Source organism: Arthrobacter sp. K41 (genome assembly GCF_059089645.1).
In genome coordinates this window covers 735,880-850,397 of the sequence record NZ_JBNHEW010000001.1, presented here as the reverse complement: position 1 = coordinate 850,397, position 114,518 = coordinate 735,880, and the positions used below count along the sequence as shown (strand labels likewise).

Sequence of the window (114,518 nt, the reverse complement as noted above, 5' to 3'; positions counted from 1 at the left end):
GAACCTGAACCGGAGTCCGGCAACAACGACGACGGGACTGGACGATGAGCGACTGGGCCGGAATACTGTGGCTGGTTGTCCTCCTGTTCGGCAACGCGTTTTTTGTCGCTGCCGAGTTCGCGGTGATGTCAGCCCGGCGCAGCCAGATTGAACCGCTGGCGGACGCAGGGTCCAAGCGGGCGCAGACAACCCTGCGTGCAATGGAGAACGTTTCGCTGATGCTGGCATGTGCGCAGCTCGGCATTACCGTCTGCTCCCTCCTGATCCTGCTGGTGGCAGAGCCGGCCATCCACCATCTGCTGGCCGTGCCGCTGGAGATGCTGGGCCTGCCGGTGGAAGTTGCCGATGTGGCGGCCTTCGCCGTCGCGTTGCTGGCGGTGACGTTCCTGCACGTGACCTTTGGCGAGATGGTGCCGAAGAACATCTCTGTGAGCGTCGCTGACAAGGCAGCGCTCCTGCTCGCCCCGCCGCTCATGTTCGTCGCAAGGCTCGTCCACCCTGTCATCTCGGTCCTCAACTGGTCCGCGAACCACATCCTCAAGATGGTCAGGATCGAGCCTAAGGACGAAGTTAACTCCTCCTTCACCCTGGAGGAGGTGCAGTCGATTGTTCAGGAGTCCACCCGTCACGGCCTGGTGGATGACGAGGCGGGACTGATCACCGGTGCGCTTGAGTTTTCCGAGTACAGTGCGGCGGACATCATGGTTCCGCTGAAAAAGCTGGTCATGCTGAAGGCGGCAACAACTCCGGTGGAGTTCGAGAAGGCCGTGAGCCGCACCGGATTCTCGCGTTTTCCAATGCTCGATGATGACGACATGCTGTATGGCTACCTCCACGTAAAGGACGTCCTGTCCATTCCCGAGGCGGCTTACGGCCGTCCCATTGCCGAAAGCCGGATCAGGTCCCTGGCCAACCTGGCCCTTGATGACGAAATCGAAAAGGCGATGTCCGTCATGCAGCGCACCGGTTCCCACCTGGCGCGCGTTATTGGTCCAGACGGCAATACCAAGGGTGTCCTGTTCCTGGAGGACGTGATTGAGCAGCTGGTGGGTGAAATCCGCGATGCCACCCAGGCCACCGGCGTCCGAAGACTGGGGCAGCCGAACGCAGGGTGAAGCTCCCGGAGCTCCGCGGCGCGGGGCTCCGGGGTCCTCTCGGACAGGCGCGCCTATGTACCTAAATAGGAATCATTCCCATTTAGATATAAGCTGAAGTGGTTCTTTTTCCTTCCCGTCCCGTTTGAACCGAGGTTTCCGTGCGCCGTCTCTCCGTTGCCCGATCATCCCTGACCGCCCTTGCCGGGCTTGGCCTGCTGCTCACCGGGTGCAGCCCCCAGCCGGAGGGTTCACCCGAAGCGGCCGACGGGATCAACGTGGTGGCCTCCACCAACGTCTACGGCGATATCGCGGAAACGATCGGCGGGGACAAGGTCAGCGTTACCGCGATAATCACCAAGACCAGCCAGGACCCCCATTCCTACGAAGCCACCGCCCAGGACCGGCTGGCTGTGTCCAAGGCAGATCTCCTCATTGAAAATGGCGGCGGGTACGACGACTTTCTGCATACCCTGGCGCAGGACAGCAGCATCGACGCCGGCAACGTGCTGAACGCCGTCGAACTCTCCGGGCTGGCACACCCCGGGGAGGAAGCCTCCGGCGGGGCAACACCTGCGGAGCCAGAGGGCGAGGACCACGCACACGACCACGGCGAGCTGAACGAGCACGTCTGGTACAGCCTTGATGCCATGGGGCGGCTGGCTGATGATCTGGCAGCAAAGCTCGGCGAGCTGGAACCCGGTTCAGCTGCTGCCTTCGATGAAAACGCTGCTGCCTTCAAGGCCCGGCTGGAAGAACTGACCGGGAAACTGGAAGGGCTGAAGGCCGGGGCCGCCGGCGCCTCCGTTGCTGTGACCGAGCCCGTGCCCGTGTACCTGCTGGAGGAAGCGGGCCTGGAGAACGCTACGCCTGAGGACTACACTGCCGCGATCGAGGAAGGCTCTGACGTTCCGCCGGCCGTCCTCAAGGCCGCCACCGATCTGGTGTCCTCCAAGTCGGTGCGGTTCCTTGCGTACAACGGGCAGACTGAGGGTCCCCAGACCGAGGCGCTGAAGAACGCTGCGGAATCGGCAGGCGTTCCTGTGATCGATTTCAGTGAAACCCTGCCCGAGGGCAAGACCTACGTGCAGTGGATGACGGACAATGTGAACAACGTCAGCAAAGTTCTGGAGACAAATAGTTGAAACCCGTGGTCAGCCTCACCGGGGCGTCCCTCACTTTCGGTAAGCGGACGCTCTGGGAGGACCTGGACCTGGAGATCAGGCCCGGCGAATTTTTTGCCGTGCTCGGCCCCAACGGCAGCGGTAAAACCAGCTTCCTCAAGGTCCTGCTGGGTCTTCAGGACCTGCACAGCGGAAAGGCCATGCTTGGCGGGAAGCCGGTTGAACGCGGCAGCAGCCTGATCGGTTACATCCCGCAGCAAAAATCGTTCGCCCGCGATACGCCCATGCGTGCCCGCGACCTGGTGGGCCTTGGAGTGGACGGCCACCGCTGGGGACTGCGTATGTCGTCCCGCCAAGCGAACCGCAGGATTGACGAACTCCTCGAACTGGTGGGGGCAACGGACTATGCCAAAGTTCCGGTGGGCCAGCTCTCCGGCGGTGAACAGCAGCGGCTTCGGGTGGCGCAGGCCCTTGCCACTGACCCGAAGGTCCTGCTGTGCGATGAGCCGCTGTTGTCTCTTGACCTGCACCACCAGCAGGCAGTCAGCGCCCTGATCAACAAGCAATGCCACGAGCAGAACAGCGCAGTGGTGTTTGTTACGCACGAGATCAACCCCGTGATCGACTACGTGGACCGCGTGCTCTACCTGGCCGGCGGGCGGTTCAAGGTGGGTACTCCGCAGGAAGTCATGACCACGGAGGTCCTCTCGGATCTTTACGGCAGCCACGTGGAGGTCATCCACGCCAACGGCCGCATCGTGGTGGTCGGGTTGCCCGATGCCACCACCCATCACCATGCCGAGGCCCACGCCCTCGCCGGAGAGGTGGCCTGATGGACGCGGACAGCATCGTCGGGGCGATCTTCAGCTTCGAGAACTACGGTGAGTTGCTGGTCCTTGTCCAGAACTCGATCTGGGCAGGAGCGGTCCTGGGGCTGCTCGGCGGACTGGTGGGGACGTTCGTGATGAAACGTGACCTGGCGTTTGCCGTGCACGGAATATCGGAACTGTCGTTTGCCGGCGCCGCTTTTGCACTGCTCATCGGTGCGGACATCGTTTTCGGCTCGCTGATCGGCTCGGTAGCGGCTGCCCTGCTTCTGGGGCTCATGGGCGTGCGGGCCAGGGACAAGAACTCGATCATCGGGGTGATTATGCCCTTCGGTTTGGGCCTCGGGATCCTGTTCCTGTCCCTGTACGAAGGCCGTGCCGCGAACAAGTTCGGTTTGCTGACCGGGCAGATCGTCTCAGTCGACACCGTCCAGCTTCAGGCGCTCGCCGGAACAGCGGTGGTGGTGATGGTGGTTCTGGCGGCTATTTGGCGGCCGTTGAATTTTGCCAGCGTGGATCCGGAGCTGGCCGAGGCCCGCGGTGTTCCCGTCCGAACGCTTGCCATCGTTTTTATGGTCCTGCTGGGAATCAGTGTGGCTCTTTCCATCCAGGTCGTGGGTGCCCTCCTGGTGCTTGCTCTGCTGATCACGCCGGCTGCGGCGGCCCTTCGGGTGACGTCCTCCCCGGTGGCAGTGGTGGTGCTGAGCGTTGCTTTCGCCGTCACGGCGACCGTCGGTGGGATCCTGCTGGCTCTCGGCGGCCGCATCCCCATCAGCCCCTACGTCACAACGCTGTCGTTCCTGATCTATGTGGTGTGCCGCGTCGTCGGATCTGTCCGATCTTCCCGGGGCATCAACGGACGGGTGCTGCAGGCACGCTGACCCTGCGCTTCGGGGGCCTAGAGGGTGCCGGCTGCCTTGCGCGAGGTGCAGTCCGGGCAAAGCCCGAAAATCTCCACGGTGTGCGCCACTTCCGTGAAGCCGTGTTCGTTGGCCGTGCGGGCCGCCCACGTTTCAACGGCGGGCGCTTCCACCTCCACTGCCTTGCCGCAGTTGCGGCACAGCAGGTGGTGGTGGTGGCCGGTGACGGCACAACGGCGGTAGACCGCTTCGCCGTCGCCGTTGCGCAGCACGTCCACCAGCCCCTCGTCCGCCAGGGACTGGAGGATGCGGTAGGCGGTGGCCAGGGACACCGATACGCCCTGGTTCTGCAGGATGCGGTAGAGCTCCTGGGTGCTCACAAAATCGGCCAGCTCATCCAGCGCGGCGCTGACTGCCAGCCTTTGCTTGGTGACGCGCTGTTCCTTGACGGCAGTGGGACCGGCGACGCCGGCAGGCTTGGTAGCGGTCCCTGCGTTGGCTTTCGTGGCTGCGGCCGAAGCGGGATTGGTGGATTCAGCCTTGGCACCGGACGGCATGAACAGACTCGCTTCCCTCAGGATGGTGGCAGAGATCAAGATTACCAGCCGCAGCTTCGTGGACAGGGTTCAGGCCTGACCCTAGGCTGGCGCTATGAAGCTGACCAAGTACACCCATGCCTGCATCCGCCTTGAGAAGCAAAACCGGGTCCTGGTGCTGGATCCGGGGACTTTTTCGGAAACGGCTGAGGCCCTGGCGGGCGCCCAAGCGGTCCTGGTCACGCACGAACACACCGACCACATCGACGTTCCTGCAGTGGTTGCTGCTCTCAAGGGCAACAGCGCGCTGGCAGTTTTCGCCCCGGCAGGCGTAGCGGACAACCTGCGCAAGGAAGCCTCCGCAGCAGCACCCAGGATCCACAGCGTCGAGCCCGGATCATCCTTCCAGGCAGCAGGCTTCGAAGTGCGCAGCTTCGGCGGCCAGCACGCCTTGATCCATCCACAGATCCCGATGGTTGCCAACATCGGCTACCTCCTGGACGGGAGCGTTTACCATCCCGGTGACTCTTTCATCGTTCCCGACGGCATCAGCGTCCAGACGCTGCTCGTGCCCATCCACGCGCCGTGGAGCAAGTCTGCCGAGGTGGTGGACTTTGTGATCGGCGTGCGGGCACCGCGGGCATTCCAGATCCACGACGGTCTGCTCAATGAGAACGGCCTGAAAATCGTGGAAGGTCACGTCAAACGTCTTGGAGCCAAATACGGCACCGAGTATCAGCACCTGGCCCCGGGAGAGTCCGTGGAGGTTTAGGCCCCGCCGCCGTCCCAGCTCCCGGTATCAAAGAACCGCCGGATCACCGCTTCATACGGCTCGGGGTCCAGGCCGTGGGACGCCAGCCACTCCGGAGAGTAGTAGTTGCCCGCGTAACGCTCGCCGCCGTCGCACATCAGCGAGACGACGCTGCCCCTGCGGCCTTCGGCAAGCATTCCCGCAACAATCTGCCAGACGCCCCACAGGCTTGTTCCGGTGGAGGGACCGGCATGGAGCCCGGCAAGGGTGTGCAGGTGCCGCATGGCGGCCACGGATGCAGCGTCCGGGACTTGGATCATGTGGTCGATCACGGACGGCACAAAGCTAGGCTCCATCCGGGGCCGGCCGATGCCCTCGATCCGGGACGGCAATCCGGAAGCGGGGTGGGAGCTGCCAAGCCAGCCCGGGTAGAAGGCCGAGTTCTCCGGGTCCACCACCAGCAACCGGGTGGGGTGGCTGTGATAGCGGAGGTACCGGCCGATTGTGGCGCTGGTGCCACCGGTCCCTGCGCCAACCACGATCCAGTCCGGCACGGGATGTTCCTCCAGCCCGAGCTGGCCGAAAATGGATTCCGCGATGTTGTTGTTACCCCGCCAGTCCGTGGCGCGCTCGGCGTAGGTGAACTGGTCCATGTAGTGCCCGCCGCTGGTGGCGGCGACTTCTTCCGCGGTTGCGTAAACCTCGGAGGCGTGGTCCACCAGGAGGCAGGAGCCGCCAAACTGCTCAATCAGCGCAATTTTCTCGGAGCTGGTGGTGCGCGCCATGACGGCGATGAACGGCAGTCCCAGGAGCTGGGCGAAATAGGCTTCGGATACCGCTGTGCTGCCGCTTGAGGCCTCAACGATGGTGGTGTCCTCCCTGATCCAGCCGTTGACGAGGCCGAACAGGAACAGGGACCGCGCCAACCGGTGCTTGAGGCTCCCGGTGCGGTGCGTGGACTCATCCTTGAGATAAAGCTGGACGCCCCAGTGCTCGGGCAGGGGTACCGAGTAAAGGTGGGTATCGGCGGAGCGGTTGTTTTCCGCCGTGATTTTGCGGATGGCTTCGTCGGCCCAGTCCCTGCCCGCGGTGCGCTCGATCTTCACCGCACCAGCCTACCTGCGGCCATCCAAGCTGCCGTTAGAGTGGGAGCGTAGGCTGCCCACGCTAAGGAGCACGATGAATCCGTTGATGGATGTTTCCGAACTGGAGAAGCGCGGCGCCGGCGGCCTGCGCACAGTGCTGCTGGATGTGCGCTGGGCGCTGGGCGACCCGCACGGCCACGACCACTACCTGAAGGGGCATCTGCCGGGCGCCGTATTCGTTGACCTGGCGAGCGAACTTGCGGACCCTGCAGTTCCGGAGCGGGGCAGGCACCCGTTGCCATCAGTGCCCCGGTTCCAGCATGCGGCGAGGCGCTGGGGCATCAACAAGGGCGATGTTGTGGTGGCCTATGACGACAGCGCAAATATGGCCGCAGCACGCGTGTGGTGGATGTTGAGAAACGCAGGCCTGGCTGACGTTTACCTGCTCGACGGCGGCCTGGCGGCTTGGCGGGCTGCAGGGCTGCCGCTCGAGCAGGGCGAGGTAACGCCTCCTTCCGGCGACGTCATCCTGGAGGACGGGCAGATGCCGGTCCAGGACGCTGCCGGCGTGACCGCCTGGATGGAAAGTACCCCGATGGCGGGCAGTGCCGGCCATGACGGTCGCCTGCCTGACAGGATCCTGCTCGATGCTCGCGCGGGGGAGAGGTACCGCGGCGAGATCGAGCCTGTTGATCCCCGTGCCGGGCACATTCCCGGCGCTGTCAGTGCGCCTACCTCCGATAACGTGGACAGCGCCGGACGGTTTCTGGCTCCCGCGGAGCTGCGCCGGCGTTTCGAGTCGCTGGGCATCAGCAACGACTCCCACGTGGGCGTCTACTGCGGGTCCGGTGTCACAGCAGCCCACCAGGTTGCCGCCCTGGAGCTTGCCGGCTTCCGCGCCGCTCTCTACCCCGGGTCCTTTTCCGAGTGGTCAAGCAATCCCCATCTGCCGGTGGTGGCGGGGCCGGAACCCAGCGGCGGCGACGGCGGCCCTGCTGAGTGGAAACTTGGCGGCGCTCAAGGGTAGCGTCGCACTATGACTCCTGGACGTCCCGTGCCGCCGCCCCTCGCGAAACCTGCTGCCCCCGGACCTGTTGCTTCCGACGGCGGTGTGCTGGCTGCCGCTTACGGCGCCACGTCCGCGGACAGCGGGTTGGTTCCGCTGACCCTTGCCCGGCGCGCTCCCCAGGCGGACGACGTCGAAATTGCGATTAAGTTTTGCGGGCTGTGCCACTCCGATGTCCACGCGGTGCGCGGTGAGTGGGGCGGCCAGGTCTGGCCGCTGGTGCCGGGACACGAAATTGTGGGTACGGTCAGTGCCGTCGGCTCGGCCGTTACCGACTTTGCGCCCGGGGACCGCGTGGGCGTTGGCTGCATCGTGGACTCCTGCCGGGAATGCGAAAGCTGCCTGGACGGCCTCGAACAATACTGCGAAAACGGCATGACCGGCACGTACGGTGCCGTGGACCGAAGGAACGGCGACTCAATCACACAGGGTGGCTATTCCTCCTCCGTGGTGGTGGACCGCCGCTACGTCCTTCGCGTCCCGGACTCCCTGGACCCCACAGCCGTCGCGCCTCTGCTGTGCGCGGGAGTCACAACGTTCTCGCCGCTGCGGCATTTCGACGTCGAAGAGGGAGACGTTGTGGGTGTGGTGGGGCTTGGCGGGCTGGGCCATATGGCTGTCAAGCTTGCCAAGGCAATGGGGGCAAAGGTGGTGGTGTTTACCACCTCGGAGTCGAAGGTGCCGGCCGCACTGGAACTGGGGGCCGACGAAGTGGTGCTGTCCACGGACGAAACTGCGATGGACGCGGCAAACCGCACCATTGATCTGATCATTGACACCGTCGCTGCTCCGCACGACCTGAATCCGCTGTTCCGGACCCTGCGCGTTGATGGTGCACTTTTCCAGCTTGGCCTTCCGTCCGAGGCGATGCCGCCTGTGAACCCGCGGGCACTGATCAGGCGGCGGATCGCCTACACCGGGTCGTTGATCGGGGGCATAGCCGAGACTCAAGAGATGCTGGACTTCTGCGCGGAGCACGGCGTGGTGGCCGACATCGAAGTCGTTCGCGCGGACCAGCTGAACGAGGCCTACGACCGCATGGTGGCAGGCGAAGTGAAATACCGGTTTGTGCTGGACACCAGCACTTTGCAGGGACCCGCCAAGGAGGCAGACGCATGAGCACGCTTTTCACCCGCATCCTGAACGGCGAGATTCCAGGCCGCTTCGTGTGGCGGGAAAACGACGTATCCGCGTTCCTCACCACCGGTCCGCTGGCGGACGGTCACACCCTGGTGGTTCCCACGGAGGAAGTGGACCGCTGGACGGATGCATCACCGGAAACACTGGCGAGAGTCATGGAAGTCGCCCGGCGGATCGGAGCCGTCCAGGTGGACATCTTTGACGCGCCCCGCGCAGGGCTCATCGTAGCCGGCTATGAGATCAACCATCTCCATGTGCACGTATGGCCGTCGAGGAGCATGGCCGACTTCAACTTCGCCTCCGCGGACCAGAATCCGGATCCGGAGGTCCTGGACGCCAACGCCGAGAAACTTCGGCAGGGACTCCGGGCAGCAGGATACGGCGATTTCGTTCCAGCCTGACGGCCTGCCCGGCCAGGGTGCTGGCCCGGCTAGGCCGGGGCCAGTGCCTTGTTGAGCACCGCGCGGATCCGTTTCTCGGACACAGAGTAGGCAGTTCCCAGTTCGACGGCGAAAAGGCTCACCCGGAGCTCTTCGATCATCCAGCGGACCTGCGCCAGTTCGCCGCCGGCCCGCCGGCCGGGAAGCAGCGCCGACACGGCGTCGTCGTAGTCATCCTCGAGCCGTTGCACCACCGCCATGCCGAGCCCGTCCCGCTGGACGTTGCCCGGGAGGCGCTCCAGCCGCTTTTCAATGGCGGCAAGATACCGGGGAAGCTGGCTTAGCTGCGCATACCCGGTGCGGGCCACAAAGCCCGGATACACCAGCTGTTCGAGCTGGCTTTTGATGTCATTGAGCGCGCTGATAAGGGCCAGGCTGGTGGTGCCCTTCAATTGCTTTTCAATCCGCCGGGTACTGGCGAGGATGCGCTCCACCACCGCCGTCACGCTGAACACGGTGTCAATCAGTTCAGCCCGAACCAGCTCGTAAAGCCCGTCAAAGGACGGCCGGTCCCACGGGAGCTCTGCGGGAGTGAGCTTGTCGATGGCCGCCAGTGCACAGTCTGCAATGAGGGCGGCAACCGAGCCGTGCGGGTTCTGGCTGAATGTCAGCTTCTCCGTGTTGCTCAGGTGCTCCAGCACATAGCGGTCAGGAGCAGGAACGCGCAGGGCCAGCAGCCGGATCACGCCACCGCGCATCGCGTCCTGCTGTTCGTCTGCAGTCTGGAAAACCCGGAGGGCCACCGACGTGCCCTGGTCCTGCAACGCCGGATAACCCGTGACGGTGTGGCCATTGACCACGCTGCTGACCTGGCGCTGGAGTGTTCCGAAGCTCCACTCGGTGAGCCCATCCTGCTCCCTGAACCCGGCGGGGACGGACCCGCCCGGCACTTGGGCGGGCTGCTGCGCGGGGCGACGCCCGCCGTCGGCCTTGCCCGGGGCGCGCCCTGCCTTGCTGCGTGGGGCGGCGGAGGCGGGCGTGGCACCCAATGACTCCGCGATGGCGCGCCGCGTGGCAGGGGCAAGCCTTTCCTGGAGGACCGCCAGGTCCTTGCCCTCTTCCAGCACTTTGCCCTTGCTGTCCACTACCTTGAACGTCACACGCAGGTGCGGGGGAACGGCGTCCCAGTTCCACGAACCGGGCGGGATAACGTGCCCGCGGACGCGGCGAAGCGCAAGTTCAAGGGACGGTTCAAGCTCGTCGGCGGCTGGATCGAAGTCGGACTCGAGAACTGACACTGCCTGCCGGGCCACGTCCGGGGCAGGCACAAAGTTCTTGCGGATCTGCTTGGGAAGGGACTTGATCAGGGCTGTCACGAGTTCCACCCGCTGGCCGGGGATGAGCCAGCGGAAGGCCTTGTCGTCCAGCTGATTAAGGAACAGGACGGGCACTTCGGCGGTGACGCCGTCGCTCGGATTGGGCGGCGAACCGGGAGCCACAGGATGGAACTCGTACGTCAGCGGCAGTTCGAAGCCCTTGTGCAGCCAGGTCTTCGGGTAGGCGGAGACATCGAGGTTGTCGGCGTCGTCGCTAAGGAGGAGGGATTTGTCGTAGTCCAGGAGGTCAGGGTTCTCCTGCCGGGCGTCCTTCCACCACTTATCGAAATGGCGTTCGGACACCACATCCGGCCCGATCCGCGCATCATAAAACTCAAACAGGGTTTCGTCGTCCACCAGGAGGTCCCGGCGCCGCATCCGCGCTTCGAGTTCCTCAACCTCCTGCAGGAGGGCCCGGTTCCGGTGGAAGAACTTGTGGTGCGTTTTCCAGTCACCCTCCACCAGGGCATGCCTGATGAAAAGCTCCCTGGCCACGACGGAATCCACCCTGCCGTAGTTGATCCTGCGCTGGGCGATGATGGGTACGCCATAGAGAGTGACCTTTTCGTAGGCCATCACTGCGCCCTGGCGGGTGGACCAGTGGGGTTCGCTGTAACTGCGTTTTACCAGGTCAGGCGCAACCTGTTCTGCCCAAAGGGGATCGAAGCGGGCGGCAACCCGGGCCCATAGCCGGCTTGTTTCCACCAACTCCGCCGCCATGACGAATGTTGGCGACTTTTTGAACAGAGCGGAGCCGGGGAATATCGCGAAGCGGCTGCCCCTGGCGCCGGCGTACTCACGCTTCCGTTCGTCCAGAATGCCGATATGGCTCAGGAGCCCGGACAGGAGGCTGATGTGGATGCCGTCGTGGTTGCCAACCGGATCTGCAAGGCGCTTGTTGTCCAGGCTGATGCCGAGGGGGCGGGCCAGCTGCCGCAGCTGGGCAAACAGGTCCTGCCACTCCCGGACGCGGAGGTAGTTGATGAATTCGGTCCGGCACAGGCGCCGGAAGGCCGACGACGACAACTCCTGCTGCTTCTCCTGGATGTAGTTCCAGAGGTTCAGGAAGCCGGTGAAGTCCGAGTTCTCATCCTTGAAGCGGTTGTGCTTTTCCGCTGCAAGCTCCTGCTTGTCCGTCGGACGCTCGCGGGGGTCCTGGATGGTGAGGGCTGCTGCCAGGATCATGACCTCCCGGACGCACCCCCGTTTTCCTGCTTCCACGATCATCCGGCCAAGCCGGGGGTCCACGGGCAGCTGGGCGAGTTTCTGCCCGACGGCGGTGAGGCCGCCGCCGCTCTTAGCCCCCTCCGTGCCGTTTTGGGGCCGCGCGGCAGCCAGGGCGCCGAGTTCGCGCAACAGCGTGACGCCGTCGTTGATTGCCCGGGTTTCCGGAGGCTCCACGAAGGGGAAGTTCTCGACGTCCTTCGGCCCGCGCGCTACCCCCATTGCTGTCATCTGAAGGATGACGGCGGCGAGGTTGGTGCGCAGAATTTCAGGATCGGTGAAGCGGGGCCGGGATTCGAAGTCGTCCTCGGAGTAGAGGCGGATGGCAATGCCGTCGGACACACGGCCGCACCGCCCGGAACGCTGGTTGGCCGATGCCTGTGAGACGCGTTCAATGGGGAGCCGCTGGACCTTGGTGCGGTGGGAGTACCGGGAGATGCGGGCCGTGCCGGTGTCGATTACGTACTTGATGCCCGGCACGGTCAGCGATGTCTCGGCAACGTTGGTGGCAAGGACGATCCGCCGTTTGCTGCCGGGGTGGAACACCTTGTGCTGTTCCTGCAGGCTCAGGCGCGCGAACAGGGGGAGGACTTCGGTTCCGGCCAGCCGCCGGTTGGACTGGATGCGGGCCTGAAGCGCTTCGGCCGCATCCCGGATCTCGCGCTCGCCGGAAAAGAACACCAGGATGTCGCCGGGCGCTTCCGCCGCGAGTTCATCCACGGCGTCACAGACGGCATCGAGTGGATCCCGGTCTTCCTCAAGTTCGTCGTCGGAAGCGTTCTCTTCATCTGTTCCGGCGGGCGGCTGTGAGAGCGGGCGGTACCGGATTTCCACCGGGTATGTGCGCCCCGAGACCTCGATGATAGGCGCAGGGTCTTCCGGCGTGCCGAAGTGGTTGGCAAAGCGCTCGGGATCGATGGTGGCGGAGGTGATGATCACCTTCAGGTCGGGCCGTTGCGGCAGGATCCGTTTGAGGTAGCCGAGAATGAAGTCGATATTGAGGCTGCGCTCGTGGGCTTCGTCGATGATGATTACGTTGTATTTGCGCAGGAGTTTGTCGCGCTGAATTTCCGCGAGCAGTATCCCGTCGGTCATCAGTTTGACCTTCGTGTTCCGGCTGACCTCGCCGGTGAACCGGACCTGGAAGCCGACTTCCTGGCCAATGTCCACGCCCAGTTCCTCCGCGATGCGCTCAGCGACTGTGCGGGCTGCAAGCCTGCGCGGCTGGGTGTGCCCAATCAGGCCGGTGTCTCCCAAACCGAGTTCGAGGCACATCTTGGGGATCTGGGTGGTCTTACCCGAGCCGGTCTCGCCGGCAATGATGGTGACCTGGTTCGCTGCGATGGCGGCCATCAGGTCTTCGCGGCGCTCGGAAACCGGGAGCTCGGCAGGATAGGAGATGTGAAGTGTCATGGCTGCTGCCAGTCTACTGCGGGAGCCCGGGCTTCCCGTTTCGACTGGTTGCAGCTATCCCGGTTGACGCGGCCGAAAGGTCAGAAGATGCGGAGCGTGTAGTTGGTGCTGGGAAGGTCCAGCGCGGACCAGGTTTCATGCGATTCGACAGGAGGCGTATGACCGCGGCCGTCTTGCAGAAGTGCCGACACGGTGGCGGCGAATACGAGGAGCAGCAGGACGATAAGGATGGTTGTGAGGATTTCCATGGCTTCATGCTTCTCCTGTCCGGTACTGGGAAAAAGTGGCAGAAATGCCCAAAAAGCCAAAATTCCTGCCACAATGGAAGCATGCTGAAATCAGTAGCCGTCATCGTTGTTCCCAACTTCGCTATGTTCGAATTTGGGACTGCCTTCGAGGTGTTCGGCCTCGACAGGACCGGGCGGGGGAGCGGCGTCCCGGCCTTCGATTTCCGGGTCTGCACCCCCTCACCGGGCAACGTCCCGCTCAGGTCCGGTTTGTCCATGAACGTGGATTTGGGGCTGGAAGCTGCCGCTGACGCCGACCTCGTGATCATGGCTCCTTACGGCAGGGATGAGGAGTTGCCGGATTCCGTCCTGGAAGCCCTTCGGGCTGCAGATGCACGGGGAGCGTGGGTGATGTCCATCTGCTCCGGTGCCTTCGCCCTGGCCCAGGCAGGCCTCCTTGATGGCCGCCGCTGCACCACGCACTGGCACTACTCGGGCCAGCTGGCTGCCGAATATCCGAACGCGCACGTGGACGAAAACGTCTTGTACGTGCAGGACGGCAATATCATTTCCTCGGCCGGTACAGCAGCCGGTATCGATGCCTGCCTGCACCTGGTGCGTGTGGAATTGGGCGCGCACGTCGCCGCCGCCATAGCCCGGGACATGGTGGTTCCCCCGCACAGGGATGGTGGCCAGGCACAGTTCATTGACCGCCCCATGCCTACCTGCGGCTCGGCACCGATAGAGGAACTCCTTCGCTGGATGGTGCAGCACCTGGACCGTGAGCATACGGTGAACGAGCTGGCGGCGCGGGTGCACATGTCGCCAAGGACATTCGCCCGGAAGTTCCGGTCGGAGACCGGTGCGACGCCCGCAGCCTGGCTCAATTCCCAACGGGTGCTTCGGGCGCAGGAACTCCTTGAGGCCACTGACATGAACATCGAGGAGATTGCGCGGGAGTCCGGATTCGGCCACCCGGTCCTGCTGCGGCACCACTTCGGGAAAGTCCTGGATACCAGCCCCCAGTCTTACCGCAGGGCGTTCCGGGGCCAGCTTGCCGAGGTGGGGTAGCAGCAGGGTTTACGTGTCCGGGCGTTGTTCCGTGCGGGCTTCTTCAGCGGCCGCCCGGGTGCTGTCCACCAGCACCCGCCACGGGCCGGTGACCGCCCGTTCGGGCAGGGCTGCGCGATGTTGCCCTGCCCGGATGGAGTAAATGAACCGGTCCGGTTGTGCTTCCTGGAATTGGGATGCGGCGGCCCGCGGTGTCCTGGGTACGGCGTCCCAGGGGCATGCTTCCACAATGGGCTGCCATCGGTTCCTGGCGGTCTCGGACACGGCATTGACAGTCCAAACCCGGGTCATCGCGGCGATACCCCCGGTGCGCTCCACACTGATCTTCATGGCATGGTTCCTGGGTACATCGGGCCTGATTGCCCTAGGTGCGGCAGCCAGGCATCCCGTTAAAGTTTGACCTTCACAGTTTCCCACGCGTTCCGCACGGCGTCATGCTCTTTTGAACCAGAACCGAAAAGCTCCCGGGCCGTAGCCGCTGTAGCGCGGGCGAATACCGTGAAGGTGGCCCCGGTGGGCAAGTCACCGCCGGTGAGCGTTTCGTACCAGATGCGCCCGGGGGAGTCCCAAGCGTTCCCATCCAGCTGTTCGGCCACGAGGTAAAACGCCCTGTTGGGGATGCCAGAGTTGATGTGCACTCCGCCGTTGTCGGCGCTCGTCCTTACGTAAGTGTCCATGGAGTCCGGCTGGGGATCCTTGCCGAGCACGTCGTCGTCGTACGCGGTTCCGGGGGCTTTCATGGAGCGCAGGGCGCGCCCTTCAACCTCAGGGGTGAAAAGGCCCTCGCCAATGAGCCAGCTGGCTTCTGCGGCACACTGGTTCTTTACGTACTGCTCCACCAGGGCGCCAAAGACGTCCGACATGGACTCGTTGATGGCCCCGGCCTGGTTCCGGTATACCAGGGCTGCGGAGTGCTGGGTAACCCCGTGGGCAAGTTCATGGCCGATGACGCTGAGGGACTTGGTGAACCGCTCAAAGACTTCCCCGTCACCGTCGCCGAAGACCATCTGCGTCCCGTCCCAGAACGCGTTGTCATAAAGCTTGCCGAAGTGCACGGTGGCGTTTAGTGGCAGCCCCCGGCCGTCGATGGAATTCCTTCCGAAGACATCGGCGTATAACCGGTGGGTGTGGCCCAGCCCGTCATAGGCTTCGTCAGCTGCCGGGTCCCCCGTAGCGGGCTCACCCTCCTTGCGGACGAGCTTGCCGGGTAATGTTTCCGAACCGTCGGCGTCGAAGACCGAGCGGTTGGCAGGTCCTGGTTTGGCTTGCCGCACTCCAGCCGGGACGTCGGGTGCGGCCTGGGTGCGTGCTTTATGCACTGAGCGCACATGCCCCAAGGCTTCCTTTGCGGCTCTTGCGGCTGCGGAAAACTCCGGAGCGTCCTGCCGGGCCAGCCTTCTCAGCAGGTAGGGCGGAATGATGGAACAGAATGGAACGTGCATGGCGTACCCCCTCAACTAGGTGCGTTCAGACTACGAGGGGGTACCGACAAAGCGGGGGATTCACGCGCAGTTTCGAAGTGGTCGAATGCAACTATCGGGTGCAGCCGGATTGTCTGACCCCTTTGCCATGATGGGTGCATGGGTAAAGCGGCGGTGGTGAGGGCGTTTGAGGACATCAACGCCGCCCTTGCCGTGCTTTATGCCGAAGCGGCGGCTCCGGGTTCCGGGGCGGTTGATGGTGCTGATCCGTTGGCTGCCCTGGCTGATGGTTGCCTGGACATTCTGTCCGGCGCGGCAGCCGTGGAGGCACGGGTCGCGGGGCTGAAGGCCTGGGCGGCGGTGACGTACGCGGACACGGTTCATGCTGTCGCGGCGCCGGGAACCCCGATGCAGGCGCGAGAGATGGCGGTCGCGGCGGAAATCGGTACCCTCCTGGCTCTTGGGGGCCGGGCCGCGGGTTCCTTCCTGGCGACCTCCCACGCCCTGGTGGCCACGTTGCCGCTGACCCTGTCGGCCCTGCGCGCTGGGACGGTTTCGTGGCGGCACGCCCAGGTCATGGTGGAGGAAACGGCCACCTTGGACCTTGCCGGCGCCGCCGCCCTTGAAGCCCACTTCCTGGGTCCGGACACCCCCGTACCATCCACGGCCGCGCCGATCGGGGACGTTCCGGCGTACCGGTTCAAAGCTAAAGCCCGGATCTGGCGGGAACGCCACCACGCCGAGTCCATCGAACAGCGGCACACCAGGGGTGTGGCCGACCGGCGGGTGGAATACCGTCCTGACCAGGACGGGATGGCATGGCTCTCCGCCTACCTGCCCGCGGACCAGGCCTGCGCGATCTGGAACCGCACCACGGCCCTCGCCCGTGGACTCCAGGGCCCCGACGAGCCCCGCACCCTCACACAGTTGCGGGCCGACACCGCCGCCGGTTTGCTGCTCACGGCCCCGGGCGCAGGTACCGCGGACCGTGGGGATGGGGGCGCTGCAAGCGGGGGCGGGAAGGGGGACGGTGAAACTGCTTACGTTGCGGGCATGGGAAAGGTTCGGGCCCCGAAGGCGGACGTGCTCGTCACCGTTCCGGTGTTCGCGTTGATGGGACTGACCGTGGAACCGGCCATGCTGGACGGCTACGGCCCGATCCCGGCGTCGATGGCACGCAAACTCGTCGCGGACGGCGCCAACTCGTTCTACCGGGTCCTCGTTGACCCCCGCGACGGCGCGCCACTGGAGATCGGCCGGACCAGCTACCGGATCACCAAAGCCATGAAGAAAGCGCTCCAGCTCCGGGACGGCAAATGCACGTTCCCCGGGTGCAGCAACAACTCCCTGGACAACGAAGCGGACCACCTCACCGCCTGGCACCACGGCGGCACCACCGGCATCAGCAACCTCGGCCAGCTCTGCCCCAAGCACCACCGCCTCAAACACGCCACCGCCTGGAAGCCCACCCCGGCCACCAAAACCGCACCGCCGGGCTGGACCTCACCCACCGGCCGGCACTACAAACCCGAACACCACGACTGGGAACCACCACACTGGCCGGCAGAGCTCAAGGACCTGAATTTCCCACCCCCCGCCGATCTTTCGCAAGCCTGCATGACCACCAACGACCAGCCCGCCGAAAACCTGTTTTGGCACGAAGAGTTTCCGGAAGACACTTACGACGACTGGCTGCTGCCCGGGTATACGTTGCCCAAAGACCCTCTGCCCGAAGAAATCTGGTGGGCAATGCTCTCCGAGGTCTAACACGATGCCGGGGCACAAAAACCCGAGGAAAAAAGTGTCACCGTCGGGAGCTCGACCAACAAAAAGAAGCACCCCGGCCGGTGGACCAGGGTGCTTCTGTTGGTGCCCTCGATAGGATTCGAACCTACGACCTTCTGCTCCGGAGGCAGACGCTCTATCCCCTGAGCTACGAGGGCAGTCCGGGGATTTCCTGCCGTTGCCGGCGGGACGTCCTAGAGCTTAGCAGGAAGGTGGCCCGCAAGGGAAAATTGCCACTTCTGAGTCGAAAACGCGGCATCCCGGAGTGCGGATCAGTAGCCGAAAAACGAGTCCACGTGAATTCGCCGGGCCCCCGCTTGCCGCGCCGCACGCCTCAGGGAGGCGACGCTCGCCGGTGAGCCCGAGATATAAACCTCGCGGTCAGCGACGTCGGGAATAAGTGCTTTGATCGCGTCACCGGCCAGCCTGGTCCCGTCTGCGGGGAAAGCGGTTATATGCGGTGGCGGCTCGGAGCCATCGGCGATGCGGGCTACGACCCGGACGCCGGCAGCTTTCAATTCATCCACGTACGCGATCTCGTCGGCGCTCCTGGCCAGCAGGAGCAGCACGGCATTCCGGTCCCGTAAGCCTCCGGAGGCGATATGGGAAAGGAAGGGCGTAATGCCGATGCCGGCAGCCATCATGAGAACGGGCTTATGCGGATCGCGGGGAAGGACAAAGTCTCCGCCAACTGACGTTGCCGTCAACTCATCACCCGGGTGCAGCGAAAGAAGGACCTTCTTCGCAGCCGACAGGGGCTCGGCTGTCCGCACGCCGAACTTCACCAGGCGCTCCGTGGGGGAGCCGGTCATGCTGAACACCCGGCGTCTTCCCTTCCCATCAGACTTGGCATGCGGCAGGTCCAGTTCCATGTACTGACCAGGGACAAACCGCACGGGACGGGAGGGCTCGAAGGAGAACTCAGTGGTGCTGGGTGTCAGCCGCCTGGTCCCGTTGAACTTCAGCCGCACACCGCCCCGCTGACCCACCATGAAGGCGAGGAGATTGCCCAGCAGCAGCGCGGCCTCAGGGGAGTTGGCAATAAACCCGAAGTTGTAGGGAACTGCAAAAACCACGCCCACAACAGCGGCAAGGGCCAATTGCTGCCACCTTCGCGGGGGCAGCGTCAGTGGCTCGGTAAGCATAAAGCCCACAAAGAACAGCAGTGGCCGCTGCGCCAATGACTGCCACAACGCCATCCCCATGGACATGTTGGCCTGAAGCAGTTCCGCGGTGATGATGGCACAGGCCACCACGAGGAAAACCGAAGCCATCAGGAACTTGCGTGTGCGGTGCAGCACCAAAAGGACGCCCGGGACCAGGAGCAACAGCATTGCAGGGGTGGCTGCCCACCAGGTGGCGATATTAAGTCCCGTGAGCCCAACCACGAAGGCCCCGGCAGCGGCAGGGTTGAAAATGTGGCGTCCGCGCCACGCGAGCGCGTACTTCGAGGCCGACGCCACGACGCCGGCCAGGGCCACTCCAGCTACGTCCAGCGGCGCGAAGGAGGGCCAGAACAGAAAGTACAGCAGCAGCCCTGTGATGAGTGAAGATTCGGAGTGGGGCCGCACACGGAACAAAGCCGCCAGGGCCCGGTTCGATGCGTACGTCAGGCCGAGGCACAGCACAAGGTGCGCCAGCATCTCCGGAATGCCGAACGTCAGCCAGCCGAGGACATCGAGTAAAAGGCTGTACGCGGCAAGCACAGCGAGGACGATCAGGATGAGCCGGTACATAGTGAACCGGCCCAGCACCGTATCCAGCCGGGCAGCCGGTGCGTAGCCGGCTTTCGGCGTTTCCACTGGGCTCATCTGAACAGTGTCCCTTCAAACTCGGCGGAGTGGGCGGCGCTCCCGTCGGAAAACACGGTCAGCCACGAGAAATCGAACTCCTGCTGCAATTCGCCGCCGGGGGCAAAGAACAGCGCAGTAGCCAGGGCATCGGCCAGCATTGCCGTCTCTGCCATGGCCCACGTGGCGACGGCGGTCCGGACCGGCTGCCCTGTTCTGCCGTCCAGGACGTGGTGCAGGCCGTCGCCCCAAGCCCGGCGGTTGGACGCCGAGGCGCAGAGTGCACGCCCGGCAAGGGGAACAATGCCGATAGCCTGGCCAGGGTCATAGGGATGTTCCAGAGCCACCCTGGTTGACCGGGCGCCCCTTGCCAGCAGGTCTCCGCTGCCGTCGATGACAAAGGAATCGATTCCTTCAGCGTCCAGTTCCCCGGCAAGCAGATCAACCAGCAAGCCCTTGCCTGCTGCCCCGATGTCAAGAACCACGGGCGACCTGGTGGTGATAGTGGTTCCCGCCCACTCGAAAACCTCATCCCAGCGGGGTGCCGGCAAGGGCGGTCCTGAAGGCTCAAGGCTGTAGCCGGGGTCGTACCCCAGCCGCTCAAGGGAGGCGCCAATCAGAGGAGTCACGGCGCCGTCCGTCAGCCGGTAAAGCGTCCGGTACAGCCGCCCAAGCCGGTCCGCCTCGTCCGGGAAATCGAACCGGCCGGACCCCCGCGCCAAGGCGCTGACGCGGGAACCGGCACGGAAACGGGACCAGTCGGCGTCGAACTTTTCCACCCGGCCAAGAAGGCGCACGCGGACAGACCGGGGAAGCGGAAGAGGCGTGGAGATCTCCCACTGCGTGCCGATTCCCTCGAACGCAAAGTCGTCCCAGTCCCCGTCCGGCACCGTCTACTGCGCCTGCGACTTAATCTGTTCCACGGCCTGGTTGAAACCGCCGCTGGTCAAAGAGGAGCCGGCTACCCGGGACACGTTCAGTTCGTCGATGTTCTTCCCCAGCACCTGCGCTGCAATTCCGCCGGCAAATTCACCTTGGTACTTGCGGGTGTTCGGGTTTGACGGATGCTGGGTGATGTTGACGTCCGTCACTGTGCCCTCAGCCAGGGTCAGTTCCACGCCAACTGTCTCGGTGCCGTTTGGGGAAACATAGTTTCCGTCGGCGCTGTAGGTGCCGTCCTTGTACGTGGAGCCACTGGTGGCCAGCGGCGAAGCTTCTGCAGCCGGGGTTGCCGCGGAGGTTGCTGCCGCGCCGCCCGTGGGGGCTGCCGGCGTGCTCTCAGTGGCGGACGGGGCGCACCCGGCTACCGTTCCGGCGAGGGACAGGCCGGCGATTCCGGCGAAAACACTCTTGCGGACTGACGGTCTCATAAAGGCACTCATTTCGGTTAAGTGTTTGGGACGGTGCTTACGCTGGTGTCAACGTTGAACCCAGCGTATTCGTTCAACTTTGCAAGCGCCTTGTGGATTTCCTGTGGAATGCCTACGGCTCCGGACAATTACCCAATTCTTTTGCTGTCACTGGCCCCCGGTAGGCTAGAGGGGTGACTCCCGAAGAACTCTCCCTCGCCATATCCGCCTGCCTGAAAGACGCCGTCGCCGCCGGCGAGATTGCCCTTTCAGCATCAGCAGTGCCAGACGAGGTACGCGTGGAGCGGCCCAAGAACAGGGACCACGGCGACTGGGCCACCAACATCGCCCTGCAGCTTGCCAAGCAGGCCGGCACCAACCCGCGCGAGTTCGCCACCGCACTAAGTGCACGGCTTAAGTCGATCAATGGCGTGTCCGCCGTGGACATCGCAGGGCCCGGGTTCCTGAACATCACCGTTGACGCCGCAACAGCCGGCGCCCTCGCCAAGGCCATCGTTGAAGCCGGCCAGCAGTACGGAACGAACACCGCGCTCGCCGGCCACACGGTGAACATGGAATTCGTTTCCGCCAACCCCACCGGCCCGCTGCACATCGGGCACACCCGCTGGGCTGCCCTCGGCGACGCCATCGCCCGGGTATTGCGCGCTTCCGGCGCCGACGTCACGGCCGAGTACTACATCAACGACGCCGGGTCACAGATGAACGTCTTCGCCAACTCGGTGTACTCCCGCCTGCACGGTTTGCCCGTGCCCGACGGCGGCTACCCGGGCCAGTACATCGCAGACCTGGGCCACGAGGTCCTCACCGAGCACCCCGCCATCCGGGAACTGACCGAAGTTGCCGCCCTTCCAGTCATCCGCGCCGCGGCCTACAAGGCACAGATGAAAGACATCAAGGCCACCCTCGCCGACTTTGGCGTTGAGTTCGACGTGTTCTTCTCCGAGCAGGAACTGCACGACGCCGGCGCCATCGAAAGTGCCGTAGCCCGCCTTCGCGAGCAAGGCCACGTGTTCGACGACGGCGGTGCTGTCTGGCTGAGGACCACTGACTTTGGCGACGACAAGGACCGGGTGATGATCCGTGCCAACGGCGAGCCCACGTACTTCGCCGCCGACGCAGCCTACTACCTGTCCAAAAAGGACCGCGGCTTCACCGAAAAGATCTACCTGCTCGGCGCCGACCACCACGGATACATCAACCGGCTCAAGGCCATCGCCGCCTGCGCCGGGGATGATCCCGAGGTAAACATCGAGGTGCTGATCGGCCAGCTGGTTTCCGTCAACGGTGCCAAGCTGTCCAAGCGCGCAGGCAACATCATTGAGCTGAAGGACCTGATCGACTGGCTTGGCAAAGATGCCGTCCGCTACTCCCTGGCCAGGTTCCCGGCGGACTCGCCGCTGACATTGGACCCGGAGCTGCTGAAGAAGCACAGCAACGAGAACCCTGTGTTCTACGTGCAGTACGCCCACGCCCGCTCCCGCGGCGCAGCACGCAACGCCGTCGATGCCGGCGTGCAACGCCGTGTGGACGGCACCGACAGCTTCGACGCCTCCCTCCTTGACCACGCCACGGAGAACGAACTGCTCTCATACCTGGGCAGCTACCCCTCGGTGGTGGCAAAGGCCGCGGAACTGCGTGAACCACACCGCGTGGCACGGCACCTGGAGACCATCGCCGGGGCATACCACCGCTGGTACGACGCCTGCCGCATTGCGCCCATGGGGGACGAACCGGTTACTGATGTCAACCGCACCCGCCTGTGGCTCAACGACGCCACCAGCCAGGTGCTGGCCAACGGCCTTAACCTCCTTGGCGTTTCCGCGCCGGAACGGATGTGACGGAAATGTCTGTAGAAACCACCAGGACCGCGTCGCCGCTGGCACCCGAGTGGCTCGCGGTGCCCGCTGACCTGAACGCCCTCCAGGAACCGATGTGGGCGGGCAGCGTGCAACGCAACGACGCCGGCTCGCTTACTGTGGGAGGCCTCACCGTCCAGGAGCTTAAGGAGCAGTTCGGCTCACCCCTCTTCGTCCTGGATGAGGCCGATTTCCGCTCCCGGGCACGGGCTTTCAAGGATTCCTTTGATGCTGCCTTCGCTGACATCTGCGGCGGGGTCGATGTTTACTACGCGGGAAAGTCCTTCCTCTGCACCGCTGTTGTGAAGTGGGTTGAGGAGGAAGGCCTGCGCCTGGACACGTCCTCCGGGGGAGAGCTGGCCGTGGCTGCACGCGCCGGAATTCCCGGTGAGCGGGTGGCGCTGCACGGGAACAACAAGTCCGACGGCGAGATCAACCGTGCCCTGGACATGGGACTCGGCCGGATTGTTGTGGACAGCCTGTCCGAGCTGGTGCGGGTGGGCGACATGGCCCAGGCCCGCGGAATACAGGCCAAAGTCATGCTGCGGCTGACCCCGGGCGTCCACGCCCACACGCATGAATTCATCGCCACCGCGCACGAGGACCAGAAGTTTGGCCTCTCCATGGCCGCAGACACCACGGAGCAGGCCGGCCTGTCTGCTGCCGAAGAAGCCGTAGCGGCCGCATCCGCGCACCCCGGCATCGAGCTCCTGGGCCTGCACTGCCACATCGGCTCCCAGATCTTTGAGCCCGACGGTTTCGCCCTGGCGGCGGAGAAGCTCCTTCGTTTCCTCGCCGCCATGCAGGAAAAGTACTTCATCGTCATGCCGGAACTTGATCTCGGCGGCGGCTACGGCATTGCCTACACCCCGGTGGACACCCCCCGCCCCGCAGCAGAGATTGCGGCGGCGATGGCCGCCGTCGTCCGATCCACCTGCGCTGAACTGGGCATTGACTCACCCCGGATCTCCATCGAACCGGGGCGCGCGATCGTGGGCAGCACCACCTTCACCCTGTACGAGGTGGGTACGCTCAAGACCGTCCGCGTGGATGCGCCCGGCCCGGATGCATCCGACGCTGCCGGCAACGTTACGTATCCGCGCCGCTATGTGTCGGTGGACGGCGGCATGAGCGACAACGCCCGGCCGGTGCTCTACGACGCGGATTATTCGGCCGTCGTGGCCTCCCGCACGTCAACCGCCGGGCCTCAGCTGTCCCGCGTGGTGGGCAAACATTGCGAGAGCGGCGACATAGTTGTTAGAGATGTATATCTGCCCGAGGACGTGGCAGCCGGTGATCTGCTTGCTGTACCGGGTACCGGCGCCTACTGCTGGGCCCTCTCGAGCAACTACAACTATCTGGCCCGGCCGGGCGTTGTCGCGGTGCGCGACGGATCTGCCCGGCTGATTGTCCGCGGGGAAACCGAAGAAGATCTGCTGAACCGCGACATGGGAGCCTGAATGTCTGAATTGCGAACCCTGAAAGTGGCCCTGCTGGGCTGTGGCAACGTTGGGGCCCAGGTTGCGCGGATTCTCATTGAAGACGCCGACGCCCTTGCCGCCCGCACCGGCGCCCGCCTGCAGCTGTCCGGCATCGCCGTGCGCAACGTCCACTCCAAGCGGGACGTTGAGCTGCCGCAGGAGCTCTTCACCACCGACGCCGAGACCCTGGTCAAGGACGCAGACCTGGTCATCGAACTGATGGGCGGTATCGAGCCGGCCCGCACACTGATCCTCTCCGCGCTGCAAAACGGCGCCTGTGTGGTCACCGGCAACAAGGCCCTGCTGGCCCAGGACGGACCCACCCTCTACGAAGAGGCGGACAAGGCGGGCGTGCAGCTGTCCTATGAAGCTGCCGTGGCCGGCGCCATCCCCATCCTGCGCCCCATCCGCGACAGCCTTTCCGGCGACCGCATCACCCGGGTGCTGGGCATTGTCAACGGCACCACCAACTTCATCCTGGACCAGATGGATTCCACCGGCGCCCAGTTCGCCGATGCCCTCGCTGAAGCCCAGCGGCTCGGCTATGCGGAAGCGGACCCGACGGCCGACGTCGAGGGGCACGACGCAGCCGCCAAAGCGGCCATCCTGGCCACACTGTCATTCCACACCCGGTTTGCTCTGGAAAACGTCCACTGCGAAGGCATCAGTTCAGTCAGCGCCGCTGACATCGCCGCGGCCAAGGAGGCCGGTTTCGTCATCAAGCTGCTGGCCATCGCTGAAAAGCTTCCCGCCGGAGGCACGGATACAGACGGCGCCGAAGGCATTTCCGTGCGCGTGCACCCCACGCTCCTTCCCCGGGAGCACCCGCTGGCTGCCGTCCACGGCGCCTTCAACGCTGTGTTTATCGAAGCCGAGAACGCCGGCGAATTGATGTTCTACGGCCAGGGCGCGGGTGGCACCCCTACCGCGTCCGCCGTCCTCGGCGACCTTGTCTCGGCTGCCCGGCGCCTGGTCCTGGGTGGGCCCCAGCGAACGGAAACCACCACTGGCCACGTTCCGGCCCTGCCCATCGATGCTGCGGTGACCAGCTACTACATCGGCCTTGATGTGGCGGACCAGCCCGGCGTACTGGCCAGAATCGCCCAGTTGTTCGCCGAGCACGGCGTCTCCATCGAAATCATGCGGCAGACCATCCACCGGGATGCGGATTCCAACGTGGAATCGGCCGAACTGCGGATTGTCACCCACCGCGCATCAGAGGCCGCCCTTGCGGCCACCGTTGAGGCTGTGAAGGGCCTCGACGTCATCAATTCAGTTACATCCGTTCTGCGGGTAGAAGGAGTCTAAGTGGCTCACCAATGGCGCGGCGTTATCCGCGAATACGCTGACCGTCTGCCCGTGACGGAGTCCACCCGGGTCATTACCCTGGGCGAGGGCGGCACCCCCCTGGTGCACGCGCAGAAACTCTCCGAGCTGACGGGCTCGGAGGTGTACCTCAAGGTGGAAGGCATGAACCCCACCGGCTCCTTTAAGGACCGCGGCATGACCATGGCCATGACCGCCGCCGTCGAATCCGGCGCCCAGGCCGTAGTCTGCGCCTCCACCGGCAACACGTCCGCCTCCGCAGCTGCCTACGCCACGGCCGCGGGCCTGAAGTGCGCGGTCCTGGTGCCCGAAGGCAAAATCTCCATGGGCAAGCTCAGCCAGGCCATCGCCCACGGCGCCACCCTCCTCCAGGTTGACGGCAACTTCGACAACTGCCTGGACATCGCCCGGAAGCTGGGGGAGTCCTACCCGGTGTTCCTGGTCAACTCCGTCAACCCCGCGCGCATCCAGGGGCAGAAGACCGGTGCTTTCGAGATCGTCGACGCCCTGGGTGACGCCCCCGACATCCACGTGCTTCCGGTGGGCAACGCCGGCAACATCACCGCCTACTGGAAGGGCTATAAGGAGTACGCGGCTCCGTTTGAGTCCGCAACTGCCGGCACCCTTCCCGCCGTTTCCACGAAGACCCCGGCCATGTGGGGCTTCCAGGCAGCGGGTGCCGCGCCCTTCGTTGCCGGCCACCCCATCACCGAACCGGACACCATCGCCACCGCCATCCGGATCGGAAATCCGGCGTCCTGGGAGGGTGCCATTGGTGCCCGCGACGAATCGGGCGGACTCATCGATGCCGTGACCGATGAGGAAATCCTCAACGCCCACCGCTGGCTCTCCTCCCGTGAAGGTGTCTTCGTTGAACCGGGTTCGGCAGCCGGCGTGGCGGGCCTGCTCAAGAAGCACGCCGCAGGTGAGGTTCCCGCAGGCAAGACCATCGTCATCACCGTCACGGGCCACGGCCTGAAGGATCCCCAGTGGGCCCTGCGCACCGAGGACGGCAGCGATGTGCAGCCGGTCAAGGTTTCCAATGACGTGGTTACCGTTGCAGCTGAGCTGGGACTGGAAGAAAAATAGCCTTGGACGCCACCTCGCAGACCGCCGTCGGACTGCAGCTTATTGAACCCGGGCAAAGCGTCACGGTCCGGGTACCGGGCACGTCGGCCAACCTTGGCCCCGGCTACGACAGCCTGGGCCTGGCCCTGGCCCTGCACGACACGCTCACAGTGGAGAGCCTTGAATCGGAGGAACTCCTGTTCAACCTTCGGGGCGAAGGCGCAGACACCCTTCCCCGGGACGCGAGCCACCTTGTCATCCGGGCCATGGAAGCGGCTTTCGAACGGCTGGGGTTCCGCCACGGCGGGCTGAAGGTCACCGCTGACAACGTGAATCCCCATGGACGGGGGCTGGGCTCGTCCGCATCGGCAGTAGTGGCAGCCGTTTCCGCCGCAAACGCTCTGGTTCCCGAGGCAAGCCGCCGCGGGAAGGATTGGATCCTTCAGCTCACCAGCGAACTCGAAGGGCATCCGGACAACGTGGCACCTGCCATTTTCGGCGGACTGGCGCTGTCATGGCAGGACAGTGACCAGTACAGCAGCACCAGCGCGACAGTGTGTGAAACCGTGGTTCCCGTTGTCGCGGTTCCCGATTTCGAACTGTCGACCGAGACCGCACGTGCGCTGCTTCCGGCCTCAATTGGTCATCATGCAGCCGCTATGAACTCCGGACGTGCGGCACTCCTGATCCATGCCTTAACCAGAAAGCCCGAGTTCCTGCTGGCCGGCACGGAGGACTACCTCCACCAGAGTTACCGTGCAGAAGCCATGCGCCCAAGCGCCGCCCTGATTTCGGCGCTCCGGGCGGCCGGGCACGCGGCAGTGGTTTCAGGTGCCGGGCCCACCGTGCTGGTCCTGGCCAATGGACAGGCTGAAGCGGCCGCCGTCGTTGCCTTCATTGAAGAGTTCACCGCCGTGAACGCGCCGGAAATTGGGTGGCGTGTTCTGAAGCTCGCAGTGGACGTCGAAGGTGCTAAGGTGGAGTTGCACCGGCGGTAATTGACGCCTATCTGATCTGCTATTGCACTAGTTGCCGCTTGGTCTCTTACTGCGCAATCTATTCCGGTGCCGCCTGCTTGGTCTGTCGCAGGAATCTGCAGGACACAAACTGCCCCTAAAGCGTCAGTCCTGCGTCCCGCCATGGGCGGAGCGCAAGGTGAATTAGTATCCGGCCCTGCTGGCCGATATCCAACCGGCAAGGCCGAACAATCCGGCTGCAGATCTGAACTGCAGCCCAGATCAAATCATCGCGTCCAGCTCCCAGTCTGGACGCCGTCGAGGGGGAAGGATCCTTCGTGACCGAAACCACTGAGCTGTCGCCAGCTGTGGAACTATCTTCTGCTGCCGAATCACCGGCCGCACCCGCCAAGAGCAGCGGGCTTGCCGGCCTTAAGCTCGCCCAGCTGCAGGCGCTTGCCAGCCAGCTCGGGATTTCCGGCGGTTCCCGGATGCGCAAGGGGGACCTGGTTTCAGCCATTTCCGCACACCGCGCCGGCACCCCTATGACCAAGGCCCCGGCCAAGGCAGCGGAAAAGGCTGTTGAGAACGTATCCGCCCCGGCCGTTGTCCCGGCAGTGTCCGCCCCCGCAGCGGCTGCTGAACCAACCGAGGCTCCTGCCGAGGGAACGCGGGCCCGCGGCCGTGGCCGCAGCCGCCGCGCCGTCAGCGACGGAGTCGTAGCCCCTGCAGCCGCCGAACCGGCTGTTGCCGAAGCCGCCCCCGCAGCTCCGGTGGAGGCTCCCGCCGCCGCTGAGGCTCCAGAAGCTGCTGAAGGCACTGCCGAGCGCCGCCAGCCGCGCACCCGCAACCGCCGCCGCAGCGAAGCAGCCGCAGCAGCGCCGCAGGGCGCCGAAGGTGTGGAGGCACCGGCAGAACAGGCCGACGCCGAGCAGCCCGCCGGAGCGCAGGCCAACACCGAAAACCGCACGGCAGAACGGGCCGCCGAGCGGACCGAAGCCGAAGCCGGCGACGCCGGGCAGCGCACGGACCGCCGCGAAGGTGGACGCACCCGCGGCCGGGACAACGCCGCACGCGAGAACGCCGACGGCGGCCGCGACAACGCCGGCAGCCGCGAGGCAGGGCAGCGTGAAGGCGCCCGCCGCGAGGACAACCGTGACACTGACGACGCCGACGGCGGCAGCCGCCGGAACCGCCGAAACCGCCGCGACCGCAACGATCGCAACGAGCGGAATGACCGCTCCGGCGGCCAGGACCGGGACAACTCCCGCAACGACCGTTTCCGGGACCGCAACGACCGCCGCCGTGGACGCGCCCAGGGACCGGACGTCGACGACGTCGAGGTCACCGAGGACGACGTCCTGCTCCCGGTTGCCGGCATCCTGGACGTGCTGGAGAACTACGCGTTCATCCGCACCTCCGGCTACCTTCCTGGCCCGAACGACGTGTATGTCTCCCTCGCCCAGGTGAAAAAGTACAACCTGCGCAAGGGTGACGCCGTGGTTGGCGCCATCCGCGCTCCCCGCGACGGCGAAGACCGCAGCCAGCAGTCGGCCCGCCAGAAGTTCAACGCCCTGGTCCGCGTCACGTCCGTGAACGGCAAGACCTCGGAAGAACTCAAGGACCGCGTCGAGTTCGCCAAACTGGTACCGCTGTACCCGTCCGAGCGCCTGCGCCTCGAGACCGACCCCAAGAAGATCGGCCCCCGCGTCATTGACCTGGTTGCCCCGATCGGCAAGGGCCAGCGCGGCCTGATCGTCTCCCCGCCGAAGGCCGGCAAGACGCTCATCCTGCAGTCCATCGCCAACGCCATCACCACCAACAATCCTGAGGTCCACCTCATGATGGTGCTCGTTGACGAACGTCCTGAAGAAGTCACGGATATGCAGCGCACGGTCAAGGGCGAGGTTATTGCCTCCACCTTCGACCGCCCGGCCGACGACCACACCACTGTGGCCGAACTTTCCATCGAACGCGCCAAGCGCCTCGTGGAAATGGGCATGGACGTGGTGGTCCTGCTGGACTCCATGACCCGCCTGGGCCGCGCCTACAACCTGGCAGCACCGGCCTCCGGCCGCATCCTGTCCGGCGGTGTCGACTCCGCAGCCCTGTACCCGCCCAAGCGCTTCTTTGGTGCGGCCCGCAACATCGAAAACGGCGGCTCGCTCACCATCCTGGCAACGGCTCTCGTGGAGACCGGTTCCAAGATGGACGAAGTCATCTTCGAAGAGTTCAAGGGCACCGGCAACATGGAGCTCCGCCTGTCCCGCCAGCTGGCAGACAAGCGCATCTTCCCGGCCGTGGACGTCAACGCGTCCGGCACCCGCCGCGAGGAAAACTTGCTTTCCCCCGAGGAAGTCAAGATCATGTGGAAGCTGCGCCGCGTCCTCTCCGGACTCGAAACCCAGCAAAGCCTTGAACTCCTGACCAACAAGATCCGGGAGACCCAGAGCAACGTCGAGTTCCTCATGCAGGTCCAGAAGACGACGCTTGGTGCAAAGTCCGATAACGACAAGTAACGCTTCGGTCAGCGGCTGATTCTGCTGCCCCGATGCTGACGCCGCACAGATTTTTCCGCCCCCGCCCCTACGCTGGGAGGCTTCCGATCTTCGATCGTTAGCCTCCCAGCTCCGGCAGGCCCGATGCCACTCCCGGGGCGGAAAAATCTGTGCGGCTTCGTCGTTAAGCCCACCAGCCGCGGCACGTTCCCGTTTGTTACTAGACTTGTACAAGTCGAAAGAGGTTTTGAAATATGTTTGAGTCCGTACAGGGCCTGCTTGATGAGCATGATGCTATCCAGGCGCAGCTGGGGGATCCTGCTGTTTATGCTGATCAGCGGCTTGCCCGGAAGCTTGGGCGGCGTTCGGCTCAGCTCAATGGGATTGTAGAGGCGTACCACAAGTGGGAAGGCCTGCGTGATGACCTCGCTGCTGCCAAGGAGATGGCTGACGAGGATCCCGAGTTTGCTGCTGAGGTGCCCGAGCTGGAGGAGGCGCTGGAAGCAGCGGCTGCCAAACTTCGGCGCCTGCTCATTCCCCGCGACCCTGACGACGCCCGCAATGTGATCCTCGAGGTCAAGGGCGGTGAAGGCGGCGATGAGGCTGCCCTGTTCGCCGCCGACCTTCTGCGGATGTACACCCGGTACGCGGAGTCCCGCGGCTGGAAGACGGAAATCATCTCCGCCACGGAATCAGACCTTGGCGGCTACAAAGACGTGCAGGTTGCCGTCAAGGGCAGCTCGAACGATCCGGCGGAGGGCGTTTTCGCCCGGCTCAAGTTCGAAGGCGGCGTGCACCGTGTGCAGCGCGTTCCCGTGACGGAGTCCCAGGGCCGCATCCACACTTCTGCCGCCGGCGTTCTCGTCCTCCCTGAAGTGGATGAGCCCGAAGAACTTGAAATCAACCAGAATGACCTCAAGATCGACGTATACCGGTCGTCCGGACCCGGTGGCCAGTCCGTGAACACCACCGACTCTGCTGTGCGCATCACCCACCTGCCTACCGGCATCGTGGTGGCCATGCAGAACGAGAAGTCGCAGCTGCAGAACCGTGAAGCCGGCATGCGCGTGCTGCGGGCCAGGATCCTCGCCCACCAGCAGGAGCAGATTGACGCGGAAAACTCTGCCCAGCGGAAATCGCAGATCCGCACCATGGACCGGTCCGAGCGCATCCGCACCTACAACTACCCGGAAAACCGGATTGCGGACCACCGCACCGGTTACAAGGCCTACAACCTGGACCAGGTGATGAACGGCGATCTGGAACCGGTTATCCAGTCCGCTATCGAGATGGACGAACAGGCCCGCCTGGACGCCATCGGCGACTGACGCGTCCCGGAATACAGCGCATGACACTCGGTCAAGGCCAGTCCCTCGCAGATGCCGTCAGCGAAGCTACGGGTATTCTGCGCGAGGCCGGCGTACCCAGCCCGCGGGTGGACGCCGAGCTGCTCGCCGACCACCTGCTGAACGTCGGGCTGGGCCGGCTGCGTGCCCTGATGCTCGGTGATACCCCTGCGCCTGCGGGTTACGCGGCTTTGGTGGCGGAGCGTGCCAGCAGAATACCGCTCCAGCACATCACCGGAGTGGCGCATTTCCGCTACCTCCAACTCGCCGTGGGGCCCGGAGTTTTTGTACCCCGGCCGGAAACCGAATCCGTTGTTCAGCTGGTCATCGACCACGTCAAAGGCATGCGGAATCCGCGGATTGTTGACCTCGGGACCGGATCCGGCGCCATTGCCGGATCCATCGCCCACGAAGTGCCCGGAGCGGAAGTGCATGCGGTGGAATTCAGCCCCCTCGCCCACGCCTGGGCGGCGAAGAACCTGGCCCCCCTGGGCGTCCGTCTCGTGCTGGGGGACCTGCGGGACGCGCTGCCGGAACTCGACGGGACCTTCGACGTCGTCATTTCCAACCCGCCCTACATCCCGGCCGAAGCGGTCCCCATTGAGCCCGAAGTGGCCCTGCACGACCCTCCGGAAGCACTGTACGGCGGGGGAGCGGACGGCATGGAACTTCCGACGGCGGCAGCCGCCTCGGCTGCCCGGCTACTGGTACCGGGGGGCTACTTTGTCATGGAACACGCCGAAGTCCAGGCGGGCTGGATCTCGGCCATGCTGGCACGGACAGGGAACTGGACCGCCATCAGCACGCATCGGGACCTCAACGGCAAGGAGCGCGCCACCAGTGCCCTGCTGACGGAACCGGACCACAGGGAATGAAAGAATAAGCCAGTGACCACAACCTATGACTGCACCAGCGACGACGAGCGCGCCCAAGGACTTGAGCACGCCCAGCGGGCCATTGGCGAGAAGAAATGCGTAGTTTTTCCCACCGATACGGTCTACGGGATTGCCGCCGATGCCTTCTCCCCACAGGCCGTAACCATGCTCCTGGTGTCCAAGGGACGCAGCCGCACCATGCCGCCGCCCGTGCTGATTCCGCGCATCAACGCCCTCGACGGGCTGGCCACTGACGTATCGGCGGACGCCCGAAAGCTTGCCGAAGCGTTCTGGCCCGGCGGCCTGACCCTCATCCTGCATGCCCAGCCGTCGCTGGACTGGGATCTTGGCGAAACCAAAGGCACAGTGGCGCTTCGGATGCCCGATGATGAGATCGCCCAGGAACTGCTGACGCTCACCGGGCCGCTGGCCGTTTCTTCCGCCAACCGCACCGGCCATGCTCCCGGGCAGACAGCCGCCGCAGCGCGCGAACAGCTGGCCGATTCGGTTGAGGTTTACCTTGAAGGCGGCGTCCGTCCCCTCGACGGTGCTGCTGCAGTACCGTCCACCATTGTTGACGCCACCGGCCCCCGCCTGCGCGTGGTCCGGAACGGTGCCGTGAGTTTGGACCAGCTCCGGGAGCATGTTCCCGGCGTCCTGGGACTCGGCGAAATTCCCATGGTTGCAGAAGAACCGGAGGTTCCGGAGCCCTCGGAGGCCCCGAAGGTTTCTGCGGCATCGGATGCACCGGAGGCCGGCGCCCGCCCCGCCGCCGGCAGCAGTGCCGTCAACAGCACCGACAACCTCCCGGGGATCTGACATGCAGCCCAAAGTGGCCGTCGCGGCCGTAACCTTTGACCGCCACGAGGAGCTTGCCCTCCTCCTGAAGGGTTTGGCGGCGCAGACAGCGCCCATCCACTCCATCGCCCTGGTGGACTCCGGCACTGACCCGGCCACCGCCGTCGTCAATGCCGGGGGAGCGCAGAACATCAACTACCTTCGCTCCGAAGCCAATCTCGGCGGCGCAGGAGGATTCGCCTACGCCATCCTGGCGGCCATGGCCAGCGGCGCCGAGTGGATCTGGATGATGGACGACGACGGCCACCCCGAGGACGCCACCTGCCTGGCCGAACTGCTGCGCACCGCTGAGGAACACCAACTCGACATTGTCAGCCCGCTGGTGGCCGCCACCGCCGACCCCAACCGGCTCTCCTTCAACTTCCGCATCAACGGGCTGCTGACCAACGACAGGTCCCGGCTGGCGCCCATGGGCTACCTTCCGGACATGGTGCACTTTTTCAACGGTGCACTGATCAAAACCGAAGTTTTCTACAGGATTGGCATTCCCGACGTTAAGTTCTTCATCCGCGGCGACGAGGTTGATTTCCTGTCGCGCGTCAAGAAAGCAGGACTGAAGTACGGCACCCTCGCCACCGTCGCGGTGCAGCATCCCGCCACCTGGACGGAGATGAAACCGGTGTTCGGCGGATTCATCACCCCCGTGATCCCCGAAGGTGAGTTCAAGCGCTACTGCTACTTCCGGAACCGGGGCTACCTGACCCGCAAGTACCGGAACCTGCGCTGGTTCAGCGCGGACGTCGTCGGCTTCCCCTATTACTTCCTGAAAGCCGGGGACCTCAAAGGCCTGGCGCACTGGTTCAGGGCCTATTCAATCGGCTTCCGCGGCAAGGGTTTCGGCTCGCCCGCGGAACTGATGTCCGCAAACAGCTAGGCACCCGTGGAGAACCTTTACGCCGTCGTCGTCACCTACAACCGGGCAGAATTCCTGCGCAACCTGCTCGATTCCTTCGCCCGGCTGGACACTGCCCCTGCGCGGATCCTCGTAGTGGACAATGCCAGCACCGACCACACTCCGGACGTGGTCGCCCAGGCCATCGAAGCCGGCGGGCCGCCCATCCAGTACGAACGGCTTGACCGGAACGTTGGCGGGGCCGGCGGGTTTTCGCGCGGCGTGGAGCTGGCACTGGAGTCCGGGACCGAATGGCTGTGGCTGATGGATGACGACGTCGAGGTTCTGCCCGGCGCGGTGGAGGCATTGGAGAAGTTCACGCCGGAGTACTCCTGCCTCATCGGCCGCCGGTACGACGCCAACGGCAAGCCGTTCTTCTGGCAGCACCATTTCGTCGAGGCGCTGGGCATCTTCCTTCCGGTTTCGCGCGATGTTTTCCGGCACTCTGAGGTCTTCCATACAAACGTAGGGAACTTTGAAGGCATGCTTATCCATGCTTCCGTTGCCCGTAGCATCGGCCTGCCGGATCCCCGTTTCTTCATCACCTGGGACGACCTGGTCTACGGCTGGCTTGCCGCGCAGCAAACACCGGTGGTGTACGTCAATGCCTTTGTCATCAAAAAGGTCCGCGCGCAGCGGCAGGTGGACCTGGGACTGCGCCATCTCAATGATTCCTCCGACCTGAGCCGCCGCTATGTGATGCGCAACCGCGGGCATGTGGCGCACTACCTGCGGGCATACGGCAAATTCAACCGGGCGGGTTTCGCAGCCGGCACCGCCCTGACCTTCCTCAAGGAACTTGTCCGCCTGGTCCTGGTCGAGAGGACCCTCAAGGGGGCGGGCGCACTCTGGCAGGGATGGCGTGAATCACGAATAATCCTTGCGGACAGGGGCTGGGAACCCATGCCGCCGCTGCCGGCATATCCGGGCAGCGGAACCCGAAGCAATTAGTATCGTCTTAGGCCCCTTCGCCGTCCGACGGTCTTGCGGCGGGGTATTTTGAAACAGGCGCCTGGCCGCCGTGGTATTGGAAGTCGGTTGCATCTTTCGTTGAGTACAAAATCAGAAACGCAGGCATCTGCCGCCGTACGGGACGAGAAACCCGCACTCTGGATCTGGATCCAGCTCTTCCTGGACTCAATGTCGTGGGTTGTGGCGATCGGACTGGCGCTGCTGCTGCGCTATGAGATGGGCATCCGGATGGAACAGTTCGCCGGAGCGGTCGTTATCGCTGCCATCGCGGTGGTGGCCCAGATGCTGGCCGGCTACTCCCTCGCCCTGTACCGCGGCCGGTATCCCTTCGGCAGCTTCCAGGAGGCCAAGGCGCTGGTCTTCGTCACCGTCATTGTCGCCGCCACCATCACTGCGAGCCTGCTGGTGCTCTACGAAGCCATCAGCATCGGCCGCAGCGTGGGCCTGATCGCCTTTCCCTTCGCCTGTCTCTTTATGTGCGCCGCCCGGTACGCGAAAAGGCTCTATGTGGAAGGCAAGGCACGGCCCGGGGACGGGGCACAAAACACGCTGGTTTACGGCGCCGGATTCCTCGGCAACTCCCTGGTGACACGGATGCTGCAGGATCCGGATTCCCCGTACTTCCCGGTGGGCCTGGTCGATGACGACCCGGCCAAAAAACACCTGCGGCTCTCCGGCGTCCAGGTACAGGGCCGCGGCGATGACCTGCCGGCCATCATCCGCCGCACCCGCGCCTCGGTCCTGGTCCTGGCCTTCGCCAACGTCGAGGCCTCCGTAGTCCGGCGCATTTCCGATGCCGTGGCGGGCCTGAACGTGCGTGTGCTGGTGCTTCCCCCGCTGCGGGACATGCTGGGCGGCGGCGCACCTGCCGGTTTTTCCGATTTCCGCGAGGTGGCGGTCGAGGACCTGATCGGCCGGCGGCCGGTGGACATCAAGGTCGACGAGATTGCGGGATACATCAAGGGCAAACGGGTTCTGGTGACCGGCGCCGGCGGATCCATCGGATCCGAGCTCTGCCGGCAGATCGTCCAGTTCGAGCCGGCGGAACTGATCATGCTGGACCACGACGAGACGGGCCTGCAGCAAACCCAGATCTCCATCACCGGCCACGGCCTGCTGGCAGGCCGGGACACAGTGCTGGCCAACATCCGCGACGCTGAAGCACTGCAGAACATCTTCGAGGACCGGCGCCCTGAAGTGGTCTTCCACGCCGCCGCCCTCAAACACGCGCCGCTGCTGCAGCAGTATCCGGTGGAGGCCTGGAAGACCAACGTCTGCGGCACCCTGAACGTCCTGCGTGCTGCCCAGCGGGCCGGTGTCTCGCACTTTGTGAACATTTCCACCGACAAGGCGGCCAACCCCACCACCGCCCTTGGCCACTCCAAGCGGGTGGCGGAAAAACTTACCGCCTGGATGGCAGGCCAGACCGGCAGCAAGTTCGTGTCGGTCCGCTTTGGCAACGTCATGGGCAGCCGCGGCTCGATGCTGCCGCTCTTCACCGAGCAGATCCGTGTAGGCGGTCCCGTCACCGTCACCGACCCCGATGTCACACGGTTCTTTATGACCATCCCCGAGGCATGCCAGCTGGTGATCCAGGCAGGTGCCATCGGTACCGGCGGCGACGTACTGATCCTGGACATGGGTGAACCGGTCCGCATCCTGGATGTCGCGCAGCGGATGATTGCCATGTCGGGCAAGGACGTGGAAATCATCTACACCGGGCTGCGGCCGGGGGAGAAGCTGCACGAAGTGCTGGTCGGCAGCGGTGAACGGGACCAGCGGCCCCTGCACCCAAAGATTTCACACACCAAGGCCACCGAGCAGGACCCGGACAAGCTTGACCTCAACGTCTGGCTGGCCCGCTGTGAGGCAGAACAAGGCGCCAATATCACCGCCATCCCCGATGATGAGGCCAACGACGCCGGTGAGATCCGGGTGGCCTCATGATGCCGTTGGCCCTGGTGGCCGGGATCACGCTGTTGGCCAGCCTGCTGCTTCCCTTTGCCGTGAAGCCCTGGCTGGTCCGGATGGGCGTGGTGGATGTTCCTTCCGCCCGTTCATCGCACGTCAAAGCGACCATCCGCGGCATGGGTGTCGCCGTGGCCCTGGCAACAGCACTTGGCTATGCCGCTGCGGTGCTGCTGGGGGTCGTGACAGTGGACCGCTCAGTATTCGCCGTCGTGCTTGGCATCATTGCCGCGTGCGCAGCCGTGGGGTGGGCCGAGGACCTGCGCGGCATGTCCATCCGCGGGCGCGCGGGCGCCCAGCTCGGCATCGGGGCCGTCGGCTCGGCGGTGCTCATCGCACTGACAGGACAGTCGTTCTGGTGGCTGCCGCTGGCTGCCGTGGCGATCGCGGCCTACGTGAACATCGCCAATTTCATGGACGGCGTCAATGGCATTTCGGGCCTGCACGGGGTGACAGCCGGGGCTGCCTATGCCGCGGCCGGCTGGCTGTCCGGACAGCCATGGCTCGCGGCCGGTGGTTTGGTGCTGGCCACGGCATTCCTCGGTTTTCTTCCATGGAACCTCAGCCGCGGTTCCGTCTTCCTTGGCGACGTCGGCAGCTACCTGCTGGGTGCCTCGATTGCCGCCCTCGCCGTAGCCGGCTTCCTCGGCGGCGTCTATGTCGAATACGTTCTTTCACCAATCCTGGTGTACGCCGCGGACACCGGCTACACCCTGCTGCGCCGGATCAAGGCAGGGGAGCGGTGGTACGCCTCGCACCGGGAGCATGTATACCAGCGGCTCACCGACGTGGGATTCTCGCACCTCCAGTCTGCAGCAACTGTCACGGTGTGCACCGCCGCCGTGATCATCCTGGGCTTTGCCGCCGCCACTGCGCCGCTTCCGGTCGTCGCCCTGTGCGTGGCCGCGACCGTGCTGGTGCTTGCCCTGTACCTCGCCAGCCCGGACCTCATCAGGCGGTACCGGCGCCCCTCCAAAGTCACACGGCTTCCGGTGAGCTAGCGGTGTTCTATCTCGTGTAGAATTCGAAGGCAGCCAAAGCTGCCCTTCAAACTGCCTCCTGGCTCCGTGCCTGATGCTGCCGACGATTGGGATCAAATGACCTCCAACGCCGAGTCCGGACCTGCCTCCGGCAACGGAAACGTTGGCGCATCCAGCCCCACAACGTCCCTGTGGCTGAACCTCCTGGGACGAAGTTCCGCAGCTGCTGCGGCCGGACTCGCCCTGTGCGCAGTCCCTGCAGCAATCCTCGACGGCGGAAGCGGCGCCGTGTCCAGTACTCTGGGCGGCCTGCTTGTGATGGTGTTTTTCGGGATCAGCCTGCTGGTGGGCCACTTCATGGGGCGCAACAATCCATCCGGGGCCATCGGCATGTTCGTCGCCACCTACTTCGTGAAGGTGGTTGGATTCGCGGCGGTCCTGTTCGTCATCGGGGCTCCGCAGTGGCTGCATGGCCGCTGGTTCGTTGCCGGTGCCGTCACCGCCGTCGTACTTTGGCAGGCTGCCGAACTTTACGGTTTCAGCAAAGCCCGCCTCCAGATCTACAACGATCCAGAAACCAAGGAAACCCGCGATGCGTGATCCCAGGAACCCCAACGAAGCATCCAACGGCACGGGCAAATCGGACGGCTCTGCCCCCGGTGTATCACGCGACGGAACCAGCGGCGGATACAACGCCGGCATGGCCGTATTCAGCTACATCATTGGCGGAATCATCGTCTGGAGTTTGATAGGGTGGGGTCTGGATTACGTGTGGGGAACGCGCTGGATTGTGCTCGCAGGCGCTCTGCTTGGAGCCGTCGGAGGTTTGCACCTTTCCCACATGCATGGCCTTACCAGTTCTCGAAAAATTGCTGGAGAGCGCCATGCTGCCAGCGGGCCGTCCCAGGACGGCGACACTAATGCCAAATAATTTCACAGGGGGAACAGCAGGCCTTTCGTCTGCCGGTCCCCGCCCAACGCCCAATGATGGACACTGCAGAGAGGAAACGCGTTGATCGCGCTTGCGCTCCCGGCCCAAGATTCAGGAGAGTTTACTCCTCCTGGAATTAACGAAATGCATTTGCCGGCAATCCTGCCGTGGGGTGCCGCAGAAGGATTCTCCAAGCAGATGCTGCTGGTCCTCCTCTCTGTTGTCTTTATCTCCGTCTTCTTCGTGCTCGCCGCACGCAAGCAGCAGCTGGTACCCGGCAAGCTCCAGTTCGCCGGCGAGGCCGCCTACGGCTTCGTCCGCAATGGAATCGCCAAGGACATCATCGGCGGCAGGGACTTCATTAAGTACGTCCCGCTGTTGTTCAGCCTGTTCTTCTTCATCCTGGTGAACAACATCTACGGTGCCATTCCGCTGTTCCAGCTCCCCACGTTCTCGCACGTGGGCGGCGCCTACGTACTGGCCGGCCTTGTCTACTTCACCTGGATCGCCATCGGCGTGAAGAAGAACGGACTCCGCTACTTCAAGCTGGCCACCGTGCCTTCCGGTGTTCCCTGGTTCATCCTTCCGATCGTGATCCCGATCGAGATCATCTCCAACTTCCTGGTCCGGCCCGTCACGCACAGCCTCCGTCTGTTCGCGACCATGCTCGCAGGACACCTCATCGTGATGATCGCCGGATCCGGCATCGAGTACCTCATCATGCAGGAGAACCTCCTGCTCAAGGGGACCTCCGTACTGGTTCTCGCCGGCGCCATCGCCATGTACATGCTTGAAGCCCTGATCATGGTCCTGCAGGCCTACGTCTTTACCCTGCTGACCGCGATCTACATTGAAGGCGCGCTTCACGCCGACAGCCACTAGGCACCCTTAAGCTTCCCCTCGCGGGGATGATAGCAACCCAAACAACCTGCCACATGGGTGGCATCTTGAAAGGAAGAAAAATGGAAGGCAATCTCAACCTCGTAGGTTACGGTCTGTCCGCAATCGGCGGTGGTATCGGTGTTGGTCTCGTATTCGCTGCCTACATCAACGGCGTCGCCCGCCAGCCGGAAGCACAGCGTGTCCTGCAGCCGATCGCGTTCCTCGGCCTTGCGCTTACCGAAGCCCTCGCCATCCTCGGCCTGGTCTTCGCCTTCGTTCTCTAGTCCTTAGAACGAAGCGAACTTACAGAACCGAGTAGAAAAGGACGGGTGAAATATGAATCAGCTGATCATCTCAGCCGCCACTGAGGGCGAAGTTAACCCCCTGATGCCCAACCTCTGGGAAATGGGCGTTACCCTGGTGGGCTTTGCCATCCTCATGTTCATCGTGGTCAAGTTCGTTGTCCCGATGTTCGAGAAGACCTTCGCCGAGCGTGCCGAGGCTATCGAAGGCGGCATTGCAAAGGCTGAAAAGGCCCAGGCTGAGGCGTCTGCTGCACTCGAAGAGTACAAGCAGCAGCTGACCGACGCCCGCGCCGAAGCCAACCGCATCCGTGAGGAAGCCCGGGCCGAAGGTGCCCAGATCCTCGCGGATCTCAAGGAAAAGGCAGCAGCAGAGTCTGCCCGCATTACGGCCCAGGCCCACACCCAGATCGAATCCGAGCGCCAGGCGGCCGTTGTGTCCCTGCGTTCGGAGGTGGGCACTTTGGCCACTACCCTGGCCGGCCGCATCGTTGGCGAATCGCTGAACGACGACCAGCGTGCAGCACGGGTAGTGGACCGCTTCCTGGCAGATCTGGAGACCCAGAACGCAGGTGCAGCTAAGTAATGGCAGGCGTATCGAGCGAATCGCTGGCAACAGGGCTGGCCATGTTGGAAGCCAAGCTTCCGACGGCGTCACTGCAGCTGGCAAAGGAACTCTTCGGAATTCTGGGAATGGTGGACAGCTCGGCTGGCTTGCGCCGCGCCCTGACTGACCCGTCCCGCAACGGTGACGAAAAGTCGGCGCTGGTCAGGCAGCTGGTTGGCGGGAAAGTCTCCGCTGATGCTGCAGAGATCGCGGGCGGACTGGCCGGCTCACGCTGGGCAACTGCCCGGGATATCGGCGATGCACTCGAGACTCTTGCCGCAACGGTGGTTATTTCCGTTGCTGAAAACAAGTCGGCCGTTTCTGCCTCCGGAATCTCTGGCCTGGAAGAGCTGGAGAACGATCTGTTCTCCTTCAACCAGGCCGTTGCCTCCAACCACGAGGTACAACGTGCTCTGTCCGAACCACAGGCCAGCGCTGCAGCCAAGGCTGCCCTCGCCGAGAAGCTGGTTCCCGGTGTGAGTGAGGAAGCAAAGGTCCTCATCACGCAGGCAGTTACCCAGCCCCGCGGCATCAAGCCCACCCGGCTGGTGGAACGGTTCGCCGAACTGGCGGCCAAGCGGCAGCAGCGCTGGATTGCAACGGTCAGCGTGACCCGCCCCCTGACACCGATGCAGCTTGCCCGCCTCCAGGCGGGCCTGAATGCAATGTACGGGCGGGAACTGAAGGTCAACGTCAACGTTGATCCGTCACTCATTGGCGGCATCCGCGTCCAGGTCGGTGACGAAGTGCTCGATGCTTCGGTTCTCACCCGCCTTGGCGAGCTGCAACGCCAGCTGGCCGGCTAGCCGGACAAGCACAACAAAACTGATAGAAACCCCGGTCATCGCAACGGTGATCACAAAAACAGGAGAGCAGGGACTGCAGATGGCCGAATTGACCATCAACGCCGACGACGTCCGTAATGCGCTGAACGAGTTCGCGGCGTCCTACGAACCCGGAAACGCAGAGCGCGTAGAGGTCGGCCGCGTAACCACCGCTAGTGACGGCATCGCCCGTGTTGAGGGCCTTCCCTCGGTCATGGCGAACGAGCTGCTGCGCTTCGAGGACGGCACCCTGGGCCTCGCCCAGAACCTTGACGTCCGCGAAATCGGCGTCATCATCCTCGGCGACTTCACCGGCATCGAAGAAGGCCAGGAAGTCCACCGCACCGGACAGGTTCTGTCCGTACCCGTGGGCGACGCCTTCCTCGGCCGCGTGGTCGATCCGCTGGGCGTGCCCATCGACGACCTCGGCGAGATCAAGGCCGAGACCACCCGCGCACTGGAGCTCCAGGCTCCCGGCGTAACGCAGCGCAAGTCGGTGCACGAGCCGATGCAGACCGGACTCAAGGCCATCGACGCCATGATTCCGATCGGCCGCGGCCAGCGCCAGCTCATCATTGGTGACCGCCAGACCGGCAAGTCCGCCATTGCGATTGACACCATCATCAACCAGAAGGCCAACTGGGCTTCGGGCGATGTGACCAAGCAGGTCCGCTGCATCTACGTGGCAATCGGCCAGAAGGCGTCAACCATTGCCGCCATCCGTCAGACCCTCGAGGACAACGGCGCACTGGAGTACACCACCATCGTGGCCTCTCCCGCTTCGGACCCCGCAGGCTTCAAGTACCTTGCACCGTACGCCGGCTCGGCCATCGGCCAGCACTGGATGTACGGCGGCAAGCACGTCCTCATCGTGTTCGATGACCTGTCCAAGCAGGCTGAGGCCTACCGTGCAGTGTCGCTGCTGCTCCGCCGTCCGCCGGGACGCGAAGCCTACCCGGGTGACGTGTTCTACTTGCACTCCCGCCTGCTGGAGCGTTGTGCAAAGCTCTCCGATGAGCTGGGCGCAGGGTCCATGACCGGCCTGCCGTTGATCGAGACCAAGGCGAACGACGTTTCGGCCTACATCCCGACCAACGTCATCTCCATCACCGACGGCCAGATCTTCCTGCAGTCGGACCTCTTCAACGCCAACCAGCGTCCTGCTGTTGACGTTGGTGTGTCCGTGTCACGCGTGGGCGGCGCCGCACAGGTGAAGTCCATGAAGAAGGTCTCCGGTACGTTGAAGCTGGACCTCGCCCAGTACCGCGACATGCAGGCCTTCGCCATGTTCGCCTCGGACCTGGACGCCGCTTCACGCCAGCAGCTCACCCGTGGCGCCCGCCTGATGGAACTGCTCAAGCAGGGCCAGTACTCGCCGTTCCCGGTCGAGAACCAGGTCGTCTCCATCTGGGCAGGCACCAACGGCTACCTCGACGACGTTCCGGTTGAGGACATCAACCGCTTCGAGTCGGAGTTCCTGGAGCACCTCACTCACAAGTCCTCCATCCTCACCACGCTGGCGCAGACCAACGTGCTGGACGATGACACCGCGGCAGCGCTGAAGTCCGCCATCGTGGCCTTCAAAAAGGGCTTCTTCGGCGAGGGTGACAACCACTTGGTAGGCGCCGGCCACGAGGAGCACAGCGCTATCTCCGAGGGCGATGTCGACCAGGAAAAAATCGTCAAGCAGAAGCGCTAATTCCACTGGCCGGGTGTGCCGGACCTCCAGGGTCCGGCACACCCGGTCTACGGAATGTTAGGAAAGGATAAGTATGGGAGCCCAGATTCGGGTCTACCGCCAGAAGATCAGCTCGACCACGTCGATGCGCAAGATCTTCAAGGCGATGGAACTGATCGCTACCTCGCGCATCGGCAAGGCCCGTGCGCGCGTAGCAGCTTCACTGCCTTACGCGAACGCGATCACGCGCGCCGTTTCTGCTGTCGCCAGCCAAAGCGAAATCGACCACCCGCTGACCACCGAGCCGGAGCAGATCCGCCGCGCCGCCGTCCTGGTAATCACCTCGGACCGTGGCCTGGCTGGTTCCTACTCGGCAAGCGTGCTGAAGCAGGTGGAGGGTCTCAACGAGCTGCTCCACGCTGAAGGCAAGGAAGTCAAGACGTACCTCGTCGGACGCAAGGCGCAGGCCTACTTTGAGTTCCGGAACCGTGAATACTCACGGGTCTGGACCGGAGGCACCGACGCACCCGAGTTCACTACCGCGCGCGAAGTCGGCGAAGCACTGCTGGCCGATTTCGCAACCGACTACGAAGAGGGCGGCGTGGATGAAATCCACGTGGTGTACACCCGCTTCAAGTCCATGGTCACCCAGGAGCCAACTGTCATCCGCCTGCTTCCCCTGGAAGTTGTGGAAGAGCAGGCGGCTTCAGAAACGGACCTGTTGCCGCTGTACGAGTTCGAGCCGGAAACCGAGCGTGTTCTTGACGCTCTGCTGCCGCGCTACATCGAGTCACGCATCTTCGCGGCCATGCTGCAGGCAGCAGCCTCGGAGCTCGCTGCCCGACAGCGTGCCATGAAGTCCGCAGGCGACAACGCCACGGACCTCATCAAGAAGTACACGCGTCTGCGCAACACGGCCCGCCAGGCTGAAATTACGCAGGAGCTGTCCGAGATCGTTGCCGGCGCCGACGCCCTCGCGTCCTAGCCTGCACGGCCCCGCGTTCAGCTGGACCTGCACCACCACAGATAAACTTAAATCCACGCCATCTACTGAGTGAAGTGAGAGAGATGACTGCCACTGCTACCGAACACGTAGCCGCAACGTCCGGTGCCACCGGCCGTATTGCGCGCGTAATCGGCCCGGTTGTCGACGTCGAATTCCCGGCTGACGCAATCCCGTCCATCTACAACGCCCTGACTACCGAGATCACCCTCAACGGTGTCACCAAAACCATCACGTTCGAGACCTCCCAGCACTTGGGCGACAACCTCGTGCGCGCCATCTCCCTCCAGGCCACCGACGGACTTGTCCGCGGCACGTCCGTGGTGGACAGCGGTGCCCCGATTTCCGTTCCGGTTGGCGACGGCGTCAAGGGCCACATCTTCAATGTCCTGGGCCAGCCCCTGGACGTCGCCGAGTCGGAACTGCAGATCAGCGAACGCTGGCCTATCCACCGCAAGGCTCCGAGCTTCGCCTCGCTTGAAGGTTCCACCGAGATGCTCGAAACGGGCATCAAGGTCATCGACCTTCTCACCCCCTACATCAAGGGTGGAAAAATTGGCCTGTTCGGCGGCGCCGGCGTGGGCAAGACCGTTCTGATCCAGGAAATGATCACCCGTGTTGCCCGTAACTTCGGTGGTACCTCGGTATTCGCCGGTGTTGGCGAGCGTACGCGTGAGGGCAACGACCTCTGGGTCGAAATGGAAGAGGCAGGCGTCCTCAAGGACACCGCCCTTGTGTTCGGCCAGATGGATGAGCCGCCGGGAACGCGCCTGCGCGTAGCCCTATCCGCCCTGACCATGGCGGAGTACTTCCGCGATGTGCAGAACCAGGACGTGCTGCTTTTCATCGACAACATCTTCCGGTTCACCCAGGCGGGTTCCGAGGTTTCCACCCTCCTCGGCCGCATGCCTTCGGCTGTGGGCTACCAGCCCAACCTGGCAGATGAGATGGGCCTCCTGCAGGAGCGCATCACCTCCACCAAGGGCCACTCCATCACCTCGATGCAGGCCATCTACGTTCCCGCAGATGACTACACCGACCCGGCTCCGGCCACGACCTTCGCACACCTCGACGCGACCACGGAACTCTCCCGTGAAATCGCTTCCCGTGGTCTGTACCCGGCCGTTGACCCGCTGACGTCGACCTCCCGCATCCTGGATCCCCAGTACATCGGCAAGGACCACTACACCACGGCTGTCCGGGTGAAGCAGATCCTGCAGAAGAACAAGGAACTCCAGGACATCATCGCCATCCTCGGTGTCGACGAACTCTCCGAAGAGGACAAGATCGTCGTGTCGCGTGCACGCCGCATCCAGCAGTTCCTCTCGCAGAACACCTACACGGCCAAGCAGTTCACCGGTGTTGAAGGCTCCACGGTTTCCATCAAGGACACCGTTGAGGGCTTCACGGCCATCTGCGACGGCGAGCTGGACCACATCGCGGAGCAGGCGTTCTTCAACGTCGGCGGCCTCGATGACGTTGAGCGCCAGTGGGCCAAGATCCAGGAACAGACCAAGTAATATGGCTGAGCTTGAGGTTGAGATTGTCGCAGCGGACCACTTCGTGTGGTCCGGAGCGGCCAGGATGGTCAAGGCCCGCACCAGCGATGGTGAAATCGGAATCCTGCCCGGCCACTCGCCCCTGCTGGCGATCCTGGCCGAAGGTGAACTGGCCATTCAGCCGGTGTCCGGTGACCGTATTGCCGTAGATGTGGACGGCGGATTCTTCTCCGTTGACAACAACCGCGTGGTTATTGTTGCCGACAACGCCCACCTGGGCGGCTCGGCTACCGCTGGGATCCGCTAGCACCACCTTGATGGACGCCCCTGGTTTTTCGTTCATCGCCATGGCAGTCGTGTTTGGACTGCTGATATTCGCACTGTGCCTTTCGGGGGTGCGCCGCTTCAACCTGCGGCGTGCCCTCGGCACGGTGGACGCCTCCATTTGCATGGCTGGAAACAGCTGGCAGATGGGGGTTTGTCGTTATCAGGACAACGACCTCGAGTGGTTCAGGCTGCTCTCGTTGAGTGTCCGCCCCAAGCATAAGTTCAAGCGTCATTCGCTTGAACTGCTGGGCCGCCGCAAGCCCACGGAAGCCGAGGCCGTCAAGGTCCAGCCCGACGTCGTCATTGTCGAATTGCGGTACGAAGGGCAGGACCTTCGCCTTGCCATGAAGTTCGACGCCTACGCAGGCCTGTCGTCCTGGCTGGAGGCCGGACCGGTCATCGGCGTGGGCACCTGGCGCTAGCCGGCGTGGACTGGTTCTTCGACCTCAGGCTCACCGAGGGCCCGGTATATTGGGTGTCCCTCATCCTGGGACTGGCTGGCGCGGCATATCTTTTGGCACGGCCGTCCCGCCTGCCTGCGAAGCGGTGGATCCTTCGTGCCATCGCCGCCGCTGCTGTTGCCTTCGCGCTGGTGGCCGGCGTTCACTGGGCCCTTATCAACGTCTTCTCCGTGTTCCCGGACAACATACCGGATCCGGTCCTGCTCTGGGTGGTGCCCGGTGTCGCCGCCGTGATCCTCTTTCTGCTGCGGCTGCCACGGAGCAGCTGGCGCCGCCGTGCCACAGGCCTGGCGGCAGTGCTCCTGGTGGCGGCCCTTGCATCCGTCCAAATCAACGCCTACTACGGCCTCCACCGCACGGTGAGCGATTTGTTCGGCACTGCGGTGGCCAGGATCCCTGCCCTCGAACCTGGGCTGATGCGCCAGTCCGGCGAGGCCGACGGCGTTCCCCTCCACACGTGGGCACCCCAGGGTGAACTGCCCGAGGGGGGAGTGCTGCGCAAGTCCGCCATCCCCGGCACCCTCTCCGGTATGAGTCCGCGCGAAGCCTACATCTACCTGCCCCCCGCCTATTCCACCGCAAACCGTCCCGCCCTTCCGGTGCTCGTCCTGGTTGCAGGGCAGCCGGGTGGCCCCGCCGATTGGCTCACCGGAGGTACCCTGCAGGCGCACATGGACTCCTTCGCTGAGTCCCACGGCGGCGTCGCCCCCGTGGTTGTAGTGCCCGACCCGAACGGGTCCCAGTCCGCCAACACCATGTGCATGGACAGCCGCATTGCCAAGGCTGATACGTACCTCTCGCGGGATGTGCCGGACTGGATCAGTTCCACCCTGGCGGTGGACACCAACCACGAGCACTGGGCCATCGGCGGATTTTCCTTCGGCGGCACCTGCGCCCTGCAAATGGGAACCCGGCACCCTGAACTGTTTCCGTCCGTGCTGTCCTTCTCAGGCGAAGCGGAGCCGGCCATCGCCAAGGAGCGGCAAAAGACCATAGACGCCGCCTTTCCGGGTGATCCGGCTGCGTTTGAACGGCAGACGCCCCTTGCCATCATGAAAGAGCGCCGCTTCGAGACTAGCGCCGTGTATTTGACCGCTGGACAGAACGACCCCGAATTCGTGACGTACCTCCGTACTGTGGCTGCCGCCGCCCGGGACGCTGGCTTCACGGTCCGGGCCCACGAGGTGGAAAACACCGGACACTCCTGGGATACATCGTCCAGGCGGATAGCCGATGCATTGGAGTTCCTGGCCGAGAGGTGGGGACTGCAGCAGTGAGTTCGGGACAGCAGGCCCGCACAGCGTCACTGGCGTGGGCAACAGTGGGACGCCCTGCCCGGGACCGGGGCATCGCCGCACTGAAATCCATGCCGTTCTCCGTGGCCGTGCTTGCGGTGTTCCTCACCACCGGCGCCGTGACCGGAAGCTACCTGGCCGGGCCCCCGGAACAGTTGCTGGACGTGGCGGGAGTGAGCGGGCCGGGGCTGCGCGCGGGCAACTGGTGGTCCTTGTTCACCAGCCTCTTTTTCGCCACCAACCCGATGGCCTATGTGGCCGCGTGCCTGATGATCCTGCTCCTGCTGGGGCTTGCAGAACGGCGGATGGGTACGCCGGCGGCGGCCATAATCTTTTTTGGCGGCCAGTTCGCCGCTGTGACGCTGTTCCTGCTGCTCACCCAGCTGGCCGGCTACGTGGGCGACGGATGGCTCGACCGGATGGCTGATGACATCCTGATCGGGCCCTACCCGGCAGTCCTGACGGCGGCACTCGCGGCGAGCGGAAGGCTCCCCGTCCTCTGGCAGCGCCGGCTGCGCACCGGCGTGCTGTCCATCTCGCTCCTGCTGGTGCTCTACGTGGGGCATGCAGAAACGGTGATCGGGCTGCTTGGCGCCGTCCTGGGGCTCCTGGCCGGCTGGTGGATCCAGGGCGACCACGGCCACCTGCACCGGCACCGCTCCACCGGCCGGGAAACCCGTAACCTCCTGGCACTGACCGTTGCCGTCTTCGCAGTGGGCCCTATCCTCACAGGGATTGCGCGGGCTCCCACCGGACCGCTGGCGCTCCTGCGTGACGTCGTGCTGAACCCTATGCCCACCCTCAGCCAGCTCGCCTTCAACTGCGGCGCCACAGTGGAAGCAGAATGCATTGAAGCCGGCAGGGCAGGTTTCGCCGGACCCTTCGGCCTTGCGCTGGCAGTAGTTCCGGTGGTCCTGCTGCTGATCTGCGCGGACGGCATGCGCCGCGGCCGGCGGCTTGCCCTGAATATGGCGCTCGCCATCCAGCTGGCCGTGACCGGGCTGGCGGCCGTCTACCTGGCGCTGTTCGCCCTGGTTCCATCCCGTCTTCACGGGCCTTCCGCCCCGCCTATGGGTTCCGCCTTTGCCCACGTGCTGCCGCTGGTGGGGGTGCCCCTGCTGCTGTCGTTACTCCTGTGGGTCAACCGGCGGCAGTTCCGCGTCCAGACCCTTCCCTCCGCCCGCCGGAAGCTGGCCCTGGTGGTGGGCGGAACGTGGCTTCTCCTTGCCAGTACCTATGCGGCCGCCTGGTTCTGGGCCGGCGGTCTAACGCGCGACGGCGGGCTGCTGGGATTGTTCGCCGAGCTCGCCCGGCAGTATGTCCCGGTTCCCATCCCGCAGCATTACCACCGGGTTTTCGCTGACCGGAACAGCGTGGAGGCCGTCCTTTTCGCTTACTCCGGTCCGGTGTTCTGGGTGGTGGCGCTGGCCGCGGTGTGGTGGGCACTGCTGGGCGGACACCATGGGAACGACTCCGGGCGGCAGGACCGCATCAGGGCACGGAACCTGCTTCATCAGGGCGGGGGACCACTGTCCTGGATGGCGCTCTGGGAACCCAACCAGTACTGGTTCAGCCCTGACGGCCACGGTGCGGTGGCTTTCCAGCGGCACGGCAGCGTGGCCCTCACACTGGGCGGAGCCTTTGGTCCGCGGCAGTGGCAGAAGGACGTCACGGCGGGGTTTTTGGCCCACTGCAGCCGTCAGGCGCTGGTCCCCGCGCTTTACTCCTGCGACGATGCTTTCTGGCCCATGCTCCAGGAGCGCGGTTTTTCGCGGGTCGCCGTGGCCCAGGAGACGCGGCTGGCGGTCCGGGAACTCGAATTCAAAGGCAAGGAATGGCAGAACGTCCGGACGGCGCTGAACCGCGCGGCAAAGCTGGGAGTGAAAGCTGTCTGGGGGTCCTATGAGTCGTTGCCTGCAGCGCTTCGCTCCCGGCTGAGTGAGGTCTCGGAGGAGTGGGCGGCCGGAAAGACCGTCCCGGAGATGGGTTTCACCCTTGGCGGCATTGATGAACTTGATGACCCGGAGGTCCTGTGCTGCCTTGCCGTTGACGAGGACGGCACGGTCCACGGGGTCACCAGCTGGTTGCCGGTTTACGATGGCGGGAGGCTGGTCAGCCGGACCCTTGACGTCATGCGCCGGGGAAGCGGGGGATTTCCGGGGGTGATGGAATTCCTTATCGCCTCCGCGGTGCTCGAGCTGCGCGGTTCGGTGGAGGTCATTTCCCTCTCGGGTTCGCCGCTGGCGAGCATCCCTGGAACAGCGGATGATCCAGCCGCGGAAAGCGGCGCTGATAATCTGGTCCGGATTCTCGATCTGGTTGGACACGCGTTGGAACCGGTTTACGGATTCCGGTCCCTGGCAGCATTCAAATCAAGGTTCAAACCGGAGTACCGCGCCCTTTACCTGTATTATCAGGACCCGCTGCACTTACCCGCTATTGGCCGCGCATTAACGCGTGCCTACCTCCCGGGGCTTTCCCTTCCGCAGGGTGCGCGCCTGGTGCGCAAATTGGTGAAGTGAACTCATCCTGTTACCACCAACAAAGCGGGTCGCCACTTAACAGGGTTAACCTATGAGGCAGCACCAACCATCCCGGTAATCAACAAAATGATCCCCGGCACAATTGCCGGGGATCATTTTTCGCTGCCGGCTGCCCTTAGCGGCCGGACGGCGGGACTAGACCAGTGTTACGCCGGTAGCCTGGGGGCCCTTGGCGCCCTGACCGATCTCGAACTGAACACGCTGGTTCTCGTCGAGGGTCTTGAAGCCACCGGTCTGGATCTCCGAGTAGTGCACGAAGACATCACCATCGGAGTCATCCGGGGTGATGAAGCCGAAGCCCTTTTCAGCGTTGAACCACTTGACGGTTCCCTGTGCCATTTATTTCTCCTCAGTATGGAACTTGTTTAAGATCGGCACACCTCGTACCGGCCTTGGTCACTCCGTGAGAAGAATCCTGGATTGCCCGTCCGCAAAAGGAACCGGCGCTGCAGGAGCTTCGCACTCGCAACATGTCTTGCGAGCATGAAAAACACCTACACAAAGACTGAGATAAGAATTTCACGCTGCCCAGCGGAGGTCAACGGTTTGGGCAGGAAAACAAACAAAATTTGGGTGAAAAGAAGGTAAAAAGACCTCTCGGTAACTGACAGGACGCAAATGAGGCACACGGCAGGCGGCGGTAAAGCGGCCGCTAAAAGAGCCTCGACTCGCTGTCGTCCACGCCACGCATGGCGTCGTAATCCAGGGTGACGCAGTCAATGCCGCGGTCGTTCGCGAGGACCTTCGCCTGCGGCTTGATTTGCTGTGCTGCGAAAATCCCGCGGACCGGGGCGAGCAACGGATCGCGGTTGAGCAGCTCAAGATACCGGGTAAGCTGCTCCACGCCGTCGATGTCACCCCGCCGTTTGAGCTCAATGGCCACGGTGCCGCCACCCGAGTCGCGCGCCAGGATGTCCACCGGCCCGATAGCCGTAAAGTACTCGCGGCGGATCAGGGAGTAGCCCTCGCCAAGAGTTTCGATCTGTTCCGCAAGCAACCGCTGCAGATCCGCCTCCACGCCGTCCTTGATCAAGCCGGGATCCACTCCGAGGTCATGGGAGGAATCACTGAGTTTTTCGTGGATGTTGATAATCAGCCGGTCGTCGGTCTTGGCCGACTGTACGGTCCACTGTTCTATGACACCCAGTTCCAGGTCCACGTCTTCGGGGGAAGAGACGCGGAGCGTTGCCGGCGGGCTCATCCAGTTCAGGGGCTTGTAGGAGCCGCCGTCCGAGTGGACCAGGACAGAGCCGTCAGCCTTGACCAGCAGCAGCCGGGTGGCAAGGGGGAGATGGGCTTTGAGCCGGCCAACGTAATCAACGGAGCATCGGGCTATGACAAGTTGCACGCCGTACAGACTACCGGCTGGGGCAGAATGGATGCATGCCGCGTTCCAACCGACCCCGCCGCCCCGTGTCCGGGAAACCAGGTGCCGCTGCAGGCAGGGCGGGCGGAAAGAAGGGAAGCAGCCAGGTCCCGGAACTGGACCTGGAACGTGCCCGGGCCGGCATCGCGCGGCGGGAGAGCGCTCCCGACGGCGAGTGGATGGTCCGCACGATGACGGCCAGGAACGCTGAGAAGACGTATATCTGCCCCGAGTGTTCCACCGCGGTCCTGCCTGGAGTTGCCCACCTTGTGGTCTGGAAGGATGACCACCTTTTTGGTGCTGCTGCGGGGTTGGCGGAACGCCGCCACTGGCACACCAACTGCTGGATGACCCGCAGCTACCGCTACCGGTAAGGTCCGGGGCGCTGCTGTCGCTAAGCTGGCAGGCATGACTTTTGATCCGGCGTCGTATGAATTCAGCCAGTCCACCGGTCCCACACCCATCCGTGCTTCAACAGTCCTGCCGGCCAGGCGCGAAAACGTGGAGCTTGAGACGGCGGACGGCCACACCCTGGTGGGTGAACTGGCGCTGCCGGAGTCCGGACCGGTCAAGGCCACGCTCATCACCCTTCACCCGCTGCCCACCCACGGCGGGTTCATGGACTCACACGTCTACCGCAAGGCCTCCTACCGGCTGCCCGCGTTGGCCGGCATCGCGGTGCTGCGGTTCAACACCCGCGGCACTGAGTCCCCGCGGGGCACCAGCACCGGTGCCTTCGAGGAAGGTATCGGCGAGCGGCATGACGTGGAGGCCGCCGTCCGCTTCGCCGTCGAACGGGGCCTGCCCAACCGGTGGCTTGTGGGCTGGTCCTTTGGCACCGAACTGGCCCTGATGTACGGGGCTGCAGAGCCGGTTGCTTCACAGATTGAGGGTGCTGTGCTGCTGTCCCCGCCGCTGCACCGGGCGCAGGACGCGCACCTGCTGGAGTGGGCACAGTCCGGAAAACCGCTCAAGGTGCTGGTGCCTGAGCATGATGATTATCTGCAGCCTGATGCCGCCGCCGGCCGCTTCAGCCTGGTGCCCCAGGCGCGCGTTGTGGGGGTCAAGGGCGCCAAACACCTGTGGGTGGGGGAGAAGTACGCAGCCCGCGTGCTGAACGAAATAGTAGAAGAAGTTACTGCCTCCGGCAGTGGCGGCACCGGCCTGCCGCAGGAATGGGACGGCCCGGCTGCCAGCGCCCCGGCCTAGGTGCAGGGATTCCGTTGCTGACGCTGCGGTGCCGGGGCGTCAGTGCTTATCCTGGCGCACGATGTAGATTTCGCGGATCAGCAACAGGACGGCTGCCGCCGTCGGAATGGCTATCAGGGCGCCGAGCACACCCAGCAGGCTGCCGCCGGCAATGACAGAGATAACGGCCACCGCACCCGGCACCGCCACTGCCTTCTGCATGATGCGCGGGGAGATGAAGTAGGCCTCGAACTGCAGGTAGGCAAAGTAGCAGATGCCGTAGGCGGCGGCGCTTTGCCAGCCTTCTGTCAGCGCGATGAGGACTACCAGAACGCCCGCAATCAGCCCGCCCACCAGCGGGATAAACGCCAGCAGGGCAACCACGAACGCCAGCAGGAGCGCGAAGGGGATCCCCACGATGGACATCACGATGAAGGCAAATGTCGCATTGAGCAGGGCCACGCACGCCTGCCCGATAACGTAATTGCCCACCGAACGGGTGATCTCCTCTGACAATGCCTCCACCCGCGCGCGGCGGGAGCGGGGTGCCAGCCGGTAACCCCACTTCTTCATGGCCGGCAGGGCCGCCAGGAAATACAGGCTCAGGACCAGCACAATCAACGTGCCGAACAGACCGTTGGCCACCGTTGACCCGAACGTCACTACCCCGCCGAAAATCCCGCCCACCGCAGCGGGGTCGTTGACGAACTTGTCCAGCTCCTCCGTTATCCGTTCCCGGACACCGAACTGGTCATCGAGGCTGCGGAAAAAATCGGAATCGATAAAGTCCCGCACCCACACGGGTGCCTGCTGGACAATCTCCGTCACCTGCTCCACGATCGTGGGGATCAGGGTGGCGAAAAATCCGACGACGGCACTCACCAGCACCGTGACGGACACCAGGATTCCAGCCGGGCGGGGGATCTTCCGGCTCTCCAGCCAGCTGACCACCGGCTCCAGGCCGAGGGCGATAAACAGCGCCGCCACGATCCACAGCAGCAGCTGAGTGGTGTTTGAGCCGATCCAGTAGACAAGCAGTGCCAGCCCCACGCCTACGGTGCCCATAAAACCCATATAGAGGGGATGCTGCGGCGACATCCGCGGGCCTGGAGCACCGAACTGGGGCTCCACCTGGCCGGGCTCGCCATCGGCCTGGTCCTGGTGGAAGTACTCGGGCGGCATTTCAAAACGGAGCCTTGGCTGCGCCCCGGGCAGCGGCTGGCGAAGGCGGTGTACCACCACACCGAGGGCCGCGGCGGCAGCGCCCCTTCGGCGCACCGGCGCCGGGACCTCCGGAGCGCCTGCCGAAGGCTCGGCACCCGCCGGATTCTCGTGTGCCGGGGAGGACTCGTCCGTCTTGTCAGTCACTGGGAATTAGGGCCTGTCCGATGCATGGGCCCTGCTTGCGCGGGCCGGTGTGATGATCATCGCAAACACTATCAGCAGCCTTGTCAACACCTGCGGAGCGCCCGTCCCCAATGAACCAGAAGCAGCGTTTCAGGCACCGGCGCCGGGCCCGTGGTAACGAAACCGTTACTATTGAACGTAAACCCCGCTGATGATAGGTGTTCCCTTGCGTTTAAAGACTGCAGCCGCACTCGTGCTGCTCGGCCTCCTGACACTGCTGGCCGGCATCGGCCAGAAAACCATCTGGGCCCCGTCCGAGACTTTCACGGCTACCGCGCCCGCTGATGCCGGCGCGGCTCCGCTGACGGTGATCGACCAGAACCTGCGCACCCTGCATGGCGGCACCGTCAGGATCAACATCGAGGGTGATGGCAACTTCCTGCTGGCGTCAGCGCGTCCCGATGACGTGGACGCCTGGGTAGGCCAGACTGCGCACAACACCGTCACAGGGGTATCCGAGGACGGTAAGTCACTCCAGGTTGAACACGCCGACGGCGAAGCCACCGCGCCTAACCCCGCAGGATCAGACCTCTGGGTTTCCACCGAGAACGCAAGCGGGGAACTGGAGTACTCCTGGACCCCGCCGGCGGACGGCGACTGGACCCTCCTGCTGGCTTCGGACGGGACCCAGCCTGCTCCGGCCTCAATCTCCATGACGTTCCCGAACGATACCTCCACCCCTTGGGCCATTCCCCTGATGGTGCTGGGCTCGCTCCTGATCCTGGGCGGAATCGTCCTCGCCCTGCTCTCGGTCCGCAAGCGCAACGGCGACCGTGACGGAGAGGGCAGCGGGTTTGCCCAGCGCGCCCGCGCCAGGACAGAAGCGCGCTCGTCCTCGCGGGTAAGCATGGCTGCTGCCGGCGTGGTTGCCGCGGCTGTAGTTGCCGGAACCGGTGTGGCAGCGAACGCCACCTCGCCTTCGCCTGAGCCTTCTCCTGAGTCGTCAGCGTCCTCCCCGGCGCAGGAGCAGTCCGGCTCGCCGGTGCTGCTTGATGCCCAGTTCCGCCGCATCCTGGAGCAGGTCTCCAGCGCAGCGGACGCCGGCGACGCAGCAAAGGATGCAGCGAAACTTGCAGACCGCGTTGGCGGGACTGAGCTTGAAGTCCGGACGCAGAACTACAAGATCCGCTCACAGGTGGGATCCTACGAGGCACGGATGCCTGTTCGCTCCACCAAGCTTCTTACCACGGTGGTCACAAGCAACCGTGACTGGCCCCGGTCGGTGCTCGCCGTAACCCAGGGCGAGGGCAACGTGGTCCCGCAGCTGCTGACGCTCGTCCAGTCATCTGCCCGCGAAAACTACAAGCTGGTGGAAACAAATCCGCTGCAGCCCGGCACCACCTTCCCCACCATCAACCGTGATGGCACGGAAACGCTGGCCGCCGGTGACAAGACCGGGCTCCTGTACAGCGGAGAAGAAGCTATGTCCGGCCTTGCCGACCGCCTCACCTCCGCTGAGTCCGCCTTCAAGGACAAGCTGGTGGAGGGGGAGTCCTCGCCGTACATTGCAGACACGCTGTCCTACCAGGCAGAGGTGGTTAAGGCAGGCGAAAACGGCAACTTCACCTTCACGCACAAGGTGGTTCCGGAAAACACCGTTGTGTTCCGCACGGCGGACGGTGGCGCCCTGGTCCTGGGCCGGATCAACTTCGGCTTCGAAGGAACGCCCAAGGCTGCCGGTGACAAACTGACCATCGGTGACGACGCCGCAGCACTCGCCGGCGGCAAGGAAACCACCACGGGCATGGTCCTGAACTTCGCCGAGTCCATGGCTGTTTACGTTCCCCCCGCAGGCTCCACAGACCCCATGCGCCTTGTGGCTGCCACCCGCGGCCTGGTCGGGGCCAGCTTCAAGTAGGCGCCTTACGCCCATTACCCCCGGCAGCGGCCGGAGTGGCTAGAGTGGAAAGCATGAGTTCGCCAGCTTCCCGCCCAGTCCCTCCTGCCGCTGCCAGCCTGCTTAACCTGCGCGGCGCCGTCGACCTTTCCTCGCTGAAGCAGCGCCCGGCCGCACCGGCCCCGGCCACGCCGCCAGCTGGACCGGAAGCGCCCGGGGGAGCTCATCCCGGCGCCGCTCCCGGCACTCCCGAACTGGTGGTCAACGTGACCGAGGGCAACTTCCAGCAACTGGTGGAGTTGTCCACGCAGGTACCGGTGGTCTTCGCCCTCTGGGCCTCCTACTCACCCGAATCGGCAACCATGCTGGACGTCCTGGAACGCGTGGTGGAAAGCTATGGCGGCAGGCTGGTCCTGGGAGCCGCCGACATCGAAGCGTTTCCGCAGCTGGCCCAGGCGTTCCAGGTGCAGGCTGTGCCTACCGCCGTCGCGGTGCTCAAGGGCCAGCCGGTTCCGCTTTTCCAGGGCGGCGCCGACGAACAGCAGATCCGCGGCCTTTTTGACGAGCTGCTGAAGGTGGCAGCGGCCAACGGGGTGGCCGGCAGCCTGGGCGGTGGGGCCGGGCAGGAAGCCGGGCCTGCCCCGCTGCCGCCGCTTCACCAGAAAGCCTTTGACGCCATTGAAGCCGGTGATTACGCGGCGGCGGCGGAAGCGTACCGCCAGGCCCTGAACGAGATGCCGGCGGATCACGAAGCGAAGGCGGGGCTGGCCCAGGTGGAACTGATGGAGCGCCTGCAGCCGCTCTCGGCCCAGGACAGTGAAGCGCTCCGTGGCCGGGCAGCCAATGAGCCCGACAACCTGGAGGCACAGCTCGCCGTCGCCGACCTGGACGTGGCGGGCGGGCACGTGGAGGACGCGCTGAACCGCCTGGTCAGCTTCATCGGCAGAAACTTTGGACCGGAGCGCGAGACTGCCCGCCTCCGCCTGCTTGAGCTGTTCGATGTGGTGGGCGCGGCAGATGAGCGTGTGGCCAAGGCGCGCCAGGCGCTCGCGAGGGTGCTGTTCTGATGTCCGCTTTGTTTGAGCCGCTGAAGCTCCGCTCCCTTGAGCTCCAGCACCGCGGCTGGGTGTCGCCCATGTGCCAGTACAGCTGCGATGCCGACGCCGCGCCCGGCGTCCCGCACGACTGGCACCTGATGCACCTCGGTTCCTTCGCCGCAGGCGGCGCGGCACTCACCCTCACCGAGGCTGCCGCAGTGAACCATGAAGGCATGATCAGTCCACGCGATGCAGGCCTCTACAACGACGCGCAGGCCGAGGCCTGGCAGCGGATTACGTCCTTTGTGCATCGGTACGGGGCGGCAGAAGCGAAGATTGGTGTCCAACTGGCCCATGCCGGCCGGAAGGCCTCCACGTATTGGCCATTCTCCGGCAAACACGGCAGCGTCCCGGCATCTGACGGCGGGTGGACCACAGTAGGGCCTTCGTCCTCGGCCTTCGACGGGTATGCCGAACCCGCCGTGATGAGCGGGGAACAAATCGCCGGCGTGATCCGCGACTTCGCCGACGCTGCTGTCCGGGCCGTGGATGCAGGCTTCGATACGGTGGAAATCCACGCGGCCCACGGTTACCTTCTGCACCAGTTCCAAAGCCCGCTTATCAACACGCGGACTGACGCCTGGGGTGGTGATGAGGCGGGCCGGAACCGCCTGGTGCTTGCGGTGATTGACGCGGTGCGTGCTGTAATTCCTGACTCGATGCCCCTGCTCCTTAGGATCTCCGCCAGTGACTGGGCCGACGGCGGAGTGGATCTCGCCGCGTCCGTGCGGCTTGCCCAGGAGGCGGCGCAACACGGCGTGGACCTTCTTGACGTTTCCAGCGGCGGTGCCGTTGCCCATCAGCAGATCAAAGCTGGCCCCGGATACCAGACGGGATTCTCCGCCGCCATCCGCAGGGACGCTGGAGTGCCCACCGGAACCGTAGGGCTTCTGACCTCCGCCGGCCAGGCCGAACATGCTGTTGCGACCGGACAGGCCGACGGCGTCTTCATTGCCAGGGCAGCGCTTCGGGATCCGCACTGGTGGCTCCGCGCAGCATTCGAGCTGGGCCATGACATCAAGTGGGCGCCGCAGTATGACCGCGCCGTCCCGCGGCGCACCTTCTGAATACGGCTATCGTCATGACGAAAGGGCAGGACGGCAAGGGGCAGGACCCTGGCGACGGCATCAACCGGCAGCTGGAAAACACCATCCTGGAACTGCTTGCCGCCAGGGCTGCAACCTCCACCATCTGCCCTTCGGACGCAGCCCGGGCTGTTGGCGATGAGAATTGGCGCGACCTCATGGAGCCTGCCCGCAGGGCCGCCCGGCGGCTGGTTGATGCCGGCGAGGTGGTGATCACCCAGGGCGGTTCGGTGGTTGATCCCGCCACGGCCAAAGGACCCATCCGGATCCGCAAGGCTCGATAGCAACAGGCCGCCCGGCCGGGGGTCCTGCGCTTTTTCCGCTGTTCCTGCAGGGGGACCCGGCTTCCCCGCCGCGGGGACTAGTCTGGCATCATGACTGACCAGCAACGTGACCCGGCTCCGCCGGCCGGTCCCGCAGCCGCACTGTCCATCCGGGGGCTGGTTAAGCGGTTCGGGCAAAAGATCGCGGTGGACGGCATCAGCCTGGACGTCCCTGCAGGGTCCTTTTTCGGAATCGTCGGCCCCAACGGCGCGGGCAAGACCACCACCCTGTCAATGGCCACGGGGCTGCTGCGCCCGGACTTCGGCACCGCCGTGGTTCATGGCGTGGACGTCTGGGCCCGGCCGCTGGAGGCCAAGCGGATGATGGGGATCCTGCCGGACGGGGTGCGGCTCTTTGACCGCCTGACCGGCGAACAGCTCATCACCTATGCCGGGCTGCTGCGCGGCATGGACAAGGAGGTGGTGGCCAGCCGCGTGGGCGAATTGCTCGCTGCCCTGGACCTGGCGCAGGACGCCGGCACACTGGTGGTTGACTACTCGGCGGGAATGACCAAAAAAATCGCCCTGGCGTCTGCGTTGATCCACGCGCCCAGGCTGTTGGTGCTTGACGAGCCGTTCGAAGCCGTTGACCCGGTGTCCGCAGCCAACATCCGATCAATCCTGGACAGCTACGTGGCCTCCGGCGGCACGGTGATCGTCTCAAGCCATGTGATGGACCTGGTACAGCGCATGTGCGACCACGTCGCAGTGGTAGCCGGCGGCAGGCTGTTGGCTGCGGGGACTGTGGACGAGGTGCGCGGGGGAGTGCCCCTGGAAGACCGGTTCGTGCAGCTGGTGGGCGGGCGCAGCCACACGGAGGGGCTGGAATGGTTGCGCACCTTCTAAGGCTCAAACTCACGCTGCTGCGCAACGGACTTCGCCGCAGCCCCTGGCAGCTGGTCGGCATGGCCTTCGCCGGGCTCTATGCCCTGGGCATCGTGGCCACGCTGGTGGTGGTGCTGGTCCTGCTGCGCCGGGCCGAACACGAGCTGGTGTACACCGCCGTGGTTCTCGGCGGCTCGGCGGCGGTCCTGGGCTGGGGCATTATTCCGGTGGTGGCGTCGGCTACCGATCTGACGCTGGACCCGGCCCGCTTCACCACGTTCGCCGTTCCGATGAAACAGATGCTGGCGGGGCTGGCGCTGGGCGGTCTGATCGGCATTCCGGGCCTGGCAACAGCTTTGGTGGCACTGTCCACGGTGGTGACCTGGTCCCGGGGCGTGCTGCCCGCGCTCGCAGCCCTGGTGGGGGCAGCGCTCGGCGTGCTGACCTGCATCGTGCTGTCCAAAGTGGTGACCACGGGAACGGCGGGCCTCGCGTCGTCGCGCCGTTTCAAGGACGTCAGCGCGGTCGCATTTATGGTGCCGCTGGTCCTCCTGGGTCCGATCCTGGCGGGAGCAGGACGCGGCATCACTGCCTCAAGCGAATTCCTTCCGGACGTCGCCCGGGTGTTGTCGTGGACTCCGCTGGGCGCCCCATGGGCCCTTGCCGGCGACGTCGCGGCCGGCGCGCCAGGCGCAGCGGCCTTGAAGCTGGTCATTTCCATCGCGGTGCTCGCCGGCTTGGGGTGGTGCTGGAAGCTGCTGCTGGAGCGGGCACTTGTCACCCCGCCCTACTCCGGCGGCGGCAAGCGGACGGGCGGCAAACTGGGGCTGCTCGGCGTCCTGCCCGCTGTTCCTGCCGGCGCGGTCATGGCCAGGGCGCTCACTTACTGGATCCGGGACCCCCGCTACTCCGGCTCCCTCATCGTGATCCCGCTCCTTCCGGTGGTGCTCGTGTTCCAGGGCAGCCAAACCGGCGATTTCGGCACTTTGGCGCTCCTGGCCCCGATGACAGCCTTCATCCTCGCCTGGTCCATCTCCGCTGATGTCTCCTACGACAACACCGCTTTTGCCCTGCACCTGGCCTGCGGGGTCCGCGGCGTGGACGACAGGCTGGGACGGGCCCTGGCGTGCCTGGCCTTCGCACTGCCGGTGGTCCTGCTGTTCGCCGCCGGTTACCCTGCCTTCACCGGCGATTGGGGCCTGTTGCCTGGCCAGCTGGGACTGAGTCTGGGGATCCTTTTTACGGGACTGGGATTGTCCTCCGTGGTCTCGGCCCGGTACACGGTGGCGGTTCCGCTGCCCGGCGACAGCCCCTTCAAGAAGCCCCCTGGAAACGTGGGCCAGACCCTCGCCGTGCAGTTCGCCGGGCTGGGCGTCCTGATGGTCCTGGTGCTGCCCGAGGCCGCCCTCCTGGCCGCACAACTGCTCACTGGCAACAGCTTGTTCGGCTGGCTGAACCTTGCCGTCGGGCCCATGCTGGGCGCGGGCCTGTTGGTGGTGGGGGTCCGGCTCGGCGGAAGATGGCTGGACGCCCGTGGCCCCGAGCTGCTGGCCCAAGTAACAGTGAACCGCTGAGGAGTGCATGATGGAGCAGTTAACAGGCAACGAAGCTGACACGGCCCCGAAGGGAACAGCATGGAAGTAGTCATCCTCAACGGCAGCAAACAGATTGCAAAGCTCGCCGCGGACGCCATCGGGGAGCTGCTGCGGCGCAAGCCGGACGCAGTCCTGGGGCTTGCCACCGGATCGTCGCCGCTGCCGGTCTACGATGAGCTCGCCGCCCGCCACGAGCGTGACGGCCTGGACTTCAGCGGAGCTTCCGGCTTTGCGCTGGACGAGTACGTGGGCCTGCCGGCCGGCCACCGCGAGTCCTACCGCGAGGTCATCCGGCGGGAATTTACGGACCGCGTCAACATCGCCCCGGAGAATGTCCACGGCCCGGACGGGACTGCCGCGGACATTCCCGGGGCCTGCCGTGCCTACGAGGAGTCAATCGCCGCTGCCGGCGGCATCGACCTGCAACTCCTCGGGGTCGGCACCGACGGCCACATCGGCTTCAACGAGCCAGGTTCCTCCTTCGCATCCCGGACCCGGATCAAGAGCCTGATTGAACAGACACGCCGGGACAACGCCCGGTTTTTCGGCAGCCTGGCCGAGGTCCCGCACCACGTCCTGACACAGGGCCTGGGAACGATCATGGATGCCCGCCATGTGATCCTCCTGGCAACCGGAGCGCAAAAGGCGCAGGCGGTCCGCGATTTTGTCGAGGGGCCGGTGTCCGCCATCTGCCCTGCGTCAGTACTGCAGTTCCATCCCCACGCCACCGTCCTGCTGGACGAGGCAGCGGCCTCAGCGCTGAAACTGGCCGACTTTTACCGGCACACCTACGACAACAAGCCCGCCTGGCAGGGCATCTGAATGGCTGGCAACAACCGCGGGCAGGCAGGAAAAAAGTACGACGACGGCAGGCGGCGGGGTGCCGTTTCCCCCGGCCGGGGAGGCGCCGCCGTCGAACTTCCCCTTGAGGGAAAGGCTAAGATGGGTGGCATGACTAGCATGACGGACCCTCTCGAAAACGACCCGATGCGCGAGCTTTCCGGGACTGGAACGTCCACGGCCACCATTGAGCGCGAGGAACTGCGCCAGGAAGTGGAACCCGGAGACCGTGAGCGCTTTTCGCACTACGTGCGCAAGGAAAAGATCATGGAGTCCGCGCTGACCGGCGAACCCGTCATCGCCCTGTGCGGTAAAGTCTGGACGCCCGGCCGCGACCCGCAGAAGTTCCCGGTGTGCCCGATGTGCAAAGAGGTCTATGACGGCCTCCGCCCGGGCAACGACGGCGGCAAGGGTCCCGGAGGGGACTCAGGCAACAACAAGTAGTGACGGAGACGCTTTTTGGCGGCCCCACCCTGCCTCCGGCTTATCCGGAACGCGCAGCCTGGGGAACCGCCCCGAAACTCCGTGCCTGGCAGCAGGAAGCCCTGGACCTCTACCTGAGGACAAGCCCCCGGGACTTCCTGGCCGTGGCAACGCCCGGCGCCGGTAAAACCACCTTCGCGCTGCGGGTCGCGTCAACCCTTATTGACTCCGGCGCGGTCAACCGGGTCACCATCGTCGCGCCCACGGACCACCTCAAGCGCCAGTGGGCAGATGCCGCGGCGAAGGTGGGAATAGCCATCGACCCCAACTTCAAGAACTCTGACGGCCAGCACGGCCGGGGATTTATAGGCGTCGCTGTTACGTACGCGCAGGTTGCCAGCAAGCCCATGCTGCACCGGGCCAAAACAGAGGCCGCACGAACTTTGGTGATCCTGGACGAAATCCACCACGGCGGCGAGGCGCTGTCCTGGGGCGACGGCCTCCGCGAGGCGTTCGATCCCGCGGTGCGCCGGCTTTCCCTGACCGGTACGCCGTTCCGCTCGGACACCTCACCCATCCCCTTTGTGGAGTACGCCGAGGACCGGGACGGGATCCGCCGGTCCAGGGCGGATTACACCTATGGCTATGGCAACGCCCTGCGGGATCACGTGGTCCGGCCGGTGATGTTCATGGCCTACTCCGGGCAGATGCGCTGGCGGACCAGCGCGGGAGAGGAGATGGCGGCATCCCTGGGCGAGGCTGCGGTCACCAAGGACATCACCTCGCACGCATGGCGCACGGCGCTGAACCCGGCAGGCGAATGGATCCCTGCCGTGCTTGCCGGGGCGGACAAGCGTCTCAGCGAGGTGCGCCGCACCGTCCCCGACGCCGGCGGGCTGGTCATCGCCACTGACCACGAGGATGCCCGGGCATATGCCGGACAGCTGAAGCGCATCACCGGGGAGTCACCCACGGTCATCCTTTCCGACGACGCCAAGGCCTCCAGCAAGATCGAGGAATTCACGGCCAGCGAGAAGCGCTGGATGGTTGCCGTGCGGATGGTGTCCGAAGGCGTTGACGTGCCCCGCTTGTCCGTGGGGGTATATGCGACGTCAACGTCCACCCCGCTCTTCTTCGCCCAGGCGGTGGGCCGCTTTGTGCGTGCCCGCAAGCGGGGTGAGACGGCGTCAGTCTTCCTGCCGTCCGTGCCGCAGCTGATGGCCCTGGCCAACTCCATGGAAGCCGAGCGCGACCACGCCCTTGACCGCCCCGAGAAAGAGGACGGGGACGGCCTCTTCAACCCCGAGGACTCGCTGATGGCGGAAGCCAACCGCGAGGACAAGGCCTCAGACAGCCTCGCGAAGGGCAAGTTCGAGGCCCTGGACTCGCAGGCGTCCTTTGACCGTGTCCTGTTCGACGGCGGCGAATTCGGCACCGGCGGTGAGGTGGGGTCTGATGACGAGATGGACTTTTTGGGGATTCCCGGGCTGCTGGACGCCGAACAGGTGGGCACGCTGCTTCGCCAGCGCCAGCATGAGCAGCTCAACCGCAAGAGCCGGCGTGCTCCCGCGGCGGCAGAAACTGCGGCTCCGGCCGTTCCGGACCACCGGATGCTGATGGACCTGCGGAATGAACTGGCCAAGAATGTCGCTGCCTGGTCAGCCCGTACCGGGACGCCCCACGGCGTGGTCCACACCAAGCTGCGGACTGTTTGCGGCGGTCCACCGGTTGCACAGGCCAATGAGGAACAGCTGCAGTCCCGTCTGCGGAAGCTTCAGGACTGGTTTATCGGCCGCAAATAGGCGGGCCGGCAGAAGTGCTTCGGAAGTGAAAGTGGCCCGGTGCTGAGCACCGGGCCACTCGAGTCACTGCGTACCTGCGTGGCGGAGAAGGGCTCAGGCGACGTCCACGCCACCCAGCTCCATTTCGGTGATCGCTTCCTCAAGGTCCTTCGCGATTCCCGCCGTTAGGGAACGGATGACCGTCACCGAATAGCCCGCCTGGACTGCGTCAAGAGACGTCGCCTTGACGCAGTAGTCGGTGGCGATGCCCACCACCACCACGTCCTCGACGTCGTTGCTCTGCAGCCAGTCGTCCAGGCCGATGGCATCCTCGGCTGCGGCATACCGGTCAGCGTCGCCGGCGCCGGGAAGTGCCCCCGGTTGCCGTTCCCCGGTGGGAACGGCGTCTTCCGGCGCCTGCAATCCCTCAAAGCCGGAGTACGCCGCAGCGAACTGGCCCTTTTGGAAATAGGCATCGATGTACTCGGTGTCCAGGTCGGGGTGCAGCTCCGCACCGCGGGTTCCGGCCACACAGTGCGGCGGCCAGCTGTCGATGAAGTCCGGGGTTTCTGAGAAGTGGCCGCCGGGATTGATGTGCCAGTCCTGCGTGGCCACGATGTGGTCAAACTCAGTGTGGTGGGCATCGACGTATTCGCTGATGGCGCCTGCCACCGCTGCGCCGCCGGCTACGGCAAGCGACCCCCCTTCGCAGAAATCGTTCTGGACATCAACGATGATCAGGGCGCGGGACATCAGTCCTCCTCAGTTGTCTTCATAAATAGTGGGGATGGCTGCTTCACCGCGCTGAAGGCGGTTGACCACGGCCGGAAGTTCAGCCATGGATTCGGCGTGCCGCCGGCGCGCCCGGAGCACACCTTCGGAGCCGGTCCAGCCCGGCATCAGTTCGCCGTTTTTCATGAACTGCTGCAGCAGCGGGCGGTCATTCCCGTCATCCTCCGGCCGGACGCCCACACCCACAACCTCCGCCGTGGCTATGCCCCGTTCGTTCAGTTTCCGCAGCGCATACTTGCGCCCGCCCACACTCGCCTTGTTCTTGGCCGCCTTGGCAACGGAGACGAAGTTGCCGTCATCGTCCGTGCGGCTCACCAGCTTGTACACCATGCTGGCGGTCGGGGCGCCGGACCCGGTGACCAGGGAGGTGCCCACGCCGTAGGAGTCCACGGGGGCTGACTGGAGCGCGGCGATGGCGAACTCGTCCAGGTCGGAAGTGACCACAATCTTGGTGTTTTCGTTTCCCAGGCTGTCCAGGAGCTGGCGGACCCATTGGGCCTGCGCCACCAGGTCTCCTGAATCCAGCCGGACCGCCCCGAGCCGCGGACCTGCAAGGTCCACCGCCGTGCGCACGGCCGCTTCGACGTCGTAGGTGTCCACGAGCAGGGACGTCGCATCACCGAGGGACGCAAGCTGGGCTTCAAAGGCATCACGCTCGGTGTCATGCAGAAGGGTGAAGGAGTGAGCGGCAGTGCCCACGGTCTTGATCCCGTAGCGGATGCCCGCCTCCAGGTTGGACGTGCTGTCAAAGCCGGCAATGATGGCAGCCCTTGCGGAGGCGGTGGCGGCTTCCTCGTGGGTGCGCCGTGAGCCCATCTCGATACAGGGACGGCCGCCGGCGGCGCTGACCATCCGGGATGCGGCGGAGGCGATGGCGCTGTCGTGGTTGAGCACGGACAGCAGGTACGTTTCCAGCATGCACGCTTCGGCGAAGGTGGCTTCGACGATCAGGATGGGGGAGTTCGGGAAGTACGCTTCCCCTTCCGGATAGCCCCAGATATCACCGGAGAAACGGTAGGACGCCAGGTACTCGAGCGTCTCCTCGTTGACCACCTTGGTCCGGGCCAGGAAGTCCAGTTCGGCCTCGCCAAAGCGGAAATTTGCGATGCCCTCAAGGAGACGTCCGGTACCTGCCACAATGCCGTAACGCCGGCCGTCCGGTAGCCGCCGGGCAAAGGCCTCGAACACGGACTTGCGGTGCGCGGCGCCGGAATGAAGCGATGCCTGCAGCATGGTCAGCTCGTAGTGGTCAGTGTAAAAGGACGTGCGGGGATGGTCCCAGCCGGCAGAGGTGCTCACGAAAGTCACTCTAGTCCCCGCCGGCTCCCACGTCTTGCTTCGCTTCGCCGCGGGTCCCTCGCCTGCGTGGGCCCACCCGCCGGCGTGGGCGCGTCCTCCCCATAGAATGGACAGATGACCTTAAGCGTTGCGCTCGGCCCTGATACCCAGGAGGGCACCCGGACCGGCACCGCGGAGTCAACAGACTTCCTTGCCGCACCGGACATCCCCTGGAACCTGGTGATCTGGAATGACCCCGTCAATCTGATGAGCTATGTCAGCTACGTGTTCCAAAGCTACTTCGGCTACTCCGAAAGCAAAGCGAACAAGCTCATGATGGAGGTCCACAAAAAGGGGCGTTCCATTGTTGCCTCCGGCAGCAAGGAGCAGGTGGAGCGCCATGCGGTCGCCATGCACGGCTTCGGGCTGTGGGCAACGGTGGAGAAGGCCAGCGGCGGGCCGGGCGGCAATTCGGGAAAGTCCGGCGGGCCGGGCCAGGGCAAGGGGAAACGTGGCTAAGGCATTCAAGTACGGATTCAAAGGCATCACTGGCTATTTGGAGCCGGCCGAACGTGAACTGCTGCGCAGCCTCATCAACGACGTCATCTCCATGCTTCAGCCCGAGGAGCGGAAGGGCCAGGATCCACTGGCTGCCCTGATCGGCCTCGACATGGAGGTTGCGGTCCCCACCGACCGGGCGGTGAAGCGGCTCCTGCCCAACGTGATGAAGGACGACGACGGAGCGTCCCTTGAGTTCCGCCAGCTCACCGAGCGGTCGCTGCGGGAAACAAAGATCGGCGCGCTCCGGGCCGCGGCGCTTGACCTGGATAAAGACGAGATCGTGCTGACCGCTGACGGTGCCCGCCACTGGTCGATGGCCTTGAACGACGTCCGGCTTGTTTTGGCAGAGCGGCTGGACATCCAGGACGAGGAGGACGCCGAGCACGTCCACCTGATGCAGGACTGGTCCCAGGCCGAGGACGTTGAGAGCTACCTGGCCCTGGTCTACAACTTCGCCACCTGGCTGCAGGAGTCACTGGTCCAGGCCATGCTGCAGTCCATGGAAACCCGCCGTTGACCCGCGGGGCGCCCCGGTCCCGGCGCTGTGACAAATTAGACATGAGTCGCAGGCCACAAGATGGTGCCTGACGCTGCAGGGAAGACCTATCCTCGAATAATCATGACAAGAGCCTCGAGCACGGACCCGTCAACTCAAGCCGCAGCGGTGTCCGAAGCCGGTGACCTCCCGGCTGCCGCCGTGGAATCACGGCCCATCGGCGTTTTCGACTCCGGCGTAGGCGGCCTGACGGTGGCGCGGTCCATCATCGACCAGCTTCCCAACGAGTCCATCTTGTATGTGGGGGACACGGCGCACGGCCCCTACGGCCCCCTGCCGATCGCGGAAGTCCGGGCCAACGCCCTGGGCGTGATGGACGAACTGGTGGACTCCGGTGTCAAGCTGCTCACCATAGCCTGCAACTCGGCGTCGGCCGCTGTGCTGCGCGACGCCCGGGAGCGGTACACCGCCAAGTACGGCATTCCCGTCATCGAAGTCATCCAGCCTGCTGTGCGCCGCGCCGTTGCCGCAACACGGAGCGGCAGGGTGGGCGTGATCGGCACCTCAGCCACCGTCGGTTCCCGTGCCTACGAGGACACCTTCGCGGCCGCGCCGGACCTAAACATCACCTCCGTGGCCTGCCCCGAGTTCGTCAGCTACGTGGAGGCCGGCATCACCACCGGCCCGGCCCTGCTGGCCGTCGCGGAGGAATACCTGGCACCGCTAAAGGCTGCCGGCGTGGACACCGTAGTCCTGGGCTGCACCCACTACCCGCTGCTCACCGGCGTCATCTCCTACGTCATGGGAGCGGACGTGACCCTGGTGTCCAGTGCCGAGGAAACCGCCAAGGACGTTTACCGCGCCCTGGCCACCCACAACCTCCAGCGGACCGGCGATATACCTCCGGAACACCACTTTGTGGCAACCGGCGACGCCCATCAGTTCGAGGCCCTGGCCCGTAGGTTCCTGGGGCCCGAAGTGCTCTCGGTCCGGCACGTCGACCATGTGGCCGCGCAGTACCCCACAGGCAGCCTTGCCCGCATCACGCCCGAGATGATCGCTGCGGCCCAAAGCGCCGGAAGCCGACGCCGGATCTCCAACTTCGTGGGCAGTTCCGTCATGGGGGGTTCCGGCCAGTGAAGCTCACCATCGTAGGCTGCACGGGGTCCTTTCCCGGCCCCGGTTCACCGGCGTCGTGCTACCTCCTGACGGCGAACGACGGCGAGCGGACCTGGAAGGTGGTCATGGACCTGGGCAGCGGTGCCCTGGGCGCCATCCAGCGGTACACCGACCTTGAGGATATCGACGCAATCTTCCTCACCCACCTCCATCCGGACCACTGCATGGACCTGTGCGGCCTGCACGTTGCCGTCCGGTGGAAGCCCGGCGGCTGGGGCCGCGGCCGGATTCCGGTGTGGGGACCGGCCGCCACGGCAGACCGGATGGCGACCGCCTACGGGCTGGAGCTGGACCCGGGGATGCACGAGGAGTTCGACTTCTCCAACTGGGCCGAACGGGAAGCCGTGACCGTGGGCCCGTTCACCGTGACCCCCTTCGCAGTAAACCACCCCATCGAGGAGTGCTACGCCCTCCGCGTGGAAGTGGTGGAGCCGGACAAGGACGGCAACAACATTTCCCGGACTTTGACCTACTCCGGTGATACGGACTCCTGCGCCGGGCTCGAGGAGGCGGCCAAGGATTCTGACCTTTTCCTCTGCGAAGCCGCCTTTGAGGAAGGCCGGGACGACGGCATCAAGGATGTGCACCTGACCGGCAAACGTGCAGGAGAGGCTGCTGCCGCTGCCGGGGCGAGGCGGCTCCTGCTGACCCATATTCCGGTATGGACGTCACCGAGCACTGTCATGGCCGAGGCCCGCCCGGTGTTCGGCGGCGACGTCGCCGTGGCTGTGGCCGGGGTGCACTACACCATCTAAAGGCTTCCCCGTGCATGCCGTGGCACCGGACTCCCGCTGCTGCCGGCAGTGGATAAGCTAAAGGCATGACTTCTGAAGCAACTGCAGTGCCCATCGTGCGCGCCGACGGCCGCGCCCCGGACCAGCTCCGGCCCATCAGCATCACCCGCGGATGGTCCAACCAGGCCGAAGGATCGGCCCTGATCGAGTTCGGCAACACCAGGGTCCTGTGCACCGCGTCATTGACGGCCGGAGTGCCGCGCTGGCTCAAGGGGGAGGGCCGCGGCTGGGTCACCGCCGAATACGCCATGCTGCCCCGCGCCACGAACACCCGCTCCGACCGCGAATCGGTCAAGGGCAAAATCGGCGGCCGGACCCACGAGATCTCCCGGCTCATCGGCCGTTCCCTGCGGTCCATCATCGATACCAAGGCCCTGGGCGAGAACACCATCGTGCTGGACTGCGACGTTCTCCAGGCTGATGGCGGAACCCGGACCGCTGCCATCACCGGCGCCTACGTTGCCCTCGCCGACTCCATCAGGTTCGCCCGCGACAACAAACTGATCGCCAGGAACGCCCAGCCCCTTATCGACACCATCGCGGCTGTGTCGGTGGGCATCATCGACGGCGTTCCGATGCTGGACCTGCCCTACGTTGAGGACGTGCGGGCGGAGACCGACATGAACGTGGTGGTCACAGGCTCCGGCAAGTTTGTGGAAGTGCAGGGCACCGCCGAAGGAGCGCCCTTCGACCGCACCGAACTTGACCAGCTCCTGGACCTGGCCCTGCTGGGAACCACCCAGCTCGCCGCCATCCAGCGCGAAACCCTGGCAGACACCCTGTGAGCGCGGTGCCCGCTGCGCCGCGCCTGGTGCTTGCCACCCACAACAAAGGCAAACTCCGCGAGCTGCGCGAACTGCTGCGCGGGCAAGTGCCGGGGCTCGACGTCGATACCCAGGTGGTGGACGCGGCGGCGGCAGGCGCCCCCGACGTCGTCGAAACGGGTGTGACCTTCGCCGAGAATTCGCTGCTGAAAGCGCGCGCTGTCGCCGATGCGACGGGCCTTGTGGCCATCGCCGATGACTCCGGCCTCGCTGTGGACGTAATGGGCGGGGCTCCCGGAATCTTCTCGGCACGGTGGGCCGGCAGGCACGGCGACGACGACGCGAACCTGCGGCTCCTGCTCAACCAGCTCGCCGACGTGCCGGACGCCCACCGGGGTGCTGCCTTTGTCTGCGCCGCTGCCCTTGCTGTTCCCGGTTCGGCCGCCGGCCACGGGCGCGAGGTGGTGGAATACGGCCAGCTTGAGGGTGTCCTGCTGCGTGAACCCCGCGGCGGGGGCGGGTTCGGCTACGACCCGGTGCTGCAGCCGGCAGGGGAGAACCGCAGCTGCGCGGAGTTGTCAGCTGATGAGAAAAACGCGATCAGCCACCGGGGCAAGGCCTTCCGTGCGCTGCTGCCGGCCGTGGTCGACGCGCTCCAAAACGCCAGCCGGTAACCCAAACTGGTTAAACAGCTGTGCTCCCCGCCGGAACGGGGAGCACAGCTGTTTAACCGAAGGGAAAGGCCCGCAGCCGGCAGGGCCGGCGGCGCTGCAGGCTACTCGGAGCGGCTGCCCTGGACATTGCGGGGCGTTTTATGCTCGTTTTCAGGAGCATGCTCTTCGATGAACTCGTCCACCGGGTCCGTGCCGTAAGCCTTCGCCTGGCGTTTCGCCGACAGGCCGCGGAGTACCTCGATGCCGATGGGCAGGACCGACACAAGGACGATGGCGATGAAGATTATGTCCAGGTTGTCGCGGACCCAGGGGATACGGTCGCCCAGCAGGTAACCCAGGAGCGTCACGCCGCCGCCCCAAAGCACTGCGCCAATCACATTGAAGAGGAAGAACTTCTTCTTGTTCATCTGGGCGACCCCGACAATGACGGGAACGAACGTCCGGATGATGGGAACGAAGCGCGCCAGGATCAGCGCTTTGCCGCCGTGCTTTTCGAAGAAGGCATGGGCGTTTTCAACATTCTCACGCTTAAAAAGGCGGGAATTGGGCTTATTGAAGATGGCCGGTCCGGCTTTGGAACCAATCAGGTAGCCGGTCTGGTTGCCGATGATGGCGGCCACAATGATCAGCAGCGCAAAAAGCCACACATTGAACTTGATGGTGTCGGTAGCCACCAGCAGGCCTGCGGTGAAGAGCATGGAGTCGCCCGGCAGGAAGAAGCCCACCAGAAGCCCGGTTTCCGCGAAGACGATGCCGCACACAAGGAGGACCACCCAGGGTGCCAGGGCAGGATCAGCCAGGAAGACCTGGGGGTTCAGCCAGTCGGGCAGGAAGGATGCCAGCTGTGGCTGCACCGGTCCCGCACCTCCCAGCATGGACACAGCGAAGTCGTTCATCACAGGAAAGTTCACCTTCCAAGGGTACTTGACGCGGTTCCGGCACCAGCCGCTGGAGGACCCTCCAGGAAGGCCCTGCTGGTGATCTCGATGACAGGGCCGCGAAGCTGACGAGGGAAGGACGGTCTCCGGAGGTAAGGTTGGCGCGTGGGTTTGGACTTTACGGCGATCGACTTCGAGACTGCGAACGGGTTCCGGGGCTCGCCCTGCGCCGTAGGACTGACCAAGGTCCGGGGCGGACGGATCGTTGAGGAAGCCTCGTGGCTGATGCGCCCGCCTGCCAGTTACGACCACTTTGATTACCACAACGTTCGCATCCACGGCATTACGGCCCGTGACGTGGCGGGGATGCCGCGCTTTGGCGAGCTCTTCCCCGAGATCGGCGCCTTCATCGGCGATGACATCCTGGCCGCCCACAATGCAGCCTTCGACCTGGGGGTCATCCGTTCCGGCCTTGAAGTCTCCGGCCTCGCCGGCCCGGGCTACGACTACGTCTGCACCGTGATGCTGTCCCGGCGGTGCTACTCGCTGGTGTCAAACTCGCTGCCGTTCGCGGCCGAGGAAGCCGGCGTGCCGCTGGTCAACCACCACGACGCCGCCGAAGATGCCCGGGCCTGCGCAGGCATCCTGATCGACATCGCCGGCCGCAACGGAGCCAACAGCATCGCCGAGCTCTATCTTTCCCTGGGGCTGGTGATGCCCCGCCAGGAAGCCTTCGACCCCGCACGGGACGGGTTGTCGAAGCCCAGCCTGGCCGCGCTCGCCAGTGCAGCCGGCAGCGGAGCGGCGCTGCTCCGGCCGTTCCAGACGGGCTGGCCAGAGGAGGGGGCGAACCCGGACCCCAATCCCGACGCCCATCCCGGTCATCCGCTCTACGGGCAGACAGTCGTCTTCACCGGACAGCTTTCCCTGGGCCGGCCCGAAGCGAAGGTCCGGTCAGCCGAGCTGGGTGCCCGGCCCGAAAGCCGCGTTACCGGCCGCACCACGGTCCTGGTGGTGGGGGACGGTTTCGTGGCTTCGGACCTTCGCTCCGGCAGGCTCACCGGCAAGGCACGGCGCGTACTTGAGCTCCATGACCGCGGCCAGGCCATCGAGGTCCTCTCCGAGGGGGAATTCCTGCAGATGGTGGGCAGCTTCGCGGCAGCGCCGGTCAGCGCCTGAATGCGTGGAAGTCGGCGGAACCGCTGGGAATGTCAGCCTTCGCCGGTGGTGACCTTTACGAGCAGGTCCGCCATGCCACGGATCACTTCCGGCGCCTCCAGGGCCTCCAGCCATTCGGCGGGCAGGCACTCCTCGCCGTAAAAGGCGCCGAGGATGTTCCCGGCCAGCGAGCCGGTGGAGTCGCTGTCGCCGCTGTGGTTCACCGCCAGGGCGATTGCATCGCGGAAGTGCTGCGCCGGGTCCGCGGCCGTTGCGCCGGGGGCCTGCCCGCCGCCGTCGGGGAAGGTGGCAAGGACGGCGTAAAGCGCGACGGCGAATGCCTCCTCCGCCACCCAACCCCCGCCAAGTGCCTGGGCCAGTTCCTCCGGCGGCACGATTCCCTTGCCGGCCAGCCGGAGAGCGCCCTCCAGCCTGTCAGGGAGCTCCGGGGAAACGCCCTCGAACCCGGCGGCATGCGCCGCTGCTGCTGCCGCCGCTTCCCGCAGCCCGTCACCAGCGACGAGGTGGTGGATGAGCAGGCTGAAGGTTCCTGCGCTCTGGCGCGCTGACGGGTGGCCGTGCGTCAGGGAGGCGGCGTCGGAACTCAGCTTGTAGACGGCGTCGGCCGTTATGTGCGGGATCAGCCCGAACGGGGCGGACCGCATCACTGTCCCGCAACCCTTCGATTGCGGGTTGACGGGCCGGACCGAGGTGCCCATTTCGCCCGTTGCCAGGCCGGAAATGCACGCCTTGCCCGGATGCCGCCGCTGGTGCAGCACCTGCTGTTCGTCGATCCACCGGGGCTGGGGCACGGGGGCCGATGCCGGAGCTGCTTCCCCTTGCGTTGCAAGCCACCGCAGGTACGCCAGCCACAGGCAGGCGTTAACGTCCGCGCCCACTCCGGAGTTCGCCCACTCCAGAGCCTCCACCAGGCCGTCAACGGTATACAGCGTCATCTGCGTGTCGTCCGAAAAGTGGCTGCTCGCTGCGATGGCATCAAAACCGGTAAGGCCGGAAGCGCCAAAGCGGTCGCGGATCTGATCAATCGAGTCGAACTCCACGGCGTAGCCCAGGGAATCCCCCAGTGCACCACCCAGGAGGCAGCCGTGGATGCGGGACTTCAGGGAGGGCTTGGATGTGTCCGGCTCGATGCTCATGCAGTAAATTTACCGTGGTGCGCCGCGGCCGCCTTCCGCAGCTGCGGGCAGCCGAAAGCGCACCGCAATCCGTCTACCCTAAGGTCCCACCATGTGCCCGCCTGTCCCGGCCCCTCACGACGCACTGCAGCCGGACAAACGCCGGTGATGGTGGCAGCTGCGGTGTGTCCGGAAGTGTCAGTGGCAGCCGATAGCTTAGAAACATGAGGTTACTTCACACATCGGATTGGCATCTGGGCCGGTCCTTCCACGGCGTCGGCATGCTGGATGCTCAGCGCGCCTTTGTTGACCAGCTGGTGGACACCGTCACCCGGAAAGCCGTAGATGTTGTGCTTATCGCCGGGGACGTCTACGACCGCGCCCTTCCGGGTGTGGATGTGGTCCACCTGCTGGACGACGCCCTGGTAAGGCTGACGGCGGCAGGAGCCCAGGTGGTGCTCACCAGCGGCAACCATGACTCAGCCATCAGGCTGGGGTTCGCCTCCCGGTTGCTGGAGCGGGGCGGAGTGCACCTGCGGACCAGGCTGGAGAGCCTGGACCAGCCCCTGCTGCTCCCTGCAGGCGCAACCGCTGGCGGGGGAACCTCTACGGGTGAAGCCGTCGTGGCAATCTACGGCATACCCTGGCTCGAGCCGCGGCTCGTGGCCGAACAGCTCGGCGCCCAGGCTGCCAGCCACTTTGAAGTTACCCGCGCGGCAACGGAACTGCTCCGGCAGGACATCGCGCGCCGTTCAGAGTCGGCAACAGTCCACTCTGTGGTCCTCGCCCACACCTTTGCCAGCGGTGGGATCAGCTCGGACAGCGAACGCGATCTCAGCATCGGCGGCGTGGGCGCGGTTCCCCTGGACCTCTTTGACGGCTTCAGCTACACCGCCCTGGGCCACCTTCACGGGCGGCAGGCTCTTTCTCCCCAGGTCAGGTATTCGGGATCGCCCCTGGCGTACTCCTTCTCCGAGGCCTCCCATCAAAAGGGCGCCTGGCTGGTAGACATGGGGCCGGAAGGGCTGGCCCGTGTTGAGGAAGTCCTGTGGGATGCCCCGCGGACCCTGGCCGTACTGCGCGGCTCCCTGGCTGACCTGCTCGAGTCGCCCGAACACGCGTGGGCTGAAAGCGCCTACTGCCAGGTCACCCTGACAGATGCGCAACGTCCCGCCCGTGCCATGGACCGCCTTCGTTCGCGCTTCCCGGACACTCTGGTGCTGGGATTTGATCCCGAGGACGGAGCTTCCGCCTCCGCAGCAACCTACAGCAGCAGGCTTGCCGAAGCGCCCGATGACCTAGCCGTGTGCTGCGGTTTCCTCGAGCACGTCCGCGGCCGCACCCCGGACGAGGCAGAGAAAGCCGCGCTCGCGGGAGTACTGGAAAACGTACGCCTGCAGGAGGCCTCCCGATGAGGATCCACCACCTCAGTATTTCGGCATTCGGCCCCTTTGCCGGCACCGAGGACATCGATTTCGACGCGCTCAGCGCCCATGGCCTTTTCCTGCTGAACGGCCCCACCGGTGCGGGCAAAACAAGTGTGCTGGACGCCATCTGTTACGCCTTGTACGGCTCGGTACCGGGAGCGCGCCAGGACGGCAAACGCCTGCGCAGCGACCACGCCGAGCCGGGCCACGAACCTGCCGTCAGCTGTGAGTTCTCCGCACAGGGCCGTCGCTACGAGGTCACGCGTTCGCCCGCCTGGGAGAAGCCCAGCGCCAGGGGCAGGAACGGGTTCACCACGCAGCAGGCAAAGACCCTCCTGCGGGAGCGCGTGGACGGGGCGTGGATTGAAAAGTCTGCCCGCAATGACGAGGCAGGCGCGGAGATACTCGCCCTGCTGGGAATGGACCGGGAACAATTTACCCGCGTGGTGATGCTGCCCCAGGGGGATTTCGCAGCGTTCCTGCGGTCAAAGGCCACAGACCGGCTCGAGCTGCTGCAGAAACTCTTTGGCACCCAGCGGTTCGAAGCAGTCGAGCAGGAGCTGTCCCGCCAGGCGCAGGCAGCGAAAGAAGATGTCTCGGTCCTGTCCGGCCAGCTTGAGCTGTTGGCGGCCCGGGCAGAGTCGGAAGCGGCAACCCTGCACCTGGCAGACGAAGGCCCGGCCCCTGACAACAGTGCTGCACGGCTCGCCTGGCTGGAGGAGGCTGCGGCCGAACGCGTGCGCGAATTGACGCACCAGGCCAAGGCTGCGGACTCGGTCAGCCGCGAGCGTGACAACTGCGTTGAAGCGGAGACCGCCCGCCGGGACCGGCACCGCAGGCTGGCGGAAGCAACCACACGGCAGGCCGGCGTGCAGGAAGCGCTGCCGAGGCTGGAAGAGGTAATTAACCGGCTTGGCCGGCACCGCCAGGCGGAGGTACTGGCCGGACAGCTGCGCAATGTCGACGCCGGTGCCGTCAAGGTCAGGCGCGCCGCCGCCGCACTGGAATCGGCATCTACTTTGCTTCGCCTCGCCGCCGAGGAAGACCCCGAACTTGCCCAGCTGGACTTCGGCTTCCCGGCAGCCGAGGGGCCGGATCTGGCCGAGCCGGACACATTCCCCGGCGCCGCGGACGAACTGAACCGGATCCGGTCCCTGCTCGCGGTGGTGGAAGCGAGAATTCCAGACGAGGACCGTCTTAAAGCGCTCCGCTCCAGGCACAAGCAGCTGATGGCCAAACAGGAGGACCTCACCGGGGCTGCTGCCGCGCTGGCCGGCCGGGTGGAGAGCCTCCTCAGTGAACGGTCACGCCTCACCGACAGCCTGGGGCCCTTGGAGGTGCGTGCGGGAGCGGCGGCCCTGCGTGCGAAGGAAGCAACGGCGGCCGAGGAACTGCTCGACGTGGTCCGGCAGTACGCTGCGGCAGCGTCCTCCCGGAACGCGGCGGTCCTTGCACACGATGCTGCCCGGGAGGACCAGCTGGAGACCAAACGGCGCTGGCTTGACGTCAGGGAAAAGCGGCTGGCGAACGCCGCCTCCGAACTCGCGGCCAAGCTGGTGGAGGGGGAACAGTGCCCGGTGTGCGGAAGCCCTCACCACCCCATGCCGGCGCCCGTGGATGGCGGCGGCTCCCGGCTTGCCCAGGATGAGGAAGCAGCCCACCAGCTGTATGAAGCCGCTGAAGCCGCGTACGCCTCAGCCGGCCACAGGCTGGCCGAGGCAAACCAGCTGGTAGCCGTCCTCGCCGGCCAAGGCGGGGAAACTCCCCGGGAAGAGGCAGCGGGCACAGCCGAAGAAGCGCGACGGGCTGCCGCCGACTCCGAACAGGCGGTCGGGGAGCTGGCCGCGGCCCGGTTGCGGCTTGAAGCACTCGAAGCGGGCATTGCAGCTGCCCAGTCCTCGCGGGCGGGCACCGAGGCGGAATTGGCCCAGATCGCGACTTCACTACAGGACACGGCTGAACAGTCGTCGCTGCTCGACGAGGCCTTGGCCGGGCTGAGGGCAGGCCACCGCAGCCTTGCCCACCGGTTGCGTGCCCTGGAAAACGCCGCCGGTATGCTCGGCAAAGCCGTCGACGCCCAGGCGGGGTTCGTCAGCGCCAAAGCCCAGGCCGCTGAGGCGCTGGAACAGTTGGAGCAGGCGTTGCCGGACGCCGGGTTTGCCACCGCTGACGAGGCCCGGGAACATCTGCTGACCGGCAGTGAAGCTGCTGCCGTGGAGGCCGAGATGCGCTCTGCGCAGGATGAAGCAGCAAGGGTGGCGGAACTGTTCGCATCCGAGGACGTTGTGCTCGCCCTCGAGGAAGCGGCTGCCGGACTTGTACCGGACAAGCAGCAACTCGCCGTTTTGGAGGCCGGGGCCGCAGCTGCCCGCAAGGACGCACGTGACGCGGACCTGGCAGCCGGGCTGGCGGGACGCTGCCTTGAGTCCCTCGGCTCCATCCGTGCCGACTACGAGGAGCTGTCCGGCTCAGCGCGGGGGCCGGCGGAGCGGGCACGCATGCTCACCGCCCTGGCCGATGCGGCAGCCGGCCGGGGGGACAACACGTACCGGATGAGCCTGAACAGCTACGTGCTGGCGGCGCGGTTGGAGCAGGTTGCCCTGGCGGCCTCTGAACGGCTCGTTGCCATGAGCGACGGCCGCTACCTCCTGCAGCACACCGACGCGAAGGCGGCGCGCGGTGCAAAGTCCGGACTCGGCCTTGAAGTGGTGGATCAGTGGACCGGGCACCGCCGGGACACCTCCACCTTGTCCGGCGGTGAATCATTTATGGCGTCACTCTCCCTGGCACTCGGGCTCGCAGACGTCGTCCAGCAGGAGGCGGGCGGGGTCGAAATTGAAACGCTTTTTGTTGATGAGGGGTTCGGCAGCCTGGATGAACAATCCCTGGAGCAGGTGATGGATGCCCTGGAGGGCCTGCGGGACGGGGGCAGGGTAGTGGGGCTTGTCAGCCATGTCGGGGAGATGAAGCAGCGCATCGGAACGCAGCTGCAGGTGTTGAAGACCAGGAACGGATCCACCCTGCGGATAGCAGACGCCCTCGACGTCCCGGCCTAGGGAGGCTGGGAGGGGCGGATATACTTGAACCGTTACCGGGTTCGGCGCATCGGGAGGAGGGACGATGCGCATGATTGAACGAGCCCGGAAATGACATCATCCAGTTCCCTCTCACCCGCCCCGGCTTCGGCGCCGCCTTCGGTTCCCGTGCCGGAATCTGCATCTGCCGCCCAGAGCCCGCCTCAGCCTGCTCCCGGCGGCCGTTTCGCCCGGCTTCCCCAACTTGCCGGCCGCGGCTTCATTCCCCTGGGTCTACTGGCCCGCCTGCCATTGGCCATGCTTACAGTGGGCACCCTGACCCTGGTCACCTCCAGCAGCGGTTCCTATGCGCTTGGCGGTACTGCGGCAGGTGCGGTGGGCGTCGGTTCGGCCCTCGGGGCTCCGGTCCTGGGCTCCCTTGCGGACAGGCGGGGCCAACGTCCCGTACTGCTGTGGGCAGCCGTCTTCAATACAGCCGCCGTGGTGCTGCTGATCCTTGCAGCCTCTGCCATGGGAACGTCGGGAAGTTTCCCGGCCGCCGTCCTGGCCGCCTCGTTCCTCTCAGGGGCAAGCTGCCCGCAGGTAGGCCCGCTGGCCCGGGTCCGGTGGATGGCGCTGACGTCACGGGGCAAGGCGCCGGATAACAGGCGGGACCTGGACACGGCGCTCTCGTACGAGAGCACGGCCGACGAAGTAACTTTTGTGCTGGGACCGGCGCTCGTGGGAATCCTTGCCAGCCTCGTGGCACCCTGGCTGCCGCTCGCGCTGGCAGCCGCCCTGACCATCACGCTGGTTCCCGCGTTTGCTGCCCACCACACGCACGCAACGGTGCCGGCTCGCCGTGCAGTTCCGGCAGCGGAACGCCGTGCGAAAGGCAGGATGCCTGCCGCTGTTGCCCTGCCAGTGGTTGCGATGGTGTGCATGGGCACGTTCTTCGGCTCAACCCAGGCAGCGCTGAGCCCGTTCGCGGCCAGCCATGCCACGTCGGAGATTGCCGGGTTGCTGTATGCAGCGATGGGGCTCAGCTCCGCCGCCTCTGCCCTCTCAGTGGCCTATTGGCCACAGCGGTTCAGCCTCTCTTGGCGATGGGTGGTGTCCGCGGCGTTGATGGCCGGACTCGCCGTGCTCCTGCTGGCGCCGTCGTCGCTGGGTGGAATGGTGGCGGTGCTGCTTATCCTGGGTATCCCGGTGGGCCCGGTCATGGTTACCGTCTTCGCTGTCGGAGGGGTGCTGGCCCCTGGTGGACGCTTAGGAACGGTGATGACCGCGTTGGCCAGCGGTATTGTGGCCGGCACCGCCATTGGCTCATCACTGGGCGGCCGGCTGGCGCAGGACCACGGCTACGGTGCTGCCTTCCTGGTTCCCGCCTGCGCGGCAACGGCGCTCGCACTCCTGGGAGCCGGGGCCGCCGTCGTACTTCACCGCAGGAGCGCGCGCCGCTGACTGGAGCCGAGAACCGGCGCAGTTCTCAGGCCAGCTGCCGTTCGATCCTGGCGGCGCTCTCCACCAGCGCCGCACCCACTGCCGAAGGGTCGTGGGCAGAGCGGATGTAGACGACGGCGAGTGCTGCCGGGCGCCCTGCCGGGACGCGGATGGGCGCGGCCAGCGAGGAGACTCCGGCAATGACCTCGTCATGGCTGGCGGAGTATCCGGTCCGCCGGGCATCGGCAGCTTCCGGCCGGTAGGGGACGCCCGTCTCCAGCCGGTCCCATTCAGCTTCGGTGAGCGCTGACTGGATGGCAATCCCGGGCGCCCCGGCATTGATGGGGTGCCGGGTGCCGGGATGCTGGGCGACGGTCGCGCCCGAATGCCGCGGCTCCACGGTGACCAGGGTGATGCAGTCGTGGTGGTCCCACAATGCCACGAACGCCGTCATGTCCAAGGTGTTGGCGAGGTGCGTCAGTTCGGGAAGCGCAGCCCCCTGGAGGTTCCGGGAAACGCTTCGGGCCAGCACGGCAAGTCCTGGCCCGGGCTGGACCCGTCCGGCGTCGTCGCGCACCAGGAGTGAATGGTCCTCGAGCGTTCGCAGGATGCGGTAGGCCACGGAACGGTGCACTCCCATGGCATCGGCGAGTTCGGCGATGGTCATCGGGCCCGGCGCCGCCGCAAGGATCTCGAGGGCCCGGATGCCGCGCGAAAGTGTCTGGGAAGGCGAAGCCTGCGCGGGCGCTGCTCCAGCCGTGACTGCGGCGGTGGGGGTCATGGTGTCCATCCTAGGTCGCTCTGGTACCGCTGCGGCGGCTCTAACCGGCGGCCGGATCCGTGGCCTCATCCGCATAACGAATTGCCGGTTCAAATATAGAACCAGCGAACAAAGCGGTCCAGCTGACCTGTGGCACGAAGCCCCGGACGCAACCAGCCTTAATTGTGCTGATGCGTGTCGCACCTCACACTTTCGTAGTACTCTTTCAACTAACTGACCGTTCTGTCGGTAATCCTGAAGGCGTCCCGGCAGCCCGCTGCCAATAAAACAATGGAGTTTCAATGACCACACCTTCCAAGGTGGATACGCTCGCCGGTCCCAGCACCCGGCGGGAGGAGCGTAAAGTCCTTGCCGGCACCCTGGTCGGCACCACCATCGAGTGGTACGACTTCTTCATCTTCGCCCAATTGACCGCAACGCTGCTGTCACCCCTGTTCCTGGCGCCCCTGAATGCGTCGAACCCCGGCCTGGCGCAAATCCTCTCCTTTGCCCTGATCGGCATCAGTTTCCTCTTCCGCCCCCTGGGCGCAGTAGTGGCCGGCCACCTCGGCGACCGCCTGGGCCGCAAGGCCATGCTCGTCTTCACCCTGGTGATGATGGGCGCGGCCACCGCCCTGATCGGCATGCTGCCCACCTATGCACAGATAGGCGCCTGGGCGCCGATCCTCCTGATCGCCCTGCGCATCGTCCAGGGCTTCTCGGCCGGAGGCGAATGGGGCGGCGCGGCGCTGATGGCCGTGGAGCACGCGCCCCTGAACAAACGCGGCCTGTTTGGCGCCTACCCGCAAATCGGTGTGCCGATCGGCATGATCCTGGCTACCGGCCTCCTGTTCTTCCTGAACAGCAACATGTCCCGGGAGGACTTTGCAGCCTGGGGCTGGCGGGTTCCGTTCCTGCTCTCCATCGTCCTTATCGTGGTGGGCTACCTGATCCGCCGCGCCGTCGCTGAAAGCCCCGTCTTCCAGGAAATGGCGGCTCGGAAGCAGGAAAGCAAGGCACCACTGGGGGTCCTGGTCCGCAACCACAAGAGGCCGGTCCTGTACTCCACCCTGATTTTCATCGGTAACAACGCAGCCGGCTACCTGCTGATCGCCTTCTTCATCGCGTACGCCACCAGGACGCTGCAGATGCCCACGCCCCAGGTGTTGCTGGCCACCACCCTGGCATCGTTCGGCTGGCTGATCTTCACGCTGGCCGGCGGTTGGCTCTCGGACCGCATCGGCCGGGTCAAGACCTTCCTCGCCGGTTACGCGATCATCTTCGCCTGGATGATTCCCATGTTCGCCCTCATCGACACCAGGAACATCTGGCTCTACGGCATAGCGCTGTTTGTCCTCACCATCGGCCTCGGCCTGTCGTACGGGCCCATGTCCGCCATGTACGCCGAGATGTTCCCGGCCAACGTCCGGTACTCCGGCATCTCCATCGGCTACGCGTTCGGGGCCATCCTCGGCGGCGCCTTCGCCGCCACCATCGCCGAAACCCTGCTGCAGACCACCAAGTGGGCCGGGTCCATCGGTATCTACATCATGGTCCTCTGCGTCATCTCGGCCATCGGTGTGCTGCTGGCCAAGGAGACCAAGGGCCGTCCGCTGGGCGTCAGCCACCACTGACCCCAACCGTCCCCCTGGCCTCGCTACGCTCGGCGGGGGAACCCTGACGGCGTGGGCCAACCCACTGTTCAAATCAACGGCGGGCCCGGACCAACCGGTCCGGGCCCGCCGTCGTATCAGCGGCCGGACCAGGAAGCGCTGTTACTGCTTCAGGAAACTGATGGCGTCACTGTCCGTGAGCTGTTCGAAGTGCCGGTAGAAGCTGCCGACGGCCCGGAATTTGCCCGGCAGGTGCAGGCACAGGACGGCGTCGCATACCCGCTCCACAGAGGCCTCGGCTTCGATTGAACCCACAGGGGCGGCGGCCACAACCGTTGCCGCTCCACCCTCGCGGACAGCCTCGACGGCGGCGCGCATGGTGGCCCCGGTCGCCAGGCCGTCGTCGATCAGCAGGACAGTTTTCCCGGAGAGGTCGTGGTCTATCCCCGGATAGAGGTGGACGCGGCGGGCCAGTTCAGCGCGTTCCCGCTGTTCCACCTCGTCCAGCAGTTCCTGGCGCACTCCATGCTCCAGTACCCGGTCCACCAGCGGCTTGTTGAGCAGGCGGACGGTCCGTCCCCGTGCCCACGCCAAAGCCCCGTAGGCAGTCTCCTGGTGTCCCGGGATGCCCAGCTTGCGCACCAGGACAGCTCCCAGCGGGAGGTAGAGGGCCTTGGCGGCCGAAGCCGCTACCGGGATGCCGCCCCGGGCAAGGCCGAGGACCACGGTGCCGGGCTGCTCACGGAACTGTGCGAGTACGGCGGCCAGCTTCTCGCCGGCCTCGGTGCGGTCTTCAAAGCGCGTCAGCATATTTCCCTCCCGGCTCATGCCAGCCCTTCCTTCAGCCTACCGCCGGGGAGGGCAGGAGCCGGCGGCCGCCGGGGCCAGGGCGGATTAGACCGCGAGGAAAGCGATGGCTGCCTGCTTGAAGGCCCGGCTGGTGATGGCGTTGGTGTGATTCCGGCCCGGCAGCAAAACCACTTCCACCATCGCCCCGGCGTGGCGGGCGAGTCCGGCCAACTGCGGCAGGCTGGGGGCGCGTTCGTCCTTGTCGCCGGCCACCAGGAGCATGGGCACGTGCGGCACTGCCTCGGCAGGGTCATAGGGTTCGGCTTTGATGGCTTCCACCAAAGACAGCAGCGCAAAAATGTTGTTGCTGGGTAGCAGCAGCGCCATTTTCAGCAGCCGCGCAGTGGATTCGTCACTGATGGGAGTCCCGTCCGCGAGATAGTCCTGGGCTGCCACGAGGTCGAAGGCCGCGAGGGGATCCGCAATGTTAGGCCCGCCCAGCACCAGCCGATGCACGAGCTCCGGCTGCGTGGCTCCGAACTCCCAGGCGAGTCGGGAGCCGAGGGAGTAACCCACGATGTCCAGTCCGCTGGAAGGGTCACCGTCCTGCACGGGGCGCGCGCCGGCGTCGAACGCTACCTGGAGCAGGTCCGCCCGGATCCTGCTGGGGGAGTAGGAATCCCGATCCTCCGGGGCTCCGCTGCGGCCGTGGCCCGGCAGGTCCACGGTGATGACCCGGCGGCCGGCATCGAGCAGGGCAGCCACCCAGCCGGTGTCCTCCCAATTGAGCTTGCTGGAAGACGAGAAGCCGTGCAGCAGCAGGACGGGCCGTAGCCCGGCATCCACGGCAGGATCATGCACCTTCACGTACAACTGGGGGTCCGTACCCTCCACTGTGTGCGCGTGCTGCTCGCCGGTGTGCCTGCCGCTCATGGTGTCAGTCCTCATCAACTACGGCGCGGGGCGGACCCGGCGCGTCGGAAGCTCGTATTTCGGGACTACTCTACCTGCCTGCCGGGCCGGTAAATCTACGCTGGCGGTGCACGCACCCCGGCGCAGTCGAGCAGCGCCAGGTGCCTTTCGGGAAGGTCATTCCGGCACCTGAAGCGAACTCTAGTTGGGACGGTTTCTGGTGGTGAAGCGGGCAGCTGCAGCACAGGCAACAGCGATTCCCGCAATGAGGCCGATGGTGCTGAAGAGCTGGATGCGGCTGCTCTCGGCGCTGAAGCCTACGGCGAAGATCAGGCCCAGCAGGACGAGCCCCACGATGGTCAGGGCCGGGAAACCCTTCATCCGCAGGGGCAGTGCCGTGCCTTCCCGGTCTGCACGGCGCCGCAGGACCAGCTGCGAGACCAGTGCGCTGCCCCACACCACCAGGCAGGTGGATCCCACCAGCTGGAACAGGGCAGGAAGGATCCGCTCCGGGAACAGCAGTTCCAGGACCGTGGCCACGAAGCCGAACGCCACGGACACCCCGACAGCCAGCATGGGAACGCTGGCGCCGCTCAGGCGGGTGAGGAACCGCGGGGCTTCGGCCCGCTCGGCCAGGGAATAGACCATCCGTGAGGCACCGTAAAGGTTGGCGTTCAGCGCTGAAAGAAGCGCGACGACGGCCACCAGGGTGATGGCCGTTGCGGCACCCGGGATCCGGGCTGCGTCCAGGACGCCGGCGAACGGTGACGCCAGGCTCTCCGAGGTTGCCGGCAGGACAGCGGCGATCACAAAGACTGAGCCGATGTAGAAAACCAGGATGCGCCACACCACGGTCCTGATGGCCTTGCCCACGCTGTGCTCCGGATCTTCGGTCTCTGCCGCCGCCACGGACACGATTTCGGTGCCGCCGAAGGCGAAGATCACCACAAAGAGGGCGGAAGCAATTCCGCCAAGTCCGGCGGGGGCAAAATCTGCCGTCAGGTTGGCCAGCCCGGGGGACGCCACCGCGGGCAGCAGGCCCAGCAGCAGGGCTGCGCCCACCACCAGGAACAATACGATTGCGGCGACCTTGAGGATGGCGAACCAAAACTCGAACTCGCCGAAGTTCCGTACGCCCGTGAGGTTGATGGCCGTGAAGACGACCATAAAGATCAGTGCCAGCGCCCACACCGGAAGCACCGGCCACACCGTAAAGAGAAGCCCGGCGGCTCCCAATGCCTCGGCTGCGATCACCACCACCAGCTGCAGCCACCAGAGCCAGCCGATGGTGGCGCCCGCCGTCTTTCCCAGTGCCCGCTCGGCATACACGGAGAAGGCCCCGCTGTTTGGACTGGCCGCGGCCATTTCACCCAGCGCCCACATCACCAGGATGATCAGCGTGCCCGCCACCAGGTAGGAGATGAGCACTGCGGGGCCGGCCGCCTGCACGCCGGCCCCCGATCCGAGGAACAGGCCGGCGCCGATGGCGCTGCCCAGTCCCATCATGGTGAGCTGGCGCGGTTTCATGGCATGGCCCAGATGGCCTTGCTGATGAACTTCTGCGGACTTCATCGTCATTTTGATGCTGGACCTTCTTGGGGTGTGGATGATGGCTCCTCGTGGGACCTATCGAATTTACCGCCTCCGGCTCCGCAGGGCGTAGTCGGGGCTAACGTCCCTGAACAGGTGAACCAAGGGGAGCTCATTGAAACATTCGCATCTGAACCACTCTTGCCCCTAGAATTAGTTTTGGTCAAAGTGACCATAACTAGGCGGGGCTTACGGAAAGCGACCGCAGGCGAAAAGGGCGGTGGCACATGTATTCGAGCTCTGCGAACGTCTCCGAGCGCCGGGCAGCCCCTCCATCACTGGCCATCTCCACCGTCATCTTCGCGCTGCGACCCAGCGAAGCGTCGGGACGGCCCACGTTGTGGCTGCCCCTGGTCCGCCGGATCCGTGAGCCGTTCAAGGGATTGTGGGCGCTGCCGGGCGGGCCCCTGAGCCACTCCGAGTCCCTGCAGGACGCCGCCTCCCGGAACCTGGTGGAGACCACTGGCCTCGCTCCGAGCTATCTCGAGCAGCTGTACGCCTTTGGCGGACTGCACCGCTCACCCACCCAGCGGGTGGTTTCGATCGTCTACTGGGCCCTGGTCCAGCCCACCGAAGCCGCGCTCGCGGACGAGTCGGAAAACGTCCGGTGGTTCCGGGCGGACCGGCTGGGTGAACTCGCCTTCGACCACAACGCAATCGTGGACTACGCGCTCTGGCGGCTGCGCAACAAGCTGGCCTACGGTTCCGTGGCATACCACCTGCTGGGGGAGTACTTCACCCTCGCCCAGGTCCGGGAGGTTTACGAAGCAGTGCTGGACAGGCAGCTGGACCCTGCCAACTTCCGCAGGCAACTGAAATCAACTCCGGACATAGAAGAAACCGGCGAGTACCTCCAGGGCGGCAAGCACCGCCCGCCCCGCCTCTACCGCTTCACCGGCCGTCCCGGCCTTGACCCAGACAACAGGAGCACACCATGAGCAGCGTCAACACAGCAATCCAGCTGATCACGCGCGAACAGGCCGAAAAGGGCACAACCGCGCAGGGCGGCACGTGCAGCCCCGCCCTCGCCAAGGGGCCGTGGGACTACGACCTCGCCGAGGCGCTGACCGGCATTCCCGCCTATGGCCCCGGCGCCTCCAGCGCGGACATTGCCCCTGCTGCCACCCCGCGCCAGGGTCAGTTGCCCGAAGAGTACAAGCTCGCCGGCGACGCCGAACTGGGCGAAAGGATCCTGGCAGCCAAGGCCGCGCTGGGGAACAGGGCCGTCATCCTGGGGCACTTCTACCAGCGTGATGAAGTCATTCAGTACGCCGACTTCGTAGGTGACTCCTTCCAGCTGGCCAACGCGGCCCTCACCCGGCCTGACGCGGAGGCAATTGTGTTCTGCGGCGTCCACTTCATGGCCGAAACCGCCGACATCCTCTCCGCGCCGGAACAGGCCGTCATCCTGCCCAACCTCGCAGCCGGCTGCTCCATGGCGGACATGGCCGACGCAGACTCCGTGGCCGAGTGCTGGGAGCAGCTCGAAGAGATTTACGGCACCGAGCCCGACGCCGAAGGAAGGGTCCCGGTCATACCGGTCACCTACATGAACTCCTCCGCAGCCCTGAAGGCCTTCTGCGGTGAGCGCGGCGGCATCGTCTGCACCTCCTCCAACGCCAGGACGGTCCTCGAATGGGCGTTCCAGCGGGCCCAGCGCGTGCTCTTCTTTCCGGACCAGCACCTGGGCCGCAACACCGCCAAGGCACTGGGCGTGCCCCTGGAGCAGATGCCCATGTGGAACCCGCGCAGGGACCTGGGCGGCAACGACGAACAGGCCCTGCTCGATGCCAGGGTCATCCTGTGGCACGGGTTCTGCTCTGTCCACAAGCGCTTCAACGTAGGCCAGATCGAGAAGGCCCGGGCCGACTTTCCCGGAATCCAGGTGATCGTTCACCCCGAGTGCCCCATGGAGGTAGTGGACGCCGCCGATTCCGCAGGTTCCACCGACTTCATCCAAAAGGCCATTGCCGCGGCCACGGAGCCCACCACCTTCGCGATCGGCACCGAAATCAACATGGTGAACCGGCTTGCAGCCGAGTACCCGCAGCACACCATCTTCTGCCTTGACCCCGTCATCTGCCCCTGCTCCACCATGTACCGGATCCACCCCGGCTATCTTGCGTGGGTCCTTGAAGAACTTGTCGCCGGGCGCGTTGTCAACAGGATCACCGTGGCGGACTCGGTGCAGGATCACGCCAGGACGGCACTCGAACGCATGCTCGCGGCCAGGCCCTCATGACCCGGCTTCCCACCCAGGCCCCTCCAGGGGGCCGAATGCTGTCCGGACCTGACGGGGTGCCCGGCCGCAGCACGCAGGCGCGTCCGCGGCTGATCGTCGTCGGCAGTGGCATCACCGGGCTGTACGCTGCCCTGCTGGCAGCGGATTCCGGTGCGGAAGCCGTGCTTCTGAGCAAGGGGCAGCTGCGCGCAAGCAACACCTGGTATGCCCAGGGCGGCATTTCCGCCGTGCTGGACGTGCCCGCTACTGGGGACACCGTGGAAGACCACATCGCCGATACCCTCCGTGCCGGGGCCGGGCATTGTAATGAAGAGGCCGTCCGGCTGATGTGTACTGAAGCGCGCCGCGACATCGCCGGACTGCAGCGTTTCGGCGTCCAGTTCGACGCAGAGGCCGACGGCGGCCCGGCCCTGGGGCTCGAAGCAGCCCATTCCGCGCCCCGCATCCTGCACGCCGGCGGCGACGCCACAGGAGCGAAAGTTGCCGCGGCGCTGATCGAGGCAGTGCTGAGCCGACAAGCTGCCGGGATCCTGACGGTTGTACCTTTTGCCCATGCAACACGGCTCCTGCAAGATAACGGCACAGTCACCGGGGTGGAGTTCCTTCAGGACGGCCCCACGGTCGCGGTGTACGGTGACGCGGTCCTGCTGGCAACCGGGGGAGCAGGCCAGCTTTTCGGCAGCACCACAAATCCCGGCGTGGCCACTGCAGACGGCCTGGCGCTCGCCGTCCGGGCCGGCGCTGCAGTGGCCGACCTTGAGTTTTTCCAGTTCCACCCCACCTGCCTCGTTTCCGGCGCCCAGGGTCCCAACACCCAGTCCCCCAATACCCCGGCCACAGCCAGCCTTGACCACGATCCGCTGCTCATTTCCGAAGCAGTCCGTGGCGAAGGGGCCGTACTCGTCGACGGCAACGGGAAGCGCTTCATGCGTCTGTACCATCCGGACGCCGAACTTGCCCCACGGGATGTGGTGTCCCGCAGCATCGCCCTGCACCTGGCCAAGCTCGGGGACCCCGCCGGCCACGTCTACCTCGATGCCCGCGTCATTGAGTCCGGAAAAGGCAAGGGATTCCTGGCAAAGCGCTTCCCCACCCTCACGCAGCGGACACTCGACGCCGGCATCGACTGGACACGGGAGCTGGTCCCCGTGGCTCCTGCGGCGCATTACTGGATGGGCGGAGTGGCCACCGACCTGCACGCCAGGACCAGTGTCCCTGGTCTTTACGCGGCGGGGGAAGTCGCCTGCACAGGTGTACAAGGGGCTAACCGGCTGGCCAGCAACTCCCTCCTTGAGGGCCTCGTTTTCGGCCGCCGCGCCGTTGATGCCTTCCTCTCCAGGGGCTCCGGCCGGGTGTGGCCTCAGGCTGTCCCTCCGGAGGCCGGCGCGGCGGAAACGTGCGCCACGCCCGAGGCCGCGGGCATCCCGTTTTCGCGGGATGCCCTTCGCCGGCTGATGACTGCCAAAGCCGGGGTACTTCGTCAGGGCGTGTTGCTGCAGGAGGCGGCGGAGGCCCTTAACGGGTGGGCCGCCGTCGTCCGTCCCGAATCCGTTCCTGCCGGCGCGGACGTTGAAGAACATGAGGACCGGAACCTGCTGCTCGCCGCGCAGTTCCTGGTGGCCGCCGCGCAGAAGCGCCTGGACTCACTGGGGGCGCACTACCGCAGCGACAGCCCAACTGATGCTGCCGGCATCCCAGACGATATTGAAGGAACCTCCCCAACACGCCCGAAAGCGAGCCTTGTCCATGACTGAAAACTCCGTGATGACAGCGGCGGCTGCCAACGGCCGGCGCCTGGACCTGACGCTGCCGCCGGCGCCCGTACGGGAAATCCTGCAGCGCGCCTTCGCCGAAGACGCCCCGGCGGGTGACATCACCTCCCAGCTCCTGATCCCCGCCGAAGCCCATGCCACCGCAGTGCTGAGCGCGCGCGTGCCCGGGGTCCTTAGCGGCGCCACGGTGTTCCGCGACGCCATGCTGCTGGTGGATCCCGGCACCGAAGTTCAGCTGCTGGTCGGGGACGGGGAAACGTTCGATGCCGGCAGCAGCCTTGCGCGGGTCAGCGGCCGTGCCAGGTCCGTACTGCTCGCCGAACGCGTGGCCCTCAACCTGGTGCAGCGCATGTCAGCCATCGCCACGAGGACGGCCGAGTTTGTCCAGCTGACCGAAGGCACGTCCGCCCGGATCACCGACACCCGCAAGACCACGCCGGGCCTGCGGATCCTGGAGCGGTACGCTGTGCGGTGCGGGGGCGGCGCCAACCACCGGTACAGCCTCTCGGACGCCGTACTGGCCAAGGACAACCACCTCGCCGTGATGACCGGGGGCGACCCCGCCCGGCTCACCGGGCTCCTCACGGCCGCCAAAGCGCAGTTGGGGCACACCACGCACTTTGAGGTGGAAGTGGACCGCATGGACCAGATTGAGCCCGTCCTGGCGGCCGGCGTGGACACCATCATGCTGGACAACTTCACTGTGGAGGAGCTGAGGGCCGGTGTGGCTCTGGTAGCGGGGCGTGCGCAGGTGGAGGCCAGCGGGAACGTGAACCTGGGCACCGTGGCAGGGATTGCAGCTGCGGGAGTCGACGTTATTTCCGTTGGTGCCCTGACCCACACCGTGGCGGCCCTTGACCTTGGGCTGGACGTCGAACTGGTCCTCAGGTGACTGCCCATGATCTTCCTTGACACCGCCGCCACCACCCCGGTCCGCCGCGAGGTGCTGGACGCGATGTGGCCGTACCTGACCGGTGAGTTCGGCAATCCCTCAAGCCATCACACCCTGGGTGAGGCTGCTGCAGGTGCGCTCGCGGGTGCCCGGCGGTCCGTGGCGGCGGTCCTGGGTTGCCGGCCCGGCGAAGTGACCTTCACTTCCGGGGGAACCGAAGCTGACAACCTTGCTGTCAAAGGCATCGCCCTGGCCCGGCAGGCGGCGGACCCGCAGCTGAACCGGGTGGTGGTCAGCGCCGTCGAACATCCCGCAGTGGAGGAGTCGGCCCGGTACCTGGAGCGCTTCCACGGCTTCGTGGTTGATGTGGTTCCCGTTGACGGGCAGGGCCGGGTTACGCCGGCGGCGTTCAGGGCCGCGCTTCGGCCGGAAACTGCCCTCGCCAGCGTCATGTACGCCAACAATGAGATGGGAACGGTACAGCCCGTCGCTGAACTGGGCGCCTTGGCCCGCGCCCTCGGCATACCGTTCCACACAGATGCCGTGCAGGCGGCCGGATGGCTGCCGCTGAACACCAAGGCGCTCGGGGTTGATGCGATGAGTATTTCCGGCCACAAGCTCGGCGCACCCAAAGGCTGCGGCGTGCTGTATGTCCGCGGACGCACCAGGATGGAGCCGCTAATTCACGGCGGCGGGCAGGAACGCGGCCGGAGATCCGGGACCGAAAACGTGGCCGGGGCGGTGGGCCTGGCCACCGCCCTCACCCTGGCACAGGCCAGCCAGGCGGAAGAACGACGCCGGGTGGCGGCCTTGCGGGACAGGTTCATCAGCGCTGTGCTCACCGGTGTTCCGGGGTCCATCCTCACCGGGCATCCCGTCGAGCGGCTGCCCTCTGTGGCGTCCTTCTGCTTTCCCGGAACCAGCGGGGAATCGGTGCTGCTTGAACTCGAACGCCGGGGCGTTGTCTGCTCCAGCGGGTCAGCCTGCGCGGCGGGTTCCGATGCGCCGTCGCCCGTGCTCACGGCATTGGGACTTCCCCCGGAAGTTGCCCAGACGGCCGTCCGGTTCAGTTTCGGTGCAGCGGTGACGGAAGCGGACCTGGAAGCGGCGTCCGGTTTGGTGCTTGACGCCGTCGGCCGGGTCAGGGCACTGGGGGCCTAGCGCCGGAGCTCACAGGGTGCTCCTCTTAGTAGAGTTCGCCTACCGGTATCTCCACGGCCAACCGGTTGGACGGTCCAGCCAGCGGGCAGGCCCAAACCTCGTTGTAGGCGCAGGACGGGTTGTAGGCAAAGTTGAAATCGAGCACGAACGGGGCGTCCCGGCCGGTGCCGTAGACCCCGTGGTACGCACCCTTGATGGTGTCCAGCAAATACCGTCCCGCCCCGCAGCTGCCGCCCGGCTGGCCTGCAGTGGCGTCCCGGAACGGCACAAAGATACCGCCGCCGTATCCTTGCAGCTTCCAGACCGCCAGCTGGCCTACTTCCGGCAGGTCGAAGGTGCCCAGGCGAACGAAGCGGACAGCGCCGTCGGTACCCGTCTCCACGCTAATCTCCCTGCCCGCGCCCTCCGGGGTCAGCGGAACGTGGAACCGGTAAATCGGATCATAGTCCGCCGTCTTCAGCCCGGAGAAGTGCGCCTTATCCGCCGTGGTCAAGGGAGAGGCCGGGTGCGTGGCGAACATCAGGTCGCGCTGGTGGCGCCAGTAGGAATGCGCTTCCGCCGGACTCTCGATGGCAAGCTTGCGGACGTTGTGGTACATGGCAAACGTCCTCAGCCGCCAGTCAGCGGTCTCGACGGCGGAAATATCAGTCCGGTTTTCCTCGGCTTCGCCCTGGTGCTCTTCCATATGCCCAGCCTAGCCCCCGGCCGCAGCATACCGTCCGAGGGCGGCAGCCGGACGGGCGCGCAGGCAGTGATTTCGGCAGAAACGCCGCCGGAATCACCGCCGGGCCGGCAGGCGCCGTTACGCTGGCTGCATGAAAGGCAAGGCATCCATGGCCGTCCTGCTGGCATCGGCCATCCTCCTGGCAGGGTGTTCAACTCCGCCAGGCAGCGGTCCGGGCTGGACAGCGCAGCCGGGCCCTTCAGAAGCCGGAAGCACTGCTCCTGCATCAGCAGATGCCTCCGCAGCAGCAACGCCGGGCGCCGGCGCGACCCCCACCGCAGGCCCAGAGGCTGTTGCCACTGCGGCAGCCTGGAAGACCTTCTCGGATGCCGGCAAGACCGTCAGCTTCGATCTCCCGCAGGACTGGATCGCACAGTCCGTCCAGCCGGACGAGGGAACCCTGCCCGGAGCGCTCAAAGTCGAGGTGAAAAAGCCGGACGGAACTTTCCTGGCAGCGCTGCGGACAGGACTGCCGCCGTCGTCCGCCGAATGCGCTGACGCCTCGAAGCGGCCCTATTCGGTGATCAGCAGCCTCCCGCTGGAGTTGCCCGCCGCCGGCGGGGAAGGAACCATACCGCCGAGGGTGGTTTTCCGGGTGATCCAGGGGTACCGATACTTCGGTTCCTATGGCATCACCAACGTTATGGGCGGCGGTGGCGGGCAGGCGTGCGAGCTCCGCAACGTCGTCCGTGGTCCGGCCGGGAAGGGTGACTTGTCCTTTGGTGATGTGGTCTCCGTGAAGGCCTTCACCCCGGATGAGAAGGTTGCCCCCGCCAAGGCCTTCGACACCCTGGACCAGGCTGCGCGGTACGCCTCGGAGGGAACTGAATTCGCGAACGTCCAACGGATGCTAATGTCGCTGAAGATCAAAAACTAGTCCCGTTCCCGGCCCCACGATGCGCCAGGCAGAGCGGAGACTTTTCTTCCGCCGCCGACACCCCCGGAGAGCAATGGAACGCAGTGTTTCCGCACGACTGGTCTTCAAGACCGTAGCCAACACCAAGGTGGCCATGGCCATCGCCGCAGCGCGGAACAGCGGCTATTCCTCCTTCGAGGAGTCCCTGTCCGTGACGGCCGGGGGACAGCAGGTTCCCCTGACCGAAGTATTGGACCACCACGGGGGCAGGTTCCACTACATGGAGTTTGCCGAGCCGGCCGAGGTAACGGTGGAATATGCTGCCACCGTGGGCGGAAAGGCGGAGCCTGAGGAATCGGAACTCGCCGACAGGATCCGGTACGTCCGGCCCAGCCGCTACGCTGAATCGGACCGGCTCCTGCCTACGGCCTACGCGGAGTTCGAAGGGGTCCACGGCGGCGGATTGCTGCACGCTGTCAGGAACTGGGTCAACGGTGAGCTGCGCTACCTCAGCGGATCCTCCCGGGGCACTGACGGTGCAGTTGAAACACTTCTCAGCCGGCGTGGAGTGTGCCGGGATTTTGCCCACCTGGCCATCGCGCTGCTCAGGTCCAGGGACATTCCGGCGAGGCTCGCCGCGGTCTACGCCCCGGGACTGAGCCCGATGGATTTCCATGCAGTGGCTGAGGCCTATGTGGAAGGGGCCTGGCACGTCATTGATCCCACCGGTCTGGCGCCGCGGGAATCGATGCTGCGCATCACGGCCGGCCGCGATTCTGCCGACACAGCTTTCCTGTCCACCGTCGGAGGAAGCCTTATCCTCAACCAGCTCCAGGTCACCGCTGTTGTCAACGGTGACCTGCCCGTGGAGGACCCAGCCCGGCTGGTGGAACTGGCCTAGCCGGGCCCTGCCCGGCCAGGCTCCTGACCGGTGCAGGACTTGCGCCGGCTGTTTCCGGCGACGGCGGCCGGATGGCTAGCGGAGCGGCCGGGGACCGAGTGAGCTGCGGAGCTTTTCCGTGAGCCGCCGCAGTTCCTTCTGTTCAGCCGGCGTCAGGGCCGGGCCCATCAGGGTGGAAATGTCCCGGACGTGCTCGCGCCCAATTTCCTTTTGCAGTTCCCGGCCCGCGTCCGTCAGCTGCAGGAGCACGCCCCGGCCGTCCTCGGGGGCCGGCATCCGGGCTACAAGCCCGCGTTTTTCCAGCCGCTCCACCAACCTGCTGAGGCTCGATTGGCTCAGCAGCACGTTGTCGTTGAGCTCGTTGAGCCGCAGCCACCCCGTCGGGCAGCGCGAGAGCGTGAAGAGTACGTCGTACTCGTTCACGGCGAGCCTCCGGAAGGCCGGCCCTGACTGCAGCTTACGCATCACCGCCACCTGGGCCCGGAACAGCGACTCCCACGTTTCCGCGGCGAGGCGGACCGGGGACTCGGTATCCTTGCCGGCCATCACGCGTCCGCGGCGGACTTTTCAGCGGACTGGGCTGCGAGCAGCGCAGCGACCCGGCCGGCGTGGGTGGGCGGTTCGGGAACGTGGGCCGGCTTGCGGGCCGCGTATTCCTTGCGCAGGACGGGCAGGACTTCTTCGCCGAACAAGTCCAGCTGCTCGAGTACGGTTTTCAGCGGCAGGCCCGCGTGGTCGATCAGGAACAGCTGCCGCTGGTAGTCGCCGAAGTACTCCCGGAAGGTCAGCGTTTTCTCGATGACTTCCTGCGGGCTGCCGACGGTCAGCGGCGTCTGCGAGGCGAAGTCCTCCAAAGAAGGCCCGTGCCCGTACACGGGAGCGTTGTCGAAGTAGGGGCGGAACTCTTTGACGGCGTCCTGGGAATTCCTGCGCATGAAGAACTGGCCGCCCAGGCCCACAATCGCCTGGTCTGCCGTGCCGTGGCCGTAGTGCTCGTAGCGCTCACGGTAGAGGCCGATCAGCTGCTGGTAGTGCTCCTTGGGCCAAAAGATGTTGTTGGCGAAGAAGCCGTCGCCGAAGTAGGCGGCCACTTCGGCGATCTGCGGCGTGCGGATGGAGCCGTGCCACACGAAGGGGGCGACGCCGTCGAGAGGACGGGGGGTGGACGTGAAGTTCTGCAGCGGGGTGCGGAACTTGCCTGACCAGTTCACGGTGTCCTCGTCCCACAGCTTGCGCAACAGGCTGTAGTTCTCGATGGCAAGCTCGACGCCGTCCTGGATGTTCTTGCCAAACCATGGGTAGACGGGAGCCGTGTTGCCGCGGCCGAGGACCAGATCGACCCGGCCGTCGGCGAGGTGCTGGAGCATCGCAAAGTCCTCGGCGATCTTCACCGGATCATTGGTGGTGATCAACGTGGTGGCCGTGGAAAGGGTGATGCGCTCAGTTTGCGCCGCGATGTAGGCGAGGGTGGTGGTGGGGGAGGAGGAGAAGAAGGGCCGGTTGTGGTGCTCGCCGAGGGCGTAGACATCCATCCCGATTTCCTCAACCTTTTTGGCGATGGCGACGGAGGCCTTGATGCGCTCGTTCTCGGTGGGGATCCGGCCCGTGGTGGGGTCCGGAGTGATGTCGCTGACGCTGAAAACACCGATCTGCATGATGTGCCTTTCCGTTGCTGAGGCTTGCTGGCTTGCTTCCAGTATAGGCCAATGTAGATGCATTTGCATCTATCGCCGGATACAACGCTCCCGGCCGGAGAATATTCCGCTGCTGCCTTACCGGGGCTGCTTGGGGCTACTCGGGGCTTTCGGGGGCAGCGCGGCGTCCGCTGACCTTGGGGACGATGCCGGTGGTCCAGTCACGGAACTCTTCGTCCACGTCAGCAGCGGGGCCAAACTCCGGGCGTTCCTGCAGTTCCCGGAGCAGTGCCTTCCTTTCCCGGCGGCCCTCCACGAGGCGGTACAGCACAGGTACCAGGACCAGGGTCAGGGCGGTCGAGGACGTAAGGCCGCCTATGACCACCACTGCCAGGGGCTGCGAGATGAAGCCCCCGCCGCCGGTGAGGCCCAGCGCCATGGGGGTGAGGGCAAAAACGGTGGCCAGAGCGGTCATCAGGATAGGGCGAAGCCGCTGGCGGGCGCCGTGCGTGATGGCGTCTGCCACGTTCATGCCCGGGCGCCCGTCGCGGGGCTGCCGGTACTGGTTGATGAGGTCGATCAGCACAATGGCGTTGGTGACCACGATCCCCACCAGCATCAGCATGCCGATCAGGGAGGGCAGCCCCAGCGGAACCCCCGTTACCAGGAGCAGGGCCACGGCGCCCGTGGCCGCGAACGGCACCGAGACCAGCAGGATCAACGGCTGGATCAGTGACTTGAAGGTGGCCACCATGATCACATAGACGATAGCGATCGCGGCCAGCAGGGCGAGCCCCAGTTGCTGGAAGGATTCCTGCTGCTGGGTGGTGGCACCGCCGAGTTCGGCAGTGACTCCGGCCGGCAGCTGCACTCCGTCAAGTCGTTTCTGGACTTCCGCGTTGACCGCCCCGAGATTGGATTCCGACGGCGTCACCGAGACGCGCGCGGTGCGCTGGCCGTTGCTCGCGGTGATGGATACCGGCACGTCCAGCTGCTCCACCGAGGCAATGCTGCCCAGCGGGACCGGCCCGCCGGTGGCCGGCAGGGGGATTTGGCGGACGGCCTCAATGCTTGTGAACCTGGTGCCCTGGCCGATCTGCACCGGGAAGTCGTCGGTGTCGATCCTCACCGTTCCGGCGGGGATGGGGCTGATGGCCGAAGCGAGGACCCCGGCCACCTGTTCTTCGTTGAGCCCAGCGGCCACGGCTTTCGCCCTGTCCACTTTCACCTGTACCACCGGCTGGCTGGCGGCAAGGTTGGTGGCCACTTCACTGGTGCCCGGTACGCCGGTCATGGCCTCGACCATGGTGTCGCTTGCCGTCCGGAGGTCCTCCGTGCTGGCGGCCTTGATAGTGATGTCCACAGTGGACGAGGTTCCGAAGCCGCCCTGCTGGGTGCCCACGGAAACCTTTCCCGAATCGGGAACCTTTGCCAGTTCGTTCCGCACCGTCTCCTGCAGTTGCTCCTGGTCTGCCTTTTCATCCGTCACCACTGTGAAGGTGGAGTTGGAGGAGCCGGTTGAGGTGAGCGCGGCAAAGCCTGCCTGGGCATTGCCGGACGTCAGCTGGATGTCGCGGACGCCGTCGATCCCGCGAAGGACCTCCTCAAGGCGGATGGCTGCAGCACTTGTGTCCGCCAGGCTGGTGCCGGCAGGAAGCACCTGCCGGACGGTCAGGCTGTTCTGGCCCGAATTGCCCAGCAGGTTCGTGGCCAGCAGCGGCGTCATGGCAGCGGTTGCACCCAGGACCAGGGCGGCGGCAACGAGGGTGGTCACCGGATGCTTCTGGGTTTTGGAAAGGATGGGCAGGTATCCGCGCTGCAGCCTGCTGCGCTGTTCTGCTTCAAGTGCCTTGGCCCGGGCGGCGGCTGCATCCTGCCCGGCGGCCCTGTCCCGGCTGGGAACCGGATTGCGCAGGAACCAGTAAGCAAGCACCGGAACTATTGTCAGGGAGACCAGCAGGGAGGCCAGCAGGGCCATGGTGACCGTGAGGGCGAAGGGCCTGAACAGCTCACCGGCCAGTTCGCCCACAAAAGCGATGGGGAGGAAAACGGCCACCGTGGTGAGGGTGGATGCCGTGATGGCGCCGGCTACTTCCCTGATGGCGGTCAGGATGGCGGTGATCTTGTCTTCGCCGTAGCTGAGGTGCCGCTTGATGTTTTCGATGACCACGATGGAGTCGTCAACCACCCGGCCGATGGCAATGGTCAGCGCGCCAAGGGTGAGGATGTTCAGCGAGTACCGGGTGGCGGACAGGCCGATGAACGTGATCAGGAGCGAGAGCGGGATGGATACGGCCGTTACCAGCGTGGAGCGCGCTGACATCAGGAAGACCAGGATGACCGCGACGGCGAACCCCAGTCCCAGCAGGCCCTCAGTGGTGAGGTCCTTGATGGATTTTTCGATGAAGGGTGCCTGGTCAAATACCGGCGTGAACTTCGCGTTCGATCCCAGCTCGGCCTCAAGTTCGTCCAGGGTGTCCCGGACGGCATGCGAGATGCCTACAGTGTCGCCTTCGGGCTTTTTGGTGACCGAGACGGCGAGGGTTTCTTCACCGTTGGTCCGCGTGATGGATGTTCGTTCGTCGTCCTGGAGGGAAACGTCGGCCACGGTGCCGATGGTGGCCGCGTTTTTCGCCCCGGCGAGGGGGAGCGCCTTGATGGCGTCCAGGGAGTCGACCGGGCTGCCGATCTGAAGGGACAGGGTTTTCCCCTGCTCCTCGAGGGTGCCCGCCGGAACCAGGGAGCCGTTGTTGCCCAGTGCATCGCGAATGGAGGTGATGGTGGCGCCGGCGGAAGCCATGGCGTCGGGGCGGGGAAGGATCGCGATGTGCTGCGTGGCGCCGCCGGTCACGTCGGCACCCCGGACGCCGTCGATCTTCTGCAGCCGCGGCACGCTCAGCCGCTGGAGGTCCGCGTTCAGTTCGCTGAGCGATTTATCCGAGGACACCGCCAGGAACACGATGGGGAAGTCGTTGATGCTGCCGGCAAAGGCCTGCGGCTGTACGTCCTCGGGCAGTGAACGCTTGGCGTTGGAGATGGCCCGGTCGATCTGGTTGCGGGCGCGATCCAGGTTGGAGCCGTAGGTAAAGACCATGGTGATCTGCGAAACGCCGTTGCGCGACGTGGAGGAGGTGGATTCCAGCCCCTCCACGCCGTTCAGCGCTGTCTCCAATGGCCCGCTGACCTGCTTGTCCACTACCTCCGGGGAAGCCCCGGGCATGGCGGTCAGCACCGTGATCTGGGGGAACTCAATCGACGGGATGAGCTCCTGCTTCAGTGACGACATGGTGATCACGCCGAACACGGAAGCGAAAACGGTGACCAGTGCGATCAATGCCCGGTTTGCAAGGGACAGTTGTGCCAGCCGGAACATCGAATTGGTCTCCTGTGGGGTTCTAACAAAACTGTTGCGTGCCGGAGGCCGGCCACTCACCCCGGCAGGGGTCAGTGGGTGGCGGAAACGCTCTCCAGCTGAAGGGACCTGGCCGTCGCCCTTTCGAGTTCCACGGCAAGTTCCGGGTTGTCATCGAGTTTGACCCCGTAGCCGGGCATCATGTCCTTCAGCTTGGACTGCCAGCCCTTGAAGTTCTTCGGGAAGGCCTTCCGGAGCAGTTCGATCATGATGGGCACCGCGGTGGAAGCTCCCGGGGAAGCACCGAGGAGTGCGCCGATGGTGCCGTCACGGCCGGCAATCACTTCGGTGCCGAACTGGAGGATGCCGCCCTTCTGCGGGTCTTTCTTGATGATCTGTACACGCTGGCCAGCGGTAATCAGTTCCCAGTCGCCTGCTTTTGCCTCGGGGTAGTACTCCCGGAGGGCTTCCACCTTGTCCGCGTGCTTCTTGGCCACTTCCTTGACCAGGTAGGCGGTGAGGTCCATGTTGTCCTTGGCAACGGCAAGCATGGGGATGATGTTGCCGGGCCGGATGGACAGCGGCAGGTCCAGGTAGGAGCCGTTCTTCAGGAAGTTGGTGGAGAAGCCGGCGTAGGGGCCAAAGAGCAGGGAGCGCTTGCCGTTGACGTAACGGGTGTCCAGGTGTGGCACGGACATGGGGGGAGCTCCCACGGATGCCTGGCCGTAGACTTTGGCACTGTGCTGCGCGGCGATGGTCTCGTCGGTGCAGCGGAAGAACTGGCCGGAGACCGGGAACCCGCCGTAACCCTTGCTTTCCGGGATCCCGGAGGCCTGGAGCAGGTGGAGTGCGCCTCCGCCGGCGCCCACGAAGACGAACTTGGCGTGGATTTTGCCGTGTTCCCCGGACTTGGGGTACTTCAGCGAAAGGTTCCAGCCGCCGTCGGACGCCTTGGAGATCCCCGTGACATCGTGGCCGTAGTTGATTTCGACGCCGTTGTTCCCCAGGTAGGTAGTCAGCTCCCGGGTCAGTGCCCCGAAGTCCACATCGGTGCCTTCGGTGGCGCGGGTAGCTGCGATCCGGGCTTTGGGGTCGCGCCCCTTGACGATCAGCGGAGCCCACTTGCCGATCTGGCCGTGGTCTTCGGAGTATTCCATGCTGCGGAACAGGGCGTGGGGCTTGAGCGCCTCGTAACGGGTCTTCAGGAACCTGGTGTTCGCCTCGCCAATGACAAAGCTCATGTGCGGCACGGTGTTGATAAAGCCCTTGGGCGACCCGATCAGGGACTGGTCCACGAGGTGTGACCAGAACTGGCGGGACAGCTGGAACTGTTCGTTGATGAGCAGCGCCTTGGTGGGGTCCACCGAGCCGTCTTTGGCTGCGGGGGAGTAGTTGAGTTCACAGAGGGCAGCGTGCCCGGTTCCGGCGTTGTTCCAGGGGTCCGAGCTTTCCAGCCCAGGCTGGTCCAGCCGTTCGAACATGGAGATGGTCCAGTTCGGCTCCAGCTGCTTGATGAATGCCCCCAGCGTGGCGCTCATGATGCCACCGCCAATCAGGACGACGTCGGCATGTGGGGTCTTGGAAATGAAGGTCACGATCAGTCTCCGATTGCAGCGGCTCTGGCTGTCACAGAATATCCCCGGGCAGCCCTACTACTGAAATTGGGCTGGCCCGTCAAGGCTTCAATTGCACTTTGGTGAAAACTTCATTTAAGACAGGGGAAGCCGGATAACTCAGTACCCGGTCCGAAAGGGCCAGCGCGGAGATGGGGAAGGCAATGGGCACGGCGGGAACTGACGCTGCGATCTGGGCATTGATGGTGTGATACTGCTCATCGCGTTCCTCTCCCTCGGGCAAACCGCGTGCCCGGTTGATCTTCGAGAAAACCTGCGGGTCCTGGTAGCCGAACTCGCCGTTCTTTTCCCCGAAGAGGGGTCCCACAAAGTTGTCGGCGTCGGAGTAGGACCCGTTCCAGCCCAAAAGATGCAGGGCGTGGTCACCGGGGGACTGGACTTTCTGGAGATAGCCGTCGGACCAATCAACGGGCACGGGCTGGATGTTGAAGCCCGCCGCTGTCAGCTGCCGGCTGATCTCGGCGTACACCTTTTCGGGGGTGGGAAGGTACGGCCGGGTGACATTCAACGGATAGTAGAACCTCAGCGCTTCGCCGGCGTACCCGGCCTCCTTGAGGTACTCCTTGGCCTTTGCCGGATCGTGGCCCAGCGCAGGGGCGTCGTTGTTGAAGCCGCTGATCTTGGGCGGGACAAACTGCGTGGCGGCTGCGGTGTTGTCGATGAAGAACTTCCGGATCAACGTCTCTTTGTCGATCGCCAGTTCGATGGCCTGCCGGACTTTCTGGTTCTGCAGGACCGGAATCTCCTGGTTGATACCCAGGTACATCACCGAGAACGGATCGCGCTGCACAATTTGCTTGCCGCGCTTCACAAGCTGGTCGAAGTTTCCCACCGTCACGGCGTCGTATCCGTCGATTTTGCCGTCCAAAAGCGCCTGGAGACGTGCCTGTGGTTGGTTGTAGGCCACGAAGTTGATGGTGGCGATCTGGCCGCGGTCCCCCCAGTAGGACGGGTTGCTGACCAGGGTGACGCTGCCTTCGTCCCAGGACTTCAGGTTGAATGGACCTGTGCCCACCGGGTTGGCGCCGAAGGCCGAGATGGCCTGGCCGCCGCGGGTCTGGTCCAGGACATCTGCGGTGCCGGCGGCCAGTGCTGAGGGGGAGGCGATGGCGAAGGCAGGCAAGGTCAGGGCCTGCAGGAATGCGGTGAAGCGCTGCGTCAGGTCGATCTGCACGGTGTCGGCGGACAATGCGGTGCAACTCTTGAAAATGGACAGCCCCGGCTCGTCGGCATGCGCCTTGAACACGTCTTGGAACGAACTGCCGGGGGCCTTCCGGCGGAGGTCTTCAGAGAACGCAAACCACCTGTTGAAGTTGGTACACACGGCGTCGGCGTTGAAAGGAGTACCGTCCTGGAAGGTGACCCCGCTGCGCAACTTGAACGTGTAGCTGCGGCCCTCGTTTGATTCGCTCCACTCAATGGCCAGCAGCGGGGTTGGTTTTCCGGTGGTCTGGTCCACGCCCACCAGCCCCTCGAGGATCTGCCGGGTGATGCGCTGGGATTCAACGTCGCTGGACAGCGCGGGGTCGAGGCCTAACGGCTGCACTGCGGTGCCGAAGTTGAAGGTGGCGATGGGTTCTGCGGAGGTGCTGGGAGTCGGCGTGGATGACGAGGGCGAGGGTGCGGGAATGCCCGTACAGGATGCGACGCTCAATGCCAGGAGGGCGGCCCCGGCCGTGATGACCGTCCGCCGCGATGGACTGCTGGGCACTCGCTTATCACCTCTGGATCTTGCCGGCGCCGCCGACTGCGGGCCGGGACCCAGTCTAGTTGACCGGTACTCCCGTTTCAGGAAGGACCACGGCCAGAGGACCTCAGGCAAAAGCCCGGTGCCCGGTCCTTGCGGAGCGGGCACCGGGCCATCGTTGCGGAATTACTTGGGCATCAGTACCGAATCGATCAGGTAGACCGTGGCGTTCTTGGTCTGGACGCCGCCGCAGATCACGTTGGCGTCATCGACCTTGAAGGTGTCCCCGCTGCCGGAAACGGTGACCGAACCGCCCTGGACAGTGGCGTGGGTGCCGGCGATCTTGTCAGGAGTAATCTGGCCCGGCACTACGTGGTAGGTGAGAATTTTGCTCAGGAGGGCGTCGTCCGTCTTCAGTGTTTCGATGGTGGCGGCGTCGATCTTGGCGAAGGCGTCATCAACCGGGGCGAAGACAGTGAATTCACCGCCGTTGAGGGTGTCCACCAGGTCCACCTTCGGGTTCAGCTTGCCGGATACGGCGGACGTCAGGGTAGTGAGGATCGGGTTGTTGGACGCGGCGACCGCTACCGGATCCAGAGCCATGCCTTCAACGGAGCCGGCACCGGTGGGAACCTGCTCGGCGTACCCTGCGCAACCGGGGCCAACCAGGTTGGCGGCCGGATCCATGGCGGCGGCAGAGGAGCTGGCTGATGGGGAAGGAGCCATGGTGGAGGCCGATGGTGCGGCGGACGGGGCGGATGAACTTGTGCTGCCGGCCGAGCCGCCACACGCCGTCAGGCTCAGCAGAGCGGCAGCTGCAACGCCTGCGACCGTGAAAGTTGTGCGCTTGATTGTCTGCATTTCGGTTCTCCTTGGATTAGCGTTTCACCGGCCGCGGACCGGTTGTCCGGGGCCTTGTTCGCCTTTGGCTTGTGGGCACCTGCCCTTGGCTGGTGTCTCAATGGGTATTCGGGAGTTCCAATAATGCGGATGGGTCAAAAGCAGGAAGTTTTTCTGAGGGCTGCGAATTTGCTGCATATTCAGCACCGCGGGCGGGTTTAAAACGAAAAAGATCCGCCGGCCGGAGCCGGAGGATCTCTTTCCAATTGTGCGCAAGGGGGGACTTGAACCCCCACGCCCGAAGGCACAGGAACCTAAATCCTGCGTGTCTGCCAATTTCACCACTCGCGCTTGGCCCGGCTGCGTGTCCGCACCATACACCGGGCCGGGATACGTACGACGCCGGATCCCAGTTTTTATTGTAGCGTCGCCCGGGAAGGACCTGCGTCAGCGGCCCCAGGTCCGTCGCCGGGCTCTCGGGTCAGGCATCCAGCTTAAGGTCACGGCGGAGCTTCGCCACGTGCCCGGTGGCGCGGACGTTGTACTGGGCAAGCGCCACCTTGCCGTCCGGCGCAACCACAATGGTGGAGCGGATCAGGCCCTGGTAGGTCTTACCGTAGTTTTTCTTTTCGCCCCAGGCCCCGTAGGCCTCCGCTACGGCATGGTCCTCATCGGAGAGCAAGGGGAAGCTGAGGGATTCCTGGGCCGCAAATTTTGCAAGTTTCTCCACCGGGTCGGGGGAGATGCCCAGGACGTCATAGCCCGCTGACTGCAGGGAGGCCAGGTTGTCCCGGAAGTCGCAGGCTTCCTTGGTGCATCCGGGGGTAGCCGCTGCCGGGTAGAAATAGACAATGGTGTGACGGCCCGCGCGCGGTGTCAGGCCGGTGTCATTACCGGCTGAATCCTTGAGCGTGAAGAGGGGCGCTTGGTCACCGGTTACGAGTCTGTCAGCCAATGTTTTTCTCCTTGTTGCAGGCGGGACATAACAGCCTAGTAAGCGGTCGGGACCAGTGCCAATCGACACTTGGCTATACTTGCTGCTATGCCTGATATGGATCACTGGCCCACAGGCCGCCTCCTGTCCACTGCTGCGCGCCTCGTGGAACACTCCTGGAACGAAAAGCTTGGGGCCATAGGCCTCACTCATGCGGGGGTTATTGCCATCGAGGTTCTCAACGCGCAAGGACCCATGACGCAGGCACAGCTTGCCCAATATGTGCGTGTCCAGGCCCAGACCATGGGGAAAACCCTCAGCCGGCTGGAGTCGCACGGCCACATTGCCCGCGTCCGCAGCACCTCGGACCGCAGGAGCCATGTGGTGTCACTCACGGAACGGGGCAAGGAAGCGGTTGCCGCTGCCGTGGAGATGGAGCGAACTGTACTTGCCGCTGCCACCATTGATCCTGATGCCCTCCGGCAGGAACTAAAGGCCGTTGTCCGCGAGCTGGCAAGCCAGTTCGGAACGCAGGCAACCGGAGAACTGCTCAACAATTCATCCATGACTCCCTAGGCGTCCCTGCCAGTATTGCGGGCGCAGCCCGCTTCCAGGCGTGATCGCAGCTTCTTCCGAAGCTGAGGTCACGCCTTTTTGTATACAGGCCCCCAACGAGGAAGGCGGGCGGCAGCAGCAGAACGAAGTTTGCTGCGGGCGGGCCGCAGGCACCGGATAAAACAAAACAGCCCCTGGCTTGCGTTTCCGCAAGCCAGGGGCTGTTTTCCCAGTGGTGCACCCCCCGGGACTTGAACCCGGAACCCATTGATTAAGAGTCAATTGCTCTGCCAATTGAGCTAGAGGTGCATCTTTTGTTTCGACCGTTTGGGGCTTTTTGTTTCCCCGATGATCTCCGCAACGACATGAAACTCTACACGAACTTTTGGTGCATGTGAAATCGACGCCTCCTTGTATTTCCTGCCTGGCCTCCAGGGGGCCGAAACAGCGGAAAGCCGGGGTTTTCGTTACTGGCGGGCAGCCAAGAACTGCCCCGAAGCGCCCCCGATGCGCCGAGGATCCGGCCGCGCTTCCTTGTGAAATGGGCCACAGCGGTGGGGCTCCTCTCTTGCCCGGCCGGGGCGGGTTCCGCTAGAGCCGCCTCCGCCGTGGCGCCCTGAAGCCTGCAGCCTCGGCGTGGGCGGCCGACTCAAACCACACTTCAGCCCTGGCCAGCTCATACTCGGGGTGTCCCTCCTCGTAATAGACCATGGCACCGGCGTCGCCCTTGACGGTGTAGTCCGCCGGGCCGCTGCCGTCAGCCGCGGCCGACGCCGATCCCTGGCCATAGGGTTCCTCTGCCGCGAGATGCCCGGCCGGCTCAGCCTGGGCAGTGCCGCCTGACGGGGCCTGGGTACGGTCCGCTCCAGTTTCGACCAATGCCGAGGACTGTGCCCTGTCCCGGGTCTCAGCGGCGGCGGCATCATGGGGGACGCGGACACCGGCAATGGGGTGCCGATCGCTCTCCTTGGGGCCCGCCGCGTTGTGGGCCGCGGCCGGGAGGGCAGTCCCTGGGCCGGCGTCTTCTGCATCCTCCAAGGCCGCAGTTTCGGCGCCGGGCAGGGTGGGCGCGTGTGGTTCGGTGTATTCCGGATGATGGACGGGCGCCTGTCCGACTGGTTCCGGTTGCGCGGGGGATGGGGTGGCTGACGCCGGGGCGGCACTTTGCCGGTGAGCTGCATGCTCATCGACGTGGGCAGGTCCCGCCTCCGACCACTGGGTTTCCCATTCAGCTTCGTCCTTGACCCGGCGTTCGTCCTTTGCTGCTCCTGCTGCGCTGCCCGTCGCCGCGGTCATCGCAGTTGCTCCTGTCCTGCTGGTGCCCCGGGATGCGTTCGGAGTCTCTGCCGGCGTGACCCTTTTTTCAACCGGTTCATCGGCAGTGGTGGGTGCAGCGCGCACGGCCTGGGCGCCGGATCCGGCAACGCCGGCCATGCCGGCGGTGGCCGCAGCTTCGGCGGAGGGGGCGGCGCTGCCGCCGGCAAGGGCACCGCCGGTCCGGGCATTGTCCTCGGCCTGGGCAGTGTCCTCTGTCCTGGCAGCACCGTCAGGGCGGGTGCCGGCGTCCGCCCGGGCGCCCTCGGCTTGGCTGGTGCTCTCTTTGGGAGCGGAGGAATTTTTGCGCTTGAGCCACCACCATCCAACAGCGGCAATCACAACGAGCAGTATGATCCAGAAGACAAAGTCCATGGCGGGTCCTTCAGTCGGATGGCAGGGTGCACTTTCCCCGACGCTACGTCGGCTCAACAGCGGTGTCCAGCACCTTGACCTGCTTGTACTCCCGAAACCCAGGAGTGGGCCGGGGGCGTATCCGGCCATAAAGAACCCTTGGGCAACAGCCATGCATCTGAGGCCGCAGACGCTGCAAGAAACCCCCGCAGAACCACCCGGGCAGCGCGCATCTCATTATGTGAGACGAACGTCCACCATCTGAGCAAAATTTCCCCGTTTTCCGCCCTACCCGGGAGATCCTGTCCCCGGGCACCGCCGGGGAGCCCTAGAATTTTCCCTATGAGTGAGGACACCCAGATCGCGACCGACAACAAGCCTGACATCAAGCCCCGCAGCCGGGTAGTAACTGACGGCATCCACGCCGCCCCGGCGCGCGGCATGTTCCGCGCGGTAGGCATGGGCGATGACGACTTCGCCAAGCCCCAGGTTGGCGTCGCGAGTTCCTGGAACGAAATTACCCCCTGCAACCTCTCCCTCAACCGCCTCGCACAGGGCGCCAAGGAAGGCGTGCACGCCGGCGGGGGCTTCCCCATGCAGTTCGGCACCATCTCGGTTTCGGACGGCATTTCCATGGGCCACGAAGGCATGCATTTTTCACTGGTGTCCCGCGAAGTCATTGCCGACTCCGTGGAAACTGTGATGCAGGCCGAGCGGATCGACGGCTCCGTCCTGCTGGCCGGCTGCGACAAGTCCCTCCCGGGCATGCTGATGGCGGCCGCCCGCCTCGATCTGTCCAGCGTCTTCCTCTATGCCGGCTCCATCATGCCGGGGTGGGTAAAGCTCGAGGACGGGTCCGAGAAGGAAGTGACCCTCATCGACGCCTTCGAGGCTGTTGGCGCCTGTGCCGCCGGCAAGATGAGCCTTGAGGACCTCACCCGCATCGAAAAGGCCATCTGCCCCGGCGAAGGCGCCTGCGGTGGCATGTACACGGCCAACACCATGGCCTGCATCGGCGAGGCCCTGGGAATGTCACTGCCCGGTTCGGCCGCCCCGCCCTCGGCAGACCGCCGTCGTGATGAATTTGCCCGCAAGTCCGGTGAAGCGGTGGTCAACCTGCTCCGCAAGGGCATCACCGCGCGCGACATCATGACCCGGAAGGCCTTCGAAAACGCCATCGCCGTCACCATGGCCTTCGGTGGCTCCACCAACGCTGTGCTCCACCTGCTGGCCATCGCCCGCGAAGCCGAAGTCGAGCTGACCCTCGATGACTTCAACCGCATCGGCGACAAGATTCCGCACCTGGGCGACCTCAAGCCCTTCGGCCGCTACGTCATGACCGACGTCGACAAGATCGGCGGCGTGCCGGTGATCATGAAGGCACTGCTCGACGCCGGCCTGCTGCACGGCGACTGCCTCACCGTCACCGGCAAGACCGTGGCGGAAAACCTCGAGGCGATCAACCCGCCGGACGTTGATGGAAAGATCCTGCGTGCGCTGGACAACCCCATCCACAAGACCGGCGGCATCACCATTCTGCACGGCTCCATGGCCCCTGAGGGTGCAGTGGTGAAGAGCGCGGGATTCGACGCTGACGTCTTCGAGGGTACGGCCCGCGTCTTCGAGCGTGAACAGGGCGCCCTGGATGCGCTGGACAACGGCCAGATCCACGCGGGCGACGTTGTGGTGATCCGCTATGAAGGTCCCAAGGGCGGCCCGGGCATGCGCGAAATGCTTGCCATCACCGGCGCCATCAAGGGTGCGGGCCTCGGCAAGGACGTCCTGCTCCTGACGGATGGCCGCTTCTCCGGCGGCACCACGGGCCTCTGCATCGGCCACGTCGCCCCCGAGGCAGTCGACGGCGGACCCATCGCCTTCGTCAAGGACGGCGACCGGATCCGGGTGGACATTGCAGCCCGCAGCTTTGACCTGCTGGTGGACGAGGCAGAGCTCGAAGCCCGCAAGGTGGGCTGGGAGCCCCTGCCCGCCCGTTACACCAAGGGCGTCCTGGCGAAGTACGCCAAGCTGGTGCACAGCGCCAGCACCGGTGCCTACACCGGCTAGCAGGAACCCAAGCCTCCGGCGGTGAACCAGCCGCTGGAGGCAGGGGCGTAACAGGGGGTGATCCAGGGCCCCGGCGGACGGCGCCTTCGCCGGAAGTTCGGGGTAGGATCGCACCGTGGACAGCGTAGTCCACATGGTGAGATAGGGAACTGCCTCGTTGACACTTATCTCGCCCAGAGGGAAAACTGAACGCATGACTTTCGTTACCAGCCGCGCTGCCGCAGTTGCAGTCGTCGTCCTTATCCAGCGCGTGGCATATTAGCCCCTGGTAACGAACCGTCACGCGCAACCCCTCGAAGAGCCGCCAGGCTGAGGGGTTTTTTTATTTCCCCGCAGTCTCCATGAACCACACAGATGATCCACAAGGAAGAGTCCGATGAGCAAAGGATCGCCCATCAGCCCCTCGCTGATGGCTACCAAGTCCGCTGGAGCCCCCAAGGCTCCGGAACGCGCCGACCGTACGGCAGAGCACGCCGTCGCCGTCGCTGACCTTGCTGCCGTCTCTCCTGTCCTTGGGCCGAACAACGTTGTACCCCCAACGGTGATGACCGGCTCGCAAGCTATTGTCCGCTCGCTCGAAGAACTCGGCGTCGACGATATTTTCGGTTTGCCCGGTGGCGCGATCCTGCCCACCTACGACCCCTTGATGGCCTCCAGCATGAACCACGTCCTGGTCCGTCACGAGCAGGGAGCCGGCCACGCCGCGCAAGGCTACGCCATGGTCACCGGGCGGGTAGGCGTGTGCATCGCCACCTCGGGCCCGGGCGCCACCAACCTCGTCACCGCCATCATGGATGCCCACATGGACTCCGTGCCGCTGGTGGCCATTACCGGCCAGGTATCCAGCGGTGTGATCGGCACCGATGCGTTCCAGGAAGCTGACATCGTGGGCATCACCATGCCCATCACGAAGCACTCCTTCCTGGTGACCGACCCCAACGACATCCCGCACGTCATGGCGGAGGCGTTCCACCTCGCCTCCACCGGCCGCCCGGGTCCTGTCCTGGTGGACGTGGCCAAGGACGCCCAGGTTGGCCAGATGACCTTCTCCTGGCCGCCCCGGGTCGACCTGCCCGGCTACCGTCCCGTGACCCGCGGCCACAACAAGCAGGTCAGGGAAGCTGCCAAGCTGATCGCCGCGGCCCGCAAGCCCGTGCTGTACGTGGGCGGCGGCGTGGTCAAGGCACATGCCTCCGCCGAGCTGCTGGCCCTGGCGGAAGCAACCGGCGCTCCCGTCGTCACCACGCTGATGGCCAAGGGTGTCTTCCCGGACTCCCACCCGCAGCACATGGGAATGCCCGGCATGCACGGAACCGTCTCGGCCGTGACCGCCCTGCAGCAGGCCGACCTCCTGATCACCCTCGGCGCGCGCTTTGACGACCGCGTTACCGGCGTCCTGAAGACATTCGCGCCGATGGCGAAGGTCATCCACGCCGACATCGACCCCGCGGAGATCTCGAAGAACCGCACTGCCGACGTGCCCATCGTTGGTTCCGTGAAGGAAATCATTCCGGAGCTCACTGACGCCGTACGGGCCCAGTTCGAGGCGTCGGGCACTCCGGACCTCACCACCTGGTGGGCCTTCCTGAACAACCTCAAGGAAACCTATCCACTGGGCTGGACTGAGCCGGACGATGGACTGACTGCTCCGCAGAAAGTCATCGAGCGCATCGGTGCGCTGACCGGTCCCGAAGGCGTCTATGTGGCAGGCGTCGGCCAGCACCAGATGTGGGCGGCGCAGTTCATCAAGTACGAACGGCCGCACGCCTGGCTGAACTCGGGCGGTGCCGGCACCATGGGCTATGCCGTTCCGGCTGCCATGGGCGCAAAGGTGGGCGAGCCGGACCGGGTGGTCTGGGCCATCGACGGCGACGGCTGCTTCCAGATGACCAACCAGGAACTGGCCACCTGCGCGATCAACAACATCCCTATCAAGGTCGCCGTGATCAACAACTCCTCCCTGGGCATGGTGCGCCAGTGGCAGACGCTCTTCTACGAAGGCCGCTACTCCAACACGGACCTCAACACCGGCCATGACACCGTCCGGATCCCGGACTTCGTCAAGCTGGGGGAGGCCTACGGCTGCGCGTCGTTCCGCTGCGAACGCGACGAGGACATCGACGCCACCATCCAGAAGGCCCTGGCCATCAACGACCGCCCCGTGGTCATCGACTTCGTGGTAAGCCCAAACTCCATGGTGTGGCCGATGGTGCCCGCCGGCGTGAGCAACGACCAGATCCAGGTTGCCCGCAACATGACCCCGGAATGGGAAGAAGAGGACTGACCATGAGCCGCCACACACTTTCCGTCCTGGTTGAAGACAAACCCGGCGTGCTGACCCGCGTCGCAAGCCTCTTCGCCCGCCGCGCCTTCAACATCAACTCCCTGGCCGTTGGCCCCACCGAGGTTCCGGGCATCTCCCGGATGACCGTGGTGGTCGACGCCGACGGCGACCTCATCGAACAGGTCACCAAGCAGCTCAACAAACTGATCAACGTCATCAAAATCGTTGAGCTGACCCCCGAATCTTCCGTACAGCGTGACCACATCCTGGTCAAGGTACGTGCGGATGCCGCAACACGTCTGCAGGTGACCCAGGCTGCAGACCTGTTCCGCGCCTCAGTAGTCGACGTTTCCACCGATTCGGTCGTCATTGAAGCAACAGGCCACCCCGAAAAGCTCACCGCACTGCTCTCAGTGCTTGAGCCCTTCGGCATCCGCGAAATTGTGCAGTCCGGCACCCTGGCCGTTGGACGGGGATCCCGCTCCATGAGTGACAGGGCGCTGCGTTCCGCGTAGGACTCCGCCAGGATCCCTCCGCAGGGCGCACCGCCCGTAACCGCACCACCACACACCTATCTGGAAATCCACTCAAGAGGAGTTACGCAAGTGACTGAAATGTTTTACGACGACGACGCCGACCTGTCGATCATCCAGGGCCGCAAGGTTGCCATCGTTGGCTACGGCTCCCAGGGCCACGCCCACGCGCTGAACCTGCGTGATTCCGGCGTCGAGGTTGTCATCGCGCTGAAGGACGGCTCCACGTCCGCCGCCAAGGCCGAGGACGCAGGCTTCACCGTCAAGAACGTCGCCGACGCCGCCGAATGGGCCGACGTCATCATGATCCTTGCGCCGGACCAGCACCAGCGCTCAATCTACAACGACTCCATCAAGGACAAGCTGAAGCCCGGCAAGGCCCTTGCCTTCGCCCACGGCTTCAACATCCGTTTCGGCTACATCCAGGCACCGGAGGGCGTTGACGTCATCCTGGTTGCCCCGAAGGCCCCCGGCCACACCGTGCGCCGCGAGTTCGAGGCAGGCCGCGGCATCCCCGACATCATCGCCGTTGAACAGGATGCTTCCGGCTCTGCCTGGGACCTGGCCAAGTCCTACGCCAAGGCAATCGGCGGCACCCGCGCCGGCGTCATCAAGACCACCTTCACGGAAGAGACCGAAACGGACCTCTTCGGCGAGCAGGCCGTCCTTTGCGGCGGCGTGTCCCAGCTGGTCCAGTACGGCTTCGAAACCCTGACCGAAGCCGGCTACCAGCCCCAGATCGCCTACTTCGAGGTGCTCCACGAGCTCAAGCTCATCGTTGACCTCATGTGGGAAGGCGGCATCGCCAAGCAGCGCTGGAGCGTTTCCGACACCGCCGAGTACGGCGACTACGTTTCCGGCCCCCGCGTCATCACCCCCGCGGTCAAGGAAAACATGCAGGCCGTCCTCGCCGACATCCAGTCCGGTGCCTTCGCCAAGCGCTTCATCGAAGACCAGGACAACGGCGGCGTGGAGTTCAAGGAACTGCGTGCCAAGGCCGAGCAGCACCCCATCGAGGCTGTCGGCCGCGAGCTGCGTTCCCTGTTCTCCTGGCAGCAGCAGGACGTTGACTACGTTGAAGGTTCCGCCGCCCGCTAAGGCCGCAACCGAGGCGCCCCTATAGAGGCAGCTGTGAGGCCGGGTTCACACTTAACAATGTGAGCCCGGCCTTTCCGTCGGCCTAGACTTGTTCCCATCCCCAGGACTGCAACGCAGAGGACCAGACGTGTCAAAACCCGTAGTACTGCTCGCCGAAGAACTTTCCCCCGCCACTGTCGAGGCCCTCGGCCCGGACTTCGAGATCCGCCAGACCGACGGCGCGGACCGCTCCCAGCTGCTCTCTGCCATCAGCGACGTTGACGCGATCCTGGTCCGCTCGGCCACGCAGGTCGACGCCGAAGCCATCGCGGCCGCAAAGAACCTCAAGGTCATCGCCCGCGCAGGCGTGGGCCTGGACAACGTGGACATCAAGGCCGCCACCCAGGCCGGCGTGATGGTGGTCAACGCCCCTACGTCCAACATCGTTTCCGCTGCAGAACTCACCGTGGGGCACATCCTCAGCCTGGCCCGCCACATCCCGCAGGCCAGTGCAGCGCTGAAGGACGGCGAGTGGAAGCGCTCCAAGTACACGGGCACAGAGCTGTTCGAAAAGAAGATCGGCATCATCGGCCTGGGCCGGATCGGTGCCCTCGTCGCGGCCCGCCTGAAGGGGTTCGACACCAAGATCCTGGCCTACGACCCCTACATCACCTCCGCCCGCGCAGCCCAGCTGGGTGTGCAGCTGGTGAGCCTCGACGAGCTCCTGGCCCAGTCCGACTTCATCACCATCCACATGCCCAAGACCCCCGAAACCGTGGGCATGCTCGGCGCGGACGCGTTCAGGAAGATGAAGAAAACCGCCTACGTGGTCAACGTCGCCCGCGGCGGACTCGTGGATGAAGAGGCACTGTTCACGGCCCTGCAGGACGGCGAAATCGGCGGCGCCGGTGTGGATGTTTTCGCCAAGGAGCCCAGCACCGACCTGCCGTTCTTCAAGCTGGACAACGTGGTGGTCACCCCGCACCTGGGCGCGTCCACCGATGAAGCCCAGGAAAAGGCGGGCGTTTCGGTGGCCAAGTCCGTCCGCCTCGCCCTGGCCGGGGAACTGGTGCCGGACGCGGTCAACGTTGCCGGCGGCGTCATTGCCCCCGACGTCCGCCCCGGCATCCCGCTGATTGAGAAGCTGGGCCGAATCTTCACCGCCCTGACCCACGATTCGCTGACCCAGCTGGACGTGGAGGTTGCCGGCGAGATCTCTTCCCTGGACGTCAAGGTCCTGGAGCTGGCGGCCCTCAAGGGCGTCTTCGCCGATGTGGTGACAGAGCAGGTCTCCTACGTCAACGCCCCGGTCATCGCTGAGCAGCGCGGTATCAACGTCCGCCTGATGACCTCACCGGAGACGGAGTCCTACCGCAATGTCCTGACCCTGCGCGGCGCGCTCAGCGACGGCAGCCAGATCTCCGTGGCCGGCACCCTGACCGGACCCAAGCAGATCGAGAAGCTGGTAGGCATTAACGGCTTCGAGGTGGAAATTCCGATCAGCGAGCACCTTGTGGTGGTCGCTTACACCGACCGTCCCGGCGTGATCGGCACCATCGGCCACATCCTGGGCATGAACAACATCAACATCGCCGGCATGCAGGTGGCCCGCCACGACCAGGGCGGGCAGGTGCTCGCGCTGCTGACCATCGACAGCTCCGTACCGCAGCAGGTTCTGGACGCCATCAAGGCCGGCATCGGCGCTGAAATGGTCCGGGAAGTGGACCTGGAGGACTAAGCCCGCGCCCGGCGAAACGCCGCACTGCCACCCTCCGCTCGGCGCGTCCCGGCGGGGCCACGTATGATTGGCCGGTCTGCTTACAATGGCTGGGTCCTGGTTCAGGACCATGCCGGCAGGCCGGCCAATACCTTTTGCACATCCGTCCGTAATTATCCGCGTCCGCCCGGCGCGGTCTCGAATGTGCGCACGCAATCCAGGTCTCAGGGAGTTCCATGAACGCCGTCCAGAGGTTCATCAGAAGCAGAGTGCTGCTGTTGACCGCGGCCATCTTGATCGCAGCCATGTGCTTGTCGGTCCTCGTCCAAAGCCAGTCACAAGCCGCGCTCAGCCGGACGGTGGATGAAAATTCGCGGGGGCTCTACGACATCCTGGTCCAGGCAAAGGCGCCGACGGGTGCGCTGCTGCAGCCGGAAATCGCCAACGGCACCGGCGGCATCAGCTTCGAACAACTTGAAGCCATCCGGAAGCTGTCCGGGACCTCGGTGGCAGCGCCTATCAGCCTCGTGTCGCGGGTGACGCAGAACCTCGAGGCGCCGCGGCTGGAAGCCATGGACTACCTGGGCTACAACGCCGGGCTTGCCGGCACCGCGACGGCCGACCAGGCTGCCGGCGCCACCGCGCCGGCCGATTGGCCTGCGGCCGAGTCTGTCCTCAGCGATAAGGCGAAGAAGTACCGCCTGACTGCCAGTGCCGTCAGTTCCGACGGTGTTTCGGAACAGACGCTGTTCAAGTCCACTGCCGAAGGGACGCTTGGCAAAGCGAAACTCGTCGAGGAACGGGCCGCCGGGGGGAGCAGCATCCGCATTGCCGCTCCCGAAGGCGAAACGGGCGTCAAGTTCCCTGCCCCGGCCGGCGGATCCGAACACAACCTGTTCAACGTATCCGTGTCGCTGCCCCTGGCCCCGGAGGTCACCGAATCCGTCGTTGCCGTCGATCCCGCTGCCGAGCGGGCCCTCCTTGGTTCCGCCGGCGAC

Annotated in this window: 102 protein-coding genes and 3 tRNA genes (2 of these 105 only partly in view); 73 read left to right on the top strand and 32 right to left on the bottom strand. The window is 65.1% G+C overall.

The window, feature by feature from the left end:
- The 5 genes from AC5RTE_RS04030 to AC5RTE_RS04010 all read left to right on the top strand — a co-directional run.
- Positions 1–48 carry the final stretch of a hemolysin family protein gene (locus AC5RTE_RS04030; RefSeq protein WP_494040081.1) on the top strand. It extends 1,290 nt beyond the left edge of the window, so only the last 48 of its 1,338 coding nucleotides appear in the window; the start codon falls outside the window, past its left edge; its stop codon occupies positions 46–48.
- Positions 45–1,115: a hemolysin family protein gene (locus AC5RTE_RS04025; RefSeq protein WP_494040080.1), complete on the top strand. Its 1,071-nt coding sequence runs from the start codon at positions 45–47 to the stop codon at positions 1,113–1,115. The genes AC5RTE_RS04030 and AC5RTE_RS04025 overlap by 4 nt, the downstream gene beginning before the upstream one ends.
- Positions 1,116–1,255: 140 nt before the next feature.
- On the top strand, positions 1,256–2,239 hold the full coding sequence (locus AC5RTE_RS04020; protein ID WP_494040079.1) for a metal ABC transporter solute-binding protein, Zn/Mn family: 984 nt from the start codon (positions 1,256–1,258) through the stop codon (positions 2,237–2,239).
- Positions 2,236–3,051 (top strand): metal ABC transporter ATP-binding protein, encoded by an 816-nt coding sequence (locus AC5RTE_RS04015; protein ID WP_494040078.1) that lies wholly within the window; start codon positions 2,236–2,238, stop codon positions 3,049–3,051. The genes AC5RTE_RS04020 and AC5RTE_RS04015 overlap by 4 nt, the downstream gene beginning before the upstream one ends.
- The gene (locus AC5RTE_RS04010; protein WP_494040077.1) at positions 3,051–3,926 is read left to right on the top strand and encodes a metal ABC transporter permease; all 876 of its coding nucleotides are present in this window, start codon (positions 3,051–3,053) and stop codon (positions 3,924–3,926) included. The genes AC5RTE_RS04015 and AC5RTE_RS04010 overlap by 1 nt, the downstream gene beginning before the upstream one ends.
- Positions 3,927–3,943: 17 nt before the next feature.
- Here the strand turns inward: AC5RTE_RS04010 and AC5RTE_RS04005 are convergent, their stop codons facing one another.
- A complete protein-coding gene (locus AC5RTE_RS04005) occupies positions 3,944–4,462 on the bottom strand; it encodes a Fur family transcriptional regulator (RefSeq protein ID WP_494040156.1) in 519 nt (172 codons plus the stop codon).
- Positions 4,463–4,556: 94 nt separating this feature from the next.
- Here AC5RTE_RS04005 and AC5RTE_RS04000 point away from each other — a divergent pair, with 94 nt between their 5' ends.
- Entirely contained in the window at positions 4,557–5,213 is a 657-nt protein-coding gene (locus AC5RTE_RS04000; RefSeq protein WP_494040076.1) for an MBL fold metallo-hydrolase, read from the top strand.
- On the opposite strand, the gene AC5RTE_RS03995 is transcribed toward AC5RTE_RS04000, so the two are convergent.
- Positions 5,210–6,298, bottom strand: coding sequence for a PLP-dependent cysteine synthase family protein (locus tag AC5RTE_RS03995; protein ID WP_494040075.1), 1,089 nt, complete (start codon positions 6,296–6,298; stop codon positions 5,210–5,212). The two genes, AC5RTE_RS04000 and AC5RTE_RS03995, sit on opposite strands and share 4 nt — an antisense overlap.
- Positions 6,299–6,371: 73 nt before the next feature.
- Between AC5RTE_RS03995 and AC5RTE_RS03990 the strand changes: the two genes are divergently transcribed.
- The 3 genes from AC5RTE_RS03990 to AC5RTE_RS03980 are packed head-to-tail and all read left to right on the top strand — an operon-like array spanning position 6,372 to position 8,884.
- Complete coding sequence (locus tag AC5RTE_RS03990; RefSeq protein WP_494040074.1) at positions 6,372–7,304, top strand: sulfurtransferase; 933 nt, start codon at positions 6,372–6,374, stop codon at positions 7,302–7,304.
- Positions 7,305–7,313: 9 nt separating this feature from the next.
- Entirely contained in the window at positions 7,314–8,462 is a 1,149-nt protein-coding gene (locus AC5RTE_RS03985) for an NAD(P)-dependent alcohol dehydrogenase (RefSeq protein ID WP_494040073.1), read from the top strand.
- Entirely contained in the window at positions 8,459–8,884 is a 426-nt protein-coding gene (locus AC5RTE_RS03980; protein ID WP_494040072.1) for an HIT family protein, read from the top strand. The genes AC5RTE_RS03985 and AC5RTE_RS03980 overlap by 4 nt, the downstream gene beginning before the upstream one ends.
- Before the next feature lie 29 nt (positions 8,885–8,913).
- Here the strand turns inward: AC5RTE_RS03980 and hrpA are convergent, their stop codons facing one another.
- Positions 8,914–12,876, bottom strand: coding sequence for an ATP-dependent RNA helicase HrpA (hrpA, locus tag AC5RTE_RS03975; protein WP_494040071.1), 3,963 nt, complete (start codon positions 12,874–12,876; stop codon positions 8,914–8,916).
- An 80-nt stretch (positions 12,877–12,956) separates the two neighbouring features.
- On the bottom strand, positions 12,957–13,124 hold the full coding sequence (locus AC5RTE_RS03970; protein ID WP_494040070.1) for a hypothetical protein: 168 nt from the start codon (positions 13,122–13,124) through the stop codon (positions 12,957–12,959).
- 81 nt (positions 13,125–13,205) lie between these two features.
- Between AC5RTE_RS03970 and AC5RTE_RS03965 the strand changes: the two genes are divergently transcribed.
- A complete protein-coding gene (locus tag AC5RTE_RS03965) occupies positions 13,206–14,174 on the top strand; it encodes a GlxA family transcriptional regulator (RefSeq protein ID WP_494040069.1) in 969 nt (322 codons plus the stop codon).
- A gap of 9 nt (positions 14,175–14,183) precedes the next feature.
- On the opposite strand, the gene AC5RTE_RS03960 is transcribed toward AC5RTE_RS03965, so the two are convergent.
- The gene (locus tag AC5RTE_RS03960) at positions 14,184–14,504 is read right to left on the bottom strand and encodes a protealysin inhibitor emfourin (protein WP_494040068.1); all 321 of its coding nucleotides are present in this window, start codon (positions 14,502–14,504) and stop codon (positions 14,184–14,186) included.
- A 59-nt stretch (positions 14,505–14,563) separates the two neighbouring features.
- Entirely contained in the window at positions 14,564–15,616 is a 1,053-nt protein-coding gene (locus tag AC5RTE_RS03955; RefSeq protein ID WP_494040067.1) for a M4 family metallopeptidase, read from the bottom strand.
- Between the two features lie 138 nt (positions 15,617–15,754).
- Here AC5RTE_RS03955 and AC5RTE_RS03950 point away from each other — a divergent pair, with 138 nt between their 5' ends.
- Positions 15,755–17,362, top strand: coding sequence for an HNH endonuclease signature motif containing protein (locus tag AC5RTE_RS03950; protein ID WP_494040066.1), 1,608 nt, complete (start codon positions 15,755–15,757; stop codon positions 17,360–17,362).
- A gap of 100 nt (positions 17,363–17,462) precedes the next feature.
- Here the strand turns inward: AC5RTE_RS03950 and AC5RTE_RS03945 are convergent.
- The 4 genes from AC5RTE_RS03945 to AC5RTE_RS03930 form a co-directional block, all read right to left on the bottom strand.
- A tRNA-Arg gene (locus AC5RTE_RS03945) sits at positions 17,463–17,538 on the bottom strand.
- Positions 17,539–17,652: 114 nt separating this feature from the next.
- Positions 17,653–19,191: an FAD-dependent oxidoreductase gene (locus tag AC5RTE_RS03940; RefSeq protein ID WP_494040065.1), complete on the bottom strand. Its 1,539-nt coding sequence runs from the start codon at positions 19,189–19,191 to the stop codon at positions 17,653–17,655.
- Positions 19,188–20,060 carry an FAD:protein FMN transferase gene (locus AC5RTE_RS03935; RefSeq protein WP_494040064.1) on the bottom strand — a complete coding sequence of 291 codons (873 nt, stop codon included), beginning with the start codon at positions 20,058–20,060 and terminating at the stop codon, positions 19,188–19,190. Before AC5RTE_RS03935 ends, AC5RTE_RS03940 begins: the two co-directional genes overlap by 4 nt.
- A gap of 3 nt (positions 20,061–20,063) precedes the next feature.
- A complete protein-coding gene (locus AC5RTE_RS03930; protein WP_494040063.1) occupies positions 20,064–20,540 on the bottom strand; it encodes an FMN-binding protein in 477 nt (158 codons plus the stop codon).
- Between the two features lie 173 nt (positions 20,541–20,713).
- On the opposite strand from AC5RTE_RS03930, the gene argS reads away from it, so the two are divergent.
- From argS to AC5RTE_RS03800, 26 genes are all read left to right on the top strand, one after another.
- The gene (argS, locus tag AC5RTE_RS03925) at positions 20,714–22,378 is read left to right on the top strand and encodes an arginine--tRNA ligase (protein WP_494040062.1); all 1,665 of its coding nucleotides are present in this window, start codon (positions 20,714–20,716) and stop codon (positions 22,376–22,378) included.
- 5 nt (positions 22,379–22,383) lie between these two features.
- Positions 22,384–23,856 (top strand): diaminopimelate decarboxylase, encoded by a 1,473-nt coding sequence (gene lysA, locus AC5RTE_RS03920; protein ID WP_494040061.1) that lies wholly within the window; start codon positions 22,384–22,386, stop codon positions 23,854–23,856.
- The gene (locus AC5RTE_RS03915) at positions 23,857–25,185 is read left to right on the top strand and encodes a homoserine dehydrogenase (protein WP_494040060.1); all 1,329 of its coding nucleotides are present in this window, start codon (positions 23,857–23,859) and stop codon (positions 25,183–25,185) included.
- Positions 25,186–26,292 (top strand): threonine synthase, encoded by a 1,107-nt coding sequence (gene thrC, locus AC5RTE_RS03910; RefSeq protein WP_494040059.1) that lies wholly within the window; start codon positions 25,186–25,188, stop codon positions 26,290–26,292.
- Positions 26,293–26,294: 2 nt separating this feature from the next.
- The gene (gene thrB, locus AC5RTE_RS03905; protein ID WP_494040058.1) at positions 26,295–27,269 is read left to right on the top strand and encodes a homoserine kinase; all 975 of its coding nucleotides are present in this window, start codon (positions 26,295–26,297) and stop codon (positions 27,267–27,269) included.
- 296 nt (positions 27,270–27,565) lie between these two features.
- Positions 27,566–29,746 (top strand): transcription termination factor Rho, encoded by a 2,181-nt coding sequence (gene rho, locus AC5RTE_RS03900; RefSeq protein WP_494040057.1) that lies wholly within the window; start codon positions 27,566–27,568, stop codon positions 29,744–29,746.
- Positions 29,747–29,979: 233 nt separating this feature from the next.
- Positions 29,980–31,053, top strand: coding sequence for a peptide chain release factor 1 (prfA, locus tag AC5RTE_RS03895; protein ID WP_494040056.1), 1,074 nt, complete (start codon positions 29,980–29,982; stop codon positions 31,051–31,053).
- Between the two features lie 20 nt (positions 31,054–31,073).
- Positions 31,074–31,946, top strand: coding sequence for a peptide chain release factor N(5)-glutamine methyltransferase (gene prmC / locus AC5RTE_RS03890; RefSeq protein WP_494040055.1), 873 nt, complete (start codon positions 31,074–31,076; stop codon positions 31,944–31,946).
- Between the two features lie 12 nt (positions 31,947–31,958).
- Complete coding sequence (locus AC5RTE_RS03885) at positions 31,959–32,765, top strand: L-threonylcarbamoyladenylate synthase (protein ID WP_494040054.1); 807 nt, start codon at positions 31,959–31,961, stop codon at positions 32,763–32,765.
- Between the two features lies 1 nt (position 32,766).
- The gene (locus AC5RTE_RS03880) at positions 32,767–33,678 is read left to right on the top strand and encodes a glycosyltransferase (protein ID WP_494040053.1); all 912 of its coding nucleotides are present in this window, start codon (positions 32,767–32,769) and stop codon (positions 33,676–33,678) included.
- Positions 33,679–33,684: 6 nt separating this feature from the next.
- Positions 33,685–34,647, top strand: coding sequence for a glycosyltransferase (locus AC5RTE_RS03875; RefSeq protein ID WP_494040052.1), 963 nt, complete (start codon positions 33,685–33,687; stop codon positions 34,645–34,647).
- Positions 34,648–34,836: 189 nt separating this feature from the next.
- On the top strand, positions 34,837–36,615 hold the full coding sequence (locus AC5RTE_RS03870; protein WP_494040155.1) for a polysaccharide biosynthesis protein: 1,779 nt from the start codon (positions 34,837–34,839) through the stop codon (positions 36,613–36,615).
- Positions 36,612–37,637, top strand: a complete 1,026-nt coding sequence (locus AC5RTE_RS03865; protein ID WP_494040051.1) for an MraY family glycosyltransferase — start codon at positions 36,612–36,614, stop codon at positions 37,635–37,637. Before AC5RTE_RS03870 ends, AC5RTE_RS03865 begins: the two co-directional genes overlap by 4 nt.
- Positions 37,638–37,733: 96 nt before the next feature.
- Positions 37,734–38,216, top strand: coding sequence for a Cg1360 family ATP-synthase-associated protein (locus AC5RTE_RS03860; RefSeq protein WP_494040154.1), 483 nt, complete (start codon positions 37,734–37,736; stop codon positions 38,214–38,216).
- A complete protein-coding gene (locus AC5RTE_RS03855; protein ID WP_494040050.1) occupies positions 38,209–38,547 on the top strand; it encodes an AtpZ/AtpI family protein in 339 nt (112 codons plus the stop codon). Before AC5RTE_RS03860 ends, AC5RTE_RS03855 begins: the two co-directional genes overlap by 8 nt.
- An 81-nt stretch (positions 38,548–38,628) precedes the next feature.
- A complete protein-coding gene (atpB, locus tag AC5RTE_RS03850) occupies positions 38,629–39,429 on the top strand; it encodes a F0F1 ATP synthase subunit A (RefSeq protein ID WP_494040049.1) in 801 nt (266 codons plus the stop codon).
- A gap of 80 nt (positions 39,430–39,509) precedes the next feature.
- Positions 39,510–39,713 carry an ATP synthase F0 subunit C gene (gene atpE / locus AC5RTE_RS03845; RefSeq protein ID WP_009356484.1) on the top strand — a complete coding sequence of 68 codons (204 nt, stop codon included), beginning with the start codon at positions 39,510–39,512 and terminating at the stop codon, positions 39,711–39,713.
- Between the two features lie 52 nt (positions 39,714–39,765).
- On the top strand, positions 39,766–40,317 hold the full coding sequence (locus AC5RTE_RS03840; RefSeq protein ID WP_494040048.1) for a F0F1 ATP synthase subunit B: 552 nt from the start codon (positions 39,766–39,768) through the stop codon (positions 40,315–40,317).
- Positions 40,317–41,144 carry a F0F1 ATP synthase subunit delta gene (locus AC5RTE_RS03835; RefSeq protein ID WP_494040047.1) on the top strand — a complete coding sequence of 276 codons (828 nt, stop codon included), beginning with the start codon at positions 40,317–40,319 and terminating at the stop codon, positions 41,142–41,144. The genes AC5RTE_RS03840 and AC5RTE_RS03835 overlap by 1 nt, the downstream gene beginning before the upstream one ends.
- 79 nt (positions 41,145–41,223) lie before the next feature.
- Positions 41,224–42,861: a F0F1 ATP synthase subunit alpha gene (gene atpA / locus AC5RTE_RS03830; RefSeq protein ID WP_494040046.1), complete on the top strand. Its 1,638-nt coding sequence runs from the start codon at positions 41,224–41,226 to the stop codon at positions 42,859–42,861.
- A 73-nt stretch (positions 42,862–42,934) separates the two neighbouring features.
- Entirely contained in the window at positions 42,935–43,825 is an 891-nt protein-coding gene (locus tag AC5RTE_RS03825) for a F0F1 ATP synthase subunit gamma (protein WP_494040045.1), read from the top strand.
- 83 nt (positions 43,826–43,908) lie between these two features.
- Entirely contained in the window at positions 43,909–45,363 is a 1,455-nt protein-coding gene (atpD, locus tag AC5RTE_RS03820; protein WP_494040044.1) for a F0F1 ATP synthase subunit beta, read from the top strand.
- A 1-nt stretch (position 45,364) separates the two neighbouring features.
- Complete coding sequence (locus AC5RTE_RS03815; RefSeq protein ID WP_494040043.1) at positions 45,365–45,649, top strand: F0F1 ATP synthase subunit epsilon; 285 nt, start codon at positions 45,365–45,367, stop codon at positions 45,647–45,649.
- A 10-nt stretch (positions 45,650–45,659) separates the two neighbouring features.
- The gene (locus tag AC5RTE_RS03810; RefSeq protein ID WP_494040042.1) at positions 45,660–46,091 is read left to right on the top strand and encodes a DUF2550 domain-containing protein; all 432 of its coding nucleotides are present in this window, start codon (positions 45,660–45,662) and stop codon (positions 46,089–46,091) included.
- Positions 46,092–46,096: 5 nt separating this feature from the next.
- Positions 46,097–47,407, top strand: coding sequence for an alpha/beta hydrolase (locus AC5RTE_RS03805; protein WP_494040041.1), 1,311 nt, complete (start codon positions 46,097–46,099; stop codon positions 47,405–47,407).
- Positions 47,404–49,947, top strand: a complete 2,544-nt coding sequence (locus tag AC5RTE_RS03800) for a bifunctional lysylphosphatidylglycerol flippase/synthetase MprF (RefSeq protein ID WP_494040040.1) — start codon at positions 47,404–47,406, stop codon at positions 49,945–49,947. Before AC5RTE_RS03805 ends, AC5RTE_RS03800 begins: the two co-directional genes overlap by 4 nt.
- A 156-nt stretch (positions 49,948–50,103) precedes the next feature.
- Here the strand turns inward: AC5RTE_RS03800 and AC5RTE_RS03795 are convergent, their stop codons facing one another.
- Together AC5RTE_RS03795 and nucS are read right to left on the bottom strand one after the other, a co-directional pair.
- Complete coding sequence (locus AC5RTE_RS03795; RefSeq protein WP_011692441.1) at positions 50,104–50,307, bottom strand: cold-shock protein; 204 nt, start codon at positions 50,305–50,307, stop codon at positions 50,104–50,106.
- A 313-nt stretch (positions 50,308–50,620) separates the two neighbouring features.
- A complete protein-coding gene (gene nucS / locus AC5RTE_RS03790) occupies positions 50,621–51,316 on the bottom strand; it encodes an endonuclease NucS (RefSeq protein WP_494040039.1) in 696 nt (231 codons plus the stop codon).
- 35 nt (positions 51,317–51,351) lie between these two features.
- Between nucS and AC5RTE_RS03785 the strand changes: the two genes are divergently transcribed.
- Together AC5RTE_RS03785 and AC5RTE_RS03780 are read left to right on the top strand one after the other, a co-directional pair.
- Positions 51,352–51,708, top strand: a complete 357-nt coding sequence (locus AC5RTE_RS03785; RefSeq protein WP_494040038.1) for an Rv1322 family protein — start codon at positions 51,352–51,354, stop codon at positions 51,706–51,708.
- Positions 51,709–51,742: 34 nt separating this feature from the next.
- Complete coding sequence (locus AC5RTE_RS03780) at positions 51,743–52,543, top strand: alpha/beta hydrolase (RefSeq protein WP_494040037.1); 801 nt, start codon at positions 51,743–51,745, stop codon at positions 52,541–52,543.
- A 39-nt stretch (positions 52,544–52,582) separates the two neighbouring features.
- On the opposite strand, the gene AC5RTE_RS03775 is transcribed toward AC5RTE_RS03780, so the two are convergent.
- Positions 52,583–53,890: an AI-2E family transporter gene (locus AC5RTE_RS03775; RefSeq protein ID WP_494040036.1), complete on the bottom strand. Its 1,308-nt coding sequence runs from the start codon at positions 53,888–53,890 to the stop codon at positions 52,583–52,585.
- A gap of 190 nt (positions 53,891–54,080) precedes the next feature.
- Between AC5RTE_RS03775 and AC5RTE_RS03770 the strand changes: the two genes are divergently transcribed.
- The 9 genes from AC5RTE_RS03770 to AC5RTE_RS03730 all read left to right on the top strand — a co-directional run bounded on the left by AC5RTE_RS03770 (position 54,081) and on the right by AC5RTE_RS03730 (position 63,756).
- Positions 54,081–55,787 carry a DUF8094 domain-containing protein gene (locus tag AC5RTE_RS03770; RefSeq protein ID WP_494040035.1) on the top strand — a complete coding sequence of 569 codons (1,707 nt, stop codon included), beginning with the start codon at positions 54,081–54,083 and terminating at the stop codon, positions 55,785–55,787.
- 53 nt (positions 55,788–55,840) lie between these two features.
- Positions 55,841–56,833 (top strand): co-chaperone YbbN, encoded by a 993-nt coding sequence (locus tag AC5RTE_RS03765; protein WP_494040034.1) that lies wholly within the window; start codon positions 55,841–55,843, stop codon positions 56,831–56,833.
- Complete coding sequence (locus AC5RTE_RS03760) at positions 56,833–57,930, top strand: NADH:flavin oxidoreductase/NADH oxidase (RefSeq protein WP_494040033.1); 1,098 nt, start codon at positions 56,833–56,835, stop codon at positions 57,928–57,930. Before AC5RTE_RS03765 ends, AC5RTE_RS03760 begins: the two co-directional genes overlap by 1 nt.
- A 14-nt stretch (positions 57,931–57,944) precedes the next feature.
- Positions 57,945–58,232, top strand: a complete 288-nt coding sequence (locus AC5RTE_RS03755) for a DUF3253 domain-containing protein (protein WP_494040032.1) — start codon at positions 57,945–57,947, stop codon at positions 58,230–58,232.
- Between the two features lie 90 nt (positions 58,233–58,322).
- On the top strand, positions 58,323–59,117 hold the full coding sequence (locus AC5RTE_RS03750; protein ID WP_494040031.1) for an ABC transporter ATP-binding protein: 795 nt from the start codon (positions 58,323–58,325) through the stop codon (positions 59,115–59,117).
- Positions 59,099–60,670, top strand: coding sequence for a transporter (locus AC5RTE_RS03745; protein ID WP_494040030.1), 1,572 nt, complete (start codon positions 59,099–59,101; stop codon positions 60,668–60,670). Before AC5RTE_RS03750 ends, AC5RTE_RS03745 begins: the two co-directional genes overlap by 19 nt.
- Positions 60,671–60,730: 60 nt before the next feature.
- Positions 60,731–61,513, top strand: a complete 783-nt coding sequence (nagB, locus tag AC5RTE_RS03740; RefSeq protein ID WP_494040029.1) for a glucosamine-6-phosphate deaminase — start codon at positions 60,731–60,733, stop codon at positions 61,511–61,513.
- Between the two features lie 120 nt (positions 61,514–61,633).
- The gene (locus AC5RTE_RS03735) at positions 61,634–61,975 is read left to right on the top strand and encodes a DUF3039 domain-containing protein (protein ID WP_494040153.1); all 342 of its coding nucleotides are present in this window, start codon (positions 61,634–61,636) and stop codon (positions 61,973–61,975) included.
- Entirely contained in the window at positions 61,975–63,756 is a 1,782-nt protein-coding gene (locus tag AC5RTE_RS03730; protein WP_494040028.1) for a DEAD/DEAH box helicase, read from the top strand. The genes AC5RTE_RS03735 and AC5RTE_RS03730 overlap by 1 nt, the downstream gene beginning before the upstream one ends.
- 93 nt (positions 63,757–63,849) lie before the next feature.
- Here AC5RTE_RS03730 and AC5RTE_RS03725 read toward each other — a convergent pair whose 3' ends face one another.
- Together AC5RTE_RS03725 and AC5RTE_RS03720 are read right to left on the bottom strand one after the other, a co-directional pair.
- Entirely contained in the window at positions 63,850–64,488 is a 639-nt protein-coding gene (locus AC5RTE_RS03725; protein ID WP_494040027.1) for an isochorismatase family protein, read from the bottom strand.
- A 9-nt stretch (positions 64,489–64,497) separates the two neighbouring features.
- Entirely contained in the window at positions 64,498–65,826 is a 1,329-nt protein-coding gene (locus AC5RTE_RS03720; RefSeq protein WP_494040026.1) for a nicotinate phosphoribosyltransferase, read from the bottom strand.
- A gap of 114 nt (positions 65,827–65,940) precedes the next feature.
- Between AC5RTE_RS03720 and clpS the strand changes: the two genes are divergently transcribed.
- From clpS to rdgB, 6 genes are all read left to right on the top strand, one after another.
- The gene (gene clpS / locus AC5RTE_RS03715; protein ID WP_494040025.1) at positions 65,941–66,324 is read left to right on the top strand and encodes an ATP-dependent Clp protease adapter ClpS; all 384 of its coding nucleotides are present in this window, start codon (positions 65,941–65,943) and stop codon (positions 66,322–66,324) included.
- Entirely contained in the window at positions 66,317–66,883 is a 567-nt protein-coding gene (locus AC5RTE_RS03710) for a DUF2017 domain-containing protein (RefSeq protein ID WP_494040024.1), read from the top strand. The genes clpS and AC5RTE_RS03710 overlap by 8 nt, the downstream gene beginning before the upstream one ends.
- Positions 66,884–66,985: 102 nt before the next feature.
- Positions 66,986–68,002, top strand: coding sequence for a glutamate racemase (murI, locus tag AC5RTE_RS03705; protein ID WP_494040023.1), 1,017 nt, complete (start codon positions 66,986–66,988; stop codon positions 68,000–68,002).
- Positions 67,999–68,796: an MBL fold metallo-hydrolase gene (locus tag AC5RTE_RS03700; protein WP_494040022.1), complete on the top strand. Its 798-nt coding sequence runs from the start codon at positions 67,999–68,001 to the stop codon at positions 68,794–68,796. Before murI ends, AC5RTE_RS03700 begins: the two co-directional genes overlap by 4 nt.
- A 65-nt stretch (positions 68,797–68,861) precedes the next feature.
- Positions 68,862–69,620: a ribonuclease PH gene (gene rph, locus AC5RTE_RS03695; protein WP_494040021.1), complete on the top strand. Its 759-nt coding sequence runs from the start codon at positions 68,862–68,864 to the stop codon at positions 69,618–69,620.
- On the top strand, positions 69,617–70,273 hold the full coding sequence (gene rdgB, locus AC5RTE_RS03690; RefSeq protein ID WP_494040020.1) for an RdgB/HAM1 family non-canonical purine NTP pyrophosphatase: 657 nt from the start codon (positions 69,617–69,619) through the stop codon (positions 70,271–70,273). The genes rph and rdgB overlap by 4 nt, the downstream gene beginning before the upstream one ends.
- 101 nt (positions 70,274–70,374) lie before the next feature.
- On the opposite strand, the gene AC5RTE_RS03685 is transcribed toward rdgB, so the two are convergent.
- Positions 70,375–71,169, bottom strand: coding sequence for a DedA family protein (locus AC5RTE_RS03685; protein WP_494040152.1), 795 nt, complete (start codon positions 71,167–71,169; stop codon positions 70,375–70,377).
- A gap of 147 nt (positions 71,170–71,316) precedes the next feature.
- Here AC5RTE_RS03685 and AC5RTE_RS03680 point away from each other — a divergent pair, with 147 nt between their 5' ends.
- Positions 71,317–72,330: a 3'-5' exonuclease gene (locus tag AC5RTE_RS03680; RefSeq protein WP_494040019.1), complete on the top strand. Its 1,014-nt coding sequence runs from the start codon at positions 71,317–71,319 to the stop codon at positions 72,328–72,330.
- Positions 72,331–72,362: 32 nt separating this feature from the next.
- Here AC5RTE_RS03680 and AC5RTE_RS03675 read toward each other — a convergent pair whose 3' ends face one another.
- Positions 72,363–73,466 carry an ADP-ribosylglycohydrolase family protein gene (locus AC5RTE_RS03675; protein WP_494040018.1) on the bottom strand — a complete coding sequence of 368 codons (1,104 nt, stop codon included), beginning with the start codon at positions 73,464–73,466 and terminating at the stop codon, positions 72,363–72,365.
- 203 nt (positions 73,467–73,669) lie between these two features.
- On the opposite strand from AC5RTE_RS03675, the gene AC5RTE_RS03670 reads away from it, so the two are divergent.
- The 3 genes from AC5RTE_RS03670 to AC5RTE_RS03660 all read left to right on the top strand — a co-directional run bounded on the left by AC5RTE_RS03670 (position 73,670) and on the right by AC5RTE_RS03660 (position 79,350).
- The gene (locus tag AC5RTE_RS03670) at positions 73,670–74,860 is read left to right on the top strand and encodes an exonuclease SbcCD subunit D (RefSeq protein ID WP_494040017.1); all 1,191 of its coding nucleotides are present in this window, start codon (positions 73,670–73,672) and stop codon (positions 74,858–74,860) included.
- Positions 74,857–77,928: an AAA family ATPase gene (locus tag AC5RTE_RS03665; protein WP_494040016.1), complete on the top strand. Its 3,072-nt coding sequence runs from the start codon at positions 74,857–74,859 to the stop codon at positions 77,926–77,928. The genes AC5RTE_RS03670 and AC5RTE_RS03665 overlap by 4 nt, the downstream gene beginning before the upstream one ends.
- A 90-nt stretch (positions 77,929–78,018) precedes the next feature.
- Complete coding sequence (locus AC5RTE_RS03660; protein WP_494040015.1) at positions 78,019–79,350, top strand: MFS transporter; 1,332 nt, start codon at positions 78,019–78,021, stop codon at positions 79,348–79,350.
- Positions 79,351–79,375: 25 nt separating this feature from the next.
- On the opposite strand, the gene AC5RTE_RS03655 is transcribed toward AC5RTE_RS03660, so the two are convergent.
- Complete coding sequence (locus tag AC5RTE_RS03655; RefSeq protein ID WP_494040014.1) at positions 79,376–80,110, bottom strand: IclR family transcriptional regulator; 735 nt, start codon at positions 80,108–80,110, stop codon at positions 79,376–79,378.
- Between the two features lie 281 nt (positions 80,111–80,391).
- Between AC5RTE_RS03655 and AC5RTE_RS03650 the strand changes: the two genes are divergently transcribed.
- A complete protein-coding gene (locus AC5RTE_RS03650; RefSeq protein WP_494040013.1) occupies positions 80,392–81,723 on the top strand; it encodes an MFS transporter in 1,332 nt (443 codons plus the stop codon).
- Between the two features lie 141 nt (positions 81,724–81,864).
- Here the strand turns inward: AC5RTE_RS03650 and AC5RTE_RS03645 are convergent, their stop codons facing one another.
- From AC5RTE_RS03645 to AC5RTE_RS03635, 3 genes are all read right to left on the bottom strand, one after another.
- A complete protein-coding gene (locus AC5RTE_RS03645; RefSeq protein ID WP_494040151.1) occupies positions 81,865–82,512 on the bottom strand; it encodes a phosphoribosyltransferase in 648 nt (215 codons plus the stop codon).
- 84 nt (positions 82,513–82,596) lie between these two features.
- Positions 82,597–83,424: an alpha/beta fold hydrolase gene (locus tag AC5RTE_RS03640; RefSeq protein ID WP_494040012.1), complete on the bottom strand. Its 828-nt coding sequence runs from the start codon at positions 83,422–83,424 to the stop codon at positions 82,597–82,599.
- 180 nt (positions 83,425–83,604) lie between these two features.
- Positions 83,605–84,981, bottom strand: coding sequence for an amino acid permease (locus tag AC5RTE_RS03635; protein ID WP_494040011.1), 1,377 nt, complete (start codon positions 84,979–84,981; stop codon positions 83,605–83,607).
- A gap of 239 nt (positions 84,982–85,220) precedes the next feature.
- On the opposite strand from AC5RTE_RS03635, the gene AC5RTE_RS03630 reads away from it, so the two are divergent.
- Genes AC5RTE_RS03630 through AC5RTE_RS03610 form a run of 5 tightly spaced genes read left to right on the top strand, consistent with a single transcriptional unit; the run spans position 85,221 to position 91,060 of the window.
- Positions 85,221–85,931: an NUDIX hydrolase gene (locus AC5RTE_RS03630; protein WP_494040010.1), complete on the top strand. Its 711-nt coding sequence runs from the start codon at positions 85,221–85,223 to the stop codon at positions 85,929–85,931.
- On the top strand, positions 85,928–87,235 hold the full coding sequence (gene nadA / locus AC5RTE_RS03625; protein WP_494040009.1) for a quinolinate synthase NadA: 1,308 nt from the start codon (positions 85,928–85,930) through the stop codon (positions 87,233–87,235). The genes AC5RTE_RS03630 and nadA overlap by 4 nt, the downstream gene beginning before the upstream one ends.
- Positions 87,236–87,270: 35 nt before the next feature.
- Entirely contained in the window at positions 87,271–88,989 is a 1,719-nt protein-coding gene (gene nadB, locus AC5RTE_RS03620; protein WP_494040008.1) for an L-aspartate oxidase, read from the top strand.
- Complete coding sequence (gene nadC, locus AC5RTE_RS03615; protein WP_494040007.1) at positions 88,982–89,899, top strand: carboxylating nicotinate-nucleotide diphosphorylase; 918 nt, start codon at positions 88,982–88,984, stop codon at positions 89,897–89,899. Before nadB ends, nadC begins: the two co-directional genes overlap by 8 nt.
- Positions 89,900–89,905: 6 nt before the next feature.
- Positions 89,906–91,060 (top strand): cysteine desulfurase family protein, encoded by a 1,155-nt coding sequence (locus AC5RTE_RS03610; RefSeq protein WP_494040006.1) that lies wholly within the window; start codon positions 89,906–89,908, stop codon positions 91,058–91,060.
- 25 nt (positions 91,061–91,085) lie between these two features.
- On the opposite strand, the gene AC5RTE_RS03605 is transcribed toward AC5RTE_RS03610, so the two are convergent.
- Positions 91,086–91,745 (bottom strand): DUF1684 domain-containing protein, encoded by a 660-nt coding sequence (locus tag AC5RTE_RS03605; protein WP_494040005.1) that lies wholly within the window; start codon positions 91,743–91,745, stop codon positions 91,086–91,088.
- 130 nt (positions 91,746–91,875) lie between these two features.
- On the opposite strand from AC5RTE_RS03605, the gene AC5RTE_RS03600 reads away from it, so the two are divergent.
- Positions 91,876–92,661, top strand: a complete 786-nt coding sequence (locus AC5RTE_RS03600; protein WP_494040004.1) for a hypothetical protein — start codon at positions 91,876–91,878, stop codon at positions 92,659–92,661.
- A 73-nt stretch (positions 92,662–92,734) separates the two neighbouring features.
- On the top strand, positions 92,735–93,541 hold the full coding sequence (locus AC5RTE_RS03595; protein ID WP_494040003.1) for a transglutaminase-like domain-containing protein: 807 nt from the start codon (positions 92,735–92,737) through the stop codon (positions 93,539–93,541).
- Positions 93,542–93,616: 75 nt separating this feature from the next.
- Here AC5RTE_RS03595 and AC5RTE_RS03590 read toward each other — a convergent pair whose 3' ends face one another.
- The 8 genes from AC5RTE_RS03590 to bcp all read right to left on the bottom strand — a co-directional run bounded on the left by AC5RTE_RS03590 (position 93,617) and on the right by bcp (position 103,643).
- Positions 93,617–94,087 (bottom strand): MarR family winged helix-turn-helix transcriptional regulator, encoded by a 471-nt coding sequence (locus AC5RTE_RS03590; protein ID WP_494040002.1) that lies wholly within the window; start codon positions 94,085–94,087, stop codon positions 93,617–93,619.
- A complete protein-coding gene (locus tag AC5RTE_RS03585; RefSeq protein WP_494040001.1) occupies positions 94,087–95,196 on the bottom strand; it encodes an LLM class flavin-dependent oxidoreductase in 1,110 nt (369 codons plus the stop codon). Before AC5RTE_RS03585 ends, AC5RTE_RS03590 begins: the two co-directional genes overlap by 1 nt.
- Positions 95,197–95,332: 136 nt before the next feature.
- Positions 95,333–98,548 (bottom strand): efflux RND transporter permease subunit, encoded by a 3,216-nt coding sequence (locus AC5RTE_RS03580; RefSeq protein WP_494040000.1) that lies wholly within the window; start codon positions 98,546–98,548, stop codon positions 95,333–95,335.
- Between the two features lie 71 nt (positions 98,549–98,619).
- Positions 98,620–100,122 (bottom strand): malate:quinone oxidoreductase, encoded by a 1,503-nt coding sequence (locus tag AC5RTE_RS03575; protein ID WP_494039999.1) that lies wholly within the window; start codon positions 100,120–100,122, stop codon positions 98,620–98,622.
- A gap of 79 nt (positions 100,123–100,201) precedes the next feature.
- On the bottom strand, positions 100,202–101,872 hold the full coding sequence (locus AC5RTE_RS03570) for an ABC transporter substrate-binding protein (protein ID WP_494039998.1): 1,671 nt from the start codon (positions 101,870–101,872) through the stop codon (positions 100,202–100,204).
- Between the two features lie 162 nt (positions 101,873–102,034).
- Positions 102,035–102,709 carry a fasciclin domain-containing protein gene (locus tag AC5RTE_RS03565; protein ID WP_494039997.1) on the bottom strand — a complete coding sequence of 225 codons (675 nt, stop codon included), beginning with the start codon at positions 102,707–102,709 and terminating at the stop codon, positions 102,035–102,037.
- 248 nt (positions 102,710–102,957) lie between these two features.
- Positions 102,958–103,039, bottom strand: a tRNA-Leu gene (locus AC5RTE_RS03560).
- Between the two features lie 130 nt (positions 103,040–103,169).
- Positions 103,170–103,643: a thioredoxin-dependent thiol peroxidase gene (gene bcp, locus AC5RTE_RS03555; protein WP_494039996.1), complete on the bottom strand. Its 474-nt coding sequence runs from the start codon at positions 103,641–103,643 to the stop codon at positions 103,170–103,172.
- Positions 103,644–103,739: 96 nt separating this feature from the next.
- On the opposite strand from bcp, the gene AC5RTE_RS03550 reads away from it, so the two are divergent.
- Positions 103,740–104,198: a MarR family winged helix-turn-helix transcriptional regulator gene (locus AC5RTE_RS03550; protein WP_494040150.1), complete on the top strand. Its 459-nt coding sequence runs from the start codon at positions 103,740–103,742 to the stop codon at positions 104,196–104,198.
- A 212-nt stretch (positions 104,199–104,410) separates the two neighbouring features.
- On the opposite strand, the gene AC5RTE_RS03545 is transcribed toward AC5RTE_RS03550, so the two are convergent.
- Positions 104,411–104,486: transfer RNA gene (locus tag AC5RTE_RS03545), tRNA-Lys, on the bottom strand.
- Positions 104,487–104,768: 282 nt separating this feature from the next.
- The gene (locus AC5RTE_RS03540; protein ID WP_494039995.1) at positions 104,769–105,866 is read right to left on the bottom strand and encodes a sunset domain-containing protein; all 1,098 of its coding nucleotides are present in this window, start codon (positions 105,864–105,866) and stop codon (positions 104,769–104,771) included.
- Positions 105,867–106,187: 321 nt separating this feature from the next.
- Here AC5RTE_RS03540 and ilvD point away from each other — a divergent pair, with 321 nt between their 5' ends.
- The 6 genes from ilvD to AC5RTE_RS03510 form a co-directional block, all read left to right on the top strand.
- Positions 106,188–107,909: a dihydroxy-acid dehydratase gene (gene ilvD, locus AC5RTE_RS03535; RefSeq protein ID WP_494039994.1), complete on the top strand. Its 1,722-nt coding sequence runs from the start codon at positions 106,188–106,190 to the stop codon at positions 107,907–107,909.
- Between the two features lie 376 nt (positions 107,910–108,285).
- Positions 108,286–110,193, top strand: a complete 1,908-nt coding sequence (locus tag AC5RTE_RS03530) for an acetolactate synthase large subunit (protein ID WP_494039993.1) — start codon at positions 108,286–108,288, stop codon at positions 110,191–110,193.
- Between the two features lie 2 nt (positions 110,194–110,195).
- Positions 110,196–110,708 (top strand): acetolactate synthase small subunit, encoded by a 513-nt coding sequence (ilvN, locus tag AC5RTE_RS03525; protein ID WP_079597732.1) that lies wholly within the window; start codon positions 110,196–110,198, stop codon positions 110,706–110,708.
- Between the two features lie 90 nt (positions 110,709–110,798).
- Positions 110,799–111,824, top strand: a complete 1,026-nt coding sequence (gene ilvC / locus AC5RTE_RS03520; protein ID WP_494039992.1) for a ketol-acid reductoisomerase — start codon at positions 110,799–110,801, stop codon at positions 111,822–111,824.
- Between the two features lie 127 nt (positions 111,825–111,951).
- Positions 111,952–113,541, top strand: coding sequence for a phosphoglycerate dehydrogenase (gene serA / locus AC5RTE_RS03515; RefSeq protein ID WP_494039991.1), 1,590 nt, complete (start codon positions 111,952–111,954; stop codon positions 113,539–113,541).
- 215 nt (positions 113,542–113,756) lie between these two features.
- On the top strand, positions 113,757–114,518 hold the beginning of the coding sequence (locus AC5RTE_RS03510) for an FtsX-like permease family protein (protein WP_494039990.1). The gene runs 2,037 nt beyond the window's last position; only the first 762 of its 2,799 coding nucleotides appear in the window; the start codon lies at positions 113,757–113,759; its stop codon lies beyond the right edge, outside the window.

Excerpts from the sequence above, each read along its gene's own strand:
- AC5RTE_RS03550 (WP_494040150.1), top strand. The coding sequence starts at position 103,740 with ATGGATCACTGGCCCACAGGCCGCCTCCTGTCCACTGCTGCGCGCCTC.
- AC5RTE_RS03725 (WP_494040027.1), bottom strand. The coding sequence starts at position 64,488 with ATGTCCCGCGCCCTGATCATCGTTGATGTCCAGAACGATTTCTGCGAA.
- AC5RTE_RS03755 (WP_494040032.1), top strand. The coding sequence starts at position 57,945 with ATGACGAAAGGGCAGGACGGCAAGGGGCAGGACCCTGGCGACGGCATC.
- AC5RTE_RS04025 (WP_494040080.1), top strand. The coding sequence starts at position 45 with ATGAGCGACTGGGCCGGAATACTGTGGCTGGTTGTCCTCCTGTTCGGC.
- AC5RTE_RS03860 (WP_494040154.1), top strand. The coding sequence starts at position 37,734 with ATGACCTCCAACGCCGAGTCCGGACCTGCCTCCGGCAACGGAAACGTT.
- AC5RTE_RS03980 (WP_494040072.1), top strand. The coding sequence starts at position 8,459 with ATGAGCACGCTTTTCACCCGCATCCTGAACGGCGAGATTCCAGGCCGC.
- hrpA (WP_494040071.1), bottom strand. The coding sequence starts at position 12,876 with ATGACACTTCACATCTCCTATCCTGCCGAGCTCCCGGTTTCCGAGCGC.
- AC5RTE_RS03770 (WP_494040035.1), top strand. The coding sequence starts at position 54,081 with ATGATAGGTGTTCCCTTGCGTTTAAAGACTGCAGCCGCACTCGTGCTG.
- AC5RTE_RS03610 (WP_494040006.1), top strand. The coding sequence starts at position 89,906 with ATGATCTTCCTTGACACCGCCGCCACCACCCCGGTCCGCCGCGAGGTG.
- AC5RTE_RS03865 (WP_494040051.1), top strand. The coding sequence starts at position 36,612 with ATGATGCCGTTGGCCCTGGTGGCCGGGATCACGCTGTTGGCCAGCCTG.
- AC5RTE_RS03780 (WP_494040037.1), top strand. The coding sequence starts at position 51,743 with ATGACTTTTGATCCGGCGTCGTATGAATTCAGCCAGTCCACCGGTCCC.
- AC5RTE_RS03825 (WP_494040045.1), top strand. The coding sequence starts at position 42,935 with ATGGGAGCCCAGATTCGGGTCTACCGCCAGAAGATCAGCTCGACCACG.
- ilvD (WP_494039994.1), top strand. The coding sequence starts at position 106,188 with ATGAGTGAGGACACCCAGATCGCGACCGACAACAAGCCTGACATCAAG.
- AC5RTE_RS03630 (WP_494040010.1), top strand. The coding sequence starts at position 85,221 with ATGTATTCGAGCTCTGCGAACGTCTCCGAGCGCCGGGCAGCCCCTCCA.
- atpE (WP_009356484.1), top strand. The coding sequence starts at position 39,510 with ATGGAAGGCAATCTCAACCTCGTAGGTTACGGTCTGTCCGCAATCGGC.
- AC5RTE_RS03685 (WP_494040152.1), bottom strand. The coding sequence starts at position 71,169 with ATGAACGACTTCGCTGTGTCCATGCTGGGAGGTGCGGGACCGGTGCAG.
- AC5RTE_RS04000 (WP_494040076.1), top strand. The coding sequence starts at position 4,557 with ATGAAGCTGACCAAGTACACCCATGCCTGCATCCGCCTTGAGAAGCAA.
- AC5RTE_RS03605 (WP_494040005.1), bottom strand. The coding sequence starts at position 91,745 with ATGGAAGAGCACCAGGGCGAAGCCGAGGAAAACCGGACTGATATTTCC.
- AC5RTE_RS03585 (WP_494040001.1), bottom strand. The coding sequence starts at position 95,196 with ATGCAGATCGGTGTTTTCAGCGTCAGCGACATCACTCCGGACCCCACC.
- AC5RTE_RS03655 (WP_494040014.1), bottom strand. The coding sequence starts at position 80,110 with ATGACCCCCACCGCCGCAGTCACGGCTGGAGCAGCGCCCGCGCAGGCT.
- nadA (WP_494040009.1), top strand. The coding sequence starts at position 85,928 with ATGAGCAGCGTCAACACAGCAATCCAGCTGATCACGCGCGAACAGGCC.
- AC5RTE_RS03985 (WP_494040073.1), top strand. The coding sequence starts at position 7,314 with ATGACTCCTGGACGTCCCGTGCCGCCGCCCCTCGCGAAACCTGCTGCC.
- prmC (WP_494040055.1), top strand. The coding sequence starts at position 31,074 with ATGACACTCGGTCAAGGCCAGTCCCTCGCAGATGCCGTCAGCGAAGCT.
- AC5RTE_RS03735 (WP_494040153.1), top strand. The coding sequence starts at position 61,634 with ATGGGTGGCATGACTAGCATGACGGACCCTCTCGAAAACGACCCGATG.
- nadB (WP_494040008.1), top strand. The coding sequence starts at position 87,271 with ATGCTGTCCGGACCTGACGGGGTGCCCGGCCGCAGCACGCAGGCGCGT.
- AC5RTE_RS04005 (WP_494040156.1), bottom strand. The coding sequence starts at position 4,462 with ATGCCGTCCGGTGCCAAGGCTGAATCCACCAATCCCGCTTCGGCCGCA.
- AC5RTE_RS03750 (WP_494040031.1), top strand. The coding sequence starts at position 58,323 with ATGACTGACCAGCAACGTGACCCGGCTCCGCCGGCCGGTCCCGCAGCC.
- AC5RTE_RS03955 (WP_494040067.1), bottom strand. The coding sequence starts at position 15,616 with ATGCACGTTCCATTCTGTTCCATCATTCCGCCCTACCTGCTGAGAAGG.
- AC5RTE_RS03960 (WP_494040068.1), bottom strand. The coding sequence starts at position 14,504 with ATGAAGATCAGTGTGGAGCGCACCGGGGGTATCGCCGCGATGACCCGG.
- AC5RTE_RS03635 (WP_494040011.1), bottom strand. The coding sequence starts at position 84,981 with ATGACGATGAAGTCCGCAGAAGTTCATCAGCAAGGCCATCTGGGCCAT.
- atpA (WP_494040046.1), top strand. The coding sequence starts at position 41,224 with ATGGCCGAATTGACCATCAACGCCGACGACGTCCGTAATGCGCTGAAC.
- AC5RTE_RS03670 (WP_494040017.1), top strand. The coding sequence starts at position 73,670 with ATGAGGTTACTTCACACATCGGATTGGCATCTGGGCCGGTCCTTCCAC.
- AC5RTE_RS03940 (WP_494040065.1), bottom strand. The coding sequence starts at position 19,191 with ATGAGCCCAGTGGAAACGCCGAAAGCCGGCTACGCACCGGCTGCCCGG.
- AC5RTE_RS03930 (WP_494040063.1), bottom strand. The coding sequence starts at position 20,540 with ATGAGACCGTCAGTCCGCAAGAGTGTTTTCGCCGGAATCGCCGGCCTG.
- AC5RTE_RS03530 (WP_494039993.1), top strand. The coding sequence starts at position 108,286 with ATGAGCAAAGGATCGCCCATCAGCCCCTCGCTGATGGCTACCAAGTCC.
- AC5RTE_RS03600 (WP_494040004.1), top strand. The coding sequence starts at position 91,876 with ATGAAAGGCAAGGCATCCATGGCCGTCCTGCTGGCATCGGCCATCCTC.
- AC5RTE_RS03760 (WP_494040033.1), top strand. The coding sequence starts at position 56,833 with ATGTCCGCTTTGTTTGAGCCGCTGAAGCTCCGCTCCCTTGAGCTCCAG.
- AC5RTE_RS03855 (WP_494040050.1), top strand. The coding sequence starts at position 38,209 with ATGCGTGATCCCAGGAACCCCAACGAAGCATCCAACGGCACGGGCAAA.
- rph (WP_494040021.1), top strand. The coding sequence starts at position 68,862 with ATGACTTCTGAAGCAACTGCAGTGCCCATCGTGCGCGCCGACGGCCGC.
- AC5RTE_RS03675 (WP_494040018.1), bottom strand. The coding sequence starts at position 73,466 with ATGAGCATCGAGCCGGACACATCCAAGCCCTCCCTGAAGTCCCGCATC.
- lysA (WP_494040061.1), top strand. The coding sequence starts at position 22,384 with ATGTCTGTAGAAACCACCAGGACCGCGTCGCCGCTGGCACCCGAGTGG.
- AC5RTE_RS03590 (WP_494040002.1), bottom strand. The coding sequence starts at position 94,087 with ATGGCCGGCAAGGATACCGAGTCCCCGGTCCGCCTCGCCGCGGAAACG.
- AC5RTE_RS03795 (WP_011692441.1), bottom strand. The coding sequence starts at position 50,307 with ATGGCACAGGGAACCGTCAAGTGGTTCAACGCTGAAAAGGGCTTCGGC.
- nagB (WP_494040029.1), top strand. The coding sequence starts at position 60,731 with ATGGAAGTAGTCATCCTCAACGGCAGCAAACAGATTGCAAAGCTCGCC.
- atpD (WP_494040044.1), top strand. The coding sequence starts at position 43,909 with ATGACTGCCACTGCTACCGAACACGTAGCCGCAACGTCCGGTGCCACC.
- AC5RTE_RS03870 (WP_494040155.1), top strand. The coding sequence starts at position 34,837 with ATGTCGTGGGTTGTGGCGATCGGACTGGCGCTGCTGCTGCGCTATGAG.
- AC5RTE_RS03580 (WP_494040000.1), bottom strand. The coding sequence starts at position 98,548 with ATGTTCCGGCTGGCACAACTGTCCCTTGCAAACCGGGCATTGATCGCA.
- AC5RTE_RS03745 (WP_494040030.1), top strand. The coding sequence starts at position 59,099 with ATGGTTGCGCACCTTCTAAGGCTCAAACTCACGCTGCTGCGCAACGGA.
- AC5RTE_RS03565 (WP_494039997.1), bottom strand. The coding sequence starts at position 102,709 with ATGCAGACAATCAAGCGCACAACTTTCACGGTCGCAGGCGTTGCAGCT.
- AC5RTE_RS03970 (WP_494040070.1), bottom strand. The coding sequence starts at position 13,124 with ATGGAAATCCTCACAACCATCCTTATCGTCCTGCTGCTCCTCGTATTC.
- AC5RTE_RS03645 (WP_494040151.1), bottom strand. The coding sequence starts at position 82,512 with ATGCTGACGCGCTTTGAAGACCGCACCGAGGCCGGCGAGAAGCTGGCC.
- prfA (WP_494040056.1), top strand. The coding sequence starts at position 29,980 with ATGTTTGAGTCCGTACAGGGCCTGCTTGATGAGCATGATGCTATCCAG.
- AC5RTE_RS03660 (WP_494040015.1), top strand. The coding sequence starts at position 78,019 with ATGACATCATCCAGTTCCCTCTCACCCGCCCCGGCTTCGGCGCCGCCT.
- murI (WP_494040023.1), top strand. The coding sequence starts at position 66,986 with ATGACAAGAGCCTCGAGCACGGACCCGTCAACTCAAGCCGCAGCGGTG.
- AC5RTE_RS03640 (WP_494040012.1), bottom strand. The coding sequence starts at position 83,424 with ATGAGCGGCAGGCACACCGGCGAGCAGCACGCGCACACAGTGGAGGGT.
- AC5RTE_RS03665 (WP_494040016.1), top strand. The coding sequence starts at position 74,857 with ATGAGGATCCACCACCTCAGTATTTCGGCATTCGGCCCCTTTGCCGGC.
- AC5RTE_RS03785 (WP_494040038.1), top strand. The coding sequence starts at position 51,352 with ATGCCGCGTTCCAACCGACCCCGCCGCCCCGTGTCCGGGAAACCAGGT.
- AC5RTE_RS03765 (WP_494040034.1), top strand. The coding sequence starts at position 55,841 with ATGAGTTCGCCAGCTTCCCGCCCAGTCCCTCCTGCCGCTGCCAGCCTG.
- AC5RTE_RS03915 (WP_494040060.1), top strand. The coding sequence starts at position 23,857 with ATGTCTGAATTGCGAACCCTGAAAGTGGCCCTGCTGGGCTGTGGCAAC.
- AC5RTE_RS03965 (WP_494040069.1), top strand. The coding sequence starts at position 13,206 with ATGCTGAAATCAGTAGCCGTCATCGTTGTTCCCAACTTCGCTATGTTC.
- AC5RTE_RS03950 (WP_494040066.1), top strand. The coding sequence starts at position 15,755 with ATGGGTAAAGCGGCGGTGGTGAGGGCGTTTGAGGACATCAACGCCGCC.
- AC5RTE_RS03540 (WP_494039995.1), bottom strand. The coding sequence starts at position 105,866 with ATGGACTTTGTCTTCTGGATCATACTGCTCGTTGTGATTGCCGCTGTT.
- clpS (WP_494040025.1), top strand. The coding sequence starts at position 65,941 with ATGACCTTAAGCGTTGCGCTCGGCCCTGATACCCAGGAGGGCACCCGG.
- nadC (WP_494040007.1), top strand. The coding sequence starts at position 88,982 with ATGACTGAAAACTCCGTGATGACAGCGGCGGCTGCCAACGGCCGGCGC.
- AC5RTE_RS03990 (WP_494040074.1), top strand. The coding sequence starts at position 6,372 with ATGAATCCGTTGATGGATGTTTCCGAACTGGAGAAGCGCGGCGCCGGC.
- AC5RTE_RS04010 (WP_494040077.1), top strand. The coding sequence starts at position 3,051 with ATGGACGCGGACAGCATCGTCGGGGCGATCTTCAGCTTCGAGAACTAC.
- AC5RTE_RS03810 (WP_494040042.1), top strand. The coding sequence starts at position 45,660 with ATGGACGCCCCTGGTTTTTCGTTCATCGCCATGGCAGTCGTGTTTGGA.
- AC5RTE_RS03880 (WP_494040053.1), top strand. The coding sequence starts at position 32,767 with ATGCAGCCCAAAGTGGCCGTCGCGGCCGTAACCTTTGACCGCCACGAG.
- AC5RTE_RS03835 (WP_494040047.1), top strand. The coding sequence starts at position 40,317 with ATGGCAGGCGTATCGAGCGAATCGCTGGCAACAGGGCTGGCCATGTTG.
- AC5RTE_RS03815 (WP_494040043.1), top strand. The coding sequence starts at position 45,365 with ATGGCTGAGCTTGAGGTTGAGATTGTCGCAGCGGACCACTTCGTGTGG.
- AC5RTE_RS03840 (WP_494040048.1), top strand. The coding sequence starts at position 39,766 with ATGAATCAGCTGATCATCTCAGCCGCCACTGAGGGCGAAGTTAACCCC.
- AC5RTE_RS03650 (WP_494040013.1), top strand. The coding sequence starts at position 80,392 with ATGACCACACCTTCCAAGGTGGATACGCTCGCCGGTCCCAGCACCCGG.
- AC5RTE_RS03595 (WP_494040003.1), top strand. The coding sequence starts at position 92,735 with ATGGAACGCAGTGTTTCCGCACGACTGGTCTTCAAGACCGTAGCCAAC.
- ilvN (WP_079597732.1), top strand. The coding sequence starts at position 110,196 with ATGAGCCGCCACACACTTTCCGTCCTGGTTGAAGACAAACCCGGCGTG.